General features: G+C 62.4%; 104 protein-coding genes, 2 tRNA genes and 1 pseudogene (2 of these 107 cut by a window edge). 78 read left to right on the forward strand and 29 right to left on the reverse strand.

What is annotated here, in order from left to right:
• The 9 genes from ABIB36_RS13305 to ABIB36_RS13345 form a co-directional block, all read left to right on the forward strand.
• A protein-coding gene (locus tag ABIB36_RS13305) for an ABC transporter ATP-binding protein (RefSeq protein WP_354561939.1) crosses the window boundary here: on the forward strand, positions 1 to 175 show its end. It extends 1,568 nt beyond the left edge of the window; the window shows 175 of its 1,743 coding nt (coding positions 1,569-1,743); the start codon falls outside the window, past its left edge; its stop codon occupies positions 173 to 175.
• 50 nt (positions 176 to 225) lie between these two features.
• Entirely contained in the window at positions 226 to 840 is a 615-nt protein-coding gene (locus tag ABIB36_RS13310; protein WP_354561748.1) for an IMPACT family protein, read from the forward strand.
• Between the two features lie 194 nt (positions 841 to 1,034).
• Complete coding sequence (locus ABIB36_RS13315; protein ID WP_084344824.1) at positions 1,035 to 1,520, forward strand: single-stranded DNA-binding protein; 486 nt, start codon at positions 1,035 to 1,037, stop codon at positions 1,518 to 1,520.
• Between the two features lie 77 nt (positions 1,521 to 1,597).
• Complete coding sequence (locus ABIB36_RS13320) at positions 1,598 to 2,782, forward strand: lipase family protein (RefSeq protein ID WP_354561750.1); 1,185 nt, start codon at positions 1,598 to 1,600, stop codon at positions 2,780 to 2,782.
• Between the two features lie 58 nt (positions 2,783 to 2,840).
• The gene (gene ettA / locus ABIB36_RS13325; protein ID WP_084344622.1) at positions 2,841 to 4,520 is read left to right on the forward strand and encodes an energy-dependent translational throttle protein EttA; all 1,680 of its coding nucleotides are present in this window, start codon (positions 2,841 to 2,843) and stop codon (positions 4,518 to 4,520) included.
• Positions 4,521 to 4,523: 3 nt separating this feature from the next.
• Complete coding sequence (locus tag ABIB36_RS13330) at positions 4,524 to 4,958, forward strand: acyl-CoA thioesterase (RefSeq protein ID WP_354561753.1); 435 nt, start codon at positions 4,524 to 4,526, stop codon at positions 4,956 to 4,958.
• Positions 4,959 to 5,077: 119 nt separating this feature from the next.
• Entirely contained in the window at positions 5,078 to 9,934 is a 4,857-nt protein-coding gene (locus ABIB36_RS13335; RefSeq protein WP_354561755.1) for an NAD-glutamate dehydrogenase, read from the forward strand.
• Between the two features lie 53 nt (positions 9,935 to 9,987).
• Entirely contained in the window at positions 9,988 to 10,452 is a 465-nt protein-coding gene (locus ABIB36_RS13340; protein ID WP_084344628.1) for an acyl-CoA thioesterase, read from the forward strand.
• Positions 10,445 to 11,131: a DUF8010 domain-containing protein gene (locus tag ABIB36_RS13345; protein WP_084344630.1), complete on the forward strand. Its 687-nt coding sequence runs from the start codon at positions 10,445 to 10,447 to the stop codon at positions 11,129 to 11,131. The genes ABIB36_RS13340 and ABIB36_RS13345 overlap by 8 nt, the downstream gene beginning before the upstream one ends.
• Before the next feature lie 31 nt (positions 11,132 to 11,162).
• On the opposite strand, the gene ABIB36_RS13350 is transcribed toward ABIB36_RS13345, so the two are convergent.
• On the reverse strand, positions 11,163 to 12,746 hold the full coding sequence (locus ABIB36_RS13350) for a glycoside hydrolase family 13 protein (RefSeq protein ID WP_354561759.1): 1,584 nt from the start codon (positions 12,744 to 12,746) through the stop codon (positions 11,163 to 11,165).
• A 161-nt stretch (positions 12,747 to 12,907) separates the two neighbouring features.
• Here ABIB36_RS13350 and ABIB36_RS13355 point away from each other — a divergent pair, with 161 nt between their 5' ends.
• A complete protein-coding gene (locus ABIB36_RS13355) occupies positions 12,908 to 13,375 on the forward strand; it encodes a cupin domain-containing protein (RefSeq protein ID WP_354561761.1) in 468 nt (155 codons plus the stop codon).
• Between the two features lie 5 nt (positions 13,376 to 13,380).
• Here the strand turns inward: ABIB36_RS13355 and ABIB36_RS13360 are convergent, their stop codons facing one another.
• Positions 13,381 to 13,776, reverse strand: a complete 396-nt coding sequence (locus ABIB36_RS13360) for a globin (protein WP_084344636.1) — start codon at positions 13,774 to 13,776, stop codon at positions 13,381 to 13,383.
• Between the two features lie 51 nt (positions 13,777 to 13,827).
• Entirely contained in the window at positions 13,828 to 14,706 is an 879-nt protein-coding gene (locus ABIB36_RS13365; protein ID WP_084344828.1) for a mechanosensitive ion channel family protein, read from the reverse strand.
• Between the two features lie 287 nt (positions 14,707 to 14,993).
• Here ABIB36_RS13365 and ABIB36_RS13370 point away from each other — a divergent pair, with 287 nt between their 5' ends.
• The 3 genes from ABIB36_RS13370 to ABIB36_RS13380 all read left to right on the forward strand — a co-directional run bounded on the left by ABIB36_RS13370 (position 14,994) and on the right by ABIB36_RS13380 (position 16,448).
• A complete protein-coding gene (locus ABIB36_RS13370) occupies positions 14,994 to 15,656 on the forward strand; it encodes an HNH endonuclease (RefSeq protein WP_354561764.1) in 663 nt (220 codons plus the stop codon).
• Positions 15,657 to 15,718: 62 nt separating this feature from the next.
• Entirely contained in the window at positions 15,719 to 15,970 is a 252-nt protein-coding gene (ctaJ, locus tag ABIB36_RS13375; protein ID WP_084344638.1) for an aa3-type cytochrome oxidase subunit CtaJ, read from the forward strand.
• The gene (locus ABIB36_RS13380; RefSeq protein ID WP_084344640.1) at positions 15,957 to 16,448 is read left to right on the forward strand and encodes a DUF5130 family protein; all 492 of its coding nucleotides are present in this window, start codon (positions 15,957 to 15,959) and stop codon (positions 16,446 to 16,448) included. The genes ctaJ and ABIB36_RS13380 overlap by 14 nt, the downstream gene beginning before the upstream one ends.
• A gap of 98 nt (positions 16,449 to 16,546) precedes the next feature.
• Here the strand turns inward: ABIB36_RS13380 and pepN are convergent, their stop codons facing one another.
• Positions 16,547 to 19,120: an aminopeptidase N gene (gene pepN, locus ABIB36_RS13385; RefSeq protein WP_143541974.1), complete on the reverse strand. Its 2,574-nt coding sequence runs from the start codon at positions 19,118 to 19,120 to the stop codon at positions 16,547 to 16,549.
• Positions 19,121 to 19,274: 154 nt separating this feature from the next.
• Between pepN and ABIB36_RS13390 the strand changes: the two genes are divergently transcribed.
• Positions 19,275 to 19,892: a mycothiol-dependent nitroreductase Rv2466c family protein gene (locus tag ABIB36_RS13390; protein ID WP_143541975.1), complete on the forward strand. Its 618-nt coding sequence runs from the start codon at positions 19,275 to 19,277 to the stop codon at positions 19,890 to 19,892.
• 54 nt (positions 19,893 to 19,946) lie between these two features.
• On the opposite strand, the gene ABIB36_RS13395 is transcribed toward ABIB36_RS13390, so the two are convergent.
• Complete coding sequence (locus ABIB36_RS13395; protein ID WP_256895197.1) at positions 19,947 to 20,624, reverse strand: DUF429 domain-containing protein; 678 nt, start codon at positions 20,622 to 20,624, stop codon at positions 19,947 to 19,949.
• A 16-nt stretch (positions 20,625 to 20,640) separates the two neighbouring features.
• Between ABIB36_RS13395 and ABIB36_RS13400 the strand changes: the two genes are divergently transcribed.
• From ABIB36_RS13400 to ABIB36_RS13410, 3 genes are all read left to right on the forward strand, one after another.
• A complete protein-coding gene (locus ABIB36_RS13400) occupies positions 20,641 to 21,144 on the forward strand; it encodes a ribose-5-phosphate isomerase (protein WP_084344646.1) in 504 nt (167 codons plus the stop codon).
• Positions 21,145 to 21,146: 2 nt separating this feature from the next.
• On the forward strand, positions 21,147 to 21,944 hold the full coding sequence (locus ABIB36_RS13405) for an Fpg/Nei family DNA glycosylase (protein ID WP_084344648.1): 798 nt from the start codon (positions 21,147 to 21,149) through the stop codon (positions 21,942 to 21,944).
• 105 nt (positions 21,945 to 22,049) lie between these two features.
• Positions 22,050 to 22,802 carry a maleylpyruvate isomerase N-terminal domain-containing protein gene (locus ABIB36_RS13410; RefSeq protein WP_354561771.1) on the forward strand — a complete coding sequence of 251 codons (753 nt, stop codon included), beginning with the start codon at positions 22,050 to 22,052 and terminating at the stop codon, positions 22,800 to 22,802.
• Between the two features lie 67 nt (positions 22,803 to 22,869).
• Here the strand turns inward: ABIB36_RS13410 and ABIB36_RS13415 are convergent.
• A tRNA-Gly gene (locus ABIB36_RS13415) sits at positions 22,870 to 22,943 on the reverse strand.
• A 224-nt stretch (positions 22,944 to 23,167) separates the two neighbouring features.
• On the opposite strand from ABIB36_RS13415, the gene ABIB36_RS13420 reads away from it, so the two are divergent.
• The 5 genes from ABIB36_RS13420 to clpX all read left to right on the forward strand — a co-directional run bounded on the left by ABIB36_RS13420 (position 23,168) and on the right by clpX (position 27,767).
• Positions 23,168 to 23,241 (forward strand) — tRNA-Pro (locus ABIB36_RS13420).
• 145 nt (positions 23,242 to 23,386) lie between these two features.
• Positions 23,387 to 24,763, forward strand: coding sequence for a trigger factor (gene tig, locus ABIB36_RS13425; protein ID WP_179142123.1), 1,377 nt, complete (start codon positions 23,387 to 23,389; stop codon positions 24,761 to 24,763).
• 81 nt (positions 24,764 to 24,844) lie between these two features.
• Entirely contained in the window at positions 24,845 to 25,495 is a 651-nt protein-coding gene (locus ABIB36_RS13430) for an ATP-dependent Clp protease proteolytic subunit (RefSeq protein ID WP_084344654.1), read from the forward strand.
• Positions 25,496 to 25,543: 48 nt separating this feature from the next.
• Positions 25,544 to 26,185 carry an ATP-dependent Clp protease proteolytic subunit gene (locus ABIB36_RS13435; RefSeq protein WP_084344656.1) on the forward strand — a complete coding sequence of 214 codons (642 nt, stop codon included), beginning with the start codon at positions 25,544 to 25,546 and terminating at the stop codon, positions 26,183 to 26,185.
• 301 nt (positions 26,186 to 26,486) lie between these two features.
• On the forward strand, positions 26,487 to 27,767 hold the full coding sequence (gene clpX / locus ABIB36_RS13440) for an ATP-dependent Clp protease ATP-binding subunit ClpX (RefSeq protein WP_084344834.1): 1,281 nt from the start codon (positions 26,487 to 26,489) through the stop codon (positions 27,765 to 27,767).
• A 74-nt stretch (positions 27,768 to 27,841) separates the two neighbouring features.
• On the opposite strand, the gene fdhD is transcribed toward clpX, so the two are convergent.
• On the reverse strand, positions 27,842 to 28,666 hold the full coding sequence (gene fdhD / locus ABIB36_RS13445) for a formate dehydrogenase accessory sulfurtransferase FdhD (RefSeq protein WP_354561775.1): 825 nt from the start codon (positions 28,664 to 28,666) through the stop codon (positions 27,842 to 27,844).
• Between the two features lie 65 nt (positions 28,667 to 28,731).
• The gene (gene malQ / locus ABIB36_RS13450; protein ID WP_354561943.1) at positions 28,732 to 30,864 is read right to left on the reverse strand and encodes a 4-alpha-glucanotransferase; all 2,133 of its coding nucleotides are present in this window, start codon (positions 30,862 to 30,864) and stop codon (positions 28,732 to 28,734) included.
• A gap of 293 nt (positions 30,865 to 31,157) precedes the next feature.
• On the opposite strand from malQ, the gene ABIB36_RS13455 reads away from it, so the two are divergent.
• From ABIB36_RS13455 to proB, 12 genes are all read left to right on the forward strand, one after another.
• Positions 31,158 to 31,580 carry an ATP-binding protein gene (locus ABIB36_RS13455; protein WP_084344660.1) on the forward strand — a complete coding sequence of 141 codons (423 nt, stop codon included), beginning with the start codon at positions 31,158 to 31,160 and terminating at the stop codon, positions 31,578 to 31,580.
• Positions 31,580 to 32,365 (forward strand): SigB/SigF/SigG family RNA polymerase sigma factor, encoded by a 786-nt coding sequence (locus ABIB36_RS13460; RefSeq protein WP_084344662.1) that lies wholly within the window; start codon positions 31,580 to 31,582, stop codon positions 32,363 to 32,365. The genes ABIB36_RS13455 and ABIB36_RS13460 overlap by 1 nt, the downstream gene beginning before the upstream one ends.
• Before the next feature lie 36 nt (positions 32,366 to 32,401).
• On the forward strand, positions 32,402 to 34,423 hold the full coding sequence (locus ABIB36_RS13465) for a S9 family peptidase (RefSeq protein WP_354561778.1): 2,022 nt from the start codon (positions 32,402 to 32,404) through the stop codon (positions 34,421 to 34,423).
• A gap of 57 nt (positions 34,424 to 34,480) precedes the next feature.
• Complete coding sequence (locus ABIB36_RS13470) at positions 34,481 to 37,183, forward strand: valine--tRNA ligase (RefSeq protein WP_354561781.1); 2,703 nt, start codon at positions 34,481 to 34,483, stop codon at positions 37,181 to 37,183.
• Positions 37,183 to 38,607 (forward strand): bifunctional tetrahydrofolate synthase/dihydrofolate synthase, encoded by a 1,425-nt coding sequence (folC, locus tag ABIB36_RS13475; protein ID WP_502944931.1) that lies wholly within the window; start codon positions 37,183 to 37,185, stop codon positions 38,605 to 38,607. The genes ABIB36_RS13470 and folC overlap by 1 nt, the downstream gene beginning before the upstream one ends.
• The gene (locus tag ABIB36_RS13480) at positions 38,604 to 39,008 is read left to right on the forward strand and encodes a DUF4233 domain-containing protein (RefSeq protein WP_084344667.1); all 405 of its coding nucleotides are present in this window, start codon (positions 38,604 to 38,606) and stop codon (positions 39,006 to 39,008) included. Before folC ends, ABIB36_RS13480 begins: the two co-directional genes overlap by 4 nt.
• An 82-nt stretch (positions 39,009 to 39,090) precedes the next feature.
• Positions 39,091 to 39,504: a nucleoside-diphosphate kinase gene (ndk, locus tag ABIB36_RS13485; RefSeq protein WP_084344669.1), complete on the forward strand. Its 414-nt coding sequence runs from the start codon at positions 39,091 to 39,093 to the stop codon at positions 39,502 to 39,504.
• A gap of 509 nt (positions 39,505 to 40,013) precedes the next feature.
• A complete protein-coding gene (locus ABIB36_RS13490) occupies positions 40,014 to 43,376 on the forward strand; it encodes a translation initiation factor IF-2 N-terminal domain-containing protein (RefSeq protein ID WP_354561785.1) in 3,363 nt (1,120 codons plus the stop codon).
• A 234-nt stretch (positions 43,377 to 43,610) separates the two neighbouring features.
• Positions 43,611 to 43,922 (forward strand): 50S ribosomal protein L21, encoded by a 312-nt coding sequence (gene rplU / locus ABIB36_RS13495; RefSeq protein WP_084344673.1) that lies wholly within the window; start codon positions 43,611 to 43,613, stop codon positions 43,920 to 43,922.
• 60 nt (positions 43,923 to 43,982) lie between these two features.
• Positions 43,983 to 44,246 carry a 50S ribosomal protein L27 gene (rpmA, locus tag ABIB36_RS13500; RefSeq protein ID WP_072802495.1) on the forward strand — a complete coding sequence of 88 codons (264 nt, stop codon included), beginning with the start codon at positions 43,983 to 43,985 and terminating at the stop codon, positions 44,244 to 44,246.
• Positions 44,247 to 44,427: 181 nt separating this feature from the next.
• Positions 44,428 to 45,876: a GTPase ObgE gene (gene obgE / locus ABIB36_RS13505; protein WP_084344675.1), complete on the forward strand. Its 1,449-nt coding sequence runs from the start codon at positions 44,428 to 44,430 to the stop codon at positions 45,874 to 45,876.
• A 40-nt stretch (positions 45,877 to 45,916) separates the two neighbouring features.
• Positions 45,917 to 47,023 carry a glutamate 5-kinase gene (gene proB, locus ABIB36_RS13510; protein ID WP_088944842.1) on the forward strand — a complete coding sequence of 369 codons (1,107 nt, stop codon included), beginning with the start codon at positions 45,917 to 45,919 and terminating at the stop codon, positions 47,021 to 47,023.
• A gap of 29 nt (positions 47,024 to 47,052) precedes the next feature.
• On the opposite strand, the gene ABIB36_RS13515 is transcribed toward proB, so the two are convergent.
• The 5 genes and pseudogenes from ABIB36_RS13515 to ABIB36_RS13535 form a co-directional block, all read right to left on the reverse strand.
• Positions 47,053 to 47,937, reverse strand: a complete 885-nt coding sequence (locus tag ABIB36_RS13515) for a Sir2 family NAD-dependent protein deacetylase (protein WP_354561789.1) — start codon at positions 47,935 to 47,937, stop codon at positions 47,053 to 47,055.
• 170 nt (positions 47,938 to 48,107) lie between these two features.
• Positions 48,108 to 48,506: an ectoine synthase gene (locus tag ABIB36_RS13520; protein WP_354561792.1), complete on the reverse strand. Its 399-nt coding sequence runs from the start codon at positions 48,504 to 48,506 to the stop codon at positions 48,108 to 48,110.
• 45 nt (positions 48,507 to 48,551) lie between these two features.
• A complete protein-coding gene (ectB, locus tag ABIB36_RS13525) occupies positions 48,552 to 49,826 on the reverse strand; it encodes a diaminobutyrate--2-oxoglutarate transaminase (protein WP_256895242.1) in 1,275 nt (424 codons plus the stop codon).
• Positions 49,827 to 49,874: 48 nt separating this feature from the next.
• Positions 49,875 to 50,447: pseudogene (gene ectA, locus ABIB36_RS13530) on the reverse strand (diaminobutyrate acetyltransferase); the annotation flags it as partial.
• Between the two features lie 135 nt (positions 50,448 to 50,582).
• Positions 50,583 to 52,688: a RecQ family ATP-dependent DNA helicase gene (locus tag ABIB36_RS13535; protein WP_354561794.1), complete on the reverse strand. Its 2,106-nt coding sequence runs from the start codon at positions 52,686 to 52,688 to the stop codon at positions 50,583 to 50,585.
• 135 nt (positions 52,689 to 52,823) lie between these two features.
• Here ABIB36_RS13535 and crcB (ABIB36_RS13540) point away from each other — a divergent pair, with 135 nt between their 5' ends.
• Together crcB (ABIB36_RS13540) and crcB (ABIB36_RS13545) are read left to right on the forward strand one after the other, a co-directional pair.
• Positions 52,824 to 53,258: a fluoride efflux transporter CrcB gene (crcB, locus tag ABIB36_RS13540; RefSeq protein WP_502944934.1), complete on the forward strand. Its 435-nt coding sequence runs from the start codon at positions 52,824 to 52,826 to the stop codon at positions 53,256 to 53,258.
• Complete coding sequence (crcB, locus tag ABIB36_RS13545) at positions 53,255 to 53,626, forward strand: fluoride efflux transporter CrcB (protein WP_084344683.1); 372 nt, start codon at positions 53,255 to 53,257, stop codon at positions 53,624 to 53,626. Before crcB (ABIB36_RS13540) ends, crcB (ABIB36_RS13545) begins: the two co-directional genes overlap by 4 nt.
• Before the next feature lie 60 nt (positions 53,627 to 53,686).
• On the opposite strand, the gene ABIB36_RS13550 is transcribed toward crcB (ABIB36_RS13545), so the two are convergent.
• Positions 53,687 to 54,583: a LysR family transcriptional regulator gene (locus ABIB36_RS13550; RefSeq protein WP_354561800.1), complete on the reverse strand. Its 897-nt coding sequence runs from the start codon at positions 54,581 to 54,583 to the stop codon at positions 53,687 to 53,689.
• The gene (locus ABIB36_RS13555) at positions 54,580 to 55,455 is read right to left on the reverse strand and encodes a ribokinase (RefSeq protein WP_084344848.1); all 876 of its coding nucleotides are present in this window, start codon (positions 55,453 to 55,455) and stop codon (positions 54,580 to 54,582) included. Before ABIB36_RS13555 ends, ABIB36_RS13550 begins: the two co-directional genes overlap by 4 nt.
• A 102-nt stretch (positions 55,456 to 55,557) precedes the next feature.
• On the opposite strand from ABIB36_RS13555, the gene ABIB36_RS13560 reads away from it, so the two are divergent.
• The 20 genes from ABIB36_RS13560 to holA all read left to right on the forward strand — a co-directional run bounded on the left by ABIB36_RS13560 (position 55,558) and on the right by holA (position 79,167).
• Positions 55,558 to 56,823 (forward strand): aspartate aminotransferase family protein, encoded by a 1,266-nt coding sequence (locus ABIB36_RS13560; protein WP_354561802.1) that lies wholly within the window; start codon positions 55,558 to 55,560, stop codon positions 56,821 to 56,823.
• Complete coding sequence (locus tag ABIB36_RS13565) at positions 56,820 to 59,744, forward strand: FAD-binding and (Fe-S)-binding domain-containing protein (protein ID WP_502944932.1); 2,925 nt, start codon at positions 56,820 to 56,822, stop codon at positions 59,742 to 59,744. Before ABIB36_RS13560 ends, ABIB36_RS13565 begins: the two co-directional genes overlap by 4 nt.
• On the forward strand, positions 59,741 to 61,201 hold the full coding sequence (locus ABIB36_RS13570) for an NAD-dependent succinate-semialdehyde dehydrogenase (RefSeq protein ID WP_084344689.1): 1,461 nt from the start codon (positions 59,741 to 59,743) through the stop codon (positions 61,199 to 61,201). Before ABIB36_RS13565 ends, ABIB36_RS13570 begins: the two co-directional genes overlap by 4 nt.
• Positions 61,202 to 61,216: 15 nt before the next feature.
• Entirely contained in the window at positions 61,217 to 61,942 is a 726-nt protein-coding gene (locus ABIB36_RS13575; protein WP_256895211.1) for a GntR family transcriptional regulator, read from the forward strand.
• 269 nt (positions 61,943 to 62,211) lie between these two features.
• A complete protein-coding gene (locus ABIB36_RS13580) occupies positions 62,212 to 63,426 on the forward strand; it encodes a M24 family metallopeptidase (RefSeq protein ID WP_502944935.1) in 1,215 nt (404 codons plus the stop codon).
• A gap of 3 nt (positions 63,427 to 63,429) precedes the next feature.
• A complete protein-coding gene (locus ABIB36_RS13585) occupies positions 63,430 to 64,701 on the forward strand; it encodes an aminotransferase-like domain-containing protein (RefSeq protein WP_354561808.1) in 1,272 nt (423 codons plus the stop codon).
• A complete protein-coding gene (locus ABIB36_RS13590; RefSeq protein ID WP_354561810.1) occupies positions 64,698 to 65,921 on the forward strand; it encodes a M20 family metallopeptidase in 1,224 nt (407 codons plus the stop codon). The genes ABIB36_RS13585 and ABIB36_RS13590 overlap by 4 nt, the downstream gene beginning before the upstream one ends.
• 177 nt (positions 65,922 to 66,098) lie before the next feature.
• Positions 66,099 to 67,472: an MFS transporter gene (locus ABIB36_RS13595; RefSeq protein WP_084344852.1), complete on the forward strand. Its 1,374-nt coding sequence runs from the start codon at positions 66,099 to 66,101 to the stop codon at positions 67,470 to 67,472.
• Positions 67,469 to 68,431 (forward strand): D-2-hydroxyacid dehydrogenase, encoded by a 963-nt coding sequence (locus tag ABIB36_RS13600; RefSeq protein ID WP_354561813.1) that lies wholly within the window; start codon positions 67,469 to 67,471, stop codon positions 68,429 to 68,431. The genes ABIB36_RS13595 and ABIB36_RS13600 overlap by 4 nt, the downstream gene beginning before the upstream one ends.
• A gap of 73 nt (positions 68,432 to 68,504) precedes the next feature.
• The gene (locus ABIB36_RS13605; RefSeq protein ID WP_354561816.1) at positions 68,505 to 69,788 is read left to right on the forward strand and encodes a glutamate-5-semialdehyde dehydrogenase; all 1,284 of its coding nucleotides are present in this window, start codon (positions 68,505 to 68,507) and stop codon (positions 69,786 to 69,788) included.
• A gap of 21 nt (positions 69,789 to 69,809) precedes the next feature.
• The gene (locus ABIB36_RS13610) at positions 69,810 to 70,697 is read left to right on the forward strand and encodes an AAA family ATPase (protein WP_084344704.1); all 888 of its coding nucleotides are present in this window, start codon (positions 69,810 to 69,812) and stop codon (positions 70,695 to 70,697) included.
• Position 70,698: 1 nt separating this feature from the next.
• Positions 70,699 to 72,117: a vWA domain-containing protein gene (locus ABIB36_RS13615; RefSeq protein WP_084344706.1), complete on the forward strand. Its 1,419-nt coding sequence runs from the start codon at positions 70,699 to 70,701 to the stop codon at positions 72,115 to 72,117.
• Between the two features lie 75 nt (positions 72,118 to 72,192).
• The gene (nadD, locus tag ABIB36_RS13620; RefSeq protein ID WP_256895218.1) at positions 72,193 to 72,966 is read left to right on the forward strand and encodes a nicotinate-nucleotide adenylyltransferase; all 774 of its coding nucleotides are present in this window, start codon (positions 72,193 to 72,195) and stop codon (positions 72,964 to 72,966) included.
• On the forward strand, positions 72,963 to 73,352 hold the full coding sequence (rsfS, locus tag ABIB36_RS13625) for a ribosome silencing factor (RefSeq protein ID WP_084344710.1): 390 nt from the start codon (positions 72,963 to 72,965) through the stop codon (positions 73,350 to 73,352). The genes nadD and rsfS overlap by 4 nt, the downstream gene beginning before the upstream one ends.
• Complete coding sequence (locus ABIB36_RS13630; RefSeq protein WP_084344712.1) at positions 73,349 to 74,014, forward strand: histidine phosphatase family protein; 666 nt, start codon at positions 73,349 to 73,351, stop codon at positions 74,012 to 74,014. Before rsfS ends, ABIB36_RS13630 begins: the two co-directional genes overlap by 4 nt.
• A complete protein-coding gene (gene octT / locus ABIB36_RS13635) occupies positions 74,001 to 74,762 on the forward strand; it encodes a diglucosylglycerate octanoyltransferase (protein WP_084344714.1) in 762 nt (253 codons plus the stop codon). The genes ABIB36_RS13630 and octT overlap by 14 nt, the downstream gene beginning before the upstream one ends.
• Entirely contained in the window at positions 74,759 to 75,592 is an 834-nt protein-coding gene (locus tag ABIB36_RS13640; RefSeq protein ID WP_084344716.1) for a DegV family protein, read from the forward strand. Before octT ends, ABIB36_RS13640 begins: the two co-directional genes overlap by 4 nt.
• 132 nt (positions 75,593 to 75,724) lie before the next feature.
• Positions 75,725 to 76,579 carry a ComEA family DNA-binding protein gene (locus ABIB36_RS13645; protein ID WP_354561823.1) on the forward strand — a complete coding sequence of 285 codons (855 nt, stop codon included), beginning with the start codon at positions 75,725 to 75,727 and terminating at the stop codon, positions 76,577 to 76,579.
• On the forward strand, positions 76,576 to 78,141 hold the full coding sequence (locus ABIB36_RS13650; RefSeq protein WP_256895220.1) for a ComEC/Rec2 family competence protein: 1,566 nt from the start codon (positions 76,576 to 76,578) through the stop codon (positions 78,139 to 78,141). Before ABIB36_RS13645 ends, ABIB36_RS13650 begins: the two co-directional genes overlap by 4 nt.
• A gap of 51 nt (positions 78,142 to 78,192) precedes the next feature.
• Positions 78,193 to 79,167 carry a DNA polymerase III subunit delta gene (gene holA, locus ABIB36_RS13655; RefSeq protein ID WP_084344720.1) on the forward strand — a complete coding sequence of 325 codons (975 nt, stop codon included), beginning with the start codon at positions 78,193 to 78,195 and terminating at the stop codon, positions 79,165 to 79,167.
• A 55-nt stretch (positions 79,168 to 79,222) separates the two neighbouring features.
• On the opposite strand, the gene rpsT is transcribed toward holA, so the two are convergent.
• Positions 79,223 to 79,483 (reverse strand): 30S ribosomal protein S20, encoded by a 261-nt coding sequence (rpsT, locus tag ABIB36_RS13660; RefSeq protein WP_084344722.1) that lies wholly within the window; start codon positions 79,481 to 79,483, stop codon positions 79,223 to 79,225.
• 306 nt (positions 79,484 to 79,789) lie between these two features.
• Between rpsT and ABIB36_RS13665 the strand changes: the two genes are divergently transcribed.
• Positions 79,790 to 80,560: an aquaporin gene (locus ABIB36_RS13665; protein WP_084344856.1), complete on the forward strand. Its 771-nt coding sequence runs from the start codon at positions 79,790 to 79,792 to the stop codon at positions 80,558 to 80,560.
• A 1-nt stretch (position 80,561) separates the two neighbouring features.
• Here the strand turns inward: ABIB36_RS13665 and ABIB36_RS13670 are convergent, their stop codons facing one another.
• Positions 80,562 to 81,125, reverse strand: a complete 564-nt coding sequence (locus ABIB36_RS13670; protein WP_084344724.1) for a type II toxin-antitoxin system PemK/MazF family toxin — start codon at positions 81,123 to 81,125, stop codon at positions 80,562 to 80,564.
• A gap of 114 nt (positions 81,126 to 81,239) precedes the next feature.
• On the opposite strand from ABIB36_RS13670, the gene lepA reads away from it, so the two are divergent.
• Positions 81,240 to 83,081, forward strand: coding sequence for a translation elongation factor 4 (gene lepA / locus ABIB36_RS13675; protein WP_354561828.1), 1,842 nt, complete (start codon positions 81,240 to 81,242; stop codon positions 83,079 to 83,081).
• A complete protein-coding gene (locus tag ABIB36_RS13680; protein WP_256895224.1) occupies positions 83,078 to 84,091 on the forward strand; it encodes a nitronate monooxygenase in 1,014 nt (337 codons plus the stop codon). Before lepA ends, ABIB36_RS13680 begins: the two co-directional genes overlap by 4 nt.
• A 34-nt stretch (positions 84,092 to 84,125) precedes the next feature.
• Here ABIB36_RS13680 and ABIB36_RS13685 read toward each other — a convergent pair whose 3' ends face one another.
• Entirely contained in the window at positions 84,126 to 86,168 is a 2,043-nt protein-coding gene (locus ABIB36_RS13685; RefSeq protein WP_084344860.1) for a glycoside hydrolase family 15 protein, read from the reverse strand.
• A 79-nt stretch (positions 86,169 to 86,247) separates the two neighbouring features.
• Between ABIB36_RS13685 and ABIB36_RS13690 the strand changes: the two genes are divergently transcribed.
• The 6 genes from ABIB36_RS13690 (at position 86,248) to ABIB36_RS13715 (ending at position 90,704) form a co-directional block, all read left to right on the forward strand.
• On the forward strand, positions 86,248 to 86,478 hold the full coding sequence (locus ABIB36_RS13690; protein ID WP_084344728.1) for a hypothetical protein: 231 nt from the start codon (positions 86,248 to 86,250) through the stop codon (positions 86,476 to 86,478).
• 146 nt (positions 86,479 to 86,624) lie between these two features.
• A complete protein-coding gene (locus tag ABIB36_RS13695; protein WP_354561833.1) occupies positions 86,625 to 86,717 on the forward strand; it encodes an Ms4533A family Cys-rich leader peptide in 93 nt (30 codons plus the stop codon).
• A 240-nt stretch (positions 86,718 to 86,957) separates the two neighbouring features.
• Positions 86,958 to 87,980, forward strand: a complete 1,023-nt coding sequence (locus tag ABIB36_RS13700; protein ID WP_354561835.1) for a sulfate ABC transporter substrate-binding protein — start codon at positions 86,958 to 86,960, stop codon at positions 87,978 to 87,980.
• Between the two features lie 5 nt (positions 87,981 to 87,985).
• The gene (cysT, locus tag ABIB36_RS13705; RefSeq protein WP_084344730.1) at positions 87,986 to 88,849 is read left to right on the forward strand and encodes a sulfate ABC transporter permease subunit CysT; all 864 of its coding nucleotides are present in this window, start codon (positions 87,986 to 87,988) and stop codon (positions 88,847 to 88,849) included.
• On the forward strand, positions 88,846 to 89,646 hold the full coding sequence (cysW, locus tag ABIB36_RS13710; RefSeq protein ID WP_354561838.1) for a sulfate ABC transporter permease subunit CysW: 801 nt from the start codon (positions 88,846 to 88,848) through the stop codon (positions 89,644 to 89,646). The genes cysT and cysW overlap by 4 nt, the downstream gene beginning before the upstream one ends.
• Positions 89,646 to 90,704, forward strand: a complete 1,059-nt coding sequence (locus ABIB36_RS13715) for a sulfate/molybdate ABC transporter ATP-binding protein (RefSeq protein WP_084344734.1) — start codon at positions 89,646 to 89,648, stop codon at positions 90,702 to 90,704. Before cysW ends, ABIB36_RS13715 begins: the two co-directional genes overlap by 1 nt.
• Here ABIB36_RS13715 and ABIB36_RS13720 read toward each other — a convergent pair.
• The 5 genes from ABIB36_RS13720 to ABIB36_RS13740 are packed head-to-tail and all read right to left on the reverse strand — an operon-like array spanning position 90,694 to position 96,164.
• Positions 90,694 to 91,455, reverse strand: coding sequence for a sirohydrochlorin chelatase (locus ABIB36_RS13720; protein ID WP_354561841.1), 762 nt, complete (start codon positions 91,453 to 91,455; stop codon positions 90,694 to 90,696). The genes ABIB36_RS13715 and ABIB36_RS13720 overlap by 11 nt on opposite strands.
• A complete protein-coding gene (locus ABIB36_RS13725; RefSeq protein ID WP_084344738.1) occupies positions 91,452 to 92,783 on the reverse strand; it encodes a sulfate adenylyltransferase subunit 1 in 1,332 nt (443 codons plus the stop codon). The genes ABIB36_RS13720 and ABIB36_RS13725 overlap by 4 nt, the downstream gene beginning before the upstream one ends.
• Positions 92,783 to 93,727 (reverse strand): sulfate adenylyltransferase subunit CysD, encoded by a 945-nt coding sequence (gene cysD, locus ABIB36_RS13730; protein ID WP_354561844.1) that lies wholly within the window; start codon positions 93,725 to 93,727, stop codon positions 92,783 to 92,785. Before cysD ends, ABIB36_RS13725 begins: the two co-directional genes overlap by 1 nt.
• On the reverse strand, positions 93,724 to 94,434 hold the full coding sequence (locus tag ABIB36_RS13735) for a phosphoadenylyl-sulfate reductase (RefSeq protein ID WP_084344742.1): 711 nt from the start codon (positions 94,432 to 94,434) through the stop codon (positions 93,724 to 93,726). Before ABIB36_RS13735 ends, cysD begins: the two co-directional genes overlap by 4 nt.
• Positions 94,431 to 96,164, reverse strand: coding sequence for a nitrite/sulfite reductase (locus tag ABIB36_RS13740; protein ID WP_354561847.1), 1,734 nt, complete (start codon positions 96,162 to 96,164; stop codon positions 94,431 to 94,433). Before ABIB36_RS13740 ends, ABIB36_RS13735 begins: the two co-directional genes overlap by 4 nt.
• Positions 96,165 to 96,574: 410 nt before the next feature.
• Here ABIB36_RS13740 and hemW point away from each other — a divergent pair, with 410 nt between their 5' ends.
• Positions 96,575 to 97,783 carry a radical SAM family heme chaperone HemW gene (hemW, locus tag ABIB36_RS13745; protein ID WP_354561849.1) on the forward strand — a complete coding sequence of 403 codons (1,209 nt, stop codon included), beginning with the start codon at positions 96,575 to 96,577 and terminating at the stop codon, positions 97,781 to 97,783.
• Positions 97,784 to 97,836: 53 nt separating this feature from the next.
• On the opposite strand, the gene ABIB36_RS13750 is transcribed toward hemW, so the two are convergent.
• Positions 97,837 to 98,142: a type II toxin-antitoxin system VapB family antitoxin gene (locus ABIB36_RS13750; protein ID WP_084344746.1), complete on the reverse strand. Its 306-nt coding sequence runs from the start codon at positions 98,140 to 98,142 to the stop codon at positions 97,837 to 97,839.
• Positions 98,143 to 98,353: 211 nt separating this feature from the next.
• Here ABIB36_RS13750 and hrcA point away from each other — a divergent pair, with 211 nt between their 5' ends.
• From hrcA to era, 8 genes are all read left to right on the forward strand, one after another.
• Complete coding sequence (gene hrcA, locus ABIB36_RS13755) at positions 98,354 to 99,397, forward strand: heat-inducible transcriptional repressor HrcA (protein WP_084344866.1); 1,044 nt, start codon at positions 98,354 to 98,356, stop codon at positions 99,395 to 99,397.
• 83 nt (positions 99,398 to 99,480) lie between these two features.
• Positions 99,481 to 100,635: a molecular chaperone DnaJ gene (dnaJ, locus tag ABIB36_RS13760; protein WP_084344748.1), complete on the forward strand. Its 1,155-nt coding sequence runs from the start codon at positions 99,481 to 99,483 to the stop codon at positions 100,633 to 100,635.
• A gap of 2 nt (positions 100,636 to 100,637) precedes the next feature.
• Positions 100,638 to 101,411 (forward strand): 16S rRNA (uracil(1498)-N(3))-methyltransferase, encoded by a 774-nt coding sequence (locus ABIB36_RS13765; RefSeq protein WP_084344750.1) that lies wholly within the window; start codon positions 100,638 to 100,640, stop codon positions 101,409 to 101,411.
• Entirely contained in the window at positions 101,411 to 102,178 is a 768-nt protein-coding gene (locus tag ABIB36_RS13770; RefSeq protein WP_354561854.1) for an alpha/beta hydrolase, read from the forward strand. Before ABIB36_RS13765 ends, ABIB36_RS13770 begins: the two co-directional genes overlap by 1 nt.
• 127 nt (positions 102,179 to 102,305) lie before the next feature.
• Positions 102,306 to 103,322, forward strand: a complete 1,017-nt coding sequence (locus ABIB36_RS13775; RefSeq protein ID WP_179142129.1) for a PhoH family protein — start codon at positions 102,306 to 102,308, stop codon at positions 103,320 to 103,322.
• Positions 103,323 to 103,361: 39 nt separating this feature from the next.
• Positions 103,362 to 103,904: an rRNA maturation RNase YbeY gene (gene ybeY, locus ABIB36_RS13780; RefSeq protein WP_084344756.1), complete on the forward strand. Its 543-nt coding sequence runs from the start codon at positions 103,362 to 103,364 to the stop codon at positions 103,902 to 103,904.
• Entirely contained in the window at positions 103,901 to 105,211 is a 1,311-nt protein-coding gene (locus ABIB36_RS13785; protein WP_354561855.1) for a hemolysin family protein, read from the forward strand. The genes ybeY and ABIB36_RS13785 overlap by 4 nt, the downstream gene beginning before the upstream one ends.
• Positions 105,212 to 105,279: 68 nt before the next feature.
• Positions 105,280 to 106,194, forward strand: coding sequence for a GTPase Era (gene era, locus ABIB36_RS13790; RefSeq protein WP_084344760.1), 915 nt, complete (start codon positions 105,280 to 105,282; stop codon positions 106,192 to 106,194).
• 214 nt (positions 106,195 to 106,408) lie between these two features.
• Here era and ABIB36_RS13795 read toward each other — a convergent pair whose 3' ends face one another.
• Both ABIB36_RS13795 and ABIB36_RS13800 read right to left on the reverse strand, forming a co-directional pair.
• Positions 106,409 to 106,789 (reverse strand): SHOCT domain-containing protein, encoded by a 381-nt coding sequence (locus tag ABIB36_RS13795; protein WP_084344868.1) that lies wholly within the window; start codon positions 106,787 to 106,789, stop codon positions 106,409 to 106,411.
• Positions 106,790 to 106,955: 166 nt separating this feature from the next.
• Positions 106,956 to 107,264 (reverse strand): amphi-Trp domain-containing protein, encoded by a 309-nt coding sequence (locus ABIB36_RS13800; RefSeq protein WP_084344762.1) that lies wholly within the window; start codon positions 107,262 to 107,264, stop codon positions 106,956 to 106,958.
• 279 nt (positions 107,265 to 107,543) lie between these two features.
• Between ABIB36_RS13800 and ABIB36_RS13805 the strand changes: the two genes are divergently transcribed.
• Positions 107,544 to 108,896, forward strand: a complete 1,353-nt coding sequence (locus ABIB36_RS13805; protein WP_354561859.1) for a hypothetical protein — start codon at positions 107,544 to 107,546, stop codon at positions 108,894 to 108,896.
• An 85-nt stretch (positions 108,897 to 108,981) separates the two neighbouring features.
• Positions 108,982 to 110,196 (forward strand): cation:proton antiporter domain-containing protein, encoded by a 1,215-nt coding sequence (locus ABIB36_RS13810; RefSeq protein ID WP_354561860.1) that lies wholly within the window; start codon positions 108,982 to 108,984, stop codon positions 110,194 to 110,196.
• A 5-nt stretch (positions 110,197 to 110,201) separates the two neighbouring features.
• Here ABIB36_RS13810 and ABIB36_RS13815 read toward each other — a convergent pair whose 3' ends face one another.
• From ABIB36_RS13815 to ABIB36_RS13825, 3 genes are all read right to left on the reverse strand, one after another.
• Complete coding sequence (locus tag ABIB36_RS13815; protein ID WP_354561862.1) at positions 110,202 to 111,515, reverse strand: diacylglycerol/lipid kinase family protein; 1,314 nt, start codon at positions 111,513 to 111,515, stop codon at positions 110,202 to 110,204.
• Positions 111,516 to 111,624: 109 nt separating this feature from the next.
• Entirely contained in the window at positions 111,625 to 112,515 is an 891-nt protein-coding gene (locus ABIB36_RS13820; RefSeq protein WP_354561950.1) for a hypothetical protein, read from the reverse strand.
• 98 nt (positions 112,516 to 112,613) lie between these two features.
• The gene (locus tag ABIB36_RS13825; RefSeq protein ID WP_084344772.1) at positions 112,614 to 114,017 is read right to left on the reverse strand and encodes an amidase; all 1,404 of its coding nucleotides are present in this window, start codon (positions 114,015 to 114,017) and stop codon (positions 112,614 to 112,616) included.
• A 68-nt stretch (positions 114,018 to 114,085) separates the two neighbouring features.
• On the opposite strand from ABIB36_RS13825, the gene recO reads away from it, so the two are divergent.
• Positions 114,086 to 114,910, forward strand: a complete 825-nt coding sequence (gene recO, locus ABIB36_RS13830) for a DNA repair protein RecO (protein ID WP_084344774.1) — start codon at positions 114,086 to 114,088, stop codon at positions 114,908 to 114,910.
• A protein-coding gene (locus ABIB36_RS13835; RefSeq protein ID WP_084344776.1) for an isoprenyl transferase crosses the window boundary here: on the forward strand, positions 114,867 to 115,343 show its 5' portion. Its footprint extends 342 nt past the window's final position; only the first 477 of its 819 coding nucleotides appear in the window; it begins with the start codon at positions 114,867 to 114,869; its stop codon lies beyond the right edge, outside the window. Before recO ends, ABIB36_RS13835 begins: the two co-directional genes overlap by 44 nt.

Below are 115,343 nucleotides of genomic sequence, written 5' to 3' on the forward strand. Positions count from 1 at the left end.
GATCCTGATCGCGCACCGGCTCTCGACCGTACGATCCGCGGACCGCGTCGCAGTTCTCGGCAGCGGTCGAATCCTCGAATCCGGTACCCACGACGAGCTGATGGCATCGGAGAGTCACTATGCCGAACTCGTCCACGCATCGAAAGCCGCGAACTCGGAGCAAATTGCGGCGTAACCCGTCCGCGACCCCCGACTGCGAAGGCGAGGAATGCATTGTTTTTCACTGTGGAACGTCGCGTCGAGGCCCTGATCGAGGTCAAACGATCGAAATTCCTCGCGGTGGTCGAACGCGCAGCGTCGGAAGAAGCAGCGCGAGCAGTGATCGCTACAGCCCGTTCGGCCAATCCTGTTGCTCGACATCACTGTTCGGCATTCATCGTCGGTGACGTGCCAGGTAATCTGATCCTTCGGACGAACGACGACGGGGAACCGAGCGGTACTGCGGGTGGCCCGATGCTCGACGTCCTCCTCGGGCGTGAGATGACCAATGTCGTTGCCGTCGTGACTCGTTGGTTCGGTGGCGTCAAGCTCGGCACCGGCGGGCTGGCCCGGGCCTACGGTGACGCGGTCACGCACGCACTCGAGAACGCCCGACTCCTGCGGCGCGAGCGCCGTGAACTGTTGCAGGTCCAACTGGACTACACAGAGGTCGGCCGAGTCGAATCGGAACTTCGAGCGCGGGGGGTCGGCATCGTGTCCATCGACTATCGCTCTCGCGCGGTGATGACGGTCCAGGTCGAGGACGTCGACGCCGTGATCGGCATGCTGGCCGGGCTGACCGGCGGAACGGCCCGTCCCGAGGTCGTCGGGCACACATATGCAGAGTCCGCGCTCCTCTAACACGCTCGACCGACACACTGACGCCCGAAACCCCGTCGTAAACGGCTGTTGTCCACAACCCGGGCACCTATCCACAGATGTCGATTCCCAGCACATTTCGCCCGCAGCTCACGGCAAAGTCGGTGTTCTCGGATCGGCGCCCGCCGAACCGGATCGTCGAACAGACAGATGACCGAACAGCAAGGGGACGGACGATGTACGAGGCGCAATGTGCGGTTGTAGGGACAGTCATCACCAATCCGATCAAGAGACAGACCGCGTCCGGTGACGAAGTACTGAACTTCCGGATGGCCAGCAATGTGCGACGGCAGGACCGAGCTACCGGTGAATGGGGCGACGGCGGCACGCTCTATCTCGGTGTCACCTGCTGGCGACGGCTCGTCAAGGGCGTCGGCGGATCGCTGATGAAGGGCGACCCGGTGGTGGCCTACGGACAGCTCAGGACGAACGAATACACCACCCGAGACGGCGCCGAACGGTCCGACCTCGAGATGACGGCCAGCGCCGTCGGCCCTGACCTCGCCCGCTGCATCGTCACGATCGAGCGCGCACGACCCGTGGCGGTACCGCAGGAGGAACCGGACGAGACACACGACGAAGGAATCGACACCTTCGACGAGCACGAAGACCTCGACGAAGATGCCGTTTCCGAGCCGATCGAACACGCCGCGGCGGTGTAGCCGAACATCACCCGTGTCGGGCCCGAGCGAAACCCATTCGGGCCCGACAGTTCGTCGTCGATCGCTATCGTTACCGCATGCGGACCGACACACGAGCGTGGACGCGACTGGTATTTCCTATGTTGCTCTCGATCCTGCTGGGCATCGGCGCCGGGGGAGTCGCATCTGCGGACCCGGGGAGGACACAGAATATCGTCGACACCGCGCCGGGAACGGTGGACTTCGTTCAGCCGCTCGCCGCGGAAGCCGGGCTGCCCGGCACAGCCCGAGCCCACCTCCTCACCTACTGGACCATGGGGCCGACGGGTGCGCCCGCGCTCAGTTCAGGAACCGTGTTCGTACCGAACGGTCAAGCCCCCGCTGGTGGATGGCCGGTCATCTCGTGGGCACACGGAACCGTCGGTGTCGGAGATCGCTGCGCGCCGTCGCGTAATCCGTATCAGGGCCGCTACCTGCAGTATCTGAGCCACTGGATCTCCGAGGGATATGCCGTCGTTGCAACCGACTATGCGGGCCTGGGTACGCCCGGGCCGCACGCCTACCTCGAGAAGGCATCGGCCGCACGCAGCGTCATCGACATGGTTCGTGCAGCACGGTCTGTCGAATCGGCACTGTCGGATCGATGGTTGGCGATCGGTCAGTCCCAGGGCGGCCACGCAGTACTGCAAGCCGCTCATATCGCGACGAGTTATGCGCCCGAACTCGACTATCGCGGAGTCGTGGCCACGGGAGCGCCGTCGAACCTCGAATATGCGTTTCAAGTCGGTGGGCCGTGGATTCCGGACCTCGGTTTGGACGGGTTGAACGTGTTCGCGGCTTACGTGCTCGCGGGGCTACGTGAATCGAGGCCTGATCTCGATGTCGACAGCTACCTGACCGACTTCGGGCGCTCCGAAGTAGACAACGTCGAGGCGAACTGCCCGGGGGACCTGCGGCTGCACCACGCATCAGTGGGTGCGATGCTCTCGCGTCCGGTGGCGGGAACCGAGATGTTCGACGCTTTGTCGGAGTATCTCTCGGTACCGGTCGAAGGCTACGACAGGCCGATCTTCCTCGCTCAGGGACTGATCGACACCATGGTGCCTTCCCCGCTGTCGGTTCCACTGGTCGCCGGACTCATAGCGCACGGCGAGGACGTCACGTACGTTCCGTACCTGTATTCGGGCGGTGAATTCGTCGGCCACGAAGGGTCGATGATCGCCTCCATGGTCGACTCGACGCCTTTCGTGCACCGTCTGCTCGACCCTGCACGAATGGGCTAGCTTCCTCTCGGATCGGGCGATGGTGCCCAGACCCGTTCGCACCGATAGGCTTGCGCACATGGCGGAATTCATTTACACCATGAAGAAGGTGCGCAAGGCGCACGGCGACAAGGTCATCCTCGACGACGTAACGATGAGCTTCTACCCAGGAGCGAAGATCGGCGTCGTCGGCCCCAACGGTGCCGGCAAGTCCAGCATTCTCAAGATCATGGCCGGGATCGACCAGCCCGGCAACGGTGAGGCGTTCCTAGCTCCCGGGGCTTCGGTCGGCATCCTCATGCAGGAGCCGGTTCTCGACGACACCAAGACTGTCCGTGAAAACGTCGAGGATGGCCTCGGCGAGACGATGGTGCAGCTCAAGCGCTACAACGAGATCGCCGAGCTCATGGCGACCGACTACTCCGACGAACTCATGGAGGAGATGGGCGAGCTGCAGGAAAAGCTCGACCACGCTGACGCCTGGGAAATCGACTCTCAGCTCGAGCAGGCGATGGATGCTCTCCGTTGCCCGCCGCCCGAGTCGCCCGTCACCAACCTTTCCGGTGGTGAGAAGCGTCGCGTTGCGCTATGCAAGCTACTGCTCAGCAAGCCCGATCTGCTCCTCCTCGACGAACCTACCAACCACCTCGACGCCGAGTCGGTTCTGTGGCTGGAGCAGCATCTCGCTGCATATCCCGGCGCTATCCTCGCCGTCACTCACGATCGTTACTTCCTCGATCATGTGGCGCAGTGGATCTGTGAGGTCGACCGCGGCCGCCTCTACCCGTACGAGGGCAACTACTCCACGTACCTGGAGCAGAAGGCCGCTCGCCTCGAGGTTTCCGGCAAGAAGGACCAGAAGCTACAAAAGCGACTCAAGGACGAACTGGCCTGGGTCCGCTCCGGCGCCAAGGCTCGTCAGGCGAAGAGCAAAGCTCGTCTGGATCGCTACGAAGAGATGGCCATCGAGGCTGAGAAGACTCGTAAGCTCGACTTCGACGAGATCCAGATTCCGGCCCCTCCGCGGCTGGGCGACGTCGTGGTCGAGGTCAAGAACCTCGACAAGGGCTTCGACGGTCGCGTGCTGATCAAGGACCTCTCGTTCACGCTTCCGCGTAACGGAATCGTCGGCGTCATCGGCCCCAACGGTGTCGGTAAGACGACGCTGTTCAAGACCATCGTCGGTCTCGAAGAGCCGGACGGCGGTGAGGTGAAGATCGGTCAGACGGTCAAGCTGAGCTACGTCGACCAGAACCGCAGCGGCATCGACCCGAAGAAGACGGTCTGGGAGACCGTGTCCGACGGACTCGACTTCATCGTGGTCGGCCAGACCGAATTCCCTTCGCGCGCCTACATCAGCTCGTTCGGATTCAAGGGTCACGATCAGCAGAAGGCGGCCGGAGTTCTCTCCGGTGGTGAGCGCAACCGGCTGAACCTGGCAATGACGCTCAAGCAGGGCGGCAACTTGATCCTGCTCGATGAGCCGACCAACGACCTCGACGTCGAGACGCTCGGTTCGCTGGAGAACGCTCTCGAAGAGTTCCCCGGTTGCGCCGTAGTGATCTCGCACGATCGCTGGTTCCTGGACCGGACCTGCACGCACATCCTGGCCTGGGAAGGCGGCTTCGGCGACAACGAAGCTGCTTGGTACTGGTACGAAGGCAACTTCGAAGGCTACGAGGCCAACAAGATCGAGCGACTCGGCGCCGACGCCGCGCGTCCGCACCGCGTCACGCACCGCAAACTGACAAGGGACTGACGCTTGTCCGGGAAGAAGTTCGGGTACAGCCTCCAGGTTCGCTGGAGCGACTCGGATCGACTCGGGCACGTCAACAACACGCGATTCGTCGAATATCTGCAAGAAGCCCGCGCGCACTTCCTCACCGAGTGCATGCAGGCTGCGGAAGGGGCGCGGGGAGGGTCGGTCGTGAGGAAACTTACGGTCGACTTCCTGCGCCCGATCTTCGACGACTCTGGGCCGTTGCAGATCGAGGTGTCGATCTCCCGCATCGGCCGAACCTCTTTCGCCATTCGGCATCTCGTTCGTGACGTCGAGGGCGCCCTGTGTGCCGATGCGGAAGCTGTCATGGTCATGTTCGACCTGAAGGAACAGGCTCCGCGTCCGATAACGGATCGGGAGCGGGCCGTATTCAGCGACTACCTCGACGCGCCCGAAGATCGGTTCGAATCCGAGTAGGTCACTCCGAATCCGATTAGCCCACAAGGGCACCGCCTCGACTTGTTCCCCGATAGGCTCGTGTTGCGGGGCGGCTGTACGGCCGCGCCGGCGATCCTCACAAGGGAGTGGTTCAACACATGCCTGACGCGGCGGGAACAACGGACATCGACTGGTCGAGCGGACTGCCCGCAGAGTTGGTGACTACCTTGTCCGAAGTGAAGGCAGTTTATTTCGCGCACGTCGACACCGATGAGCGCACCGGCCCCGCTGCCGAGGCCGAGGACGCGATCGTCCGTATGCATCTGCAGTTGGCGGCGTGCAGAACTCCCGGGGACGCGAAGATTCGCCTGCACCGCGTCGGCGGGGACGCTACGGGCCGAGCAATTGGGCCTTCGTTGCAGATCGTGACCGACGACATGCCTCTGCTGGTCGAATCAGTTATGTCGCGACTGTCTCGACTCGATGTCGACGTCACCGACATGGTCCACCCCATAGTGGGTGTCGTCAGAGACAACGATGGAAATCTGATCCGTGTGGGACCAGCCAATGACAGTGTCGGCGGGGCCCAGCGGGAGTCCTGGATGCACATTGCGCTGCATCACTCGACGCCCGGCGCTCTTCTCGACGTGCTGGAGGACGAGATCGCCGTCGTTCTCGACGACGTCCGTGTGGTCATCGCCGACACCGAAGCGATGCGTGGGCTTCAAGCTTCGGTGGCCCGTACCCTCGCCGACTCGGCCGAAGGGCGTGACGACGAACGCTCAACCGAGCTTCGAGACGCAGCGAATCTGCTCGGATGGTTGGCCGAAGGTCACTACACTCTGCTCGGCTATCGCCGGTACGACGTGCAACCAGCTCCGGACGGATCGCTGCTGACCCGGTCCGTCTCCGGGAGTGGACTTGGGGTGTTGCGTCAGGATCATGCGCTGGATCGGGAGTCGCCCGATATCAGTGAACGTACCGACCTTCTGACTCTCACACAGGGTTCGAGCCCGGCGACGGTGCATCGCGCCGTGTACCCGTACTTCGTCACGGTGATGGATCGTTCGGCTCCAGAGCTCGGCGAGCATCGCTTCATGGGTGTCTTCACCGTGACGGCGTTGCACGAGAGCGTGCTCGACATTCCCGTCATCGAGCGCCGCGTGCGTTCGATCATCGACCGGGCCGGTTACGATCTCGACTCGTACTCCGGCCAAGCGATGCTCGAAGTGTTGCAATCGATGCCGCGATCGGAGCTGTTCGCCTCCGGCACGGAAGCGCTGTTCGAGAATGCGACTGCGGTGCTCGCTATCGGACGTCGCCGCAAGGTCAAGGTATTTCTACGTGAGGACTCCAACTGCGCTTTCGTTTCGGCGTTGGTCTACCTTCCGCGTGATCGCTACACGACGAGAGTTCGCCTGGCCGTTCAAGATTGCCTGTTGCGCGAACTCGTGGGCTCGGGCATCGACTACACCGCGCGAGTCACCGAGTCCGATATGGCCCTGTTGCACGTCACTATTCGGCGCGAGGATCGGAACCAGGTCGGCACTGATCTCTCTCGAGACAATGTTGCTCGTATCGAGTCACTTCTCACCGAGACGATCAAGACGTGGGAGGACGGGCTTGCGCAGGCGATCCTGGACGACACCAGTGTCGACGCTATCTCGGCTAGTCGGTACACCGATTCGTTCCCAGAGGCCTACAAGCAGGATTTCGGGCCCGAACGTGCCGTGTTCGATATCGCGCGGCTCGAATCTCTTACTGACGGATCGATCGACATGCAGCTCTATCGCAACTCCGATTCCGCAGTCGGAAGCTGGCGGTTCAGTTTGTATATCGGTGGGCGTGGTGTCTCGTTGAGTCAGGTCTTGCCGATCCTGCAGAGTCTCGGAGTCGAGGTCGACGACGAGCGTCCGTACCCGATCGGTCGTCCGGATGAACTGCAATGCTGGATATACGATTTCGGAGTCTCTGCCTCGCGAGAGATGCTGCGTGCAGCGATCGACAGTGATTTGGACTCCGACCTTCCGAGCGCAGGAGCGCTCGATGAAGAAAGCCGGGTGCAGCTGAGATTCACAGACGCATTCACTGCGGTGTGGAACGGACAGGCCGAGGCAGACCGATTCAACGAACTCGTCATGCGCGCTGGACTGAACTGGCGGCAGGCGTACATCCTGCGTGCGTATGCAAAGTACCTGCGGCAGGCCAACTTTCCTTACAGTCAGTTCAATATCGAGGGTGTTCTACTCTCTCATCCGCGGACCGCGCTCTTGCTCGTGACATTGTTCGAGTCTCAATTCGACCCCGAAGGTGCTGCAGAGGAACAGTCAACCGAACTCGACAAAGAATTGCGGGTACTCATCGATCAGGTGGTGAGTCTCGACGCCGACCGGATCCTCCGTGGAATCTTCGAATTGATCCGTGCGACAGTGCGAACCAATTTCTACGTAGTCGATTCCGTCGGCGCACCACGCCAATTTCTGTCCCTCAAGTTCGATCCTCGCTTCATTGCCGAGCTGCCGAAACCGAAGCCGAGGTTCGAAATCTTCGTGTACTCCCCGAGAGTCGAGGGTGTACATCTGCGATTCGGCGCGGTGGCCCGTGGGGGGCTTCGCTGGTCCGATCGACGTGAAGATTATCGCACCGAAGTGCTTGGACTGGCCAAGGCACAGATGGTGAAGAACGCTGTCATCGTGCCGGTCGGCGCCAAAGGTGGCTTCGTCGTCAAGCGCCCGCCGGTAGCGACTGGAGATGCGGCCACGGACCGGACAGCGACGACCGAGGAGGGGCGGGCGTGCTATCGGCTGTTCATCGCCGGTCTACTCGATGTGACCGACAATCTCGATCGGGCGACGGGCGCAGTTCTTCCGCCGGACCGCGTCGTACGTCGCGACGGTGACGACACGTACCTCGTGGTGGCAGCGGACAAGGGGACCGCCTCGTTCTCCGATCTTGCGAATGCGGTTGCCGGTGAGTACGACTTCTGGCTCGGGGACGCGTTCGCGTCGGGCGGGTCGGCAGGCTACGACCACAAGGCGATGGGCATCACCGCACGGGGCGCATGGGAAAGCGTCAAACGTCATTTCCGAGAAATCGGCATCGATACGCAGACAGAGGATTTCACGGTCGTCGGCATCGGAGACATGAGCGGTGACGTGTTCGGAAACGGCATGCTGCTCAGCAAACACATCGGCCTGCTCGCCGCGTTCGATCATCGACACATCTTTCTCGACCCGAACCCGGATCGCGCGGCCGCATTCGCTGAACGTGCCCGACTGTTCGACCTTCCTCGATCGTCCTGGGCCGATTACGATTCGGCACTGATCAGCGACGGCGGTGGCGTGTGGGAACGTACGGTCAAGTCGGTGCCGGTCAGTCCTGCGGCCCGCGTGGCTCTCGGCCTCGACGAGTCGACAACCGAATTGGCGCCACCGGACCTGATCCGCGCAATCCTGAAAGCTCCCGCAGACCTGCTGTGGAACGGTGGAATCGGCACCTACATCAAGGCATCCACCGAGTCGAACTCCGATGTCGGTGACAAGTCCAACGACGCAATCCGGGTGGACGGTAGCGCGATCAGGGCCACCATCGTCGGTGAGGGCGGCAATCTCGGGGCAACCTCGCTCGGACGCATCGAGTACGACATCGCCGGTGGCCGGATCAACACCGACGCGGTGGACAACTCGGCAGGCGTCGATTGTTCCGATCATGAGGTCAACATCAAGATTCTTCTCGATTCGGCTATCGCCGACTGCACCCTCGACCCCGCCGACCGCGACGACCTGCTGGCGTCCATGACCGAGGAGGTGAGCAGGCTGGTGCTGTGGGACAACATCATGCAGAACGAGCTTCTCGGAACCTCCCGCTCGGATGCGCCTGCGCTGCTCACGGTGCACCGACGTGTCATCGAGGACCTCGAGGTGCGCAGCGGATTGGATCGCGAACTCGAGGTACTGCCGTCGGATATCGACATTCGAAAGCGTGCGCAGGACGGGCGAGGTCTGACCTCGCCCGAGCTCGCAACGTTGATGGCCCACGTCAAGCTGGTCCTGGAGAGCGATCTGCTTGCCAGTGAATTGCCGGACAGTGACGTGTTCGCGCCGAGGCTGCCCAAGTATTTTCCGGAGCCGTTACGTGAGAAGTACTCCAACGCGATTACCTCTCATCCGCTGCGGCGCCAACTGGTGGCGACGACGTTGACCAACGAGACCGTCGACCGGGGAGGGATCAGTTTCGTCTATCGACTTGCCGAGGACACCGGGGCGAACGGTACCGATGCGGTGCGCGCATTCGCCGCCGCGACGGAGATCTTCGACCTCGAGGAGCTCTGGCAGGAGATTCGTTCGGCCGACATGTCGACTGCATCGTCCGATGAACTGCTGCTCGAATCCAGACGCGTGCTGGACCGCGTTGCCAGGTGGCTGCTCATCAACCGGCCCCAGCCACTTGCCGTCGGTGCCGAGATCAGCAGGTATGCCTCCAAGGTCCGTTCCCTGAGGAGCCGGGTAGCTGGTTGGATCGACGGGCACCAGGTGCGGGATCTGAACGATCGAGTGGCGGATTCGGTCGAACGGGGCACACCGAAGGAATTGGCGAATTCGGTCTATCAACTGCTGGACGTGTTCTGTTTGCTCGACATCATCGATGTCGCCGACATCACCGAACACGACCTTTCCGAAGTCGCGGAGTTGTACTACGCGTTGGATGCGCACATCGGCATCGATTGGCTGCTGACGTCGGTGTCGAAACTGCCACGTGGCGATCGCTGGCATTCGTTGGCCCGGTTGGCCTTACGCGACGATTTCTACTCCTCACTGCGAGCGATCACCAAAGAGGTCGTACTGGGTGGAGAGCCGCACGAGAGCGCTGCCGAGAAGATCGCAGAATGGGAGGCGATGAATTCATCCAGGCTGACCCGGACACGAACAGCGCTTGCCGAGATCGCGGACTCGGGCACGCTGGATCTTGCCTCACTGTCGGTGGCAGCCCGTCAGGTTCGCAGCATGGTTCCCTGAGCGTTACCGATCGTCCCTGAAACCAGACACCGATACAAGAGAGAGAAACCGACTTGACTGTGCCCAAGAATCATCTGTCGAACGAGCTGGAACCCAAGCAACGAATCGGGTTCCACACCAGCGTCGAGGTTCGTTGGTCGGATATGGATGCCTACCAACACATCAACCATGCCCGCATGGTGACGCTCCTCGAGGAGGCACGTATTCCGTGGCTGCTGGTCGACGGTAAACCTACGGCAAACCTGCGTCACGGTGCTGTCATTGCGGACTTGCATGTTCGATACCGGGGTCAACTACGTCACGAGGACGGCCCGCTGGACGTGTTCATGTGGGTGGACAAGGTCCGAGCGGTGGATTTCGTTGCAGGTTACGAGGTTCGGGCGAAGGGCAAGTCTCTCGACACACCCGCCGCGATCGTTGCGTCGACGCAAATAGCGGCATTCGACATGGATACTCAGGGGCTGCGGAGATTCACAGCCGAAGAGCGGACGTATCTGGAGAGCTGGCAACGTGTTTGAGCGTGTCCTCACTATTCCTGATCCCGTCGAACGCAAGAACCTCGTAGCCTTCCTGGAGAAGGCGGTTCGGCTCGACGAGGCTGCTGTCGTTCGTATGAGAACCCGTGCCGGCGGCCGTGTATCAGTATGGGCTGCAACCGGATTCGATGCACTCGCGGTGAGGGTCATCACGGGAACGATCGTGCCCGACGACACCTCGGCCGCTGCCGATCAACTCGTTGCTGCCCTGGAATCGGCATCCGACGGGGTAGTGGATCCTGGCTTCTCGATGGACTCGGCCTGGCGCGGTGCACTGCCCCCGGACAGCGGTTTTCAGCATGTGGACGACGTTCCGGCACGCGTCCTGATCGACCTTGCTCAGCGGGGTGCAGCCCTGGCCAAGGAGCACGGGAGCAGTCACGGTCCACCGGTATCGCTCCTGGACCAGGAAGTACTGCACGTCGACGGCCCGGGCGGTGATGTGTCGATCGCTATGCGTACGGTGTTCGCTCTTACCGCAATGGGTTTCGTTCCCCATGCGGGTGTGGAACCGTTGACCGTCGACGTCGACCTCACCAGTATCGACGTCGACGAGCTCGTGCGCGTGCGGACCACCAAGGTGTGGTTGCGTCTCGATGCACGCTACGGATCGGTCTTCTGTAGACGCGGGAATCCGTTGTCGCTCAGCGTCGAACGCTGACTTCTGACGGATCAGCCCATTACCAGCGCCGTCAGACGAGCCACGCAGCGGCATCGGCGGGGAGCTGGCCGTCGACGAGCGGCGCGCTCGACATCAGCAGCTCACCGGGTGGAAGTGGAATGGCGGCATCGGTCGCATTGAGGGCGCAGATGAGTCCTCCTTGCCGGCGGAACGCGAGGCAGCCGGGAGGGCTCCCGTACCAATCGACTCCGCTTCCAGAGAATTCGGGTCGCAGCTCACGAAGCTCGAATGCTGTCCGGTAGAAGTTGAGCATCGAATCGACGTCTTCCAACTGTTCCTCGACGGTCAACGGCGCCCAATCGGGTGGAATGGGCAGCCACGTATCCGAGGAGGTGCTGAAACCGAACGGGGGCGCCGGGGACTCCCAGGGCAACGGCACGCGGCAACCGTCGCGGCCCCGTTCTGCATGCCCGGAGCGTTCCCAGACGGGATCTTGAAGAACATCTTCCGGTAGGACGGCGTTCGGTAATCCGAGTTCGGATCCGTTGTAGACGAACACCGTTCCGGGGAGTGCCAACTCCAGGAGCAGCATCGCCCGGGCTCGCCCTGTCCCTCGGATTCCGCCGCCGTATCGGGTCACTTCGCGCTCGATGTCGTGGTTGGACAGCGTCCACGTAGGTGTTCCGTCGACTCGGGCGACCGCGGCGAGCGAGTTGGTGACGGCATCGCGAATTGTTGCGGCATCGAAATCGGCCTCGGCCAAGCGGAAGTTGAATCCGAGATGCAGTTCGTCCGGTCGGAGGTAGTCGCCGAACCTTTCGTTGTCCTGGACCCAGATCTCCCCGATAGTGACCTTGTTCGGGTATTCGTCCATCACTTTGCGGATGCCGCGGTGAATCTCGTGGACACCCTCGTTGTTGAATCGAGGATCGTCGTCGTCGTTCTTCATCAGGGTGTTCAACTCGAGGTTCATGTCGTGCAATTCGGCAGGCTTGGCCATACCGTGCGCGACATCGATGCGGAAACCGTCGACACCTCTATCGAGCCAGAACCGCAGCGTCTTCGCCAGATCTTCGGCCACTTCAGGATTCGTCCAGTTCAGGTCCGGTTGCTCGGGCGCGAAGATGTGGAGATACCACTGCTCCGGACGCCCGTCCGAATCGGTGACGCGAGTCCACGCCGAACCGCCGAAGATGCTGGGCCAGTTGTTCGGCGGCTCGGAGCCGTCCCCTTTACCGTCGCGAAAGATGTAGCGAGCACGCTCAGGGCTTCCCGGCGTGGACTCGAGGGCTGCAATGAACCAGGGATGCTGATCGCTGGTGTGATTCGGCACCAAATCCATCGTGACCTTGATATCGCGAACGTGTGCTTCTTCGATGAGCGCGTCCATGAGGGCCAAGTCGCCGAACAGGGGATCGATATCTCGTGGATCGGAGACGTCGTAACCGTGGTCGGCCATCGGGGAACGCATGACCGGGCTGAGCCACAACGCGTCGACACCCAACAGTTCCAGGTACCCGAGTTTTTCCCTGATGCCACCGAGATCACCCACTCCATCACCGTTGGAGTCGGCGAACGATCGTGGGTAGATCTGGTAGAAGATCGCGTCCTTCCACCAAGTTTCTTCGGGCGCGTGGAGCGTCGGATCGTTCACAACTGGCAAGTGTGCCAAACGAAACCCATTCGTCTCGACCCAGGGAGTGCGATTGGCACGATATCGCAGACCGGAAGCCCGGTTTTCGTGCTCAAACAGTCCTGTTGTCCGAAATGTGCGGTATCTTTCCACCCAGCCGCAATAAAGGAGAGCTCCCCGTAATGACCGAACTGGCTATCGAGGCCGTGCGTTTGAGTGAAGTTCAGTTGAACGCCAGCCCGATCAACCCGGACTGGATCCTTCACGGCGAGCCCGTCGCGCGGTCCGCGGAGTGGACCCGCACACTCGATGGGACTACCACCTTCAATGTCTGGGATTGCACTGCCGGCCGATTCAATTGGTACTTTCACGTCGATGAGATCGTGCACATCATGGACGGATCGGTCACGGTCTCTGCGGAAGGTTCTCCACCACGGACGCTCGCTGCCGGGGACGCGGCACTGTTCCGTGCGGGTACGTGGTCGGAGTGGCACGTATCGGACTACGTCCGAAAGCACGCGATTCTGCGCAGTAGTCTGCCTGCTTCGGTCGCCCGCGCACTCGGGTTGGCACGCAACCTGCGCGGGGCATTGCGCAAGGTCTCGGGGCTCGGACGCGGAGAAAGCGCTCCGATCCCACGAGGCCTGTAACCGGCTCAGAGTGCCGAGTTGACCATGGAGTTCGCTGCCATCTCCATGTAGTCCACCAACTGTGTTCGGTGCGGGTCATCGAGAACGCTGGAGTCGATCGAAGCAATGGCAATGTGCATGCACCGCAACCAAGCATCGCGCTCGATCGGACCGATCTCGAACCCCGCGTGCCGCATGCGTAGCCGCGGATGGCCACGCTCGTCCGAATAGGTGCGAGGGCCGCCCCAGTACTGCTCGAGGAACATACGCATTCGGCGCTCCGCCGGGCCGAGATCCTCTTCCGGGTACAGCGGCCGGACGATCTCGTCGCGCGACACCTCGTCATAGAACACGGCGACGAGTGTTTCGAATGTCGCCGCGCCGCCGACAGCGTCGTAGAACGTCTGCTGCGGTTCGGTCATGGTTGCTCTTTCTCTACTCATACGGTGTGCGGGTCTAGGTCACCAGTATCTCTATACGGTCATGTCGGACTGCATGCCGCCCTGCCGCCCTTGCGGGTACGGGGCTTTCACGCCCGCGTCGTCGAATGCCTGCAGGATTTCTCGATGCACCCGCCGCTGAACCGCCCACTGACGACCGGGACGAGTTTTGACGGTGATTCGAATGGTCACCGTGTCCGCGCTTACCGCGTTCACCCCGAGCATTTCGGGTGCACCGAGTAAGTCGTCCTCGAAATCACCGGATGCAACGACGGCCAGCGTCGCCCTTTCGGCGACTGCGCACGCCTCGTCCAGGTTCGCAGTGTGCGCGACGGGGAGGTCGAGGACGGCGACCGCGAAACCTTGACTCATGTTTCCCACCCGCAGAACCTCACCGTTTCGGCAGTACCAGACGGTGCCGTTGATATCGCGGACGGTGGTCACACGCAGTCCGACACTCTCGACGGTTCCGGTCGCTTCACCGAGATCGACGATGTCACCGACACCGTACTGATCTTCGAGGAGCATGAATATTCCCGACAGAAAGTCTCGGACCAGGTTTTGCGCGCCGAAGCCGAGGGCGACCCCGACGATTCCTGCCGAGGCTATGAACGGTGTGACGTTGATACCGATAACGTCGAGCGCCGACAGAACGAACCACGCCAGAATGACGACGGACACACCGGACTTGAGAACCGAACCGATCGTCTTGGCTCGTTGCCTACGGCGCTCGGCCAGAATCGAACTCTTGAGCGTGGTCGGAGCCCTCTCTCGCAGCGGGCGTAGCACCAACGGGCCCCTGCCCGATTCGCTGGCGGTGCGGTGAGTGAACCGATCGATCAGCTTGTGCAGCACGATCCGAAGCACGATGGCAAGCACCAGATATCCGAGGACCTGCAGGGGCCTGTGCATCAGCCAATCACGGCTTGTCTCGGTCAATTCGACTGCTCGCAAGTCGATCGCGGACGCTGCGATGTCGGGGCGTGGAAGAGAATTGATTACAGACACCCGAAGAGTCTACGGACGTTGTGAGATCTCGCCACCGTGCAGCGAACAGGCAACGAATCCCCTCGAAATTCACCTCGAGGCCACGTTGTTCGTGGACAAAAGGGGTGTGCATGCCGCTCTATTCGTGTTCCACTGTCTTTCGTGTTCCACGCAAGCCATGCGCGGGCGCTGACTCTCCCTGGAGAACACACATGAAGAAGAAGCAACATCGTCACCGACAACTCCAGCCCAGCGATGACCACCACCCTGCAGACCAGCGGGAACGGGCATCCGGGGCGCCCGAATTGCAGTTGGTTTCATCCGAAGAAAGAGATGTAGGCGAGGACAGCCTTCCCGCCTGGGTCAAGCGCCGAGTTCTCCTTCTCAATGCCACATTCGAGCCGCTTACCGCGCTGCCGATGCGTCGAGCCGTGGTTCTTCTCGTCTGTGACAAAGCAGACGTCATCCATGACGATCCAACTGGACCGTTCATCAGATCTGCCGATTTTTCGGTGCAGGTGCCCTCCGTCATCCGCCTACGGACATACGTCCGAGTTCCGTATCGAGCCCGCGTGCCGATGACGCGTGCCGCATTGATGCATCGTGATCGCTTCCGATGCGCGTACTGCGGATCCAAGGCCGAAACCGTCGACCACGTGATTCCTCGCAGCCGCGGGGGAGAACACTCCTGGGAGAATTGCGTCGCGTGCTGCGCGCCGTGCAACCACCGCAAGGCCGACAAAATGCTCGGTGAGCTGGGGTGGACACTCCGAGCGCAACTCGTTCCGCCCAAGGGGCCGCATTGGCGGTTGTTGGCAGGTAACAAGGAACTCGACCCAGCGTGGCTTGCCTACTTGGGCGAGGGCGCGGCCTGACACTCGACACCGAAGGAACCCGGCGTCGACCTGCAGGGAAAAGTCGACTACCGTCTTGTCCTGTGAGCATTCTGGAGACTCTGCTGATATTCGGGGTGATTCCGATCGCGATTGTCGGAATCGTCGGCGCGTTGTCTTTCCTGGCGAAAAGGCAGCCCGGCTTGGACATCACGCCCTACCGCCTGTCCGACACGTGGGTAAATGGCTCAGTGCTGTGGAGCGCAACGGACGAGGTGACGCCACACGGCGGTCACGGCTCGCACGCCGCCGCTACAGCTGACTCGATCGGAGGTTCGGCAAGTGGCAAGTGGTGAATTGACTCGTACGGATGTCGCTGTCACGGATGGCAGTGTCGACAACCTGCCCTACGGTTCGGCACGGACGTCCAGCGGCCGCATTTCTGCGGTCCACCATTTCGGTGACCCGAACCCGAACCAGCTTCCCTTCGCAACTCAGGACCTCGTCGCAATCGACGACGCGCTGACCGAGGCCACTCGCGCAACCCAGATCCGATTCAACATCTATATCGGAGACTTGGGCGAGGATGCGGCCGCAGGCGCGGACGCAGTCTTCCCACGTACCCCCGATGCAGTTCGGTCACTGCTCATCGCAGTCGATCCCATCCGCAAGGCTATCGAGATACGTACCGGTCGTCGCGTATCGGATCGGGCCACCGATCGAGTCGCACAGCTCGGAATCACTGCAGCGGTCGGCCCCTTCCGTGAAGGCAATCTTATCGACGGTCTCGTCAGCTCGGTGCGCGTCATGAGTGCAGCCATCGTCAGCCCGTAATACTGAGCAGGCTAGCCTGGTTTTCCGCCTCGAAACACATGTGCCGTTCGATCGAATCAGTCGATCGAACGGCACATGTGTTCGTTGTCAGGTCTTCGTTACCGGGCGTCGAACTCCCGCGCGGCGAGTGAACGCACGATTCCTGCGCGTCCCTCGATCACCAACCGGTGGAGGGCAGGTGGCAGGTCCCCGCCCAAGAATCGATCCGCTGCCGCGACAGATTCGGCACTGATGGACCACGACGGGTACAGCCCGATGACCACAGTCTGGGCAACCTCGCTCGACCGACGTGCCCACACATCACTGATCGCTCCGAAGTAGCGGTCCACGTACGGTGCGAGCAATTCCGACTGATCGGGTCCGGCGAAACCGCCGATGATCGAGCGCGCGGTGATGTTCGGGACCGTGTCGTCGTCGACAACTGTTGCCCAGGCCTGTTCTTTGACTGCACTGTCGGGCCGAACAGCGCGCGCTGCAGCGGCCGAGCGGGCGCCCGCTGCGGTGTTGTCACGTGCCGCCTCGGCATCAATGACCGGGGATTCGAGACCGGCGTTGTCGATAGCGCCAGCGCCGGCCAGAGCAGAAATCAAGCGCCAGCGGAGGTCGGTGTCGATCTCGAGCCCGTCGAGGCCTTGCCCGCTCACATCGCCGTCGAGAAGTGCCTGCACGAGAACGACGTGGCGCTCGGACAGCGAAGAACCCGTCAGTGAGTTGACGAACGCCAGCTGGTGATCGGAACCGGCGTCAGCGGCGCGGGCGAGCTCGAGTACCAAGTCGGCGAATTCCGGCTGACCATGTTCTTTCGCCCACACTGGGTCCGCGTAGCTGTTGATCGCGGTCTGAGCTTGCAACAACAACCGCTGCACGACGCCGACCTCGGTCTCGGCGGAAATGCCGCGCTGGACGAGTGCGAAGAAGTCGCGGGCCTTCAGTTCGGCTGAGCGTGTCATCTCCCACGCCGCCGACCAGGCCAAGGTCCGGGGGAGTGGTTCGGAGATATCGCCGATGCGCGCGATCAGTGTCGCCAAGGACTCGGAATCGAGACGGACCGAGCAGTACGTGAGGTCGTCGTCGTTGACGAGCACGATCTTGCCCCGTGACACGCCGATCAGGCTCGGGACATCGGTGCGTTCGGCCGCATCCAAGTCGAGCTCGACGCGGTCGGTTCGGACCAGCTTTCCGTCGACATCGTCGTAGATCCCTACCGCGATGCGGTGGATTCGGCGCTCACCGGCACCGGGAGCGGCACCGCTCTGCACGACTGCGAATCGAGTGAACTTGCCGTCGGCATCGACGTCGAAGTCGGGGCTCAGCGTGTTCAACCCGGTGGTACGCAGCCACTGGTTGCCCCAGTCCGACAAGTCGCGGCCCGAGGACTTCTCGAGCGCAGCCAGAAGGTCGGCGAAGGTGGCGTTTGCGAATGCGTGGTCGACGAAGTAGCTGCGGAGACCGGCGAGAAATTCCTCCTTGCCCACGTAGGCAACCAGCTGCTTGAGGACGCTTGCGCCCTTGGCGTAGGTGATGCCGTCGAAATTGACCTCGACCGCGGCGAGGTCGGGGATATCCGCCGCGATCGGGTGTGTGGACGGCAACTGGTCCTGGCGGTACGCCCACGCCTTCTCGACGTTGGCGAACGTCGTCCATGCATTCGTGTACTCGGTCGCCTCGGTCTGGCACAACACCGATGCGAAGGTCGCGAATGATTCGTTGAGCCAGAGGTCATCCCACCACGTCATGGTCACGAGGTCGCCGAACCACATGTGGGCCATCTCGTGCAGGATCGTCTCCGAGCGACGCTCGTAGGAGTAGCGGGTGACCTTGGAACGAAAGACGTAGTCCTCGAGGAACGTCACGGCCCCTGCGTTCTCCATCGCGCCGGCATTGAATTCCGGAACGAACAGCTGGTCGTACTTGCCGAACGCATACGGAGTGCCGAAGTTCGCGTGATAGAAGCCGAAACCCTGCTTGGTTTCGGTGAACAGTCGCTCGACGTCCAGGTGCTCGGCAAGCGAGGCACGGCAGTAGAGACCCAGTGGAATGGTGCCGTGCTCATCGCTGTAGGTGTCGGTCCACTCGGCGTACGGCCCGGCGATCAGGGCGACGAGATACGTGCTCAGTAGCGGCGTCGTCTCGAACGAGTGCTTGCCCGCAGAAGGTTCCGACGCATGGGGAGCGTTGGAGATGATCTTCCAACTCTCGGGAGCAGTGACTTCGAGATCGAAGGTGGCTTTCAGGTCCGGCTGATCGAAGCACGCGAACATCCGTTTGGCGTCCGCTGTCTCGAATTGCGAATACAGGTAGATCGACCCGTCGGAAGGGTCGACGAACCGGTGCAATCCTTCGCCGGTGTGCGAATAGACACAATCGGCCTCGACGACCAGTACATTCTTTTCGGCGAGATTCGTCAGCGCAATTCCGGTCTCCTCGTCGTAGCCGGAGACATCGAGGGCCGATCCATTGAGCGTCGCCGACTTTATTCGGCCTGCCACGATGTCGACGAAGGTCGAGGCGCCCGCGGTGGCGGTGAAGGTAATGGTCGTGGTCGACAGAAACGTCTTCTCGCTGGGATTGCCCGACCCGTCGGTCAGGTCCAGCACAATCGAATACGCCGAACTGCCGACCACAGTGGAGCGTTCGGCCGCTTGGTCGCGAGTCAGGTTGGGAGCAACCACAGAATTGACACCTTCTCGAGTAGGAATGAGTAGTCCCACCATCCCATCACGCCGCGGGTCCGGCATGCTGGTTCAGGCGTCGGCGGAATTCGTGGCAAGCCGCCGCGGTTTGACCCTAGGCAACTCGTGAATCGAACATTCGAAGGAGCGTCACGTGACCGATAGTGCTCAGAAGGACACCGCAGATTTCTGGTTCGACCCACTGTGCCCGTGGTGCTGGATCACCTCGCGGTGGATTCTCGAGGTCGAGAAGGTCCGCGATATCGACGCCAATTTCCACGTGATGAGCCTGGCAGTTCTCAACGAGGGCAGGGACCTGCCCGACGATTACGCCGAGATGATGAAGACGGCATGGGCCCCTGTTCGCGTTGCGATTGCAGCAGCTCGCGCCGAGGGCGATCAGATTCTCTTGCCCCTTTACACCGCGATGGGTACACGGATTCACAACGAGGGCAACAAGAACTTTCCCGAGGTCATCGAGCAGTCTCTCGCGGAGCTCGGACTGCCTGCGGAGTTGGCTACTGCGGCGGACAGTACCGACTACGACGACGACCTACGCACCAGCCATCACGCTGGAATGGACAAGGTGGGGCCCGACGTCGGCACGCCCACCATCCACGTCAACGGTGTCGCATTCTTCGGGCCGGTCCTCTCACGAATTCCGCGCGGAGAAGAGGCAGGCAAGCTGTGGGACGCTTCGGTGATCTTCGCTTCGTACCCGCACTTCTTCGAGCTCAAGAGATCCCGTAACGAGGATCCTCAGTTCGATTAGTCGGACGTGGCCACTGGCGGCTCGGCCGCCAGTGGCAACCGGGACGCGGCCGGGTCAGTAGACGATGCGATCAAGGCCGGTCGCAGCCCCGAAAACCTGATGTTCTCCCCGGCTGTATCGCCACGCCGACCACGTGGCTGCAGCCGCGTCCAACGCGTCGTCGAGCGCGGGGCCTGGCGGTAGCTCGGCGAGACCCACGACAAGATTGTGTGGGTCGATCCAGGTCGACAAGGCCGCCATTCGTTGCCCTGCACCGCGGCCGGTCTTCTTCGACGCGAAAGCAGTCGTCGAGGCCATCGCACGGAACGAAGATTCGGGATGAACCTCCACGACGCGATCGGGATCGAACTCTGCTGCCCGCCACGCCCGCACCGAAGGCAGCAGGTGCCAAGTCTGTTTACTTATCGCCTTGCCCGTGATCCGACGCGAGATTTCGCACGCCTCGCGGTAGTCCTCGGCGTCGAGTACCTCCGACACCGGCGTATGGAAGATCGACGAGCGCGCCGGGCCCAGAAATGCTTTCGCCGCGAGCTCACTGATCCGATACGACTCTTCCGGCATCGACAGCGGCATATCCACCGCGACCACCGAGCATCGGGCAGTCGAGTCGAGAACAGCATCGACACTGCCCGCGACACTCCAGGTGACGACAGCTCCGTCGAAAATCGCGACGACCCATTCGCCCTTGGCTCCGTCGACTCCGGCAACCGTTTTTCCAGCGCGCACTCCCACCTGTCAGACTCTAGGCATGCGCGTATACCTGGGGGCAGACCATGCCGGTCTCGAGTTCAAGAATCAGATCATCGAACATCTCACCGCGAGCGGGCACGATCCCGTCGATTGCGGCGCGTTCGAATACGACGCCGTGGACGACTACCCGGCGTTCTGTATCGACGCCGCTCGCCGCGTAGTCGCCGATCCCGGGAGCCGTGGCCTTGTCCTCGGCGGTTCGGGTAATGGAGAGCAGATCGCAGCGAACAAGGTGCCGGGCGCACGATGCGCATTGGCGTGGAGTGTCGAAACTGCGAAACTGGCGCGCGAACACAACGATGCGCAGCTCATCGGTATCGGTGGGCGCATGCACACACTTCCCGAGGCCCTGGCGATCGTCGACGCTTTCCTCGCCACACCGTTCTCCGGTGAAGAACGTCACCAGCGCCGCGTCGACATCTTGTCCGAGTACGAGCGCAGTGGAGTAGCTCCGGCGGTACCCGGGGGCGAAGCCCTCGGCGGCGATGTGAAGCCTGCGTAACTGTGCCCGAAGGGCACACGCTGCACCGACTGGCTCGGTTGCATCAACGACGGTTCGGCGGGGCGCCGGTCGAGGTGTGCAGTCCTCAGGGACGGTTCACCTCGGGCGCCGCCTTGATCAACGGCCTTGTTCTTCTCGGGGCCGAGGCATGGGGCAAGCACCTTCTTCACCGATACGAATCCGACTTGATCGTGCACATTCATCTCGGCCTGTACGGGAAGTTCACCGAACAGGCCGTGCCGCTGGATGATCCGGTCGGGGCCGTGCGCTTGCGCATGGTGGGGGAGCAGTACGGGACCGACCTGCGCGGCCCGACCGCATGCGAGATATACACCGAGCAGCAAGTCGACGCCCTCAAGGCGCGGCTCGGACCGGACCCCATCCGAAAAGATGCCGACCCCGGACGTGCGTGGGCGCGAATTACGAAGTCGCGCACACCTATCGGAACCCTGCTCATGGATCAGAAGGTCCTCGCGGGAGTGGGCAATGTCTATCGTGCCGAGATTCTTTTTCGCCACGAGATCAATCCGATGCGTCCCGGCAAGGACCTCGGCCATTCCGAATGGGACGCGTTGTGGCTCGACCTGGTCGACCTGATGAACATCGGTGTCCGACGCGGAAAGATCATCACCATTCGGCCGGAAGACGACCACGGTGACGTCGGATACGACGCGAGAAGGCCGCGCTCGTACGTCTATCGCCAGGCGGGGCGTCCATGCCGTGTATGTGGGACCGAGATCCTGCATTCGGTCATGCAGGCGAGAAACCTGTTCTGGTGCCCGGTCTGTCAGGCGAGCTAGAAACCACCTCGATCTCCACCGTCGTCGTGCGGGCAAATCGGACGAGTGCCGGCTATCTGGCGGATAGCCGCGCGGAGGTGTCCTGTGCGAGGGACAATCGCCGCTATGACTTCAGTCCCGCAGTTCGAACTTCTGACCCGTGAGTGCGAGCGCATGGCGTCGCTGACCCATGACGACCTTGCGTTGCCGATTCTGTCGATGCCCGATTGGACCGTGGAAAAGCTGATCCGCCATGTCAGCTTCGTGCACCGCATGGCGGTTGCTGCACTCGAAACACCCGCATCCGAAGGAATGGCGAAAGTTGTTGGAGCCGTTGCCAAGCCGGAGCGTAGACCTCAAGTTCTCGATGACTATCGAGAGTCCGCCGCGCGCATGCTCGCGGCGTATCGAGCGGTAGATCCAACGCAGGAAGTTGCGACGTGGGCCGGGATCGTTTCGGCCGACTATTGGATCAGGAGGCAGCTACACGAGGTGACCGTGCACAGATTCGACGCCCAGGATGCGATTCACGAGTGCGGGGGCCCAGAACCCGAATCGGCGGATCCGGTCGGTGCTGCGGACGCGATCGTCGAGTGGGCGGAGCAGTTTCTCACGAGGTTTCCCGTCGAGAAGGTTCCTGCCGTGGCAGGACGAACGGTTCATTTACACACCGACGACGGTACCGATGCCGAATTGTTCCTCGATTTCACCGGAGACGAGGTCGCAGTGTCTCGCCTACACCGGAAAGGTGATGTGGCGCTGCGTGGTTCAGCGCAGAATCTGATGCTCACTCTCTGGCGTCGACGACCGTTGGATGGCCTTGACATCGTCGGCGATCGTGCTGTGGCGCAGGCGCTCTACGACGGAATACGGATCTGAAAGGAGATTGTGCAGGTTGTAGACACAAAAAAGCCCGGTCCGTGAAGATCAGGACCGGGCTTCTTGCTGGAGCCGATGACGAGAATCGAACTCGCGTAGCCTGTTTGGAAGACAGGGGCTCTACCATTGAGCTACATCGGCATGCGAGCGGCTCGATGGGATCGCCATCTGCGCCGCTTGCGTTATGAGACTCTACCGAACCTCGGTTCGAGATTACAAATTGGCTGGATCGGCTACCTGTGGACGCAGTAACGGTGGCCCGTCGACGACCCCGAATAGTGCATACTGTTCAATGGATCCTGCACCTGCTGTTCCAAGGTCCATGTAATTGCTGTTCAATGGTGCCTGTAGGTTTGTGCAGTAGACGGGGTGTGGCGCAGCTTGGTAGCGCATCCGCTTTGGGAGCGGAGGGTCGCAGGTTCAATTCCTGTCACCCCGACAAGAGAAGCCGGATCCAATGCGGATCCGGCTTCGATCAAGGAATCACCGCCGGGTCGCCCGCTAGTCGGTGGACCAGACATACGGTGATCCAGGCAGACGATGATCCAGACAGCAAGGTAAGACCACCAAAAGGAGCATGTCCCGTGAAGAGCACCGTCGAGCAGCTCAGCCCGACGCGAGTCCGTATCAACGTTGAGGTGCCCTTCGAGGAGCTCAAGCCTGATTTCGACCGCGCCTACAAGGCTCTCGCTCAGCAGATCCGCCTGCCGGGGTTCCGCCCGGGCAAGGCTCCCGCGAAGCTGCTCGAAGCTCGAGTCGGACGAGGGGCAGTGTTGGAGCAGGTCGTCAACGACGCCCTTCCCACTCGCTACTCCGAAGCCGTCTCCGCGGAGAACATCAAGGTCATCGGACAGCCCGATATCGAGATCACCAAGATCGAGGACGGCGAGGAGCTCACTTTCACCGCCGAGGTCGACATCCGTCCCGAGATCGCCCTGCCGGATTACTCGACCATCGACATCACGGTCGATCCTCTCGAAATCTCTGACGAAGCGGTAGACGAGCAGCTGTTGTCGCTGCGTCAGCGCTTCGGCACGTTGACCGGTGTGACTCGTCCCGTGCAGTCCGGAGACTTCGTCTCCATCGACCTGTCGGCGACAGTCGACGGCGAAACCGTCGAAGAGGCTTCGGCCAGCGGCTTGTCCCACGAGGTCGGTTCCGGCCAACTCATCGAAGGCTTGGACGATGCCATCATCGGAGTCTCGGTAGATGAGTCCAAGGATTTCACTTCCACGCTCGTTGCCGGCGAGTTCGCAGGCAAGGAAGCAGTCGTCACGGTCAAGGTCGTCTCCGTCAAGGAGCGCGAACTTCCCGAGGCCGACGACGAGTTCGCACAGCTCGCCAGCGAGTTCGACACCCTCGAAGAGCTGATCGCCGATCTGAAGACTCGCGTCGAACGAGTGAAGAAGGTCGAGCAGGCCGGCCAGATTCGCGACAAGGTACTGGAGACGCTTCTCGAGACCCTCGAGATCCCGGCTCCGGAAGCCGTCGTCAAGGCTGAGGTCGACTCCCAGCTCCACGAGGCCATCCACGGACTCGACCACGACGAAGCCAAGCTTGCCGAGATGTTGGAAGCACAGGGCTCGAGCCGTGAAGAGTTCGACAAGGACGTCAAGGAAGCTGCCGAGAAGTCGGTGCGCACGCAGTTGCTCCTCGATGCCATTGCCGAAGCAGAACAGACTCAGGTCGGTCAGGACGAGCTCACCGAGCGGATCATCTTTCAGGCGCAGCGCTACGGCATCTCGCCCGAGGAGTTCATCCAGCAGGTGCAGCAGGCAAATCAGCTCGGCGCCATCTTCGCCGACGTACGTCGCGGCAAGGCTTTGGCCTCGGTTGTCGACCGTGTCAACGTGACCGACACGGCCGGCGCGACCGTGGACACCGCAGAGCTTTTCGGTAGTCCCGCGGACGAGGAAGAGCCTGCAGCAGGCGATTCTGCCGAGGGTGAACAAGACAAGTAACGCTTACAGCGAACGACGGCGGTTCCGGGACTCCGGAGCCGCCTTCTTTCGTTAGTGTCTGTATCAGGAACCAACGATCGTATGGAAAAGGCAGGTACCGTGACTGTTCAGAATTCGGCGGCTTCGCGTCAGCAGAGTCCCGTCATGACTTCGGCCTCCTCCGGCCTTAATCTCAGCGACTCCGTGTACGAGCGTCTGCTTCGCGAGCGCATCATCTTCCTCGGTACTCAGGTCGACGATGACATCGCCAACAAGCTGTGTGCTCAGATTCTCCTTCTGTCCGCTGAGGACGCCACCCGCGACATATCTCTTTACATCAACTCTCCCGGTGGCTCCGTCACCGCGGGCATGGCGATCTTCGACACCATGGAATTCGCTGAGTGCGACGTAGCTACCTACGGAATGGGTTTGGCTGCGTCCATGGGCCAGTTCCTGTTGTCGGCAGGCGCCAAGGGAAAGCGCTACGCACTCCCGCACGCCCGGATCATGATGCACCAGCCCTCAGCCGGTATCGGCGGTAGCGCCAGTGACATTGCCATCATGGCCGAGCAGTTCGCGCACACCAAGCGTGAAATGGCCGAACTGATCGCCCTGCACACCGGCCAGACCGTCGAGCAGATCACCGAAGACTCCGATCGTGACCGCTGGTTCACCGCGCAGGCGGCAAAGGAGTACGGGTTCGTCGATCATGTCGTCAGCCGTGCTCGGCAGGCCGGCGGAATCGGCGACTAGATCCGCCCGGACCGGCGATCCCTCGATCACTTACATCTTGGAGAAACGATGACAAACCTGTTCGATCCCAATCAGATGCCGTCCTCGCGGTACATCTTGCCTTCTTTCGTCGAGCACTCCAGCTACGGCATGAAGGAATCCAACCCGTACAACAAGCTGTTCGAGGAGCGCATCATCTTCCTCGGCGTCCAGGTCGACGACGCGTCGGCCAACGACGTCATGGCCCAGCTGCTCGTGTTGGAAGGTCTCGATCCCGATCGTGACATCACGATGTACATCAACTCGCCCGGTGGTTCGTTCACCTCGCTGATGGCCATCTACGACACCATGCAGTACGTCCGCGCGGACGTGGCGACGGTCTGCCTCGGACAGGCAGCATCGGCGGCGGCCGTGTTGCTCGCCGCAGGTACACCGGGAAAGCGCGCCGCTCTGCCGAATGCACGTGTGCTGATCCACCAGCCATCGAGTGGTGGAATCCAGGGCCAGGTCTCGGACCTCGAGATTCAGGCTGCGGAAATCGAGCGCATGCGTCGTCTCATGGAGACCACACTCGGCCGACACACCGGCAAGGATCCCGACGTCATCCGCAAGGACACCGATCGTGACAAGATCCTGACCGCCGCGCAGGCCAAGGATTACGGGATCATCGACACGGTCTTCGAGTACCGGAAGTTGTCGGCACAGAAGTAGTACAAGCAGTTATCTTCGCGAGACCTCTGGTTGTCGGGCGTAGGCCACGCTCTTCTACGTCCGACAACCCGAGGTAGCGCGGACGTTCACACGCTTCGACGGGTGCCGACCAGCAAGAAGTTCGGGTCGGAAGAAGTTGGGCGGCGAATCACCGGAAACCTCTCACCTATGGTCGTCGAACACGGGTACGGTCGCTTCAGGGCACGAACGAGTTGTGGATCGAGAAGTTGCCGACGACTGGACCGACATCGTCATGGTGTCTACCGGGCCGGGCGCGAACAAGGAAGTAGGAACCTCGAATATGGCACGCATCGGTGACGGCGGCGATCTGTTGAAGTGCTCCTTCTGCGGTAAGAGCCAGAAGCAGGTGAAGAAGCTCATCGCAGGGCCTGGGGTGTACATCTGCGACGAGTGCATCGACCTGTGTAACGAGATCATCGAGGAGGAGCTCGCCGAGTCGAGCGAGGTCAAACTCGACGACCTGCCGAAGCCGGCCGAGATTCGGGACTTCCTCGAGAACTACGTGATCGGTCAGGACACTGCCAAGCGCACGCTGGCAGTGGCCGTCTACAACCATTACAAGCGCATTCAGGCCGGGGACAAGACTCGCGATTCGCGGGGTGAGACCGTCGAGTTGGCCAAGTCCAATATTTTGATGCTCGGACCCACCGGATGTGGCAAGACCTATTTGGCTCAGACACTTGCGAAGATGCTCAACGTGCCTTTCGCAATAGCGGATGCCACAGCGCTGACCGAGGCCGGCTACGTGGGTGAGGATGTCGAGAACATCCTCCTCAAGCTGATTCAGGCTGCGGATTACGACGTGAAGCGAGCCGAGACGGGCATCATCTATATCGACGAGGTCGACAAGATCGCGCGCAAGAGTGAAAATCCGTCGATCACTCGGGATGTGTCCGGTGAAGGCGTGCAGCAGGCGCTCCTGAAGATCCTCGAAGGAACTCAGGCGAGTGTGCCTCCGCAGGGTGGTCGCAAGCACCCACACCAGGAATTCATTCAGATCGACACAACCAACGTGTTGTTCATCGTTGCCGGTGCTTTCGCAGGACTCGAGAAGATCGTCTCGGACCGTATCGGTAAGCGCGGACTCGGGTTCGGTGCCGAGGTTCGGTCGAAGGCCGAACTCGACACCCAAGACAACTTTGCCGAGGTCATGCCGGAGGACCTGATCAAGTTCGGCTTGATCCCCGAGTTCATCGGGCGTCTCCCTGTGGTCGCCTCGGTGACCAATCTGGACAAGGAATCCCTCGTCACCATCCTGTCTGAGCCGAAGAATGCGCTGGTCAAGCAGTACAGCCGGCTATTCGAGATGGATAATGTCGAGTTGGAGTTCACTCAGGACGCTCTCGAAGCTATTGCTGATCAGGCAATTCTGAGAGGGACAGGAGCTCGTGGACTTCGCGCCATTCTCGAAGAGGTGCTCAACCCGGTGATGTTCGACATTCCGAGCCGCGACGACGTCGCAAAGGTCGTCGTGACTTCTGAGACCGTCAACGACAATGTGTTGCCTACGATCGTTCCACGCAAGCCGGAGCGTCCTGAGCGCCGCGAAAAGTCCGCATAGTTAGCACTTTCACAAGTCGAGCCCCGATCACATAGATCGGGGCTCGACTCGTCTTCAGCTCGGCCAGTGGAAATTCAACGCAGGATGCGCTCGGTATGGGAGTACAGATTCATGTTCTCGCCGCGAAGGAATCCAACGACGGTCAGCCCGGATTCTTCCGCGAGATCGACAGCTAGCGATGAGGGCGCCGACACTGCAGCAAGAATCGGGACGCCGGCCATGACTGCCTTTTGTGCCAATTCGAACGATGCCCGAGCGCTCACCATCAAGATGTGGCCTCGCAAGGGAATCAGTCCTTCACCGGTCGCCCATCCGAGCACTTTGTCGACGGCATTGTGCCGACCCACGTCCTCGCGAACAACGAGGACACGGCCGTCGCTGTCGCACAACGCTGCGCCGTGCAAGCCACCAGTGGTGTCGAAGATCTTCTGAGCCTGACGCAAACTGTCGGGTAGGCGCGCCAACACCTCGGACTTGACTCGGACGGCATCGTCGGCAGGGGAGTACTTGGTCTTCGAACGGACGGCGTCGAGTGAGCCTTTTCCGCACACACCGCACGAAGAAGTCGTGTAGAAATTCCGTTCTACACCAGGGGCAGGCGGTGCGACGCCCTCTGCCAGTTCGATGTCGAGCACGTTGTACGTGTTCTGTCCGGTGTCGTCCACGCCGTCGCAGTAACGCGCGAGCCGGATGTCGTCACGGCTGGTGATGACACCTTCCGTCAGCAGGAAACCATGAACGAGGTCCACGTCGTGCCCGGGCGTTCGCATGGTGACGGCCAGTGCGGCGCCGTTCACACGGATCTCCAACGGCTCCTCTACAACGAGGGTGTCCGGGCGAGACGTCTCGACCCGCCCGCGCAGTAGAACCACCGGCCTGCGGGTGGTGATGCGTCCCATCGGTCAAGCACTTTTCGCGAGATGGTTCATTCCTCGATTGTGCCCTCCCGGCGGCGGACTTCGGTCTATCCCCGTCTCAGCGCGGCTACCAGCGCCAGCATTCGTGAATGATCGACGAGGTCGTCGACCCAGACGGCCTTGCCGTTGTGGTCGGCCAGTGGAACGCGCCAATTCTCGTACTGAGTCTCGTCGGTGCCGGGCTGGTTCTGAATTCTGTTCTCGCCCACTGCATCGACGAGGGTGACTCCCAGCAGGAGCGAAGGAGTCCGAACGATGAGCCGATACAACGCTTCGATCGACTCTTGCTCGGAGGCACCTGCGGCGAGCAGACCTCGCTCACGGGCGAGATCGAGCACTGCCTCCCGGCTTGCGGTGTCCTGCGAGATCTCGGCGTCGAGATCTCGTTCGAGCAGTCCGAGCCGATCACGAAGCGCGATATGTTCGCCCCTCAGATACCCGAGGGTGGGCGGGAGGTCATGCGTGGTGACCGACGTCAGGCACAACGCGCGGTAGTTCTCCGGAGCAATCGGTGCGCCACGGTCGTTCTCGAACCACAGAATCGAGGTACCGAAGAGTCCACGTTGTCCCAGATACTCCTGCACACGTGGTTCGAACACCCCTAAGTCCTCGCCGACGACCACAGCCCCGGCACGCTCGGCCTCGAGCACGAGGATTCCGATCAAGGCCTCGTAGTCGTAGTGGACGTATGCCCCTTCGCCTGGGGTCGCGGAGCCCTCGGGAATCCACCAGAGTCGGAAGAGCCCGAGAATGTGGTCGACGCGTACGCCGCCGGCATGACGAAGCACCGTTCTCAGCATGTCGCGATACGGCGCATATCCCAGTTCGCGGAGTCTGTCGGGGTTCCACGGGGGCTGGTTCCAGTTCTGGCCTTGCTGATTGAAGTTGTCCGGTGGTGCCCCGACGGTGACGCCTGCGGTCAGCGCATCTCCCAAAGTCCAGGCGTCGGCTCCCTGTCGATGTACCCCGACGGCCAGATCGTGCATGATCCCGATGTCCATTCCGGATGCAACGGCTACGCGCTGTGCACGGTCGAGCTGTTCGTCGCAGATCCATTGCAACCATTTGTGGAAGTCGATACGTTCGGCGAGGTCCCTGCGCTGGCCGGTGGCGAAGTCGGTGTGCGGATGCGCTGCTGTGCTCGTCCAGACAGGGGAATCAGGTCGATATTTCTCAGCCAGTGCGCACCACAGGGCGAAATCGTCGAGACCTTTTCCTTCCCTCGCGACGAACGCGTCGAAGTCGTTCTTCCGTGCCGCAGAACGCTCGACGCGGTGGATACGCTTCAATGCTCGGAGTTTCGCGCGGAAGGATGGGTCGCGGTCGATGCTGCGGGTGCGCTTGTTCGCTTTGACGAAACTGCGAGCAGACTCGCGAACCTTGGCGTATTGATCACGGCTCAGGTACGCAGTTTCTGCAATGTCCTCGACCCGGATGTACATCGGGTCGAAAAAGCGCCTCGTCGTCGGCAGGTAAGGGGATGCCTCCACCGGTGGAGCGGGCCGTTGGGCATGCATCGGATTGACGAGGAGATAGTCGAACCCATGGGTTCGACCTGCCACGGCAGCCAGGTCGGCGAGGTCGGCATAGTCACCGACGCCCCAGGAGCGGTTCGAGCGAATGGAGTACAACTGCGTCAGCAGACCCGTTCGCTGCGTACGGGTCAATGCATCGTTGGTCGACAATCTCTTCGGTGTCACCGCGATCGGGCATTGCGCCGTCGTTGCATGATCGGAATCAGGCGTACTCACCGCAGTCAGGGTGTGCCAGCCGAGAGCTAAATCGCCGGGAATGTCGAAAGTGGCGCGGCCGACTGGTGCGCCGTCGATGTCGCGTGGTTCGACCCAGATCTGAACCTGTTGCAGCGGAACCAGCTCACCGGTTTCTGTCGTGATCGTTGCGGTGACGGGATCCCCATGGGGCACATGGATTTCCACGTGTTGCGGCTCACCGAAGATCGTCACGACGACCGGTGGGACCATGCGGCGCCATGGTGCCTCGTCGAGATCTACGAGGGACTGGGCAACGTCCGCTTCGGTCTCGGCGGCGATGCCTCGTGCTCGGAGTATCTGCTGAAGCGTCTGCTCGGATACTTCGTGCTCTGCCTGATCCCAGCCCCGATAGGACGTCGAGATACCGGATCTTTCGGCGAGTTCGGCCAATTTCGCTGTGTAGTCCACAGCTTGATCGTGCCAGTACCGACAGCTCACGTCACCTGCTGACACACCGCAGCCGCCGATCGACGCGAGACGGAATGCCGCCCCCGTGCGCTCTACGTCGGGAGAGTCGCCGTTCAGCGTCCAGGTCCGTGTCGGCATCGTGCCGAATTCGACCGGCGTGGGAAATGAAGCAACTCGCAAGGATTGAACTCGGAGGACCCGGGTACTCTGACTCCGGCCGATGCAGTTGCGTTCCTAAGGGGCCACATGACTTCGACCGACAGAGACTTTTGGACGACTGATAGGGAGAGCGGATGACTGGCGTCGGCAAGATCGAAGAGCTGGAGCGAAACTCTGGCGCGCCGGTCGAGCTGCGCGTCGTCGCGGACGCCGAGCAATTGCCGGTAGTACGTGCGGTTGCCGAAACGCTTGCGGTCCTTGGTGATTTCACCCTCGACGACATCGCCGACATCAAGTTGGTTGTCGACGAGGTGTGCTCGGAGCTGATCGCTGGGGCGCTACCCGGTGCCGAGCTCACCTGTGCATTCACCGTGAGCGACGTCGGCATTCGGATTTCTTCGAGTTCGGTGCTGGTTGCCGATCAGGTGCCGAAGTCCGACAGTTTCGGCTGGCACGTTCTGCAGACATTGACCGATTCGATCGCGATGAGCGAGCAGTCCACACAAGATGGAACGTCCGTGTCGGTGGACGTGGTCAAGCGGAGGAGCAACACCTAGTGCCTGCGCCGTACGAAAAGACCGCGCGGCGTCAGTCCGACGACTACAGCGAAGTAGTCCCACTCATCCAAGAGATGCAGTTGTTGGACAAGGACTCACCGCAGCGGCAGGTTCTTCGTGACCGCATCATCACTCGGTGCCTCCCTCTCGCGGAGCACATTGCGCGACGCTTCGGTGGCCGCGGAGAAGCTCACGAAGATCTACTCCAGGTCGCCAGGCTCGGTCTCGTCAATGCCGTCGACCGGTTCGACATCGAACGCGGATCCGACTTCGTTTCCTTCGCAGTCCCGACCATCATGGGTGAGGCGCGTCGGTATTTCCGAGACGCTGGTTGGTCGGTCCGTGTCCCGCGGCGGATGAAAGAGCTCAACTCCATGATCTCCGGGGCGGTGGGCTCGCTGTCGCAGAAGCTGGGCCGCGCGCCGACAGCGAGTGAGATAGCTGCGGAGTTGGGTATCGATGTCAAAGAAGCCTCGCAGGCTCTGCTGGCTCGCAGCGCTTATCAAACGGTGTCCGTCGACTCGGTAGTGAGCGAAGACCGCTTGCCGCTGATGGACACCCTCGGTGACTACGACCCGGAACTCGAGAAGATGGAAAGCTATCTCACCGTGCGGCCGGCGCTCGAGAAGTTGCCGGAGCGCGAGCGGCAGATCGTCGTTCTGCGATTCTTCGGTTCGATGACGCAGACCCAGATTGCCGACCGCATGGGCATTTCACAGATGCACGTGTCGAGAATTCTGTCGAGGACTCTCACTCAACTGCGCGAGGAACTCGGGCCGAGCTGACCTCGAGCCGGTTCCTCGCCGTAGCATCGGGCGACGATGTCTTCAGCCCCGAGGAGTGCCCAGGTGCCACCCGCAGTAGCCACAGTGTTCGACGACCTGGATCGATACGTAGCGGCGCCGCGGGTGTCGGATATGGCGATGTCCGTGGACGGATCGAGAGTGGTCGTCGTCCTTTCTCGGCTCGACGCCGACAAGGCGACCTATGTCGGTGCCCTCTGGGAAGTCGACGTCGAAGGTTCGGCACCCGCCCGCCGCTTGACGTGGAGTGAACACGGCGAGAGCGGTCCCGCTTTCACCGCTGACGGGAACCTCTACTTTCTGCGTCGAACCTCACAGGACGACGAGTCGACAGCGGTGTGGTGCTTGCCTGCTGGTGTCGGTGAGGCCCACGTTGTCTCGAAGCGCGGCGCCGGTTACTCCGACTTGAAAACTGCGACCCATTCCCCACGCTTCGTGGCGATGTCCGATGTCATGCCCTCGGCCGGGACCGAAGAGGTGGACGAGCGGCTTCGTCAGCTGCGTAAGGACAAGAAGGTCGGCGCAATTCTGCATACCGGCTACCCCATTCGTCACTGGGATCACGACCTCGGACCGGCGACCCCGCATCTCTATGCCGGAGACGGTGACGGCGGCGCCCGTCGGGTCACCGCGAACGCCGAAGGAGCTCTTCACGAAGCGTCCTACAGCATCAGCGCCGACGGTTCGTTCGTCGTCTCGACCTGGACGATTCGAAAAGCCCTGGCGACCTCGCGCACTGTGCTGGTCCGAGTCGACCTCGACACCGGTACGCGCACCACGATCGTCGACGACGACGGTGCCGATCTCGGCTCGCCGTCGGTCTCACCGGATGGTTCACGAGTGGCCTTCATCCGTGAATCGCTGTCGACGCCCGAACAGGCGCCTCGAATGACATTGCAACAGTACGTATTCGAAGACCGAACGGTGTCCGATTTGGCTCCTGAATGGGATCGGTGGCCGTCGAATCCGGTGTGGTTGTCCGACGGCACCGGATTGTTGGTGGTCGCCGACGACCGCGGTCGTGCCCCGGTATTCCTGGTGCGCGACGGCGTGGCCAACCCGGTGACCACTACCGATTCCGCGTACAGCCACCTCCACGTGGCGTCGAGCGGGGTCGTCTTCGCATTGGAGGCGTCGTACCGGCAACCCCTGCATCCGGTTCGAATCGACATCGAGTCGGGCGTCGTGCATCCGTTGGCACTCGCAGAGCCGTTACCGGCGCTGCCTGGGACGCTGACCGAGGTCGAGACCGTGGCCGAGGACGGCCGGCATGTTCGAGCGTGGCTCGCCCTACCGGCCGATGCGTCGGAGACGGCACAGGCACCTCTTCTGCTCTGGGTGCACGGTGGGCCACTGTCTTCGTGGAACACATGGTCGTGGCGTTGGAATCCCTGGGTGATGGTCGCGCGGGGGTATGCGGTGCTGTTGCCTGACCCAGCGCTGTCCACCGGCTACGGCCAGAGTTTCGTAGATCGAGGCTGGGGGCGGTGGGGCAAGGAACCGTTCTCCGATCTGATGGCCGTCACCGATGCTGCTGCCGCGCTCGAAGAGGTCGACGGCACACGCACCGCAGCGATGGGCGGATCGTTCGGCGGATACATGGCGAACTGGATCGCCGGCCACACCGACCGCTTCGATGCGATCGTCACCCACGCCGGCCTGTGGGCGCTCGATCAGTTCGGCCCTACCACCGACGCCGCGTACTACTGGCAGCGCGAGATGTCACCCGAGATGGCTTTCGAGAACTCACCGCACCTGTATGTGGCAGACATCGACACGCCGATGCTGGTCATTCACGGAGACAAGGACTATCGCGTACCTATCGGTGAAGGTCTTCGACTGTGGTTCGAGCTGCTCAGCGAATCCGGACTTCCTACCGATGACGAAGGAAAGACCGACCATCGGTTGCTGTACTTTCCGTCCGAGAATCACTGGGTCCTCGCTCCACAGCACGCCAAGATCTGGTACGAGGTCGTGCTGTCGTTCCTTTCCGAACACGTACTCGGAATAGAGACGAAGATCCCCGAGATATTGGGCTGACCGGGCACCGGCAGTGGGCCTGTCGGTATCGAATCGGCTGACAACTAGAATCGACCGGTGACCAGTTCAGTGCCAGAGAACCCAGCCAACCCCGCCGATGCCCAGGACCGCAGCGTGGGTAGCGACCCAACCGGATTGCCGAAGAGCTGGGACCCGAGCGCGGTAGAGGCCGAGCTGTATCAGGGCTGGGTCGACGCAGGCTACTTCGAAGCCGACGCCACGAGCGACAAGCCTCCGTACTCGATTGTGCTTCCCCCACCGAACGTGACGGGAAGTCTGCACATGGGTCACGCACTCGACCACACGTTGATGGACGCGTTGAGCCGTCGTAAGCGCATGCTCGGATTCGAAGTCCTCTGGCTACCGGGGATGGATCATGCGGGTATCGCGACGCAGACCGTGGTGGAGAAGCAACTCGCGGCCGAGGGAAAGACCAAAGAAGATTTCGGCCGGGAACTCTTCATCGACAAGGTGTGGGACTGGAAGCGTGAGTCCGGCGGCACCATCGGCGGCCAGATGCGCCGCATCGGTGACGGCGTCGACTGGTCTCGCGAGCGTTTCACGATGGACGACGGCCTCTCGAAGGCGGTCCAGACCATCTTCAAGCGAATGTTCGACGACGGCCTGATCTACCGGGCTGAGCGACTGGTCAACTGGTCGCCCGTGCTGCAGACAGCCATTTCCGATATCGAAGTCAAGTTCGAGGACGTCGAAGGCGAGCTCGTTTCTCTGCGTTACGGCTCGTTGAACGACGACGAGCCCCACGTCATCGTCGCGACCACCCGCGTCGAGACGATGCTCGGTGACACTGCGGTGGCCGTCCATCCGGACGACGCCCGCTACCAGCATCTGCTCGGAACGACCCTCGAACACCCGTTCACCGGCAGACAGATCCCGATCATCGCCGACGACTACGTCGATCCCGAATTCGGTACGGGCGCGGTCAAGATCACCCCGGCCCATGATCCCAACGACTTCGAGATGGGTCTGCGACACAACCTGCCCATGCCCACGATCATGGACAAGGCAGGTCGGATCGCCGACACTGGAACCGAGTTCGACGGCATGGACAGGTTCGAGGCCCGCATCAAGGTTCGTGAGGCGCTGGCCGAGCAGGGACGCGTCGTGGCGGAAAAGCGTCCGTACTTGCACAGCGTCGGACACTCCGAACGCAGCGGTGAGTCGATCGAGCCGCGACTGTCGTTGCAGTGGTGGGTCAAGGTCGATGGGCTCGCCGCCGCCGCGGGCGACGCAATTCGCAACGGCGATACGACTATTCATCCGGCGAGTCAGGAGCCACGCTGGTTCGCGTGGGTCGACAACATGCACGACTGGTGCATTTCGCGTCAGCTGTGGTGGGGTCACCGCATACCTATCTGGTACGGCCCGAACGGTGAGACGGTGTGCCTGGGCGCCGACGAAACGCCGCCCGAGGGTTGGGTGCAGGATCCCGACGTCCTCGACACGTGGTTCTCGTCCGGATTGTGGCCGTTCTCCACTATGGGTTGGCCCGACGCGACCGATGAGCTCGCCAAGTTCTACCCCACCAGCGTGCTGGTCACCGGCTACGACATTCTGTTCTTCTGGGTCGCCCGCATGATGATGTTCGGCACCTACGTCGCATCCGATCCGGCACTGGGTTCGGGGGAGGGCGGCAGTAAGGTGCCGTTCAAGGACATCTTCCTGCACGGGCTCGTCCGTGATCAGTTCGGCAAGAAGATGTCGAAGTCCCGAGGAAACGGCATCGATCCACTCGACTGGGTCGACCGCTTCGGGGCAGATGCGTTGCGTTTCACCCTCGCTCGCGGTGCAAACCCGGGTGCGGACCTGTCGGTCGGTGAGGATCACGCGCAGTCCTCACGTAACTTCGCCAACAAGCTGTTCAACGCGACCAAGTTCGCGTTGATGAACGGTGCTGCGCCCGCACCACTTCCGGCGCGAGCGGAACTGACGGACGCCGATCGGTGGATTCTCGATCGCCTCGACGAAGTGCGCGCCGAGGTCGACGTCGCATTCGAGCGCTACGAGTTCAGCAAGGCCTGCGAGGGGTTGTACCACTTCGCATGGGACGAAGTATGCGACTGGTATCTGGAGATCGCCAAAGTGCAGTTCGGCGATGCCGCACAGGCAGATTCGACTCGTACCGTGCTCGGCAATGTGCTCGATGCGTTGCTGCGGCTCTTGCATCCCGTTATCCCGTTCGTCACCGAAACGCTGTGGAAGGTGTTGACCGGCGGCGAATCGATCGTCATCGCATCGTGGCCCGTCGCATCCGGAGACATCGCGGATGTGGTTGCCGCACAGCGTGTTGCAGATATGCAGAAGCTCGTGACCGAGGTTCGTCGCTTCCGCAGCGATCAGGGTCTCAAGCCGTCGCAGAAGGTCGGCGCGAGGCTCGTCGGGATCACCGACGCCGATCTTTCCACCCAGGTCCATGCCACTCGCGCTCTTGCACGACTGATCGAACCTGCCGAAAACTTCACCGTTACGGCCTCCGTGGAGGTTCGACTGACGAAGGCGACGGTGACGGTCGAGCTCGACACGTCGGGAACCGTCGACCTCGTCGCCGAGCGCGCGCGGTTGGTCAAAGACCTCGCCGCGTCCGAGAAGGAACTGACCCAGACGACGAGCAAACTGAGCAACGAGGCGTTTCTCGCCAAAGCCCCGGACGCCGTGGTCGACAAGATCAAGAGCCGACAGCAGATCGCGGTCGAAGAGATTGCGCGAATCAATGCTCGGCTAGAAACTATGGGGCAGTAGTGTCCGAATCCTATTCAGCTCCTTCCCGACCCAGTCCGGTGGACATGGCCGAATTGGCGCTTGTCGAGGCGGAACTGGACAAACGGTGGCCGGAGACCAAGATCGAGCCGTCGACTGCACGGATCGCGGCACTGATGGACCTTTTGGGGTCACCGCAGAAGGCGTACCCGTCGATCCACGTTGCCGGTACCAACGGTAAAACGTCGGTGACCCGGATGATCGATGCCTTGCTGACGCACTTTCATCGCCGAACCGGCCGGACCACCAGTCCGCATCTGCAATTGGCGACCGAACGGATAAGTGTCGACGGCATCCCGATCTCGCCCCGGCTGTACGTGGACACCTACAACGAAATCGCCACGTTCGTAGAGATGGTCGACGCGCAGTCCGAGGCCGCAGGCGGACCACGCATGAGCAAGTTCGAGGTCACCACCGCCATGGCATTCGCGGCGTTCGCGGAGGCGCCGATCGAGGTTGCCGTCGTGGAGGTCGGGCTCGGTGGTAGATGGGACGCCACCAACGTCGTCGATGGTGAAGTGGCCGTGATCACCCCGATCGATATCGACCACGTCGAGTTCCTCGGGGGCGATCTCGGTGGTATCGCCAAAGAAAAAGCCGGAATCATCAAGAAAGCACCGGAGCGGCTCGTTCCGCGAGACACCGTCGCCATCCTGGCCGAGCAGAAGCCCGAAGTTGCCGAGGTGCTGTTGCGCGCCGCGGTGGAAGCCGATGCCGCCGTCGCCAGGCAAGGTTCGGAATTCAGGGTGCTCGCGCGTCGGATCGCGGTGGGCGGTCAACAACTCGAGTTGCAAGGTCTCGGCGGCGTGTACACCGATATCTTCCTACCACTGCACGGAGAGCATCAGGCGACGAACGCATCCTTGGCGCTCGCCGCGGTCGAGGCGTTCTTCGGCGCGGGCTCCGATCATCAACTCGACGTGGACATCGTTCGAGCGGCCTTCGCATCCATCGTCAATCCCGGCCGGCTCGAACGCGTTCGCAACGCTCCAACAGTGTTTCTCGACGCCGCACACAACCCACACGGGGCCAGAGCGCTTGCTGCGGCTCTCACCGACGAATTCGACTTCCGAAAACTGGTCGGAGTCGTCAGTGTCATGGGGGACAAGGACGTCGAGGCCATGTTGACGGTGCTCGAGCCGGTGTTCGACGAAATCGTCGTCACGCACAACGGATCGCCGCGGGCGATGGACGTCGAGGAACTTGCAGGCCTGGCCGTCGCGAAGTTCGGCGACGAGCGCGTGGTCGTCGCGCCGACGCTCGCCGACGCGCTCGAAACCGCCATCGGGCTCGCCGAGGAAGTCGCAGATCCCGGTGAGGCGGTCTCGGGTGCCGGGGTGATCGTCACCGGATCGGTCGTCACCGCCGGAGCAGCTCGAACTTTGTTCGGAAAGGAGCCCGTATGAGTGAAACAGGGGAGGGCGGTAGCGAGTTCAAGCCGCCGGCAACCGATCCGTGGAAAGGCTTCCGCGGAGTCATGGCAGGGACCCTCGTTCTCGAGGCCATTGTCGTTCTACTCGCGTTACCCGTCGTGTCGACAGTCGGCGGCGGCCTCGGTTGGTTCTCCACGTTGTACCTGGTGGGGATGGCCGTGGCATTCGTCCTTGCCGCAGGTATGCAAGGACGACCGCAGGCGATGCAGATCAATCTCGCGCTTCAGGTGTTCGTTCTGCTCGGTGGGTTCATTCACCTGTCGATCGCGATCGTGGGAGTGGTGTTCCTCGCGGTGTGGATATATCTGCTGTACCTGCGGCGAGACATCACTCGACGGATCGAACGCGGCATGCTCAGAGGTCAGCGGGACTGAAACCTCGAGCCCGGCGGATATCGGCACACCATGGTGGGTCTGAGCGTAGGTCCTCGGAGTCCGTCCACTACTGTCTACGTTCGTGACCGAGCGCACCCTTGTACTGATCAAGCCAGATGGAGTTGCCCGCCGCTACGTAGGCGAGATTCTCGGCCGAATCGAGAAGAAGGGATTGAGTATCGCAGCACTGGAACTCAAATCCGTTTCTCTCGAGCTGGCCGGCGCGCACTACGCCGAACACAAAGACAGGCCGTTCTTCCCAGCGCTACTCGAGTTCATCACCTCCGGACCCGTCGTCGCAGCAGTTTTGGAGGGACCGAGAGCTATCGCTGCCTTCCGTCAGATCGGCGGAGGCACCGACCCGGTCGAGAAGGCGGTTCCAGGGACCATTCGCGGCGATCTTGCCCTCGATGGTCAGCAGAACCTCGTGCACGGATCGGACTCCGTCGAGTCCGCCGAGCGTGAGATCGCGTTGTGGTTTCCAAGCCTTTCCTGATTCTCCACACTCTGATTCGGGTTCGCCCGCCATGCCGCCGACCACAAGATCGGAGCGGCGTGGCGGGTTCGCTTCACCCGGTGTGGGATACTCGTGAAGGTTGCTTTCACAACACACGCTTCACCTCGAAAAGTTTTCCTGTAAAAAAATTTTGCCGTTACCAGTTTTGTGCAACACCGAACACGAGCGTCACGCCAGTGCCGTTCTCGTGAAAGTGACCGGATGACACCCGCAGTTCGATGCCCGTCATCGCTGCCGAACACGTAGGAAGACCTCCCACGTGCCGGCATGCTTGATGATCAGGCGCTCGGACTCGGGACACCATAGCCATCCAGCCAGGCACCGTGCATCCGTACGCCGACCACTCGCCGTGGACGGTGCACTCCGTCCGGAGCGCGACTTACGATCTGGCGTCAAACCGACGTCAGCACACTAGGATTGCTCTCGCGTGGCCGCGTCGCACCAGCTTCGACTTAGGTGGACGCGCCCGGGGGCCCGAGGAGACTTACGTGGCCGACCAAGCCCCGCCCGAAGATGTACAGAATTCGAACTCAGGAAGTTCGGTCGATGACGAATCGTCATCCAGCCGAAGTCCGGCGTTCCCCGAGCGCCTCCGAGTGCATGCACTCGCGAAGATTCTCGGCGTCACCAGTAAACAGGTACTCGCCAAACTGGGTGAGCTCGGAATAGAGGCGCGCAGCGCACAGTCCAGCCTGGGACGCGACGTCGCCGAGACGGTGTATTCCTCGTTCGCACCTGCGACCGAGGCGCCGGCTGCACCAGTCGAGACGGCCGCCCCGATCGTGGTCGAGCCTGTGCCTGCTGTCGAAGCTCCGACAGTGGACAGTCCTCCCGCGCGCCCTGCGTTCGCGATTCCGGTGTTCCTCCAGCCGGAAGCGATAGTCGAGGCTCCCAAGCGTCGACGGAGCCGGAAAGCAGCAGGTCCTGCCGCTGAGCCCACGTCGACGCCTGCCGTCGAAGAGCCATCGGTTCTCGTCGCCGATCCGGTCATCGAGCCGGACAAGGCTCCCGTTCGCGGCAAGCCCGTTGTCGAGGCCACCCCGGATGCAGCTACTGACACAACCGACATATCGGACACAGTCGACAGCTCGGACACTTCCGAGGATGCCGACAACTCGGACGACAACGATGACCAGTCGCAGCCGAGGCGGCGTCGGCGCGGTCGTCGTGGTCGTGGCCGCGGACGTGGGGAACAGTCTGCCGACGGCAGTTCGGACGACTATTCGGACGATGCCGCAGAAGGTGACGACGATTCGAGTGAGGACGCAGCGTCGGCGTCCTCGGACACGCGTTCGTCCGAATCCGATACTCCCGTATCCGGCTCGGTTGAATCCGAGACCACTGATTTCGATGTAGCAGACTCCGAGAGTGCCGATTCCGACACTTCGGAAAGCGATTCCGAGAACGAGGACAAGCCTGCAGGCGAGCGTCGTTCACGTCGCCGTAGTCGAAGTCGTTCGAACGCCAAATCCAGCGATACCGACGATGGCCAGAAACAGGCCTCGGATACGGAATCGGAAGAGTCGGTCGATTCGCCGGTCGACTCCGCCGACAACGACACCTACGACGAGGATTCGTCCGACGGCTCGAGTCGTCGACGCCGCAGACGTCGCCGCCGCCGCAGCAGCACCGGTGACGCTTCGTCCGAGTCCACCGAGACCGAGGACGACCCACCGAACACCGTCGTGCACGAGCGCGAACCGCGGAACAAGTCCCGTAGCAAGGATGAGGTCCAGGGAATCACCGGCTCGACCCGGCTCGAAGCGAAGCGTCAGCGCCGTCGCGACGGACGTGACGCCGGACGCCGACGGCCACCGATTCTTACCGAGTCGGAGTTCCTGGCACGTCGTGAGTCGGTCGATCGCGTCATGGTCGTCCGCGAAAAGTCGTTCCCCGACAACGGCGTGACCACACAGGTCGCCGTTCTCGAAGACGGCGTCTTGGTCGAGCACTTCGTCACCAGTAGCGCGTCCGCGTCGATGGTCGGCAACGTCTACCTCGGCCGCGTGCAGAACGTGCTGCCGAGCATGGAAGCTGCATTCATCGATATCGGCCGTGGCCGTAACGGTGTCCTGTATGCCGGAGAGGTCAACTGGGACGCAGCAGGTCTCGGTGGTAACTCTCGCAAGATCGAACAGGCACTCAAGCCGGGTGACCAGGTTTTGGTGCAGGTGAGCAAGGATCCGGTCGGGCACAAGGGTGCGCGTCTGACGACTCAGCTCTCGCTGGCAGGCCGCTACCTGGTCTATGTACCCGGTGGCAGCTCGACGGGTATCAGCCGCAAGTTGCCCGACACCGAGCGGAAGCGCCTGAAGGAAATTCTTCGCGATATCGTTCCTCCCGAGGCCGGGGTGATCATCCGTACCGCAGCCGAAGGCGTCAGTGAAGACGAGCTCGCGCGTGACGTGATCCGTCTGCAGACACAATGGGCGACCATCGAAGAAGCGTCGGCCAAGGCTGAAACAGGTAAGGGTTCGCAACCGCAGGCACTGTACGAAGAGCCGGATCTGCTGGTCAAGGTTATCCGTGACCTGTTCAACGAGGACTTCGTCAAACTTGTCATCGAAGGTGACAAGGCCTGGGACACGACATCGTCGTACATCGAGACGGTAGCGGCGGACATGCTGCACAAGCTCGAGCGCCACATCGCCGAGCCCGGTCGACCAGACGTGTTCGAAGCGCACCGGGTCGACGAGCAGCTGGCCAAGGCACTCGACCGTAAGGTCTGGCTACCGTCCGGAGGCACGCTCGTCATCGATCGCACCGAGGCGATGACCGTGGTCGACGTCAACACCGGCAAGTTCACCGGTGCAGGCGGCAACCTCGAGGAGACGGTGACGCGGAACAATCTCGAGGCCGCCGAAGAGATCGTTCGGCAAATGCGCCTACGCGACATCGGCGGAATGATTGTCGTCGACTTCATCGATATGGTGCTCGAATCCAACCGTGACCTGGTGTTGCGCCGTCTCACCGAGTCTCTCGGTCGTGACCGGACGCGCCATCAGGTGTCCGAGGTGACTTCACTCGGGCTTGTGCAGATGACGCGTAAGAAGATGGGCACCGGTCTCATCGAAGCGTTCTCGACGACGTGCGAACACTGCCAGGGCCGCGGGATCATGATTCACCCGTACCCCGTCGAGGCGAAGACCGATGACGGCTCGCGATCCTCCTCACCGCGCTCCGATTCGAGTACGCCGCGCAAACGCCGCGGTCGCGACAAGTCCGACAACGACAAGACAGACAACGACAAAACCGACAATGTGGCTGACGCTGCGAACAGTCCTGCAGCGAAGAGTCAGCCCGAGGCTCACGAGCACACACCGGACCCATCGGTGAAGCGTGCACACCCCGTGGCCCTCGCCATGGCTGCGCATCACGACGACGTTGTCGACGATGTCACTCCGGCCGAGGTACTCGACGAGCACTCGGAGCCGAGTACGTCCTCGGAGCCGAAGATCATCGATGCCGCCGAGGTGGCTCGTGTTCAGGGCAGGGACACCGAAGCAGTATCGACCGAGGTGCAGCCGGACACCAGGGTCCCGGAGAATGCTGTCGACATGACAGCGGACACAGCTGTGGCCGAGGAGTCGCCGGAACCGATCGTCAAAGCGCGTCGTGGTCGCCGTGTTGCCCGGAAGGCAGCAGCACCTACGGCCGAGACTCCCGACGCAGCTGCTGTCTTCGTGATTCCGGCTACACACGAGGAGCCGGTAGCGCCGACGGAGCCTTCGGTGACGTCGGCTGTCGAACCGGTGTCCAGTGCTCCCACCACGGACGAGACGCCCGTGAAGAAGCCTCGCCGACGTCGTGCAGCGGCACGCCCGGCAGGGCCACCGGTGGACGCGGAATAGCGAGTCGACGGGCAGTTTGACCACGACTGCCCGTCTGCCGTAACCTGACAAGGTCGCTGCCGGTGACAATTTTCTGCTGTGCCTCGACGGAATTTCGGTCGAGTGCGGCGGCGGACGCACCCGGTGGCAAGTAACACCGCACGAAATACCGCAAGAATCACATGCACGATCCAGACCAGTCGTGTTGCCATGGGCAATGCGAGCAAGTTCGAAGAAGCAAGGGGTAGCCCTCCGATGGCAACGTACGCGATCGTCAAGACCGGCGGAAAGCAGTACAAGGTCGCTGTTGGTGACCTCGTCAAGGTCGAGAAGATCGAGGGAGCGCTCGGCACTGCTGTCTCGCTTGCTCCGGTCCTCGTCGTAGACGGATCCGATCTGACCACCGATGCCGACAAGCTGGCGAAGATCTCGGTAACCGGTGAGGTCGTCGAGCACACCAAGGGTCCGAAGATCCGCATCCACAAGTTCAAGAACAAGACCGGCTACCACAAGCGCCAGGGACACAGGCAGAAGCTCACTGTCCTGAAGGTCACCGGCATCAAGTAACCAGGTCTGTTCAGTACTGACTTTTCAGCGCTGACATTCACCCCGAGGAGGGTATGCAACATGGCACATAAGAAGGGTGCATCAAGCTCCCGTAACGGTCGCGATTCGAATGCGCAGCGCCTCGGCGTCAAGCGTTTCGGCGGCCAGACCGTCAGCGCAGGCGAGATCCTGGTTCGTCAGCGCGGCACGCACTTCCACCCCGGCGTCAACGTCGGCCGTGGCGGCGACGACACACTGTTCGCTCTGTCCGCAGGCGCAGTCGAATTCGGCGCCAAGCGTGGACGCAAGACCGTGAACATCGTTCCGGTCGCAGTAGAGGCCTAGTCTCCGCTGCACAATCTGCGTCGGATGGTTTTCGCAAGGCTCACGCCGCGAAAATCTCGACGCGCTCGAGCTCGACGATGAGGGTGGACCAGGGTGAAAATGCCCGGTCCGCCCTTATCGTATTTGTGGGCATAAAAATATTTCGGTCGCACACTCGACCGAGGAAGGATCGAAGGCAGTCATGTCACGATTCATCGACCGCGTGGTGCTGCACGTCAGCGCCGGCAAAGGCGGCAACGGCTGCTCTTCGGTTCACCGCGAGAAGTTCAAGCCGCTCGGCGGTCCAGACGGCGGAAACGGTGGCCAGGGAGGCGGCGTGATCTTCGTCGTCGACAGCAATGTCCACACGCTGTTGGACTTTCACTTCAACTCGCATGCCAAAGCCAGCAATGGAACTCAAGGCATGGGCGGCAACCGCGAAGGTTCGAACGGTGAGGATCTGATCCTCAAGGTTCCCGACGGAACTGTGGTGCTCGACAAGGACGGTCGCATCCTGGCCGACCTGATCGGCGAGGGCACTCGATACGCTGCTGCGCCCGGTGGCCGCGGTGGGTTGGGCAACGCTGCGCTCGCCTCGAAGGCGCGTCGTGCGCCTGGATTCGCGCTGCTCGGCGAAGAAGGTATCGAGCGCGATGTGGTGCTCGAGCTCAAGTCGGTCGCCGACATCGGTCTCGTCGGGTTTCCGTCGGCGGGCAAGTCCTCGCTGGTGTCTGTGCTCTCTGCCGCGAAGCCGAAGATCGCCGACTACCCGTTCACCACGTTGGTTCCGAACCTCGGTGTCGTTTCGAGCGGTGACACCACCTACACGGTGGCCGACGTTCCCGGATTGATTCCCGGTGCGAGCGAAGGCAAGGGCCTCGGTCTCGAGTTCCTCCGACATCTCGAGCGCACCGCCGTTCTGGCGCACGTCGTCGACTGCGCAACCCTGGATCCGGGTCGGGATCCCGTCTCTGACGTCGATGCTCTCGAAGCGGAGTTGGCGGCTTACAAGCCGGCGATGTTGGGCGATGCGAGCCTGGGTGACCTGGCGGATCGACCGCGCATCGTCGTGCTCAACAAAGCTGATATCCCTGAGGCCGCCGAGCTCGCCGAGATGGTGACGCCGGAGTTCGAGGCGCGTGGATGGCCGGTGTACACCATCTCCACGGTCACCCGTGAAGGCCTCAAGCCCTTGATCTTCGCGCTGGGCAAGATGGTCGAGGACTACCGAGTGGCGCATCCTCCGGCCGAGAAGCGCCGACCGGTGCTACGTCCCGTCGCACGCAACGATGAGGGTTTCCAGGTCATCAAGGATCCCGATGTCGAGGGTGGGTTCATCGTTCTGGGCACGCGCCCGGAGCGTTGGGTACGCCAGACACAGTTCAACAACGACGAAGCCGTCGGCTATCTTGCCGACCGTCTCGCACGCCTCGGCGTCGAGGATGCGCTGATCAAGAAGGGCGCCCAGCCGGGTGCGTCCGTGACCATCGGTGATGTCTCCTTCGATTGGGAGCCGCAGACACCGGCGGGTGTGGAGATCACCATGACCGGGCGCGGTACCGATGCGAGGCTCGATCAGGTGGAGCGAATCGGTGCGGACGAGCGCAAACACGCACGTCGAGCCCGCCGTGGACTCGACGTCGAAGAGTGAAGTGTAGGTTCCGGTGAATTCTGAATCCTCTTCGGTTGCAATGGATTCGACTGGGGCCAGGACTGCTGTGGCCAGTGCCAAACGGGTAGTCGTGAAAATCGGCTCCTCGGCACTGACCTCACTGGTCGGCGGACTCGACGTCGACCGGCTCGATCGATTGGCCGATGCTGTCGAAGCACGAATGCGTGCCGGATCCGATGTCGTGGTGGTGTCTTCCGGTGCCATCGGCGCCGGGCTCGCACCACTGGGTCTGACGACCCGTCCGCGCGATCTCGCGACCAAGCAGGCCGCAGCGAGCGTCGGGCAGCTTGCTCTTGCGCACGCTTGGGGTACCTCGTTCGCCAGATACGGACGAACCGTCGGCCAGGTGTTGCTTACCGCCGAGGACATTGCGCGTCGAACGAATCATCGCAACGCCCAGCGCACGCTCGATCGGTTGCGCGTGCTCGGCGCAGTGGCCGTGATCAACGAGAACGACACGGTCGCGACCACGGAAATTCGCTTCGGTGACAACGACCGTCTCGCCGCGCTCGTTGCTCACCTCGTCGGTGCCGACGCGCTGGTGCTGTTGTCCGACGTAGACGGTCTGTACGACGGCGACCCGCGTAAAGGTGACGCCACCCTGATCCGGGAGGTCGCGAGCCCGGAAGATCTCGATGGAGTCGTCGCCGGTTCCGGCGGTGCGCTCGGGACCGGTGGAATGGCGTCCAAGCTGTCCGCTGCTCGATTGGCGGCCGATGCAGGCGTTCCTGTCCTACTGGCGGCCGCCGCCGACGCAGCGGAAGCCTTGACGACGGCTGCCGTGGGCACAGCCTTCACTGCGCGTCCCACGCGCCTGTCCTCGCGCAAGTTCTGGGTACGTCATGCTGCAGACGCACGAGGCGATCTATACCTCGACGCAGGTGCCGTGCACGCGGTCGCGACGAAGCGGCGGTCCTTGCTGTCCGCAGGAATCACCGCCGTCGAGGGTCGGTTCTACGGCGGCGACGTCGTGTCGCTGATCGGTCCGGACGGCGAACTCGTGGCCAGGGGAGTGGTGGCGTACGACGCGTCGGAGTTGACCGGAATGCTCGGTAGGTCCAGTTGTGATCTCACTCCCGAGCTACAGCGTCCAGTGGTGCATGCGGACGATCTGGTTCCGGTCTGATCCATGTTCGGCGGCTGCGAAGCGTCCGATCATTTGTGTGACGGCAGTGCGTCCACGAGTGCGGTGAGCGTCTCCGAGCATCCTGCATTGCTTGTCAGAGTGGCGAATTCGTCGCCCCGGGTGATGCCGCGATTGACAATCACGATGGGAATCTCGGCCTTCGCCGCGCGTCGGACGAAGCGCAGTCCCGACATGACCGTCAAGGAAGAGCCGACAACCACAAGTGCATCGGCCTGGTCGACGAGATCGAAAGCTTCGGCAACTCTCGGCTTGGGCACGCTCTCCCCGAAGTACACGATGTCCGGTTTGAGAATACCTGCGCAGTACTCGCAGTCGACCATTCGGAAGTGTGCGGTGCTGGTGATGATCGCATCGGCATCGGGGGCAATCTCGACGCCCTCGGCCGGCGCGACGCTGTCGAGGAACCCCGGGTTCTCGCGCTCGAGGCGTTGTCCCAGAGCGAAGCGGGAAACCAGTCGCTCGCAGTCCAGACACCGTACGCGCGCGTAAACGCCGTGGAGGTCGATGACTCGTCGGCTACCTGCTTTGGTGTGCAACATGTCGACGTTTTGGGTGATGATCCCGGAAACAATCCCTCGGCGCTCGAGCTGGGCCAGCGCACGGTGGCCGTCGTTCGGCCTTGCCGCATCCATATGCCGCCAACCGACATGGTTCCGTGCCCAGTAGTGGCGCCTGAACTCGTGATCGCCGGTGAACTGCTGATAGGTCATCGGATTACGAGGGGGTGAGTTCGGCCCCCGGTAGTCCGGGATACCTGAATCGGTGGACATGCCGGCTCCGGAGACGACCGCGATGGATCTTCCCGACAACAGTTCGACAATCTGGTCGATTCGGGTTGCCGCTGCGGCAGCTGAACGAGCGGGGGCAGGCACGTCCCCAGGGTAGCGCGGCATGTGGACACGGGGGATCGATGCAGGCAGTGGGAGGCTCTCGCATCCAGGAAACGCGATGCCAAGCCCTGCTGGGTCCCCGGTGGATCGTACTGCAGAACCAGCTCCGCCCCGCTCGACCGAAGTCGAGCGGGGCGAAGATACTCGGAGTCCGTCTTATCTGGACACCTCGTTTACGTGGGGACCTCTACGAGGGGGTACACACCGTTCTCGTCGTGGGTTTCGTTCCCGACCACGGGAGGGTTGAACACGCACAACATGCGCATCTGCGTACGCGGCTCGACGGTGTGCCGCTCGTTGCCGTTCAGCAGGTACATCGATCCTGCAACGAGTTCGTAGGTTTCACCGGTTTCACGATCGGTGAGGGTGCCTTCGCCTTCGATGAGCCACACAGCTTCGACGTGATTGGCGTAGTGGAAGTTGTTCACCGTCCCGGCCTTGATGGTCGTTTCGTGGAACGAGAATCCGACCCTGTCTCCGCCGAGGATGATGCGCTTACTGCGCCACTGTCCATCCTCGCTCTCGATGTCTCGGTCAGTTCCGGTGATTTCCTGGGTGGTACGTACGATCATGCGGTGTAGCTCCCTTCAGCAAACATTCGACACGTGAGAAGTGTTCTACGAGCAGACTTTTGCTGTCGCAGCTTCGAGGATGTCGAGTCCGCGATCGAGCTCTTCGATCGTGGTGGTCAGCGGCGGAAGAAGTTTGACAACCTCGTCCTTCGGGCCGGCAGTTTCCACCAGTAGGTGCTCGTCGTAGGCAAGCTTGGCAACCTTGCCTGCCTGTTCTGCATCTTCGAACACGAGAGCCTGAACCATGCCGCGACCGCGAGTGGAAACGCCGTCGTACTTGGCGCACAGTGCGATGAAGCGATCACGAATGTGCTCGCCCTTCGCGAGGATCTCCTTCTCGAACTTGTCGTCTGACCAGTAGTGGTCGATGGCGACCTTCGAGGTCACGAAGCCGGGATTGAATCCGCGGAAGGTGCCGTTGTGCTCGCCTGGGCCCCAGACGTCGAGTTCTGGCTTGAACAGTGTCAGTGCCATCGGCATGCCGTAGCCGCCGATCGACTTCGACAGAGTGACGATGTCCGGCGTGATGCCCGAGTCCTCGAAGGAGAAGAACTGGCCTGTGCGGCCGCAACCCATCTGTACGTCGTCGACGATCAGCAAGATGTCGCGTCGCGAGCACAGGTCGGACAGAGCGCGCAACCACTCCGGTCGCGCGACGTTGATCCCGCCTTCACCCTGAATGGTTTCGACGATGACCGCTGCCGGGCGGTTGAATCCACTGCCCGAATCGTCGAGAACGCGCTCGAACCACTGAAAGTCCTCGGTTACTCCACCGAAGTAGTTGTCGTACGGCATCGGCGTGCTGTGCACGAGTGGGATTCCGGCTCCGGCGCGCTTCATCGAGTTTCCGGTGACAGCGAGCGCACCGAGGGTCATGCCGTGAAAAGCGTTGGTGAAGTTGATGATCGACTCACGACCAGTGACCTTGCGTGCCAACTTCAGTGCAGCTTCGACGGCGTTCGTTCCGGTCGGGCCGGGAAACTGAACCTTGTAGTCGAGGCCACGCGGTTCGAGGATGTTCTTCTTGAACGACTCGAGGAACTCCCGCTTGGCCACCGTGGACATATCGAGGCCGTGCGTGATGCCGTCGCTGGTGATGTAGTCGACCAACGCATCCTGCATGATCTGATTGTTGTGACCGTAGTTCAGAGCGCCTGCGCCGCCGAAGAAGTCGAGGTAGTCGCGCCCGTTCTCGTCGGTCAGCGTCGAATTCTTGGCAGTTTTGAATACTGCGGGCCACTGGCGGCTGTAGCTACGAACGCCGGACTCGATGGTTTCGAATACGTCCGGCTTTTCGGTGGTCTCGGTCTTGTCTGTCATGTACTGCGTGTTCCTTTCGCTGGCGCGCACGGCGGCCGGCCCTACTGTGTAGAGCTCCTCTGCTTCGTGGCTATCAGGAAAATCATCGGGCGCGAACAGGTCTGTTTTTCTAATGTCGGTCCCTCGTGTTCGAGCGAGGGCCGTGAACAGTGCGATCGACGCTTCGTTGTCCGGGCTGATCGTTGTTTCCAGGTGTGTGATGCCCTGTGGGGTAAGGCGATCGAGAAGTTCGTTCAGCATCCGGCCGGCAAGGCCCTTACCCCGTTGATCAGCATCGACTGCGACCTGCCACACGAAGAATGTTGTGGGAGAATCCTGTCGGGTGTAGCCGGTGACGAATCCCACTGCGCGAGAGTCGACGTCGGATACGACCGATGTTGCTGCAAAGTCTCGGCACCACAACACGTACGAATAGCTCGAGTTGAGATCGAGCACCTTTGAATCTCTTGCGATTTCCCAGAGCCGGACTCCGTCGGAGATCTTTGGCTTACGAAACTTCACTGCGTCCGGCGCAGTGACTGTGGTTGCTCTCAGCTGTGCGGGTTTCATAGCAAACATAAACGTAACAAGGTGCCCTTGGCATTTCACGTGCCTGGCGAAATTGGTGTCGAAAACACCCATCCCTTCGCAGGTGGCAGCGCGATTGTGATTCTGGTCACAAACTGGGCTTGTTGCCGTAACAACTGGTCGAGGAGGGTGCGATAACTCGGCTCACTCCGTCCGATGCCAAGTGTGGTCTTATCGATATCTGGGCGGCTACTTCGGAGTTGCCAGTGCAAACGGAAGGACAGCATCTGCGCCTGCGCCGCGGAGGGCCGAGCCGGCGCAGGTAAGAGTCCAGCCCGTATCGGTGACCAGGTCCACCAGGAGGATCGGTCCGGAGACCCCGTTCAGGTCTGGAACAAGCCAGGAATCGACGAGTCCGGCTACACGGAATGCCGAATTCGCGGCTGTCACGCGCGGATGGTCCGGTCGGAGGGCGAGCGTTCCGAGATCGTCGAGCCGTCCGATGCGGGCCAACTCGCCGGCGATCGAGCGGACCAGCATCGGATGCGTCGACGATTCCAGCGCGATCACGGAGGTAGGTCTCTTCGCCCAGTCCCACGAGGCCAATACTGCGATGCAGGCCTGAACGAGGGCGTCGGGGGCTGGACCGTCGGGTGCGTCGAGGGCTGCTCGCAGGCGCCCACCCCAACCCAGGTCGGTGAGGCGGCCCAGGACCCGGCCGGGCTCAGGGCCGTCGGTGATTTTGCCGGAGCGGGAGACTCCGAGTTTCTTCATCCCGCTGGGCCACTGCTTTCGCGGAGGCAGGTCGAGTCCCGGGCGGTCGAGACGTTCACGCGCAGACTCGACGGCGGCTGCGTCCACCTGAGGTGAGTAAGCCTTTCCTGTGCAGTTGTCGCATCGGCCACAAGGGTTCGGTTCCGCGCCGAGGCCTGGATCGTCCAACTGTCTGCGCAGGAATTCCATCCGGCACCCATCGGTGCGCTGGTAGTCGATCATTGCTTGTTGCTCCGCGTCCCTGGCTTGCTCGAGGCGCTCGTAACGCGGTGCATCGTAGGCCCACGACTGACCGGTCGAGATCCATCCGCCTCGCACGCGCTGAACGGCACCATCGACGTCGAGGACCTTCAGGACCATTTCGAGTCGGCTCCGGTTGAGATCCACCAACGGCTCCAACGAGGGAGTCGACTGCGGCTTGACCGGGTCGAGTGCGTCGATGACCTGCCGAACGACGTGTTCTCGTGGGAAGGCTACCGATGCGAAATAGCTCCAGATCTGCTTGTCCTCGTGGCCTGGCAGAAGGATGACTTCGGCGCGGTCGGTGGCGCGACCCGCACGGCCGACCTGCTGGTAGTACGAGATGGGGGACGAGGGTGCGCCCATGTGGACGACGAACCCCAGATCCGGTTTGTCGAAGCCCATGCCCAGCGCGGACGTGGCTACGAGGGCCTTGACCTCGTTGTTCAGTAGATCCGATTCCAACGATTCGCGTTCGGTGGTGTCGGTCTGGCCGGTGTACGCGGACACGGCGAAACCCTGGTCCGACAACAGGCTCGCGAGGTCGCGTGCTGCCGACACCGTCAGGGCGTAGATGATTCCCGACCCGGGGAGTTCGGCCAGGTGAGCTGCGAGCCACGCGGCGCGCTCGGTGGAGTTCTCGATCTGGACCACCGACAGGTGGAGCGACTCGCGTTCGAGTCCGCCGCGGAGAACGAGGGTGTCGCCACCACCGACACCGAGTTGCGCGGCGACATCGGCGACCACACGGTCATTTGCGGTGGCCGTGGTGGCCAACACCGGAATCCCTTCGCGTAGTTCGGATATGAGCGTTCGAATCCGTCGGTAATCGGGACGGAAGTCATGTCCCCAGTCGGAAACACAGTGCGCTTCGTCTACGACGACGAGGCCCGCGTCCGCTGCCAGCGAGGGCAGCACCTGGTCTCGGAAGTCCGGGTTGTTGAGCCGTTCCGGGCTGACGAGCAGCACGTCGAGCCTGCCCGCAGCGACATCGGCATGGACGTCTTCCCACTCGGTCATGTTCCCGGAGTTGATGGTTGCGGCCCGCACACCGGCGCGCTCGGCGGAAGCTACCTGGTTTCGCATCAGTGCCAACAACGGTGACACGATGACGGTGGGTCCGAGTCCCTGAGCGCGAAGCAGTTTGGCGGCGATGAAATAGACCGCCGACTTTCCCCAACCGGTGCGTTGCACCACCAACGCGCGGCGGCGGTGAACAACGAGAGCCTCGATTGCCGTCCACTGATCTTCGCGAAGACTGGCAGTGGGCCCGGCCAGCTCTCGAAGGAGCCGCTCGGCATCTGCGCGCAGGTCTACCGTCGACGGTTCGGTGGTGGTCATCGGTTCATCGTGCCGCACGTGTCCGACAGTTACACCGCCCGCAGGGCGATTACGCTTCACCGAACACACGAGGAGGTGCCCTTGTTCGAGGAAGACCTGCCGTTCGATCCAGATGTGGACGACGACGCGGCGCAGATGATCGCGCCTGCGAGGCCTCTACATCTTCGGCCGAGGGCCCTCGCTCTCGTCTTCGCCGGTGGTGTGATCGGCACCGCGATGCGCTATGGAATCGAGATCGCGATCCCGCAGGTGATCCAAGGTTGGCCCGTTGCCACGTTTTCGATCAACCTTCTCGGTGCGTTCGTGCTCGGTGTTCTACTCGAGAACATGGCGCGACGCGGTGCTGATGCCGGTGTCAGGCAACGGATTCGCTTGCTGGCAGGGACCGGGTTCTGTGGTGCTTTCACCACGTACAGCACGTTTGCGCTGGAAGCGGTACTACTCACCAGAGACGGCCACCTGCCGATAGCGCTTGCGTATGGAGTGTCGACGGTATTCCTCGGTGCGCTCGCCGCGTGGGCGGGGATCGTCGTCGGCGCTTCGATGCATGTCGATCGGTCGGCGAGATGATCGTTCTCCTGATGGCGCTGGCAGGCGCGCTCGGAGCAGTCTGCCGATTCGTTGCCGATTCTCTCGTCAAATCCAAGGTGCGGGGAACACTGTTCCCGTGGGCGACAGTCGGCATCAACATTTCCGGATCCCTGCTCGTCGGATTTCTTGCCGGACTCGTCATGTTCGCGGAAGGGTCGACCGATCTGCAAACGGTCATCGGCACCGGGTTCTGCGGCGGATACACCACCTTCAGTACGGCGAGCTTCGAAACGGTCCGACTCGTGCAGGTCGGTAGGCGTTCGCTCGCGCTGGCCACAGCGGTCGGAACCCTGGCCGGTTCGGTCGGAGCCTGTGCCGCAGGGTTCGTGCTGGCAGGCATCGTCTGAAAAGGACCGAGCGATCCTCGGCCAGGAGCCGACCGGAGATTACTGACCACTGGTCGGCCTTCAAGTCCTTGGCGAGGTGGCGATGTCCAAGAAATGTCGACGTGGGCCACGAAGAGGTTCACGCAGATCCCACACCGCGCACAGTTCCCGCGGCATCGTCAGGGCGTCGATGTCGATGCGTGTCAATCGGCCGTCACGAAGGTCGGCAGCGACTGCCAACGAAGACAGGACCGTCGGTGCGTTCGCGGTCGCCACGGCCGATTTGATCGCGGTGACCGAGTTGAGTTCCAGCAGCGGCGGAACCGTCGGGTGCACGGTGCTCTCGTAAGTGGTGCGGGAACCGGATCCGAGCTCGCGCTGGACGAGTGCTGTCGCGGCCAATTCGTCGACGGTGACCGAGCCTCGCGACACCCACGGGTGCTGCGGTGGAACGACGACGACGAGTTCGTCGGTTGCCACGACGCGAATTCCGAGGCCGTCCGGGATCTGCGGTCCTTCGACGAATCCGATGTCGGCGCGACCTGCAAGGACCTGGTGGGCAACCTCGGCCGAGTTCATCAACCGCATCTGCGTTCGTACGTCCGGAAACCGAGCCCGCATCAGGACGATCCAGCCCGGCAACAGATGCTCTGCGACCGTCATGCTCGCAGCCACGGTAAGGCTCGCATTTTCCTCCCGCAGGAGGGATTGGACACCCGTCGCGAACTTTTCGGCGGCGCCGAGAACGTTGCCCGCCCACTCGAGAACAGCGACACCTTCGGGAGTGAGCACCACGCCGCTGCTGGTGCGGTCGAACACGCGGAGACCGATGTCGCGCTCGGCTGCCCGAATCCGTGCGCTGACCGCTTGCTGACTCAATCCGTGTTCCCGTCCGGCTGCGCTCATACTGCCCAGCCGCGCGACCGAGACCATCACGTCGAGCGCGGCGAGATCGGGGACCCGTGGGGACAGCGTCATCGTCGGGCTGCATCCGCGATGAGCGCGTCGATATCCGCTCGCGATCCCGACGACGCTCCGGTGCCACGACGCGTAGCAGCCAATGCCCCTGCTGCACAGGCCCATCGGACTGATTCTTCGGGACCCTGTAGCCAGCGAGCAGCCAATGCCCCGGTGAAGGCATCTCCGGCACCGGTGGTGTCGATGGCGTCGATCCGTGGAGCTCGAGCGTCGAACGTCGACGCCGGTCCGCGGTACCGAGCGCCGTTGGCGCCGAGCGTGGTGACGACGTGGGCAATGCGATCGAGGACACTCGCGCCGACTGCGTCGGCTTCGGATTCGTTGACGATCAGGACGTCGACGACGTCGACGAGGACCCCCGGGAGTGGTCGAACGGGGGAGGGGTTCAGCATGACCACTGTGTCGTGGGCCCTGGCGTGAATCGCACCGGCGACGACTGTGTCGATGGGAATCTCCAACTGGCACAGCAAGATATCCGCGGTAGCGATGGTATCGAGTTCACGATCGGTCAAGGTGGACATCGTCGCGTTGGCGCCCGGGACGACGACGATCGAGTTCTCCCCGTGACGGTCGACGGTCACAGCTGCGATTCCGCTCGGACCTTCGGTGCGTCGGAGTCCGGATGCGTCGACACCGGCCTCGATGACACTTCGTTCGAGGTCGGTAGCGAATGCGTCGCCACCTACCGCCCCGAGGAATGCTGCGTCGGCGCCTGCCCGTGCCGCCGCGATGGCCTGGTTCGCTCCCTTTCCTCCCTGTGCGGTGTCGAAGGAGTCACCCATGACGGTTTCGCCGGGCTCGGGTAGGCGTCGAGTCGTTGTCGTCAGGTCCATGTTGATACTGCCCAGGACAACGATGCGCGGAGTCGTCATCATCCGACGATATGCGGCGTCCACGGTGGCCTCTATACGAGCATGGAGTTTGCGCGTTGCAGATTGTTGACAATCTGCAACTGCTCCATCACGATGGACCGCATGACCGCGCCGACACGTACGCACCTCAGCCCCGCACTCAAGCAAGCGACTCCGATTGTCGTGGACCATGCACTGGGCAGCTGGATCTACGGCACCGACGGAAAACGGTATCTGGACTTCACCACGGGCATCGGTGTCACCAGCACCGGGCATTGTCATCCGCGCGTCGTCGAAGCGGCACGTGATCAAGTAGGCAAGATCATCCACGCGCAATACACCACCGTCATGCACAAGCCGTTGCTCGAACTCACCGACAAACTCGGAGAGTTTCTGCCTGCGGGACTCGACAGCGTTTTCTATGCCAACTCCGGCTCCGAGGCCGTCGAGGCTGCGATTCGATTGGCGCGCATGGCAACCGGTCGACCGAACATCATCGCATTCCATGGCGGATTTCATGGACGCACCGTCGCTGCGGCATCGCTCACCACCGCCGGTACCAAGTTTCGGTCCGGATTCTCTCCGATCATGGGCGGGGTGCACATCGCACCGTTTCCACATGCCTTCCGCTACGGCTGGGACATGGACACCGCTATCGCTTTCGCTCTGCAGGAACTCGACTACCTCCTCGCAACCATTTCGAGCCCGGCAGACACCGCTGGGTTCATCATCGAACCGGTGCTCGGTGACGGTGGCTACCTACCCACTCCGCCCGCGTTCCTCGAAGGGCTGCGTCGCCGCGCCGACGAGTATGGGATCGTCTTCATCGTCGACGAGGTCCAGGCCGGTGTCGGACGGACCGGAAAGTTCTGGGGCCACGAGCATTCGACTGCCACCCCCGACATCGTGATCACAGCCAAGGGCCTGGCTTCGGGATTCCCGATCTCGGCGATCGCGGCGTCGACCGAACTCATGTCCAAGGCGTGGCCGGGATCGCAAGGAGGTACCTACGGCGGAAACGCTGTCGCCGCCGCTGCCGCGGTCGCCACGCTCGACGTCGTCCGCGACGAAGGACTCGTCGAGAACGCGCGCTTCCAGGGCGACGTGCTGCTCGACGGCCTGGTGGCACTGCAAGCGCAGTACTCGGCCATCGGCGACGCGCGCGGACTCGGTCTGATGCAGGCCCTCGAATTCGTCGACGAGAACGGCAAACCCGACGCCGCTGCTGCCGGCCGCGTCCAACAGACTGCAATATCGGAAGGCCTGCTGTTGCTCACGTGCGGCGCGTTCGGCAACGTCGTACGAGTCATTCCTGCACTCATCGTCACCGACGACGAGGTGGCCGAGGGACTCGATGCCATCGCTCGAACGTTGAAGCGCGCACTGTGACGGTGATCGGCAACGTCGGGCAGGTCCTAGACGAACTGCGCAGGGCGGGCGTCGATGTCGATGTGAACTCGCGGCGCCTGGCCGAGTATTCGTACGACGCGTCGAATTACCGTGTGCCGCCTGTCGCCGTGGTGTTTCCTCGCAGTACCGCGGACGTGTGCGCGGTGGTGAAGTCGTGCGTGAAGGGCAGTGTACCGATCGTGAGCCGCGGCGGGGGAACGTCCATGGCAGGCAACGCGATCGGCGCAGGTGTGGTCCTGGACTTCTCGCGGCACATGAATACCGTGCTCTCGGTCGACGCCGAATCGAAGTCGGCCGTGGTCGAACCGGGGATCGTGCTTTCGGAACTCGCCGAGGCCGTGTCGGGCGCGACCGGCGGCATATTGACTTATGCCCCCGACCCATCGAGCAGATCACGAGCAACCGTCGGCGGTGCGATCGGCAACGATGCCTGCGGCAATCATTCGGTGCGGTACGGCCGGACAGCAGACCACACGATCGCTCTCGACATCGTCACTGTCGACGGGGTGGTGCTGCGGGCGACACGCTCCGGTGTCACCGCGGTCGATCCGTACGACGCTGTTGCCGTCGCTGCAGCGGCCAGGATCACCGCCGAACTCCATGCGCTTGTATCGGACAATCTGGCCGACTTTCGACTCGAACTCGGCCGGATTCCACGGCAGGTTTCGGGGTTTCACTTGTCGACGCTATTGCCGGAGAACGGCTTCGACGTGGCCCGTGCCCTCGTCGGCAGCGAAGGTACGTGCGCGATCGTCGTCGCCGCGACCGTTGCGCTCGTTCCCCTCCCTCCTGCTGCGTTGCTGTTGAGTTTGGGATACGCCGATGTCGTCGAAGCTGCCGAGGACGTCATGACCATCCTAGAATTCTCGCCGGCGGCGGTCGAAGGGATCGACGCGAAGATCGTCGAGACGATGCAGTACCGAAGGGGAGCGGACTCGGTCCAAGGCTTGCCTTCGGGAAACGCCTGGCTCTACGTCGATCTCGATGGTGAGAACGTCGCCGAAGTCGAGGACAAGGCTGGGCGATTACTCGAACGCTTACGTGAGCTCGGCAGGCTGAAGGATGGGCGCATCGTCGCAGACCTTGTTGAACGAAAGTCGCTGTGGCGGGTGCGGGAGGATGGTGCGGGTTTGTCGGCGCGTCTTGCCGGAGGTGGTGAATCCTGGCCCGGATGGGAGGATTCTGCGGTTGCACCCGAGAATTTGGCCGCGTACCTCGCAGAGTTCCGTGACCTTCTTGCCGCGCATTCGCTTACCGGGGTGATGTACGGACATTTCGGCGCCGGGTGCATGCACGTCCGCATCACTTTCGACCAACGCAGTGACGCCGGAAGAGCAGTGATGGCGACCTTCCTACGTGAGGCTGCCGAACTCGTAGTCCGGCACGGCGGTTCGTTGTCGGGTGAACACGGAGACGGTCGGGCACGGTCGGAACTGCTGCCGATCATGTACTCGACCTCGATGCTCGACGCATTCGCACGGTTCAAACGTATCTGGGATCCTACGGGCGTCCTGAATCCGGGCAGCATCGTCGATCCGATGCCGATGATGAACGACCTTGCATTGCAGGGTATTCCGAATCGTGAATGGAAGACGACCTTCGAGCTGCATCAGATCGGAGCGAAGCCGGACTTGGATCCGTTCGTGCACGCCACCCAGGCATGCGTCGGCGTCGGGCGCTGCCGATCCACCTCCGGTGGCGTCATGTGCCCGAGCTATCGAGCGAGCGGGGACGAGAAGGACTCGACCCGTGGGCGTGCCCGCGTCCTTCAGGACATGGTTCGTAGTAGCGCGACGGTCGCGGCAGGGTGGGCTTCGAAAGATGTCGAGGAATCGCTCGACCTGTGTCTGTCCTGCAAAGCCTGTTCTACCGACTGCCCCGTCGGGGTGGACATGGCGACCTACAAGTCGGAGTTTCTGGATCATCACTACGCGGGGAAGCTGCGGCCGATTGCGCACTACTCGCTGGGCTGGTTGCCACGCTGGTTGAAAGTGACGTCGATCCTGGCACCGGTACTGAACCGCGCAATGACTCCGCGAACCGGCATCATCGCTGCCAGAATCGGCGGTCTCACGACCAAGCGATCGCTTCCACGGTTCGCCTCGCGACGGGAACTACGCACGCAGACAGCGGGATCCGTGCCGGGAGGTGATGTCGTGCTGCTCGTCGACTCCTTCACCAAGGGGTTTCGGCCGGCCATCGTCGGTGCTGCGGTTCGCGTTCTCGCCGAGGGCAACCGGACAGCAGAGTGCAGGACCGACCTTTGCTGCGGGTTGACGTGGATTTCGACGGGGCAGCTGGCAACCGCCAAGAAGCAGTTGAGCAGAACCGTTGCCGCACTGGATGATGGCACCGACAGACCGATCGTCGTCACCGAACCGAGCTGTGCGGCAACGCTCCGCAAGGATATGCCCGAACTGGTGGGCACCGAGGCGGCTCGACGGGTCGCCGCACGGGTGCAGAGTTTCGCCGGTGCGGTGATCGAGCTGGCTGCCGCGGGGTGGAGTCCGTCGGCCGACGTCCCCGAAGAGGTCACCGTGCAGACCCACTGCCACGAGTACGCAGTGTTCGGCGAAGCCACGCAGCGAAAGGCGCTCGCTGCCGCGGGAATCGGCGGAGTCGACGAAGCGACCGGCTGTTGCGGGGTGGCAGGCAACTTCGGCTTCGAACCGGATCACTACGACATGAGCATGAAAGTCGCCGAACAGGCCCTGGCACCAGCGGTACGACGCGCTGATCCGACCAGGCCGATCCTGACCGACGGCTTCAGCTGCCACATGCAGGTGCGCCAACTGACCGGCAATCAGAGCCCGTCGGCCTCGATGCACCTGGCGCAACTCCTCGATCCCGCGCCTTCGACACGTTCGACCCAGACCCCCAGGAAGGGGCATCAGCTATGACGTCCATGACGCGCCCGGCCATCACCTCGCCGACCCAGCTGTTCATCGGCGGGACCTGGCGAACAGCGAACAGCGGGAGGAAGTTCGACGTCGTCGATCCCGCAACCGGCGAGGTGCTCGCCGCCGTCGACGATGCCGACATCAGCGATGCGGAGGCTGCGATGGCGGCCGCTGTTGCAGCGCAGGAGTCCTGGGCGCAGACGGCACCACGCGCGCGAAGCGAGATCCTTTCTCGTGCATTCCACTTGATCATCGCCAGGACCGAGGAATTGGCTGCCATCATCACCGCCGAGATGGGCAAGCCGCTCGCCGACGCCCGAGGCGAAGTCGCGTACGGCGCAGAGTTCTTTCGATGGTTCTCCGAAGAGGCGGTCCGCATCTCGGGCGATCACACGCTGACCGGCGATGGAAAGAACCGCATCATCGTCACCAGAGCTCCGGTCGGTCCCAGCATTCTGGTGACGCCGTGGAACTTTCCGCTCGCCATGGGCACCCGAAAGATCGGTCCGGCGCTTGCCGCCGGATGCACGGTGGTGTTCAAGCCGGCCGAACAGACTCCGCTGACAGCACTCGCATTGGCTGCGATCCTCGTCGAAGCAGGGGTTCCCGACGGCGTGGTCAACGTGGTCCCGACGACCGACGCCGCAGGAGTCGTCGGATCGTGGATGGCCAGCGGCTCGGCCCGGAAGATCAGCTTCACCGGCTCCACGGCCGTCGGGAAGATTTTGTTGGCGCAGGCAGCTCCGACCGTGATGCGGACGTCGATGGAACTCGGCGGCAACGCCCCGTTCATCGTCGCCGAGGACGCTGACCTCGACCGGGCCGTCGACGGGGCGATGGTGGCCAAGATGCGCAACATGGGCGAGGCCTGCACGGCAGCCAACAGGTTCTTCGTCCACCGCTCGCTCGCCAAGGACTTCGCTGCCGAGCTCGCTGCTCGCATGGGTGCCTTGACAGTAGGTGTCGGCAGTCGGGCCGGTGTCGAAGTGGGGCCGCTCATCGATCGCAGCGGCCGAGCCAAGGTGCAACGTCTGGTCGACGATGCGCTCGCGCGCGGTGCCCGGGCGGTGGTGGGTGGGCAGGAAGATTCTGGGCCAGGCTATTTCTATCCTCCGACGGTGCTCGACGATGTCGACGCCCAGTCCGATCTCATGTCGACCGAGATCTTCGGACCCGTTGCCGCGATCGTGCCGTACGACACCGAGGACGAAGTGATCGCGCTCGCCAACGACACCGAATGGGGGCTTGTGGGTTACGTTTTCACTCAGGACATCGATCGCGCATTGCGTATGGGGGAGCGGCTCGAAGTGGGAATGGTCGGCATCAACACCGGTCTCGTATCGAACCCTGCTGCCCCGTTCGGTGGCGTCAAGCAGTCCGGACTCGGCCGCGAAGGCGGCAAAGTCGGAATCGACGAGTTCTTGGAATACAAATACTTCGCAATCCCGAGGTCCTAGCAGGAGGTTTTGCATATGTCAGGTTCCCGAAGACTTACCCCGATCGACGCCCGCAATACGTCGATGGTGATCGCCGATCAGATCCGCGATCGCATCATCGACGGATCCTACACACCGGGCGAGCAGATCAACGAAGCCAATGTTGCTGCCGAGCTGGGGATTTCGCGTGGTCCGGTTCGCGAAGCGCTCCAGCGGCTGAATCAGGAAGGCCTGTTGATCAGCTACCGAAATCGCGGTGTGTTCGTTGTCGAGCTCAGCGTCGACGACGTCGCCGAAATATACGAGGCCCGCGCGGCGATCGAGGTCGGTGCCGCATGGACGCTCGTCCACGGCGAGATCACCGTCCTGAAGGCGACGGCGGCCGAGTTGTCGGCAATCGTCGACCAGATGCAACCGTTCATCGACGCAGCGGATTGGTTCGGTCTGGCCGAGCGGGACCTGGCGTTCCACACGGCGATGGTGGCGGCGACGTCGAACAGTCGGATGTCGAGGATGTACGCCACATTGGCAGCTGAGGCACGCATCTGTATGACCAACCTGGAGACGGCATACTTCCGGCCCGAGGCGTTGGTCGAGGAGCATCGATTGCTGGTGGACCTACTCCTCGGTTCGGATTGGGCTGCACTCGAAGCAGGTCTGCACGAGCACATGGACACTGCGATCGCAGACCTGAGTCGGTCCATGCAGGCCGAGGCGGCTGCCGGTGGGCTCGATGCCCGCGTCGGCGCTGTGGCCGACTGAGCGTGCACGTGGTGGACAGCGTGCGACTGATCGAAACGAAGAAGTAACACGAGTTCCCTTGCAGCACCAGGACTCGGACGCATAGCCTGATTGTCAACAATCTGCAAAATGCACGGGAGGTCTCTGGGCCTCCCGCGACGCCCCGAAAGGGGGTACGAGTGAACGAGTCCGGGCTCCCAGTCGAACCAAACAATCCAGTCGAACCAAACAATCCAGTCGAACCAGCGGTCACATTCACGAGCGCTGTCGGTCCACGCCATGCCCCTGGGCTGGCGGAGTATGCCGATCTGCCCAACAGCACGCCGATCACGTTCACCGAAGACGAGTACTCCCAGCGCCTGGCCACGGTACGAGTGCGCATGGCCAGCCAGCACCTCACGGCGTTGATCGTCACCGACCCGTCGAATCTCTACTATCTGTTGGGTTACAACGCGTTGTCGTTCTACACACCGCAAGTCCTGTACGTGCCGCTCGAGGGAAACCTGTACTTCTTCGCCAGGGAGATGGATGCCAACGGAGCATTTCGTACCTCCTGGCTGCCGCAGGAGCAGACGTTCGGGTACCCGGAAACCTTCGTGCAGCGCAAGGAAACACACCCGTTCGTGTGGGTGGCACAGAAGTTGCGCGAACTGGGAATGGTCGACAACTTCTCCCACGGGCTGGTGGGCTTGGAGATGGATTCCTACTACTTCAGCCCCAAAGCCTTCGAAGCCTTGGTGAAGTCTCTGCCCGAGTATCAGTTCACTGATTCGTTCGAGTTGATCAATTGGGTTCGCGTCGTCAAGAGCCCGGCCGAGATCGACCTCATGCGGGGTGCCGCGCAGGTGTGCGAGTCGGCGATGGGTGCCGCCTTCGAATCGATCGGCGTCGGGCTGCGGCAATGCGACGCGGCAGCGGCGATCATGAACGCCCAGATCAAGGGCACAGTCGACTTCGGCGGCGACCATCCCGCGATCGTGCCGATGCTGCCGACCGGGGCAGGGGCGGACACCCCTCACCTCACCTGGTCGGATCAGGTGTTCGTCGAAGGTGAGACCACGGTGGTCGAACTTGCCGGTGTGTTCCGGCGATACCACATCCCGATGGCCCGAACGATTGTTCTGGGCAAGCCCAGCAAGCGGCTGGACTACCTGGCTCATGCCACCGGTGAGGCACTGAACGAGGTCCTCGACACCGTTCGCCCCGGGGCCGGCACTACCGAACTCGCGCAGGTATGGAACGTCAGTCTTGCCAAGCATGGACTGCACAAGCCGTCGCGCATCGGGTACTCGATCGGCATCGCGTACGCGCCCGACTGGGGCGAGCGGACAGTGAGCATCAGAACCGATGACGACACGGTCCTGACCGAGAACATGACGTTCCACATCATCGGTGGAATGTGGATGGACGACTACGGATACGAAGTATCCGAGGCCGTTCGCGTGACCGAACGCGGCGTTGAGACATTCACCGATTACCCGCGGCAACTACTGACGAAGGAGTGAGACATGATCGCCACCACTATTCCGTGGGCTCTGCGCACCGACAAGCTGGTGGGATCGGTGATCGACTCGTCGACATCGCTCCTCGCTGCTCAAAAGCACGACATCGTTCGATTCGCGATGGGCTCTCCTGCTGCGGAAACCGTTCCAGCCGAACTATTTTCAGAGATCGCCGCCACCGTCATCACGGCCGACGCGATGGATTACGCCGCCACCGAGGGCGACCCGGGTCTGCTCGACGCGCTCCTGGGATATCTCGATTCGGTCGGTGAACCGTCCTCTGCAGAGCGGATCGTCATCACTTCCGGTGGTATGCAGGGCCTCGATCTGGCGTGCAAACTGTTCGTCGATCCCGGCGACCTGGTGATCGTCGAAAGCCCCACGTACACCAACGGGACCGCCACCGTCCTGAGCTACGGGGGCGACGTGCTCGAAGCGCCGATGGATGCCGACGGTCTCGTGGTGGAGGCGCTGCCCGATCTGGTCGAGGCCGCAGGCCGGCTGCCCAAGATGATCTACGTCATTCCGAACTTTCAAAACCCTTCGGGCACAACGATGTCGCTGGCGCGACGAAAGCTGCTGCTGGAGTTGGCACACAGGTGGGGTTCGATCCTTCTCGACGACGATCCCTATGGGCTGCTCCGATTCGAGGGCGAACACATCCCGAGCTTCCAATCTTTGAGCCCGAACGATCCACTCCTTTTCTCGGTGCGAACCTTCTCCAAGATGATCGCCCCCGGGCTTCGCGTCGGTTGGGTCGACGCGGCGCCCGAGGCGCGGCAGTTGTTGATCAACGCCAAGCAGGCGATGGACACGTGCACCAACCTTCCGGGGCAACGAATGATCGCCGAATTCATCCGACGTGGACACCTCGCGACGCATCTGCGTTCGCTGAGCGCGGTATATCGCCCACGCAAAATCGCGATGCAACGCAGTCTCGGCAAGTATTTCGGTGATCGGATCTCGTGTACCGACCCGGATGGCGGCTTCTTTCTCTGGGCGACGCTGAGAGGCGACGCCGCCGCGCTGTCCACAGAGGCACTGTTCGAAGTCGCTCTTGCCGAAGGCGTTGCCTACATCCCCGGCCCGGCGTTGTCGGTCGGCGGCAAATTCGAAGATTCCTTGCGGCTGTGTTTTGCATCTTCCTCGCCCGAACGTATCGACGAGGGCGTCAAGCGACTGGCAGCGGCAGTGGACAAGTCCCTCTCGATTCGATCTCTCGATTCCGCGCCGCTGAGTGCACAGGCCATTCGACGAAATGCCGATTCCACTCGATGAAAGGGCGATCGAACAGTCAAGCCGAACTGGAGGCTCGGGTACTGGCTGCGATCGACGAAGGTGAGCTGGTGGCGCTTGCGTCGGCGTTGATCGATGCGGGGGGAGAAAACCCCGGTGGTACCGAGGAATCCGTAGCCAGGGTGCTGGCCGATACCTGTCGCGAGCTCGGATTCGACATCGAGATCGACGACGTTGCCCCGGGACGGCCGAACGTCGTGGTGTCGGTCGGGGGAAGCGAGGAACCTGGTGTGTTGTTTCTCGGGCACTCCGATGTCGTACCGGCGGGAGGCGGATGGTCGAGAGATCCCTTCGCGGCGACAGTGCGCGACGGGCGTCTGTACGGACGGGGCGCATGCGATATGAAGGGAGGATTGGCGGCCGTCGTAGTCGCTATGTCCGCCCTGAAGCGTTGCGGTGCAGTGGGTTCAGCACCCGTATCGCTGGCGTGTCTGGTCGACGAGGAAGATACCGGACTGGGGATTCGATCCTTCGTGCGAACAACCATGCGCCGTAGCTATTCTCGGTGTATCGTCGCCGAACCCACGGATCTGATGACCATCGTCGGGTGTCGGGGTGCAGCGAATCTCGAGATCACCGTGCGGGGTCGTTCGGCTCACGCGGGGCGCCCGTCCAACGGCCGTAACGCAATCTCGGCGGCTGCGCGGATCGTCGTTTTCATCGATTCGATGGGCGAGGAGTTACGTGCCGAGGCCCATCCGGTGCTGGGAGCAGCAACATTCAACGTAGGAACTGTCTCCGGCGGAACCGGGACATCGATGGTTGCCGACTGCGCCGTGATCACCGTTGACAGGCGGTTGCTACCAGGAGAAGACGCTCACATCGTGGCGGCGCAGTTGCATCGACGCATTCTCGCCGCCGGGATCATCGGCGACGGGATCGAAGTGGCAGTGGACGTCTCGATGGAAATGCCAGGCTTTCTGACCAGCAAGGACTCCGACATCGTCCAATCGGCTGTCACTGCGGTGGCCGACTCTGCCGGCCACCACGGCACCGATATCTGGACTGCGTCGTGCGACGGCGGTTTCATTGTGCGAGACATGGGTATTCCCGCCATCGTGCTGGGTCCGGGTGAGATCGAATTGCAGGCCCACCAGCCCGACGAGTCCGTGTCGGTGCGCCAGTTGTGTGACAGCGCAGCGGCGTATGCACTGATTGCGTGCAGAAGTGTGGCGTCACCAGGTGTTATGGCCGCGACCTAGGGGTTGTATGAAACCGAGACGTACGCGCAAGTAACGTGAACCGCTGCACAGGACCAACCCGACGCTCCATTTTCTTCACACAGCGAGAGGTATTGGACAGTGACACAGTCACCCAAAAGCCCGACAGCAGATGCAGTTGGTCACCCCATCACGGGGTATCCGCCGAACACCAAGGAACTGACCCCGAAAGAAACCAAGACTCTCCACCTCGCTATCGGTGGTTCTGCACTGGGCAACGCCGTCGAGTGGTTCGACTACGCCGTGTACGGCTATCTGGCGGTGTACATCGCTGCGAATTTCTTCCCGTCCGAGGATGGGGGAGCGAGCCTGCTCTCGACTTTCGCAGTCCTGGCGGCATCGTTCATCATTCGGCCGATCGGCGGGATCGTACTCGGACCTCTCGGTGACCGAATCGGTCGCCAAAAGGTGCTCGTGCTGACCGTGACGATGATGTCTCTGGCGACCGCGGCTATCGGCATCCTGCCGACCTTCGACACCATCGGGATCTTCGCTCCGATACTTCTGTTGGTATGCCGCCTGGTACAGGGATTCTCCACCGGCGGTGAATACGGTGGTGCGGCTGTCTTCATGGCGGAGTATGCGCCCGACAAGCGTCGAGGTTTCTTCGGCTCGTTCCTCGAATTCGGTACGCTCGCAGGCACTGTCGCAGGCGCTACACTGTGCACCCTGCTGAACCTCGGGCTCGGAGACGACACCATGGAGGCATGGGGTTGGCGTATACCGTTCTTGTTGACTCTTCCTCTCGGCATGGTGGCACTGTGGTTGCGTACCCGACTCGAAGATTCGCCGGTATTCGCCGAGGCCAAGGCCGAAGGCGAGACCATCACGGAGGGCTCGGAGGGCGGAGCGATCGCCTCGCTGAAGTCCACGATGACCTACTGGCAGCGGATCCTCATTCTGATGGGTTTCGTGCTGCTACTCAATATTGCGTACTACACGGTGCTCACCTTCCTGCCGTCCTACCTCAGTGACACGTTGGGGCACAGCACCACACAGTCGAACTTCACGCTGGTCGTCATCATGCTGATCTTGATGGCCATCATCAATCCGATCGGCGCACTGTCCGATAGGGTCGGTCGAAAGCCGCTGTTGCTCACGGCCTGCGCCGGCTATTTCGTGTTCAGCGTTCCGCTGTTCCTGCTGATCATCAATACCGGGATCGTCGGACAGACAGTCGGCCTGCTCGGGCTCGGAATTCTTCTCGTCATCATGTTGTCGTGCGTATCCTCGACGCTGCCGGCGCTGTTTCCGACACAGGTTCGTTACGGAGCCTTTGCAATCGGCTACAACGTGTCCACTTCACTCTTCGGTGGTACGGCTCCACTCATTCTGACGTTCCTCATCGACCGAACCGGATCGAACCTGATCCCCGGCTGGTACATGATGCTGGCCGCCGCTATCGCCTTCGTCCCGATTCTTCTGATGCCGGAGACGGCCGGACGGTCACTTCGCGGTACTCAGCGCCCCGGTGACAACGACGACGAGCTGGCGGCTCAGGGCATCGAACTGGTCGGATACAAGTCGAGATGACAACCCGGCCGGTCGTCGTGGTATTTCACGCCGACAATGTCCCCGAAGGCCTCGAGTCGGTGGCCGAAGTGGCCGAGGTGCGCTATGCCACAGTCGATACTCTCGACGATGCGGTATCAGGAGCGGACGTTCTGCTGCTGTGGGACTTCTTCTCGCCTGCCGTACGACAAGTGTGGGATCGGTTCGACAAGCTCGCGTGGATCCACATTGCCGCCGCAGGCGTCGATTCCCTGATGTTCGACGATCTCGTGGCTTCGGATGTGGTGGTGACGAATTCGCGAGGAGTGTTCGATCGACCGATAGCGGAGTTCGTGCTGGCTCACATTCTCGGCTTCGCCAAGAAATCTTCGGAGTCAGCGGAGCTGCAGCGGCAGCGAATCTGGAAGCATCGCGAGACCGAGCGCATCGATACAGCACACGCGATGATCGTCGGCACCGGTGCAATCGGGCGCGAGATTGCCCGGTTGTTGTCGGCGGTAGGTATGACGGTATCGGGCGTGGGAAGAACTGCACGCGCAGGAGATGTCGATTTCGGCGTCGTTCATGCCAGTTCCGACCTCAGCGGCGTCGTGCACGACGCCGATTATCTTGTTCTGGTCGCCCCGCTGACCGAGGCAACGAGAGGAGTCGTCGACGCGACCGTTCTGGCTGCGGCGAAGCCAGGTGTGCGTGTTGTCAACGTCGGCAGGGGAGAACTGCTCGACACCGATGCGCTCGTGAAAAACCTGCGCAGCGGACACGTAGCCGGTGCAGCGCTCGACGTCTTCGACAGCGAACCACTCTCGGCGGACGATCCCCTGTGGTCCACCGCGAACCTTGTTGTGACCCCGCACATGAGCGGGGATGCCACTGGGTGGCGGAGGCAATTGGCGGAAGTCTTCGTATCCAACTTTCACCGATATGCGCACGCGGAGGAACTTCGGAATGTCGTCGACAAGAAATTGGGGTTCGTTCCGTAGCTTCGGGCCGAGGAACTTCGGTTCTCCGGGCACCGCATCTTGCTGGAAGAAGTCGCTGGCTACTGTGTAGGGCATGACGGTCACACCTGTTTCGGCGAACGCGACCATCGATGAACTCGACACGCGTGAGCAGGTCCACGCCGCCGCCCGACGCGCACGCGTGGCATCGAGGACATTGGCGCTGATGACGACCGCAGCCAAGGACGCTGCGCTGCATGCAGCAGCGGATGCCCTGCTGGCGGCAGTCCCCGAGGTGCTGGCCGCGAATACTGCCGATGTCGACGCCGCGCGCGCCGCCGGGACCGACGAAGGGCTGCTCGACCGACTTCGACTCACCGGTTCACGTATCGACGGCATCGCGGCAGGCCTGCGGAAGGTCGCAGGGCTGCCGGATCCTATCGGCGGCGTCGTACGCGGGTCGACTTTGCCCAACGGGCTCGAGATTCGCCAGGTACGGGTGCCCCTCGGAGTCGTCGGCATGGTCTACGAGGCCCGACCCAACGTCACGGTCGATGCGTTCGGACTTGCCTTCAAATCAGGAAATGCGGCGCTGCTGCGGGGATCTTCGTCCGCCGCCCGTTCCAATGCCGCACTGGTCCAGGTGTTACAGAGTTCGCTGGTAGCAAGCGGACTTCCTATCGACGCAGTGCAACTGCTTCCCAGCGCGGATCGGTCCTCCGTCACGCATCTGATCCAGGCACGAGGGCTGGTCGACGTCGTGATCCCACGCGGCGGCGCTGGTCTGATCTCGGCTGTCGTGCGAGATGCGACGGTGCCGACGATCGAGACCGGAGTGGGTAACTGCCACATCTACATCCACTCCGCCGCCGACCTTCTCATGGCCGAGAAGATCGTTCTCAATTCGAAAACTCGACGCGTCAGCGTCTGCAATACAGCAGAGACCATCCTGGTCGATGCGGCAATTGCCGAGACCGCCGTCCCTCAGCTCCTACAGGCTTTCCAGAGCCATAGCGTCGTCGTGCACGGCGACCTACCCGGACTCGTGCCCGCCACCGAACAGGACTGGGCCGAGGAGTATCTGTCCCTCGACGTCGCCCTCAAGGTCGTCGACGGTATCGACGAGGCCATCGCGCACATCGACGAGTACGGCACCGGACACACCGAAGCAATCGTGACCGCAGACCTCAGCGCAGCCCGAGAGTTCACCACCCGGGTCGACGCCGCGGCCGTGATGGTCAACGCATCGACAGCATTCACCGACGGAGAGCAGTTCGGGTTCGGCGCAGAAATCGGTATCTCGACGCAGAAACTGCACGCTCGCGGGCCCATGGGCCTGCCGGAACTTACCTCCACCAAATGGACCGTCTGGGGCGAAGGACACACCCGCGCGGTCTGAGAAAAAGTAGAAGGAGCAGACGTGGATCGAGCACTACCGACGTCGCCGCCGCTGTTCGCAAGCGTCGACGACGTCGTCGCCCGGCTCGGCGAGACCGGCTACCTGGCGAACAAAGCCACAGCAACATCGGTGTTCCTTGCCGATAGGCTGGACAAGCCGCTTCTGATCGAAGGCCCGGCAGGGGTCGGTAAGACCGAACTTGCCCGTGCCGTCGCTCAGTCGACGGGCGCGGAACTGATTCGACTGCAGTGCTACGAAGGCGTCGACGAGGCACGAGCACTGTACGAGTGGAATCACGCCAAGCAGATATTGCGCATCCAGTCGAGCTCGGCCGGCCATCAGGATTGGGACGAGACGAAGCTGGACGTATTTTCCGAAGAGTTCCTGCTGGCTCGGCCATTGCTGCAGGCCATTCGACGCGAGGATCCGACTGTTCTGCTCATCGACGAGACGGACAAGGCGGACGTCGAGATCGAGGGTTTGCTGCTCGAGGTACTCAGTGATTTCGCTGTGACCATTCCCGAACTGGGGACCATCACCGCAACGAGGAAGCCGTTCGTCATCCTGACATCGAACGCAACGCGTGAGTTGTCGGAGGCGCTCAAACGGCGCTGCCTGTACCTGCATCTCGACTTCCCCGACGCCGATCTGGAACTGCGGATCCTCGCCAGTCGGGTGCCGGAACTTCCGGAAGCGATTGCCGAACAGATGGTGCGCACAATCGGAGTGTTGCGTGCGATGCAACTCAAAAAGCTCCCATCGGTGGCAGAAACCATCGATTGGGGTCGCACTGTCCTCGCCCTCGGCATGGACACCCTGGACGACGACGCGGTCCGAGCGACCCTCGGCGTCGTCCTCAAACACCAATCCGACCAGATCAAAGCTGCGGCCGAGCTTCGGCTGAACTGACATGCAGTCACCTCCTCACGGTCTGCCCGGTCACCTCGTGGATTTCGTCACCGCGTTGCGTAAACGCGGGATCGCGGTCGGGCCGTCCGAAACCATCGACGCAGGTCGAGTGCTCTCGGTGCTCGATATGCTCGATCGCGAAGCGCTTCGCGAGGGTCTTGCATGCTCGCTCCTTCGTCGGCCGACGCATCGTGACACGTTCGACGCTCTCTTCGATCTGTGGTTTCCAGCGGCGTCCGGGCAGCGGGACTCAGGGAAGATCGACACTGCCCTTCCGCGCACGGCCGACGGCGAAGTCGACATCACTGCGCTTCGCGAACTCATCACCGAGCTGCTCGTCGACGGCAGCCCGGAGGCGGTGAGCCTCACCGAAATGCTCGCCGCACAGATGGTCGAGGAGCTCGGGCAGTACACCTCGACCAACGGTCCGTCGTTCTCTGCGTATCAGGCGCTACGCGACGTCGCACCCGATACGTTGCTGAGCAAAATTCTCGAGGGTCTTCTCGGTAACGCGGAGACCGGTTCGGACCGGTCCTCGTCGCCGTACGAGGACGAGGTCGCCAAGCGCACCGCTGCAGCGCGTATCGCCGACCTTCGCAAGATGATCGACATCGAGACCCGGCGTCGCGCAGCGGAGCAACTCGGACGTGAGCGAGTGGCAAGTTACGGCGTTCCCAAGTTGGCTGAGGAAGTCGACTTTCTTCGTGCGTCCGACACCGAAATGGTGGCACTGAAACGCAGCGTCACACCGCTTGCCAGGCTTTTGGCCAGCAGGCTAGCTGCGCGACGGAGCCGAAGCCGCGCCGGCTCGATCGACCTGCGTCGGACCCTGCGCAAATCCATGTCCACCGGCGGCGTACCGATCGATCTCGTGCAGCGCAAGCCCCGTCGGGCAAGGCCCGAACTGGTGGTGATGTGCGACGTGTCGGGCTCGGTTGCCGGCTTCAGCCATTTCACGTTGCTGTTGGTGCATGCTCTCCGTGAGCAGTTTTCGAAGGTCCGCATCTTCGCTTTCATCGATTCGACCGACGAGGTGACGCAGTTCTTCGATTCCAATGCCGATCTGGGCGCTGCGATGTCGAGGATCATTCGCGAGTCCGATCTGATCACCTTCGACGGGCACTCGGACTACGGAAATGCGTTCCAGACCTTCGACGACAGATTCGCCCAATCCGTCACCTCCAGAACCTCGGTGCTGATACTCGGTGATGCCCGGACGAACTACCGTGATCCGAAGGTCGCCGCCCTGGCACACACGGTGTCGGTCGCCAAGCATGCCTATTGGCTCAACCCGGAGCCGATCGGACAATGGGGGTCCGGCGATTCTGCCGCCGATGTCTATCGCGAGGTCATCAACATGTACGAGTGCCGCTCGGCACAGCAGCTGGCCGACATCGTGTCGAGACTGCTGCCGGTGTGATTTTCGACCCCACCGGGGCCTCCGGACGGTGTCTGGCCTACGACACATTGCCGGGGCGAAGTAAGCTCGACAATCGTGCAGCAACCATCTCCGGCCGTAGCCACCGAATCGGCAACGCGCCGAAAGCTGGGCGTGATGGGTGGAACCTTCGATCCGATCCACCATGGGCACCTCGTGGCGGCGAGCGAAGTTGCCAATACGTTCGATCTCGACGAGGTCATCTTCGTTCCGACCGGTGTGCCGTGGCAGAAAGAAGGCAAGCCTGTCAGCCCGGCCGAGGACCGGTACCTGATGACAGTGATCGCTACCGCCTCCAACCCGCGGTTCTCGGTCAGCCGAGTCGATGTCGATCGCGAGAAGCTGACCTACACCGTCGACACCCTGCGTGACCTTCGCGCGCAGCATCCCACTGCGGAGCTTTACTTCATCACCGGAGCCGACGCGCTGGAGAGTATCCTCACCTGGCAGAACTGGGAGGAACTCTTCGAACTGGCGAAATTCGTCGGCGTATCGCGACCAGGGTTCGAATTGGGTGTCGAGCACCTGGCGGATCACCTGCAAGACTTGTCTCCGGACGCGCTTACGCTCATCGAGATCCCTGCACTGGCAATCTCCTCTACCGAATGCAGGCTCCGGGCGAGCGAGAATCGCCCGGTCTGGTACCTCGTACCCGACGGCGTGGTGCAGTACATCTCGAAGAGAAATCTATACCGACCCAGGGGCGCACAGCGTCTCGACGGCTCCGTCACCATGTCGGAGCCTGCGCCACAAAAACAGCAACCGGCCGAGTCCGTCACCAGCGCAGTGACCGAGGACTCGAGCCTGAACAGTGGGAGAGAAGTCAAGTGACTGCAACAAACGAGGCCGTCGCAATGGCGCGAATTGCGGCACTCGCAGCCGACGACAAGCTCGCAACGAACGTGGTTGTGTTGGACGTGTCGGATCAATTGTTCATCACCGATTGCTTCGTGATCGCCTCGGCATCGAACGAGCGACAGGTCAACGCGATCGTGGAGAGCATCGAAGACACCCTGCGTGAATCCGGTTTCAAGCCGGTGCGCAAGGAAGGCACCCGTGAGGGTCGATGGGCGCTGCTCGACTACGTGGACGTCGTCGTCCATGTCCAGCACGAGGACGAGCGCAACTTCTACGCCCTCGAGCGTTTGTGGAAGGACTGCCCGACCGTCGAGGTTCCAGGGCTCGGCGAGCGCGCGGAACCGGAAACGGAGCAGTGAGCGCTGCCGTCAAGCGGCATTTGATCCTGCTGCGACACGGTCAGACGGAATACAACGCGACGAGCCGGATGCAGGGCCAGCTCGATACCGATCTGTCCGAGCTGGGGCGTACACAGGCCAAAACTGCGGCAGCGGAACTGACACTGCGTTCGCCGCTGCGCGTGGTCTCCTCGGACCTTGCTCGCGCGTTCGACACCGCCGTCGCACTCGGGGAAGCGTCGGGCCTGCCGGTCTCGACCGACGCGAGACTGCGTGAGACGCACCTGGGTCAGTGGCAGGGGCTCACGCATCTCGATGTCGACGCGCAAGCACCGGGAGCGCGTCTGAAGTGGCGCGCCGACGCCTCGATCACACCGCCTGGGGGTGAAAGCCGTATCGATGTGGCTCGCCGAAGTGTGCCCGTCGTCGAAGAGCTTCTGGCGCAGCTACCGGAATGGGGGGCCGACAGCTCCGATCGTCCGATCGTGCTCGTCGCGCACGGTGGATTGATCGCCGCTCTCACCGCGTCGCTGCTCGACCTTCCAGTCGATCGATGGCCGGTTCTCGGCGGTCTGTCCAATACGAGTTGGGTACAGCTGAGCAGTCACGGAGAGGGCGAAGCCCTCGGTTGGCGCCTGGATGTCTGGAACGCATCGGCGAGAGTGGCCAGTGACATCCTCTGACGATTACGCCCCGCCTGCGGCCGAGAACAATGCTCCGCCGGTATTGCTGGTGCTCGCCGATTCGCTCAGCTACTACGGCCCCAAAGGCGGCCTGCCGGTAGATGATCCGAGGATTTGGCCGAACCTCGTCGCGGCCGAGCTCGGATGGCGGGTCGAGTTGGTTGCCCGCATCGGCTGGACCAGTCGTGACGTGTGGTGGGCTCTGACACAGGATCCGCGGGTATGGGCTGCCATCCCGAAAGCGGGTGCAGTCGTTTTCGGTGTCGGCGGAATGGACTCTTTGCCGTCACCGTTGCCGACGGCTCTACGCGAACAGATTCGGTACGTCCGCCCGCCTGCGTTGCGGAGAGTCGTTCGAGCGGGATATCAGTGGGTACAACCGAGATTCGCTCATCTGCGTTGGCCGGTAGCGTTGCCACCGAAACTGAGTGTCGATTATCTCGAACAGGCGCGCGCGGCTTTGGCATACGTTCGGCCTGAGCTTCCCGTCATCGGCACACTGCCCTCCGTGCATCGCAGTGACGCGTACGGCAAGGTCCATGCCGGTCGACCGGCAGCCGAGCGCGCACTACGCACCTGGAGTGAGAGCACGGGCGTCCCCTTGGTCGACCTTGCAGAAGCAGTCCGCGAGAACATCTACTCCGACAACGCCAACCCGGACGGGATCCACTGGGGCTGGGACGCACACGTCGCCGTCGCCGAAGCGATGCTGGTCGAACTCCGCAAAACACAGGGAACCGCGCCATGACCATCGCGGTGGTTACCGATTCTTCGGCGTGCCTAGAACCTGGTGTTGCGCGCAGTGCCGGAATCGCGATCGCACCACTGCACGTCTTCGTCGGCGGCGTCGATCTCCGCGAAGGTATCGACGACATCCCCGAGGACTTTGTCGCCGACGGACCGGTGACCACGGCGGGCAGCTCGCCGGGCGAGCTGGTCGATATCTACGGCGCGGCACTCGAGCGAAGTGACGGTGCAGGAGTGGTGGCCGTCCATATCTCCCGTGGACTGTCGAGCACCTGGGATGGGGCGCGGCAAGCGGCCGCCCAGCTGGGTGATCGCGTCCGCGTTGTGGATTCGGCTGCTGCGGCCATGGGAGTCGGCTACGCCGCACTTTCGGCGGCGCGTGTTGCTGCCGGCGGCGGGACTCTCGATTCGGTCTTTGCCGAAGCCGTGGCGGTGTCGGCCCGGACGCGATGCTTCATCGTGGTCGATCGACTCGATCATCTACGCCGCGGCGGGCGGATCGGTGCGGCGGCAGCATTGTTGGGGACGGCGCTTGCCATGAAGCCTGTGCTCCACCTCGCCGACGGAAAGCTCGTGCTGAAAGAGAAAACTCGGACCTCGACGAAGGCACTCGGCAAGCTCGTCGAGGCGGTTGCCGCGGTATCGGGTGAATCGGGGGTTGCGCTCACCGTTCATCACATGCAGTGCGAAGCCCGCGCAGCGACTGTCGCTTCGATGCTCGCCGACCGAATCCCGCAGATCGTCACGCTCGAAACGCTGCCGTTCGGTGCTGTTGTCGGGGCTCATGTGGGTCCAGGCGCAGTGGGCGTCGCCGTGTGTCCCCAGGCGTGACCACCGTCCTCTCGCACGAGAGTTTCGGTTGTGCGAGGGGTGTTGTCCACAGGCGAGGCCTTGTTCCACAGGGCAATCGGTGACCACGCAATTCTGTGCCGACCTGATGCCGCCATCGTTAGTGTCCGTGACATGGCGAGACCCGAAGAGCGACTGCGATCACTGACCGGTTCGGGTGAAAGTATCGATGATGCTCCGGCACAAGACAATTGGCTCGACGTAGAAGAAGGCCGCACGACGGCACTCTCGCCGTACCTTCCGGAGCGTTGGCGAGGTGCCCGGTTCGATCCGGGACGAAAAGGCATGTTCGCATTGTGCGGCGTCGGCCTCCTCGTCGTCCTCGTGGCCGGCTACGGATTTTTTCGTAATTCTTCGGAAGTCGTTCCGGTACCGCCGCTTCCGGTGGTAACACCCGAGTCGGGGGCTGCTGCGACACCGCCGAAGTCCGGTCGCCCCACCGAAGGACCGGAGCCGGTTCCTGCAGCAGACGTCGTAGTCAGTGTCGTCGGCCTCGTGTCGTCTTCGGGTCTGATTCATCTGCCGCTCGGCTCACGGGTGGCGGACGCGTTGGCCGCGGCACGTCCGCTCGACGGTGCGGACGTTTTGGCACTGAACCTGGCGGCGAAGGTCAGCGACGGCGATCAAATCGTAGTCGGGGCCATCCCGCACGATCCGCGGCCTCTGGTGAGCGGAACGGTATCGGGGGCTTCGGGAACATCAGGCGCCCAAGCGAGTTCGAGTACAGCGGACAAATCCGGGTCGACCGGAGCGTCGGTGTCCGGCAGCTCCAGTGGCGGCACGGTGAATCTGAACACCGCGACGGTCGCCGAGCTGGATGCCCTCTCGGGAGTAGGCCCGGTGACCGCTGCGAACATCGTCTCGTGGCGTGAGGTGAACGGTCCGTTCACCGATGTCGCTCAACTAGGTGAAGTCGACGGCATCGGCCCCGTTCGTCTCGAGAAGCTCCGGAGCCAGGTGTTCGTGTGACCGAACCGGAGATCCGTCCCTATGATTTTCGGCTGGTCCCGTCGACTCTGCTGTGTTGGGCTGCGATGGTGTTCGGCGTGTTGGCCGGATCCGCAGCGGTGACGATTCTTGCCGTTGCGCTCGGTGTTGCCGCTGCTGTGATCGGTGTGGCCGGTGCTGCAGTTGTTTCGGAACAGTCCGGCTCGGTTCGGCGCGTGGTGCCAGGCGTGGTGGCGATGCTCGTTCTGGGAGCGTGCTTCGCCGCAGCGGCCGCGATACACGTCGGAGTATTCGAGACAAGCCCGGTCGGCCGAGCCGCAGAACTGCAGGCCTGGGTCAGCGCAGCCGTGACCGTGCGTGAAGATCCGCGGTCGTCGAGGTCCGCTGGGCCCGAGACCGTGACGGTCCGAGCCGAGCTGACGCAAATGGATATTGCCGGAACACCGCACCGCGTCGGTGGACGTGTACTGGTCATCGCACCTGCCGACGGTTGGGAAGACCTGGTACCAGGCCAGGAGGTGACGCTCCGCGGGCAGCTGTCCGTACCGGACCGTGCGGACCTCACCGTGGCCGTGGTGCGAGTCGCCGGCCCGCCGACCTCGGTCTCCGAACCTGGACTCCTCGCGGCAGCCGCTCGGCACGTCCGATCGAATCTCGCCCTCGTCGCTTCGACGTCGTTGCCGCCGGACCGGGGCGGTCTCTTGCCGGGACTGGTGGTCGGCGACGTGTCCGCGTTACCGGAGGAGATAGCAAACAATTTCCGGGCCGCTGGTCTGACTCATCTGACAGCGGTCTCCGGTGCGAACTTCTCGATCCTGCTCGGTGCTGTCCTTCTGCTCGCCCGAGGAATCGGAACGGGCCCGCGCACAACGGCTTCGGTGTGCGGTCTCGTTCTGCTGATCTTCGTGGTGATCGCGCGTCCGTCTCCGAGCGTGCTGCGGGCGGCAGTGATGGGAAGCATCGGACTGCTCGCGCTCGTCACCGGGCGCAGGCGTCAAGCGGTTCCAGCTCTGTGTTCGGCGGTACTCGGCCTGATCGCCTGGTGGCCGGAACTTGCCGTGGACTTCGGGTTCGCGCTGTCGGTATCGGCGACGGCTGGTTTGGTCGTCTTGGCGCCGGTGTGGGTGGACTGGCTACGCAGACATGGGTGGGGGAGAGCGAGCGCCGAGATCCTGGCGGTGGCAGCAGCCGCCCACGCGGTGACTGCGCCAGTGGTGGCAGGGATGTCGGGCACGTTCTCAGCGGTCGGTGTGGTGGCGAACGTAGCCGTGGCTCCACTCGTGGCACCCATCACGGTGATCGGCGCGATCGTGGCGGTCGTAGCGACCTTCGCCACCGGTGCCGCATCGCTGGTCGTGCTGGTGGCATCCGCGCCACTGTGGTGGTTGATCTCCGTGGCGCAGTGGGCCGCGTCGGTACCCGGGGCCGGGTTCGAGATCACCAGTGGCGTTCCCGGTGCCGCTGCAGTGGTGGGTGCGCTCGCCGTCCTGATACTCGCACTGCGCTTTCGGCCGGCCCGCTGGATACTCGGTGGTCTCTGCGTAGTCCTCGTGTTGTTCTGGCTCACGGGACTTCGGTTGTGAGAGCTGCATGGAGTTCGGAAAAGGTCGGACCGGCATGGCACGATCGCACATGTGAATGCGAATACCCCACCTGCAGCCCTCCATCTCGTCCTCGGCGACGAGGAGTTGCTGATGGACCGCGCAGTGGCGTCGATCGTCGGGCAGATCAGATCGACTCAACAACCCGGTGAAGATCTTCCCGTGACGAAGCTTCGTGCCGGTGACGCCAGCGCCCCGGAATTGGCCGAGCTGCTGAGCCCGTCGCTCTTCGCCGAGGATCGGGTCGTGGTTCTCGAGGCCGCCGCCGAAGCAGGCAAGGACGCAATGGCCATCGTGGTCGATGCGGCGGCAGATCCGCCGGCCGGCGCGGTGCTGATCGTCATGCACTCCGGCGGTGGCCGCGCAAAGGCTCTGGTCGGATCGCTGCAGAAGAGTGGCGCCGTCACCCACGAGTGCGTGAAGCTGACCAAGACATCCGAGCGGGTGGACTTCGTCAAACGCGAGTTCACCGCCGCACAGGTCCGGGTCAGTGGTGACGTGGTCGACGCAATCGTCGAGTCGGTCGGTTCCGAGCTCCGCGAACTAGCCGCGGCATGTTCGCAGTTGATTGCAGACACCGGTGGCAAGGTCGATGTCGCCGCTGTACGTCGGTATTACTCCGGCAAGGCAGAAGTGTCCGGCTTCGACGTTGCGGACAAGGCAGTAGCGGGGGACCGTCCCGGCGCATTGGAAGCCTTGCGATGGGCCCAACACCGGGGGGTGCCGCACGTGCTTCTCGCCGATGCATTGGCAGATGCAGTGCGCACCATTGCGCTGGTGGGGTCGGCGGGACGCGGAGACCCGTTCAGGATGGCGGGAGAGCTGGGCATGCCGCCCTGGAAGATCAAGAAGGCGCAAGGTCAGGCCCGCACGTGGAACGGTCGATCGATCGCAGAAGCGTTGCAGATCGTCGCGCAGTTGAATGCAGACGTGAAGGGGCAAGCTGCCGACTTCGATTACGCCGTCGAGCATGCAGTGTCAGTGGTGGCGGAATTGGGCAGCCGGTAGGTCACGCAAAAGAACCCGCTCGGCGATCCGAGCGGGTTCTTTCGTTACGTGAAGATCAGAGCTTGTTGACCGCGAGAGCCAGTGCCGACTTCTTGTTGGCTGCCTGGTTCTTGTGGATGACGCCCTTGCTTGCTGCCTTGTCGAGCTGGCGAGCTGCCGTCAGGAGCAATGCCGAGGCCTTGTCCTTGTCGCCGGTCGAAGTGGCATCACGGAAGGAACGGATGACCGTCCGCAGCGAAGACTTCACCGACTGGTTGCGCAGTCGCTGACGCTCGTTGGTGAGAATCCGCTTCTTCTGGGACTTGATGTTTGCCACGCGTAAATCCTTCTGTCTTCGTCGGTATTCCGGTCAGGGCGATCCATGCTGAAATGCCCGAAGTATGCTGCCGAGCTGTTGAGCCCAGCGCCGAAGGTCGAGAATACCAGCACTGGCAGTCATAACCGAAATCGGCGACGCTCGCGGTGTGAATGCCGAGGGTGGAGGCTGGAAAACTCGCCCTCTGGAGTGCCGATCGGAAGTGTGGTTCCGCACCTCCCGATCGTGTGGTGGAGATCACATGAGTGGCGTAACCTACTGCTCGACAGGATTTGGCCGGGAATACCTTCTCAGCAAGGTGGGGACATGTCGACAGCACAGGAGTATGCGGAACCGGAAGTAATCTCCGACACGAAAAAGTATGTCGCGGAGGCGATCGGCACCTTCGTGCTCGTGTTCACCGCCGTCGGTACTGCAGTGTTCGCGGGGGACAAGGTCGGAAACCTCGGCGTTGCACTGGCTTTCGGGCTCACCTTGCTGTTTCTCGTCTATGCGATCGGCCCGATCTCCGGTTGCCACGTCAATCCCGCTGTCACCATGGGGCAGTTGTTACTGGGGCGGTTGTCCATCGCCAAAGCGGGCCTCTACGTTCTCGCTCAAGTGATAGGCGGACTCATCGCAGGCGCAACTCTGTTCGCGGTCGCGAACAGTCTCCCGTCGTACGACCGCACAGTGGATGGACTCGGCGCAAATGGTTGGGGCGCGCACAGCCCCTCCGCCATCAAGGGCCCGCTCGGGGGTGTGCTGGAGAACGGTTACGGCATCGGCGCCGCGATCGTCATCGAGGTCTTGCTGACCGCGCTGCTCGTCTTCGTGGTGTTGGCATCGACCGATCAGATCTCCGACGTGCCACTGGCAGGGGTATCGATCGGATTCACACTCACCGTCATTCACCTCGTTGCCATTCCCATCGACAACACGTCGGTGAATCCCGCTCGGAGCCTCGCCGTCGCGGCGTGGCAACCCGGTGCGCTTTCTCAGGTCTGGCTCTTCATCGTATTTCCGCTGGTAGGCGGAGCGTTGGGTGCCCTCATCTATCGCGGCGTGTTCGGTCGGTACAACCGTCTCGAATCCTGAATCAGGACCAGCTGAAGTCACTGCGCAAACGCGACGCCACGATGTCGAACTTCGACTTGTTCAGTACTGCACCTTCGCGTCGGATCCCCGACTCGGGGACGTCGAGCACCCGATCGAGTCGAATCCAACTAGGACGTCCCTCGCTGTCCCAGGAACCCGAACCGATGGCAACCCAGTCTCGTTCACCGTCGCGCTTGCTCTGACTCGAGAGCATCAAGCCGAGCAGGACGTCGCCGTCGCGCCCGACTACGAGGACGGGTCGGTCCTTGCCCTGATTCGCATCTTCTTCGTAGGTGACCCAGGTCCACACGATTTCACCGGGATCGGCTTTCCCATCGAGATCGGGGGAGTATTCGACCCGTCGTGCGCGATGTGCGGTCGGGACGGTGTGCGAGGCAACCGGACGCCCCGAATCGACGGTCGGGCCGGAGGAGCTTGTACTCGACAAGGCATCGATGCCCTTCTGGAGGGCGCCCGAACTCTGAAGTTGACGGAACAGTCTCGGACCCTCGCGCCGCGCGATCCTGCTCAATTCCTTACCGAACTTGCTCCAGTTCCCTGCCATGCGAGAACAGTCTAGTCATTCCGCACGAACGGCCAGCCGGGGAAGTCTTCGGGCGCGAGACATGGGAAGATGGACTCTGTCCGTTCGCTCTTCTCCCCGGCCAAAGGATCGTAAGTGCCCAGCTTCGCCGACACGACGTTCACCGATCCGTCCAGGATCAGGAACTTCTGCATCATCGCCCACATCGACCATGGCAAGTCGACGCTGGCAGATCGGATGTTGCAGCTCACGGGCGTCGTCGATGACCGATCCATGCGGGCTCAGTACCTCGATCGTATGGACATCGAGCGTGAACGCGGCATCACGATCAAGGCTCAGAACGTTCGCCTTCCGTGGCTGGTCGACGGCGAGGAGTTCGTACTCCACCTCATCGACACTCCCGGTCACGTCGACTTCACCTACGAGGTCTCTCGTGCCCTCGAGGCCTGTGAGGGTGCAGTGTTGCTGGTCGACGCCGCGCAGGGGATCGAAGCTCAGACGCTCGCGAACCTGTACCTCGCGCTCGAAAAAGAGCTGACGATCATTCCGGTTCTGAACAAGATCGACCTCCCCGCAGCGGACCCCGACCGCTACGCCGCCGAGATCGCGCACATCATCGGGTGCGAAGCGGAAGACGTACTTCGCGTCTCGGGCAAGACGGGTGTCGGCGTCGAGGAATTGCTCAACGAGGTCGTCAAGCTGGTCCCCGCGCCAGTCGGGAACCCGGACGGGCCCGCGCGGGCAATGATTTTCGATTCCGTGTACGACACCTACCGCGGCGTCGTCACCTATGTCCGAGTGGTCGACGGGGCTCTCAACCCGCGCGAGAAGGTCACGATGATGTCGACCGGCTCGACTCACGAACTACTCGAAGTCGGGATCGTTTCACCCGATCCGAAAGCGACCAAGGGGCTCGGCGTCGGCGAGGTCGGATACCTGATCACCGGCGTCAAGGACGTTCGACAGTCGAAGGTCGGCGATACCGTGACCACGGCGCGCAAGGGTGCGACGGAACCCCTCATCGGGTATCGCGAACCCCGCCCGATGGTGTACTCCGGCCTGTACCCACTCGACGGGTCCGACTACCCGGATCTGCGTGACGCACTCGAGAAGCTGCAACTCAACGACGCTGCGCTCACCTACGAGCCCGAGACCTCGGTCGCGCTCGGATTCGGCTTCCGCTGCGGGTTCCTCGGGTTGCTGCACATGGAGATCACCCGTGAGCGCCTGGAACGAGAATTCAACCTCGATTTGATTTCCACCTCCCCGAACGTGGTGTATCGCGTCGAGATGGAAGACAACGCCGAGCATGTGGTGACCAACCCGTCGTACTGGCCCGAGGGCAAGGTGCGCGACGTCTTCGAGCCGATGGTGAAGTGCACCATCATCACCCCGAGCGAGTTCATCGGTTCGATCATGGAGCTCTGTCAGGGCAGGCGCGGCGAGCTGGGCGGAATGGACTATCTGTCGGAGACGCGGGTCGAACTGCGCTACACGATTCCCATGGCGGAGATCATCTTCGACTTCTTCGACATCTTGAAGTCGCGTACTCGTGGCTACGCGAGCCTCGACTACGAAGAGATCGGCGAGCAGAGCGCAGCTCTGGTCAAGGTGGACATCCTCCTTCAGGGTGAGGCAGTCGACGCCTTCTCCGCGATCGTGCACAAGGATGCCGCGGCCGCATACGGAAACAAGATGACCACCAAGCTCAAAGAGTTGATTCCGCGCCAGCAGTTCGAGGTGCCCATTCAGGCTGCTATCGGGTCCCGGATCATCGCTCGCGAGAACATCCGCGCGATCCGCAAAGACGTGCTCGCCAAATGTTATGGCGGTGACATCAGCCGTAAGCGCAAACTCCTCGAGAAGCAGAAGGAGGGCAAGAAGCGGATGAAAACCATCGGTCGGGTCGAGGTTCCGCAAGAAGCCTTCGTTGCCGCGTTGTCTTCGGAGTCGTCGACGGACAAGCCGAAGAAGTGATTCGCTCCACGGTCATCCTCGACGGGCTTCGCGTCCCAGTGATCAGTGCGCCGATGGCCGGTGGGCCCTCGACCGTGGAACTCGCGTCAGCGGTGTCGAACGCGGGCGGACTGGGCATGCTCGGCGGTGCCCTGCTCGACGTCGATAAGCTTGCCACACAGGTTGTTTCGATGCGAGGCATCGTTTTCGGTGTCAACTTGTTCATCCCGGACGACCCGACAGGCGCCGATGTCGCTGCGTATGCGCGGCATCTCGAGCCATGGTTCGCGCGGTACGACGTCGAACCGGGGGAGTTGCCGCGGCGCGACGACTACTATTCCGACAAATTCAGCTGGCTCGTCGAGCACCCGGTTCCCGTCGTGACAAGCACGTTCGGCACGTTCAGTGCCGCAGAGGTCGCGGCGCTGCACGAGGTCGGGTCCGAGGTCTGGTGCACCGTGACGAGCGGGTCGGAAGCACACGAGGCGCAAGCCAACGGGGTGGACGCACTCGTGGTGCAAGGCCCCGAAAGTGGCGGCCATCGAGGAAGTTTCGATGGTTCGGCCCCAGAAGTTCCGTTGACGGGTGTACTCGAGGCCGTGCGGGCGGCGTCGAGCCTTCCACGTATTGCAGCGGGTGGATTGATGGACGGACACGACATCGCACCGCTGCTGTCTTCAGGATTGGCGCACGCGGCGCAGCTGGGCACGGCCTTTCTCGATACCCCGGAAGCCGGTACCAGGGCGGTCCACCGAGAGCAGCTGAGGAAGGCGTCCCGCACCGCGGTGACCCGCGCGTTTTCCGGCCGTCCAGCACGTGGACTCGTCAACGAGTTCATCTCGGAGAACTCTGCCGTGGCACCGCTGGCCTACCCGGACGTGCACTACCTCACCGGACCCATGCGGGCCAAGGCTGCTGCTGCGGGAGATCCGTCGGGGCTGTCGATGTGGGCAGGCACGGGCCACCTCAGAGCCAGGGCGGTCCCCGCAGCCGAGCTGTTGGCCGAATGGGCGCAGCAGCTGCAGCGCTGAGAGATGGCGCTGAGGGAACGGCACGGATGGAATTTTAGTTGACGTGCGCAGGCTTGAAGTGTCCGGTGGCCTGAGCTTCCTCCGCTCGAATGACGTGAACAACGGCATTGATGAGCGCGAGGTGCGTGAAGGCTTGCGGGAAGTTGCCGAGGTGCCGGCCGGTCTTCGCATCGAGTTCTTCGGCGTAGAGCTTCAAGGGGCTCGCGTATCCCAGCAAACGTTGGCACAGGTGCTTGGCACGTTGTAGGTGGCCGATCTCCACGAGCGCCGACACCAGCCAGAAAGAACAAATGGTGAAGGTGCCCTCCTCGCCCGCCAGACCGTCGTCGGTCGTGTCGACGCGGTACCGAAGCACCAACCCGTCCTCGGTGAGCTCGTCGGCAATGGCCAGCACTGTCGCCTTGATGCGTTCGTCGTCGGGTGGGAGGAATCTGAGCAACGGTGCCAGCAGCAAGGACGCGTCCAGAGAAGGGTGTCCGTATCGCTGGGTCAGTACCCCGCGAGAGTCGACGCCGTGCTCGAGGATATCGGCTTTGATTTCGTCGGCGATCTCGTTCCATTGCGCGGCATAGCCGCTCTCGCCGTGGATTTCGGCAAGCTTCGAACCGCGGTCGAGCGCTACCCAGCACATCATTTTGGACGAGGTGAAATGCTGCGGTTCGCCACGCACCTCCCAGATTCCGCGGTCGGGTTTACGCCAATTCGCGATCGCTTCCTCGACCTGTCGCTTGAGCAGGGGCCACAAGAACTCCGGCACATGTTCGCGTGACTTCACGTGCAGGTACACCGAGTCGAGCATCGTTCCCCAGATATCGTGCTGCTCCTGGTTGTAGGCGCCGTTTCCGATGCGGACGGGTTGGGCGCCGTCGTAACCGGACAGGTGGAGCAGCTCGCTTTCTTCGAGGGTCTTCTCACCGCCGACGCCGTACATCACTTGGAGCGGATTGGCATCGCCGTTCTCGGCCCTGGACACATCGGCCATGAACGAGAAGAAGTCATTGGCTTCGCGGTCGAGCCCGAGTGTGTAGAGGCCCCACAGTGCGAAGGTCGAGTCGCGTACCCAGGTGTATCGGTAGTCCCAATTGCGCTCTCCGCCAGGGGTTTCCGGTAGTGAGGTAGTCGATGCTGCCAATAGAGCTCCGGTGGGTGCATAGGTGAGACCTTTGAGGGTGAGCGCACTGCGCTGCAGGTATCCGCGCCACGGATGGTCGGGGAATCGTCCGATGGTGATCCACTGACGCCAACACTCGGCGGTTCGCCACATCTTCTCCGCTGCCTCGTCGAATGTCGTAGGGGCGGCCAGATGGGACCACGAGAGCGCCACGAAGATGTTGTCGCCCTCGGCCATACGGGTACGAGCACGAGCTTCTCGGCCCTCGATGCCGATACGAAGATTGGTTGTCAGAGTCAGCGTCGGCTGGTCTCCGTCGGTACTGGCTTGGCATGTTGCTGTTGCCTGCTCGTAGACCTTGCCGGTGTACTCCCACTGCGCAGGCGCACGGTGGTAGTCGAATGCCGGCTCGCAGCTCATCTCCAATTCGACAGTGCCGCTGACACATTTGACCGTGCGGAGAAGGATGTGCTCGGCATCCCAATCGGACGGCGCCCGCTTGTGTGAGCGGGAACGCTGATCGGTGTTGTGCCACGGACCCATTACCAATGCATCGCGTACGACGAGCCAACCGGTTTCGGTCTGCCACGTTGTCTCGACGATCAAGCCGCCTGGTAGGTAGCGTCGGGCAGCTGGGACGGACTGGCCGTACGGCCCGACCCGAAAATGGCCGGCGCTACGGTCCAGTACCGCACCGAACACGCTCGGTGAGTCGGGGCGTGGGATACACATCCACTCCACCGAACCGTTCCTGGCCATGAGACATGTCGTCTCGCAATCGGAGAGAAATGCATAATCGTCGATCGGAGGGAAGGCGCTTCGGTACGAGGTGAGGCTGGAAACCGGGGCCTCGGTACTGGCCAGAGCGCCCTGTGAAGGGTGCTCGTCGCCGTCAGGTACCCCAGCTGCCAGGACGGAATCGTCGGTTACGGGGACCACTGTCGACTCGTTCTCGAATGCCGTCATGGTCCCATCATCATCCGTGTGTGCGGCCATCGTCTACCGCCGGGGTTTCTCGGCGTGGCGGACCGATAGAGTGAACGGCGTGGATGCAATAGCGACCTGGTGGGACGGGATCGAACTGTGGATCACCGCTCTCCCGTTCATTCCACAGTCGCTCGTAGTGATGCTGGTGGTCGTACCCGTTGCATCCGGGCTCGCGGTCCTGTTGGACCGAGTTCTTGCAGTACTGCTGCGAGTGCTGGGTCGAGATGCTCACGCCCAGTCCGAGCTGGAAGCCCCATTTCAAGAAACGTCGAAAACGGAAGGCCACTGATGCCACGGTCGAGGGTCTCGCTAGCACTGTTCGCTCTGCTCGTTCTCGTCGTGATCGCCTGGTTTCTGACCAGATAGTCGACGCATATCCGCGGGGACCGATCGAGGAATTAGAGTCCACCAGGATCCTCTGCTAGATTTCTGTCCGTGTCTGCCGCTGCCGAGTACCGAGTCCGCCATGAATTGGCGTTGATTGCGGTCGGCATGCTCGCAGTAGCCGATATCGACTGTTGTCGATAGACCTCGTGGCGCTCCGGCCGCATGACGGTCAGGCGTTGTAGCCTGCTTGCTCGCTGCGATCTGTCGTTACCTGCACCGCTTGTTCTACGTGGGTGCCCGATGTCGATCGACTCGACCGGCCATCCCTCTTCCTTTCGCTGCGCTGGTCTCTCGTTCCGCGCATGCGTGCCCGCACACCGTCCACTCGTACAGCTGCGAATCGGCTTCGAACGGACTGAACAGATGAAAGGCTCCTTCTCGATGAGACACAGCTCTCGTTACCTGCTCACCACCTTCGCTGCGGTGGGAACACTCGTTCTTTCCGCCTGCGGAGGTGGCTCCAGTGATGCCGTCGGTGACTCGGGCGGATCCTCGGGTGGCACCGCGCTGACCCTCGTCGGTTACGCAGTGCCGAAGAACGGCTGGGATGCGATCGGGCTTGCATTCGCGGGAAGCGAAGCGGGCGAAGACAGTTCGATCAACGCCGACTACGGTGCCTCGGGTAACCAGTCACGCAAAGTGGCCGACGGTGCCCCGGCTGACATCGTGAACTTCTCCGTCGAGCCGGATGTGAAGCGGTTGGTCAAGGCGGGCAAGGTCGATGAGGATTGGAACCAGAACGCTTACGGCGGCGTGCCTTTCGGATCAGTCGTCACCTTGGTCGTCCGCGAGGGCAACCCGAAGAATATTCGAACGTGGGACGATCTGCTCGCCCCTGATGTGCAGGTCATCAGTCCGAGCCCACTGAGCTCGGGTTCGGCCAAGTGGAATCTGCTGGCGCCGTACGCGGCAAAGAGCAACGGCGGTCAGGATCGGCAGGCAGGTCTCGATTACGTTCAGAAGCTCGTGTCGGGACACTTTCCGGTACAACCGGAGTCGGGTCGTGCGGCAACCGAGGCGTTCCTGCAGGGGCAGGGCGACGTGCTGATCAGCTACGAGAACGAGGCACTCCTCATCGAAGAGCAGGGCGAGAAGGTCGAGCACATCGATGTGGCAGATACCTTCCGTATCGAAAATCCTGTTGCTGTGGTGAACACCAGCGGCCAGCTGGAATTGGCCAATGCTCTCAACGATTACATCTATACCGACGAAGGACAGAAGATCTGGGCGGAGGCAGGATTCCGACCCGTCGACCCGGACGTTGCAGCCGAGTACTCGGACAAGTTCTTCACCCCGGAGAAGCTGCGGACTATCGACGATCTCGGTGGTTGGAGTCAGGTCGACGCCGATCTGTTCGGTGACAGCGGTGCGATCACGACCATCTACAGCGAAAACACCAAGTAGGAACCATGTCGACCACTATCGAGGCCGAGTCACGGTCATGGCGCGCGTCTCCGCGTAAGGGGCGTAAGTTCCGCGGTCCCGGATCCGTCGGTCCGCTCGGCCTCGGAGTGGCGGTGTTGTGGTTGAGCATCATCGTGCTGTTGCCGCTCGCGGCGTTGTTGGTCAAGTCGTTCGACAATGGGGCAGCCGGTTTCTGGGATGCGGTGACACAGCCGCGTGCGATCGCGACATTCAAGGTGACGCTGGAAGTGTCGGCTGCCACTGCGCTCGTCAACCTCTTCCTCGGCACGCTGATTGCGTGGGTGCTCGTTCGGGACGAGTTCCCGGGCAAACGATTCGTCAATGCGGTGATCGACCTGCCGTTCGCATTGCCGACGATCGTGGCGAGCCTGGTGTTGCTCTCGCTCTACGGCCCGACCAGCCCTATCGGCCTGGTCTTCAATGCCACCAAGCCCGCTGTCGTCGTTGCGTTGTTGTTCGTCACATTGCCGTTCGTTGTGCGCGCAGTACAACCGGTACTCATCGAGGTCGACAAAGAGGTGGAAGAAGCGGCGGCGTCACTGGGCGCAGGCAACTGGACCATCTTCCGGCGCATCGTGCTTCCGGTGCTGATGCCCGCAGTTCTGAGCGGCGCAGGGCTGGCCTTCGCAAGGGCTATCGGCGAATTCGGATCGGTTGTTCTCATCGGCGGCAACATCCCAGGGCAAACGCAGATCGCATCCCAGTACATCCGTGAACTGATCGAGTACGACCATCAGGTCGACGCAGCAGCGATCTCGGTCGTCTTGCTCGCGTTGGCGTTCGTCGTCCTGTTCGTTCTTCGCATCGTGGGAAGTCGACTCGCTCGAAGAGAGGAACAGATCCGATGAAGCTCGGACTCCCGGTCAAACTCTCGCTGCGGGTCGTTGCGTTGTTCTATCTCGCTGCACTGGTGTTGTTTCCGCTCGGCGCCATCCTCTATCGAACTTTCGAAAATGGGATCGCCGAGTTCTGGGGACTGATAACGACGCCGGCCGCGCAGTCGGCACTGCAACTGTCGTTGCTGATCGTCGCGATCGTCGTTCCGATCAACGTCGTGTTCGGAGTCATCACAGCCCTTGCACTCGTGCGTGGGCGATTCCGTGGAAGGGGTGTCCTCGAGGCCATCGTGGACCTTCCGTTTGCGGTGTCGCCCATCGTCACCGGCGTCGCGCTCATTCTGCTGTGGGGTGCCAACGGTTGGTTCGGTGGCATCGAGAGTCTCGGCTTCAAAATCATCTTCGCTCTGCCAGGCATGGTGATAGCGACGATCTTCGTGACGCTGCCCTTCGTGGTGCGCGAAGTGGAGCCAGTGCTCTACGAAATCGGAGAAGAGCAGGAAGAAGCTGCATCGACGTTGGGGGCTTCCTCGATGCAGACCTTCTGGAGGATCACACTTCCTGCCATTCGCTGGGGCCTGACGTACGGAATCGTCCTGACCGTTGCGCGTTCGCTCGGTGAGTTCGGCGCCGTGATCATGGTGTCGACCAACTTGCCAGGCATCTCGCAGACACTGACGCTGTTGGTGAATTCACGATACGAGGACTTCAACCAAGCGGGTGCATATGCCGCATCCACGCTGCTCATGGCAATTGCCGTCATCGTATTGCTGCTGATGACTGCCCTCGACAAAAAGAGGACGAAGTAATGACCACATCGAAAAACAACGAGATCGAGATCTCCGTTGTCGGCGCCAACAAGAAATACGGCGACTTCGCCGCACTCGACAACGTCAGCATCGACATCCCCAAGGGCTCACTGACGGCGTTGCTCGGGCCCAGTGGCTCTGGTAAGTCGACCTTGCTGAGGTCGATTGCGGGCCTCGAGCAACTCGACTCCGGTCAGGTGGTCCTGGCCGGCCAGGACGTGACGTGGGTGAGCCCACAGCGTCGTGAGATCGGATTCGTGTTCCAGCACTATGCAGCCTTCAAACACCTCAGCGTTCGCGACAACGTCGCCTTCGGACTGAAAATCAGGAAGCGACCGAAACCGGAAATCAAGCGGAAGGTGGACGAACTCCTCGAGATCGTCGGCCTCGCCGGCTTCCAGACGAGGTTCCCGGCGCAGCTCTCGGGCGGCCAACGGCAGCGGATGGCACTCGCACGCGCGCTCGCGGTCGACCCACAAGTGCTGCTGCTCGACGAGCCGTTCGGCGCCCTCGACGCGAAGGTCCGTGAGGATCTTCGGACCTGGCTACGTCGATTGCACGACGAGGTTCACGTCACGACGGTATTGGTGACACATGATCAGGAAGAGGCACTCGACGTCGCTGACCGGATCGCGGTGCTCAACAAGGGGCGCATCGAGCAGGTCGGTACGCCCGAGGACCTTTACGATCGTCCCGAGAACGACTTCGTGATGTCCTTCCTCGGGCAGGTCGCAAAGCTCAACGGACTACTGGTCCGACCGCACGACATTCGCGTCGGTCGGGATCCGAGCATGTCGCTGGCGCAGGAGAACGGCACAGCCGAATCAGCGGGCGTGACTCGCGCCATCGTCGAACGCGTCGTACGTCTCGGATTCGAGGTGAAGGTCGAACTGAAGAATGCGGCAACCGGAGAACCCTTCACCGCGCAGATCACGCGCGGCGACAGTGAAGCACTCCAGCTCAACGCCGGAGAGACGGTGTACGTACGCGCCACACGGATCCCGAAGATCCTCAATTCCAAGGGCACGATGGCGCCGGCCGCCGGATCTACCTATTGAGGTGATCGTTGTCTGCAGTGACGATGTGCGTCAGAGCGCAGTCGTAACGATGGGACACCACCTCGGCCACCGACGAATGCGCACCGATGACGTCCGCTCGGACGACGTCGAAACCTGATTCGTCCACAACTGCGGATACCCGGTCGGTCAGCAACCCCGGTGCAAGGAACCACTGCGCGAGCACAATCTTCCTCGCACCCGCGTTGTGCAGGAGCTGGAGAGCCTCGGCAGGGCCCGGATTCGGCACGGTCGCAAAGCATGTCACGGCCTCGCACCAACGCGTGCTCGTGAGAACGTGTCGAGCAATGGCACGAGTGCGTTCGTTGGCGGCGTCGTCCGAGGATCCGACGGCGGCAAGAAGGACACCGACATCGGGGTCGTCGACGTCGACGCCGGCGTCGAATATGCGTGAGCGAACGGCATCGAACAACCGCTGATCCTCGCCCAGTACGTCGGCCTGCACCAGTGACAATCCTGGGTTACGCAGCCGTGCCGCTTCGAGCATCGTCGGCAAGTCCACTCTCGCATGAAACGCGCTGCCGAGCAGCAGCGGAACGACGACTGCCGAGTCTGCACCCTCGAGAGCGACATCGTCGATCACTCGATCGACGTGCGGCTCCGTCAGGTCCAGAAACGCCACTCGCACATCCACATCCGGGCGCCGAATTCGGATCCGATCGACAACCGCGTGCACCGTGCGAGCCGAGCGTGGGTCGCGGCTGCCGTGAGCGGTAGCAATCAGCACGCTCACGCCGGTATCGGCGTCCCGAGCTCGACAGCGGACAACGCGTCGCCGACCAGACCGGCAGCAAGGGTGTTTCCACCGTTCGGGTCGATCAGCAGAAAGCTGCCGGTGTGTCGGTTGACCCGGTAGTCGTCCGCCACGATCGGCTCGGCCACCCGAACCGAGATTCGACCGATGTCGTTGAGCTCCAGCGATTCCGGTGACGGCTCGGACATCAATTTCTGCTCGTCGAACCGCTCGACCAGCGAGCCGACGATGGCCTGCGTGGTACGCGTTCCGTGCTTGAGTAGCAGGCGCGCACCTGGACGCAGGGGCTTCTCGGCGAGCCAGCACACAGTGGCGTCGAATTCACCGAGGGCCTCCGGCGCATCCTGCGGGGAAGCGATGGTGTCACCTCGAGAAACATCGACGTCGTCGGCGAGAATCAACGTGACGCTACGGCCGGCATGGGCCGATCCGAGTTCGCCATCGGCTGTGTCGATGCGCTCGACGGTCGTGCGTACTCCCGAGGGCAACACGACGACTTCGTCGCCGGGGGACACCGTTCCCGCTGCAACTTGGCCGGCGTAGCCGCGATAGTCCGGGAATTCGGCTGTGCGCGGACGGATTACGTACTGCACGGGGAACCTCAGTCCCACTCGATGAGGTTCTGCGTCCACCGGGACGGACTCGAGATGCTCTATCAGCGTCGGGCCGTCGTAGTACGGGGTCTTGGTCGAGCGCACCGCCACATTGTCACCATGCAGGGCGGACACCGGAATCTCGGTGACATCCTCGGTAGCCCAGCCAAGTGAACTCGTCAGAGAGTTGAATTCTTCGGAGATGTCCGCGAAGACTTGCTCCGGATTCTCGACGAGGTCGATCTTGTTGACTGCCAAGACCAGCTTTGGTACCCCGAGTAGTGCGAGAACTGCTGCATGCCTACGTGTTTGCGTGATGACACCCTTGCGTGCGTCGACGAGAAGTATGACGAGCTGAGCCGTGGACGCACCGGAGACGGTGTTACGGGTGTACTGAACGTGGCCGGGTGTGTCGGCGAGAACGAACGAACGCGCGGGTGTCGCGAAGTACCGGTAGGCAACGTCGATCGTGATGCCCTGCTCGCGCTCGGCACGCAGGCCGTCGACCAGCAGTGACAGGTCCGGCGTACTCAGTCCACGGTCGACCGATGCGCGTGTGACGGCATCGATCTGGTCGGCGAGAACAGATTTCGTGTCGTAGAGCAGGCGCCCGACCAGGGTGGACTTACCGTCGTCGACGCTCCCGGCGGTGGCAAGCCGTAGAAGCTGTGTACCGGAAGTGGGGGCTGCGGAATCGGAACGAGAGTTGCTCATCAGAAGTATCCTTCGCGCTTGCGGTCTTCCATGGCAGCCTCGGAAACACGATCGTCTCCGCGAGTGGCACCACGTTCGGTGAGCCGAGATGCCGCGACCTCGGCAAGAATCGCGTCGTTGTCCGCGGCATCGGAGAGAACTGCGCCAGTGGTGGATCCATCGCCCACGGTCCGGTACCGAACCGACAGAGTCTGCAGCTCCTCGGATTCGCTCGGGCCGCCCCACACACCGGGAGTCATCCACATTCCGTCGCGCTGGTACACCGGGCGCTGGTGGGCGTAGTAGATGGACGCCAATTCGACGTCTTCCCGGGCGATGTAACGCCAGATGTCGAGTTCGGTGAAGTTGCTCAACGGGAACACTCGAACTTGCTCACCCGGCGAATGCTTACCGTTGTAGAGGTTCCACAATTCCGGACGCTGCTTCTTCGGATCCCACTGCCCGAATGCGTTGCGAAGGGAGAAGATGCGCTCCTTGGCGCGAGCACGCTCCTCGTCGCGGCGTGCACCACCGAAGATGGCATCGAAACGGTTCTCCGAGATCGAGTCCAGCAACGGAACGGTCTGAAGTGGGTTGCGAATGCCGTCGGGACGCTCGGTGAGACGGCCGTCGGCGATGTAGTCCTCGACGCTGGCGATGTGCAGGCGGAGGTTGTACTTGGCGACTACGTAGTCGCGAAAGTCCAATACTTCCTGCAAGTTGTGGCCGGTGTCGACGTGCAGCAGCGAGAACGGAAGCGGCGCAGGCCAGAAGGCCTTGATCGCCAAATGCAGCAGAACGGTGGAGTCCTTGCCGCCGGAGAAGAGAATGACCGGGCGCTCGAACTCGCCTGCTACCTCACGGAAAATATGGATCGCCTCGGACTCGAGCGCGTCGAGTGTGTCGAATCGATCGCTGTCGAGCAGTGTGCGCGTGGCTTCTACAGCCGTCGTGTCCAGTGTCATGATGCGTGCAACCCACATTCGGTTTTGGCCTTACCGGCCCACCGTCCGCTACGCGGATCGGCGCCGGGGGCGGGCTTGATGGTGCAGGGGGCGCACCCGATCGATGGATAGCCTTCGTCGACAAGCGGATTGACGAGTATGGAGTGCTCGTCGATGTAGTTCTGCATGTCCTCGTCCGACCAGGCTGCGATCGGATTGATCTTCACCAGGCCGAAGCCTTCGTCGAAGGAAATGAGAGGCGCATTGGCACGGGTAGGGGATTCGACTCGACGGATGCCGGTAACCCAGGCGCTGTAGTTTGCAAGCTCCTTCTTCAGCGGAGCAACCTTACGCATGGCACAGCATCGATTCGGCTCGCGAGCGAAAAGATCTTTGCCTTCCAGCGCATCTTGTTGTGGCACAGTCAGTTCGGCTCGGGCATTGACGATCTTGACGCCGTAGACGGCTTCCACCGCGTCGCGGGTGCCGATGGTTTCGGCGAAGTGATAACCGGTTTCGAGGAACAGGACGTCGATGCCCGGATGTACCTGGGCGGCAAGGTGTACCAGGACTGCATCCTGCATGTTCGACGCCACGATATAGTCGGTGCCGAATTCGCGTTCGGTCCATGCAAGCAATTCGTGAGCGTCGGCTCCGTCGAGTTCGCGAGCGCCGCGCTCGGCAATCGCCTTCAACTCCTCGACCGAGAGGTTCATCCGAGTGGTCATCGCATATCCGCCTCATCTGCTCGCACTGCCCATTCGGCGAAACGTTCGCCCTCGTTGCGGTTCTTCACGAACTGCCGTACGACGCGATCGATGTAATCACCCATCTCGACGCTCGTGACCTTGTGCTGGCGTAACTTTCGGCCGAAGGCAGTGTCGAAGCCGAGGCTGCCGCCCAGGTGCACCTGGAAGCCTTCGACCTGATTTCCTTCACCGTCGTCGACCAGTTGGCCCTTGAATCCGATGTCCGCGACCTGCGAGCGGGCACAGGAGTTGGGGCAACCGTTGATGTTGATCGTGATCGGTACGTCGAGCTGGGCGTTGATGTCTGCCAGACGCTCTTCGAGTTCGGGCACGAGAACCTGTGAGCGCTTGCGTGTTTCGGCGAACGACAGCTTGCAGAACTCGATTCCGGAGCAGGCCATCAGGTTCTTGCGCCAGTGCGACGGCCGAGCAGGGAGGCCCAGAGCGTCGAGGTCGGCGATCAGCGGCTCGAGAGTTTCTTCGGCCACGTCGAGGATGATCAGCTTCTGGAAGGGCGTGAAGCGGATTCGGTCACTGCCGGCCTTCTCGGCGGCGTCGGCAACCCGAGCGAGAATGGTCCCCGAAACGCGGCCCGCGATCGGAGCGAAACCGACTGCGTTGAATCCGTTCTGGGTCTTCTGGATACCGACGTGGTCGATGGGCCGCGTCGGCTTCTCGGGTGCCGGGCCGTCGATGAGGGGACGCTTCAAGTATTCGGTCTCGAGGACTTCGCGGAACTTTTCGATTCCCCAGTCCTTGATGAGAAACTTGAGCCTGGCCTTGGCGCGCAGACGGCGGTAGCCGTAATCACGGAAGATCGAGACAACACCTTCCCAGACGTCGGGAACCTCGTCGAGCGGAATCCAGGCGCCGACGCGCTGAGCGAGCATCGGGTTGGTGGACAAGCCGCCGCCGACCCAGAGATCAAGTCCGGGACCGTGTTCCGGGTGGTTCACGCCGATGAACGCGACGTCGTTGATCTCGTGGACTACGTCCTGCTGGCCGGAGATCGCAGTCTTGAACTTGCGGGGCAGGTTCGAGTAACGAGGGTCGCCGATGTAGCGGCGCACGATCTCGTCGATAGCGGGGGTGGGATCGAGTACCTCGTCGAGGGATTCGCCGGCCAGGGGAGAGCCGAGAACCACGCGGGGGCAGTCGCCACAGGCTTCGGTGGTCTTCAGGCCGACAGCCTCGAGGCGCTTCCAGATCTCCGGTACGTTCTCGACCTCGATCCAGTGGAACTGGACGTTCTCGCGGTCGGACAGGTCGGCGGTGTTGCGGCCGAACTCCTGCGAGATGCCGGCGATGGTCCGTAACTGCTCGAGGTTGAGAGAGCCTCCGTCGCAACGCACTCGCATCATGAAGTACTTGGCTTCGAGGAGGTCGAGGTTCTCGTCACCGGTGAAAGTGGCGTTGTATCCCTCCTCACGCTGGGTGTAGAGGCCCCACCAACGGAAGCGTCCACGCAGGTCGCTCTTGTCGATGCTGTCGAACCCCTGCTTGGAGTAGATGTTCTCGATGCGCGCCCGCACGTTCAGCGGGTTGTCGTCCTTCTTCGCCTGCTCGTTGGCGTTGAGGGGTTCGCGGTATCCGAGGGCCCACTGACCTTCGGCGCGGCGCTTGGTGGGCCGTGCGGTGCGCTCTCTGGGTGCAACTTCAGGCGATTTCGCGCCTGTCGCATCGGTTGTCGCGTCGGTTGTCGACGACATCAAAGGCTCCTGCATCTTTTCTCTGCCGGACGGTGAAAGGGTGGGGGCTGAAACTCACCGCTTGCACACGCGTTCGGTTGGATCGGGGGGCTTTGTGAGAAGAAACGTGCTCAGTTCGAATTCCGAGCGGGGATGAGCGTGCGTGTCGTAGGAGACGCAGAACTCAGCTACACACTCTTACGGCATCGACACGAAGAACTGCAGACACGCTTGAGATCGACGTGGCGTCGTGCCACCAATCGGATCCCAGAGTCGTTCACGGACCCTATTGTGCCACGTCATACGGCAAGTGCCGACCGCGGCGACCTATTTACCCGAATTTCTCGGTAAATAGGCTGGCAGAGAGCCTGGACCTCGGGACGCTGTCCGTGTGGTGAGGCGACTCTTCAGGTTCTGGGACACTGGAGAGCGTGAACCTTTCCGCCTCGCCCGCAGTCTCACTCGAACTGCCAGATGCGGCGTTCGACGGCGTCGGTTCGCGGCCGTTCGGGATCTACGTGCACGTGCCCTTCTGTGCGACACGATGCGGCTACTGCGATTTCAACACCTACACCGCTGGGGAGCTCGGAACGTCCGCGTCGCCGGAATCGTGGCTGACCGGATTGCGCCGTGAACTCGATGCCGCCGCCGCGCTCATGAACGATCGCGCAGGATCGGTGCCAACCGCCGACACAGTGTTCGTCGGCGGGGGCACACCCTCGCTGCTGGGTGGGGACGGCCTCACCGATGTGCTGAACGCCGTTCGTGGCAGCTTCGGGCTGACGACGGGCGCCGAGGTGACGACGGAGTCCAATCCCGAGTCGACGTCGCCGACATTCTTCGAAAAACTGCGTGCAGCGGGCTTCACCCGGATCTCGCTCGGCATGCAGTCGGCCGCCCCTCACGTTCTCGCGGTGCTCGATCGAACGCATACACCCGGACGCGCTGTTGCGGCGGCGAAAGAGGCCCGGGCAGCGGGCTTCGACCATGTCAACCTCGACCTCATCTACGGGACCCCCGGTGAACGCGCGGAGGATCTCGACGCCTCCCTTGCTGCAGTTCTCGAGGCGGGCGTCGATCATGTGTCGGCCTATGCGTTGATCGTCGAGGACGGCACGGCCATGGCGCGCAAGGTTCGACGCGGCGAGCTACCGGCTCCCGACGACGACGTGCTGGCCAGCCGGTACGAGCGGATCGACTCGGTGTTGTCCGGTGCTGGACTGCACTGGTACGAAGTGTCCAACTGGGCGTCCGATGACGCTGCCGAATGCAAGCACAATGTCGGCTACTGGGATGGCGGAGACTGGTGGGGAGCCGGTCCTGGGGCACACAGTCACATCGGTGGAACCAGGTTCTGGAACATCAAGCACCCCGCTCGATACGCGGACCGGTTGGCAGCAGGTGAGTTCCCCGTCGCAGGCAGTGAACTGCTAACGAGTGCGGACATTCACCTGGAAGAGCTGATGTTGAAGATCCGTCTACGTACGGGACTGCCTGCCGATGTGCTTGCTGATTCCGAGCGCGCGGCGGCTGATCAGTTGGTGGTCGACGGCCTGATGGTTGTCGAGCACGATCGTTACGTCCTCACCGACCACGGCCGGCTGCTGGCCGACGCGGTCGTCCGCGCTATCGCTGCGTGATCGGGCGTTCGATCACCCACGAGACGAACACTGGAAATTCGAATTCTGGAAACTCACGCACTCAGTGCGTCGTAGTCGAACACGCGGGCATGTAGGACCGTCCTGTTGCGCAGGGCCGCTCGCACAGCTCTGTGCAGGCCATCTTCGAGGTAGACGACCCCGCGATAGTGGACGGCGTGCGGAAACAGATCGCCGTAGAAGGTCGAGTCCTCGGACAGAAGGCGGTCGAGTTCGAGAACCTTCGTGGTGGTGACTATGTCGTCGAGGCGGAGTTGGCGGGGAGGAATCTTGGACCAGTCCCGCAGCGACAGGCCGTGCTCGGGGTACGGCTTTCCGTCGCGAACACCTTTGAAGATCACGCTGTGACCCTCGATTCGGTGTAGTTCGTCACAGCTATGTCCGTTGTCGCAGTCGAGTAACCCACTTGTCCACACTAAGGCCTAGCGGTGGGTACTGCTCCATGGCCACTAGACTCGACAGGCGGGTCGGCCGGGGGAGGGCAGTCAGCAGGCTGTTCGCGCCCCGACCCGGTGTATGTCATGAACAGAGCAGATGTGGAGGTGGATACCGATGTCGGGCACTGATGACCGTCGGTTCGAAATTCTTCGGGCCATAGTTGCTGATTACGTCTCCACCCAGGAACCTGTCGGGTCGCGCGCCTTGGTGGAACGTCACAACCTCGGTGTGTCCAGCGCGACAGTGCGTAACGACATGGCGGCGCTGGAGGCAGAGGGCTACATCGCACAGCCTCACACCAGCTCCGGTCGGGTACCGACCGACAAGGGGTACCGACAGTTCGTCGACCGCATCGCCGACGTCAAACCACTCTCGCCTGCCGAGCGGCGTGCGATTCTCGAGTTCCTGGAAAACGGCGTCGACCTCGACGATGTTCTTCGTCGCGGGGTTCGACTGCTTGCACAGCTCACCCGCCAGGTGGCCGTCGTTCAGTATCCGACGTTGTCGGTGTCCTCGGTTCGCCACCTCGAAGTAGTTGCGCTCACACCCGCCCGGCTGCTTCTGGTGCTCATCACGGACTCCGGACGCGTCGATCAGCGCATCGTCGAACTGGGCGATGTCATCGACGACGAGAACTTGGCAAAACTGCGCAGATTGCTCGGTGGAGCGCTCGAAGGGAAACGTCTCGCCGCGGCTTCGGCGGCCGTTGCCGAACTCGCCGAGAATGCACCCGAACCCCTGCGCGATGCAATGATCAGATCTGCGACTGTGTTGGTCGAGTCCCTGGTAGAGCACTCGGAGGAACGTCTCGTGCTCGGCGGAACCGCCAACCTGACCCGAAATGCCGCCGATTTTGCAGGTGACGCCGGATTCCCCGGTTCGTTGCGTGCTGTTCTCGAAGCATTGGAAGAGCAGGTCATCGTGCTCAAGCTACTGGCTGTGACACAGGACACGCGGACTGTGACGGTGCGGATCGGTGAAGAGACGCAGGTCGAGGAGATGCGCGGAACTTCGGTGATTTCCACTGGGTACGGTTCGGCTGGCATGGTTCTGGGAGGTATGGGAGTGCTGGGCCCCACACGCATGGACTATCCGGGAACAATTGCATCGGTCGCCGCCGTTGCGAGGTATATCGGCGAGGTTCTCGCCGAGCGCTGATCACCGGACAACAGACATTGCTTGTCGCACCGCGATAGCGGAGGCAAGCGCAGACCGGATCGACAAAAACGAAAGAGACTTACGTGGCACGGGATTATTACGGGACGCTCGGTGTGAGCCAGAAGGCTTCGGACCAAGAGATCAAGCGCGCCTACCGCAAACTTGCGCGTGAACTCCACCCCGATGTGAATCCGGACGAGAGCGCGCAAGCCCGATTCAAGGACATCTCCACTGCCTACGAGGTCCTCTCCGATCCCGAGAAGCGACGCGTCGTCGACCTCGGAGGAGACCCACTTCAGCAAGGCGGCGGCGGCGGGGCAGGCTTCGGTGGTGGCGGCTTCGGCGGCGGACTCGGAGATGTATTCGAAGCGTTCTTCGGCGGACAGGGCGGTGGCAGTGGCCGCGGACCCCGTGGTCGCGTCCAGCCGGGTGCCGACTCGCTGCTGCGAACGAAACTTACGCTCGACGAGTGCGCGACAGGTGTCACCAAGCACATAACCGTCGACACGGCGATCCTGTGCGACTTGTGTACCGGTGCGGGTACCAACGGTGACTCCAAGCCCGTGACCTGCGAAACCTGTGGTGGCGCAGGCGAAGTGCAGTCCGTTCAGCGCTCCTTCCTCGGTCAGGTCATGACCTCACGGCCGTGCCCGACCTGCCGCGGAGCCGGGGAGACCATTCCCGACCCGTGCCGCAAATGTGGTGGCGACGGTCGCGTTCGATCGCGTCGAGACATTTCGGTCAAGGTCCCGCTCGGTGTCAGTAACGGCATGAGGATTCGACTCGCTTCTCAGGGTGAAGTCGGCCCGGGCGGCGGACCCGCAGGTGACCTCTACGTGGAAATCGTCGAGCAGCAGCACGACGTGTTCGTCCGCGACGGCGAAGATCTGCATTGCACGATTCGTGTCCCGATGGTCGACGCAGCGCTCGGCACCTCGGTGTCGGTCGACGCGATCATCGACGGACCGACGGACATCGTCGTCGATCAAGGCACTCAGCCCGGAGCTGTCGCGGTACTGCGTGGTCACGGCATGCCGAAGCTCCGGTCCGGAATTCGAGGTGACCTGCACGCGCACCTCGAGGTCGTGGTGCCGTCACGTCTGGACAACAAACAGACTCAGCTCCTCGAAGACCTGAAAGCCCTGCGAGACCGCGATGCAGCCGAGGTCGTCACCATCGGTTCCCAGCACAGCGGTGGGCTGTTCTCGAGGCTCCGGGAAGCGTTCAGCGGTCGCTGACGATGGCGGCCACCGTTTTCTACCTCGATCCCTTGCCCCAGGTCGGTAGCACCGCTGTCCTGGACGGGAAAGAAGGCCACCATGCCGCTACGGTGCGGCGGATCCGAGTAGGAGAGCGAATCTTGCTCTCCGACGGGCACGGCGGCGTCGCGGACACCGTCGTGATCTCCGCCGAGCGTGATCGCCTCGAAATGACCGTCAATGCTCGATCGGACATGCCGCGGCCGACACCATCGGTGGGGCTCGTCCAAGCGCTGCCCAAAGCAGACCGTTCGGAGTTGGCCGTAGAACTGGCGACCGAAGCGGGCGTCGACTCCATCGTGCCGTGGCAATCCTCGCGATGCGTCGCGCGTTGGGAAGGTGCGAAAACAGCCAAGGGCGTCGCTCGGTGGCGCAGTACGGTTGCCGCCGCGGCCAAGCAGTCCCGAAGGCCGTTCGTTCCGGACGTCGCCGAACTCCATGACACGGCGGCGGTACTCGAACTCGTTCGTGGGGTCGTCTCCCGCGGGGGAATCGTTGCAGTGCTTCATGAATCGGCAACCGACAGGTTCTCGGAGTTGCCGCTGCGTTCGGTGAGCGAGGTGCTGTTGGTGGTAGGTCCTGAAGGTGGTTTGGACGACAGCGAAGTAGGCAAATTGACTGCGGCCGGAGCCAGAACCGTCGTGTTGGGTCCGACGGTTCTGCGGACCTCGACCGCTGCGGCCGTTGCACTGGGTGCGATCGGTGTCTCGACGGACCGCTGGGCGCAGCAGCCTCTCGACTTTCGTGAGCCTTAGTGGAGCGAACCAAAATCAGCTATGGCGAGCACGAGGAGCAGTACGGCCACCTCTATCTCCCGGAGCGCTCCGCCGCTGAAACCGGCACTTGTGTACCTGTCGTCATGATCGTTCACGGCGGATCCTGGAGTGGCCAGTACAGCTCCAGCCTCGGCACCCGGTACGCCGTCGAATGTGCGCGAGCGGGTATCGCAGCCTGGAACATCGAGTATCGCCGCGTCGGTGCAGGCGGGCTGTGGCCCGAAGTGAGCAACGATGTCGGCGCGGCGCTCGACGCACTGATCGGCATAGCTGCCGAACTCGATTCGATCTCACTCGATCTCACAGACATCCGAGTGCTCGGTCATTCGTCCGGGGGACACCTGGCCGCCTGGCGGGCAGGTCGGCGCGGCGGCGCGCTGACACCGTCGCTGATCGTGACGCAGGCAGGTGTTCTGGACTTGGTGACGGGACCGACGTCGGGAATCGTCAATCCTGCCGTTCGCGCGTTGCTCGACGCCGACTACGAGGACGCGCCCGCGCTGTATCGGTCGGCGTCGCCGATACACCGCATTCCCACCGCGGTCCCGATGCATTGCATTCATGGATCGCTCGACACGCTGGTGCCGGTGTCGCAGAGCGAACTTTATGTGGCAGCGGCCCGCGCGGCCGGTGATAACGCCGAACTGACGATCGTTCCTGGTGAGGACCACATCGCGTTTCTCGAGACCGGGTCGCAGAGTTGGCAGCGCTCGGTGACTGCGGTGCTCGCCGGTACCGGCAGGTAGATGGGAATGCTGTTATTCGCATGCGCGTTAAACTCGAATCAGGCCCCGTCCATTTCATGCTCGTCGACATCGGAAAGCAGGCCATAGCCACCACGTGAGTGAACACAGCGAACTTCCCACCGAACGCATGGTTCGGTCCAGCATGGAGCTTGCGCCTGAGGCAGTTCTTCCGCTGCTCGGACCTTCCGATGAGAACCTGCGGACACTCGAGCAGCTTCTGAGCGCCGACATCCATGTCCGAGGAAACGTAGTCACTTTGAGTGGCAAGATCACCGACGTGGCCCTCGCCGAGCGTGTCATCTCCGAATTGGCCGCCGTCGCCAAGCGCGCGCAGCCGCTGACCGTCGATGCGGTACGCAGGGCAGTGGGCATGATGACCGATGGTGTCGCGGAGTCACCGGCCGAAGTGCTGAGCCTGGACATCCTTTCTCGTCGAGGCAAGACCATCCGACCGAAGACGCTCAATCAGAAGCGCTACGTCGACGCAATCGACACCAACACCATCGTTTTCGGTGTCGGCCCCGCCGGTACCGGCAAGACCTATTTGGCGATGGCCAAGGCGGTCCAGTCGCTGCAGGCCAAACAGGTCAGCCGCATCATTCTGACGCGGCCGGCGGTGGAGGCCGGTGAGCGTCTGGGCTTTCTGCCCGGCACGTTGCACGACAAGATCGACCCGTACCTGCGCCCGCTGCACGATGCACTGCACGACATGATGGATGTCGAGGCTATCCCGAAGCTCATGCAGGCAGGTGTCATCGAGGTCGCTCCGCTGGCGTACATGCGTGGTCGGACCCTCAACGACGCGTTCATCATCCTCGACGAGGCGCAGAACACCACCGCCGAGCAGATGAAGATGTTCCTCACCAGGCTGGGCTTCGGCTCGAAGATCGTGGTGACCGGCGACATCACTCAGGTCGACCTCCCCGGTGGCGCACGTTCGGGGCTACGGGCCGCGTCGGAGATACTCACCGACGTCGATGACATTCACTTTGCACAGTTGACCAGTAGCGACGTGGTTCGACATCGCCTGGTGTCGGAGATCGTCGACGCTTACGAGCGGTTCGAGTCCACGAACAACCAAGATCTCTCGCTGAGCAATCGAGCACAGCGACGCTCTGGAGGGCCGCGCTCTGCTCGCCGATAGAATCTGCTCGAAAGTCCCTTGTCGAAAGAGTGAGCAGCAATGAGTATCGAGGTGTCCAACGAATCGGGGATGGAAGTCTCCGAAACGGATCTCGTAAGTGTGGCCCGGTTCGCTATCGCCAGTATGGACGTGCATTCGGCGGCCGAGTTGTCGATGGTTCTCGTCGATTCGTCCACCATGGCGGACCTGCATATGCGGTGGATGAACCTACCGGGCCCTACGGATGTCATGTCGTTCCCGATGGACGAGCTCGAGCCCGGCGGTCGTCCGGATTCTCCCGAGCCGGGCCCGTCGATGCTCGGCGATATCGTGCTGTGCCCGTCCTTTGCTGCAGACCAGGCAGCAGCGGCCGGCCATCCTCTCGAACACGAGTTGGCACTGCTGACTGTCCACGGTGTTCTGCATCTGCTCGGCTACGACCACGCCGAACCGGATGAAGAAAAAGAGATGTTCGCTCTTCAGAATCGCATTCTGGCGGAGTGGTACGAGGATCTCCGTCGCGCAGAAGAAGCCGAAGTGCAGGCGGCCAGGGACAGTCGGCTGCTCGGCAAAACCGGCTTCGTCGGCGGCGACAACCTGTGAGCGATGCGCCTGCGCTGATAGTGGCAGCAGTCGTCCTCGTACCGATCGCAGGTTTGTTCGCAGCCGTGGATTCGGCACTGAACACCGTCTCACGGGCCCGCGTCGAGGACATGGTCAAAGATGGTCGCCCGGGCGCTATCGGTCTTCTCACCATCGTTGCGGACCGCCCTCGATACGTGAATCTGACGGTCCTTCTTCGCATCCTGTGCGAAATCGTTTCCACAGTTCTACTCGCGGGTGGGCTGATCGGTGTTCTCGACGAAACGATCGCACTTATCGTCACTGCCGTTGTGATGGTGTTGGTCAGTTACATTGTCATCGGTGTCGGCCCCAGAACGCTCGGGCGCCAACACGCGTACTCGATCGCACTGTTCGCGGCACTTCCGCTGAGAGGCCTCGGCTGGATTCTGGGTCCGGTGAGCCGCGTGCTGATCATGATCGGCAACGCGATCACGCCGGGGCGCGGATTCCACAACGGCCCGTTCGCATCCGAGATCGAACTGCGTGAACTGGTCGACATGGCCCGTGAACGCGGTGTGGTTGCAGACGACGAGCGACGAATGATCCAGTCCGTCTTCGAACTCGGTGACACCTCGGCTCGCGAGGTGATGGTTCCGCGGCCGGAAATGGTGTGGATCGAGTCCGACAAGTCAGCGGGACAGGCGACTTCGCTCGCCGTGCGCAGTGGTCACTCTCGGATTCCGGTGATCGGTGAGAACGTCGACGACATCATCGGCGTCGTGTACCTGAAAGATCTTGTGCAGCAGACGTACTACTCCACCGATGGCGGACGCGGCGTGAAGGTGACCGACGTCATGAGGCCGGCAGTATTCGTACCGGACTCCAAGCCGTTGGACAGTTTGCTCGCCGAAATGCAGCGTGATCGTAAGCACATGGCCGTGCTCATCGACGAATACGGCGGAACTGCAGGGTTGGTCACCATCGAGGATGTGTTGGAGGAAATCGTCGGAGAGATCGCCGATGAGTACGACGCCGGTGAAGTTGCGCCCATCGAAGACTTGGGTGACGGACGCTATCGGGTATCTGCACGTGTGCCACTCGATGACGTCGGCGAGTTGTTCGACATCGAGATCGAATCCGAGGACGTCGACACCGTCGGTGGTCTCCTGGGTTACGAGCTCGGACGTGTACCGCTCCCAGGTTCGCGTGTGCAGGCGCACGGCTTGGCATTCACCGGCGAAGGCGGCGCCGATCAGAAGGGTCGAGTGCGAGTCACGACCGTTCTGGTGGAGAGGTTCGAGAACGATCACGATGAGGAATCGTCGACAGAAGTGTCCGATGCCTGAGCTGTGCGGCAGAACGAATACAACCATCCCGGCCGCATCGCGCGGCGGGAAGAGCTGGGAGGTGCTCGATGTCTGATTCGAGCGAAGAAGATTTTCGGTCCGGATTCATTTGCTTCGTCGGTCGGCCGAACACCGGAAAGTCGACGCTGACCAACGCGCTCGTCGGTTCCAAGATCGCCATCACCTCATCGCGTCCGCAGACCACGCGCCACACGATTCGTGGCATCGTTCACCGCGAGAATGCTCAGTTGATTCTCGTCGACACCCCTGGATTGCACCGTCCGAGAACACTTCTCGGGCAGCGACTCAACGACTTGGTGCAGGATACGTATTCCGAGGTCGACGTCATCGGACTGTGCATCCCAGCGGACGAAAAGATCGGGCCGGGTGATCGCTGGATTCTCGAGCAGGTCCGCCACATCTCGCCGAAGACGACGCTGATCGGCATCGTGACCAAGATCGACAAGGTCAAGAAGGAACGCGTCGTACAGCAGCTCATGGCTCTGTCGAAGTTGCTGGGGGAAAGCAGCCACGTGATTCCGGTGTCCGCCGAATCGGGTGAGCAGGTGGAGAAGCTGGTCGGCCTCCTCGCCTCCGAATTGCCACCCGGCCCCGCCTTCTACCCGGACGGGGAACTGACGGACGAGCCCGAAGAAATCCTGATGGCGGAGTTGATCAGAGAGGCCGCGCTCGAAGGTATTCGCGACGAGCTTCCCCACTCGCTAGCGGTCGTCATCGATGAGATCACTCCCCGCGAGGGCCACGACAACATGCTCGACGTCCACGCGATTCTCTACATCGAACGCTCGAGCCAGAAGGCGATCATCATCGGCAAGGGTGGTGCTCGGTTGAAAGAGGTCGGCACCGCATCGCGCCTGCAGATCGAGAAGCTGCTCGGTACTCGCATCTACCTCGACCTGCACGTCAAGATAGCCAAGGACTGGCAGACAGATCCTAAGCAGATGGGCAAGCTCGGGTTTTGATCGCGATCTAGCCGAGCCCGTCGGCTAGATCGCGCCGTCGGCTAGATCGAATGGTGTTCGAGGAGCGTGTGCACGTGGTTGCGCCGACGAGATCGGCAACTATGGTGATGCCTGTGCCGGGGTCCGCGCATCCGCTGCACGACGTGATGTAGCTCCAGGACAAGAGAACTCATGTGCATTCCTTTCTTTCGTGAACCCCGGTCGCAGCAGTCGGTCAGCTCAGCGCCTTGGCCTTCAGCGTTTCGAATTCGGCTTGGCTGATGGTGCCGGCGTCGAGAAGTGCTTTGGCGTCGGCGATGTGCTCGGCAGAGGACTTGCCGGCGACTTCTCGGATGTACTGATCGGTGGCCTCCTTGGACGACTGCTGTGCCTCGATGTGTCGAGTCGTCATGCCGCGACCGCGCACGATCACGTAGACGAAGGCCGTGAGATACGGAATTACTACTAGCAGGATGATCCAGATGACCTTGACGAAACCGGACATGTTGCGATCACGGAACAGGTCGGCGACAACTTGGAACAGGATCATCAAATACGCGACGAACGCGAACACGATCAGCGTGTACCACATCAGTTCCCAGAATGAATCGATCATGTTTCGAACTCCTTCGAACTTGGACATCGGTCAGCGAGAATCCGGCCGATGGTCGCGACTCGGGGTGACGACAGCTGGTGCGAGCTCTCTCGACGATCCAACTCTAGGATTCGGCGGGTGCCGTGGCGTCATCCGAGGCGGGTGAGGTCTGCGTCCGTTTCTGGTCCTACTTCGGGGTCGACTTGCGTGCCCGAGCCCGACGCGGTGGCTCGCGCTTGTCTGCCGGTGCGCTGTCGACAGGGTCGGAAGGGGCGTCCCGCCAGCTGATCTCGATTTCGATCTCGGTTTCGTTTCCGTCCACTTCGATCTCGAGTTCCCACCGAACGCGATCGGCGACGACGATCGATATCGAGTCGCCACCCGAGCCCATCTCCACTTCCGAACCGCTGGCGAGAGCGTGGCCGAGCGCGATGATTCGTTCTGCCACCTCCTTGCGCGAGATCTCGGATACGCGTTTGAATTCCAGCTTTGCCATCGTGACTCCTGACTTCGATGTGCAGCGGATACTCGAAACTTCCCTAACACAGACGGTGGCCATCAGGGGCATCGGCCGAACCTTGATCCGTTGGTTTCGACCCTAGATCTTCACCGCGCTATGTGTGGGCGTGTTGATCGAAGACCTGTGATGGATGCAGGTATGCGAACAATGTCACCCGGTACGAATGATGCAGTTGCGCGCTGAGCCGCGAAAGGTCATCGAATGAGGGAGCAGTTGCTCGGCCCTGATTGTGCCCACCGGAGAAGAGGCCCGAACATGGATTCACCAGGCTCCGAACAGCCACTCAGCGCGACCGAGCGGGGGGAGCTCGACAGTCTGCGGCGAGAGCTGGCCGCACTGCGCGAGGAGCGCACACCGGCCGCGGTACCTCGAACCCGCGCCGGACACTCGACATCGCGCTGGATCGCCGCGATCCTGCTTCTGGTCCTGGTCGCAGTTCTGGGCTTCTCCGCCGTACTTGCCCGCTTCGCCAGCAGTGAGATCCTCGACGCCGACCGCTATGTCGAGACGGTGACGCCGCTGGGTTCGAATCCGGTGCTGCAGGGTGAGCTCGCAGATCAAATCACCAACGAGATCATGACCCGTCTCGATGTCCAGTCGATCACCGCCGAAGCCCTGACCTCGATCACCGAGAATGCTCCTCGCGTGCCACCCGCGGTTGTCGGTCTCGCCCCGGTCATCGCGGACCAGGCCGAGTCGTTCGTGCACAAGACAGTGGAGTCTCTGGTGGCCTCCGACGAATTCGAAACACTGTGGATTCAGGCCAATCGGGAGGCGCATCAAGCCCTGACGGCCGTGCTGACCGGCAACACCCGAGCGGCCGTCGTGGTCAGCGACGATGGCACGGTGAGCATTTCGCTGGCCCCGATCATCGACAAGGTGCGCGCCAAGCTGACCGAGCGTGGATTCGCATTCGCGGACAAAATACCCTCGATCGACAAGTCTTTCGTACTGTTTCAGGCGCCCGACCTGGTCAAGGCGCAGCGCGCAACCTCGTTGTTGGACAAAGCATCCGGTGTGCTTCCGTGGTTGACCTTGCTCGCAGCGGTTGGTGCGGTATGGGCTAGCCCGAAGGGCATGCGCCGACGGGCAGGTGCGCTCGTCGGAGTCAGCCTGGCTGTGGCCATGGCGCTGCTCGCCGTCGCGATCAGCATCGGTCGGTCGCTGTATCTCGATGCAATTCCCGCTGATGTGTTGTCCCCGCAAGCGGCGACGGTACTGATCGACACACTCCTGGTGCCTCTCAAGACGACCTTGCGCGCGGTATTCGTGCTCGCGGTGGTGATCGCAATCGTCGGCTATCTCACCGGTTCATCAGGATCGGCAGTGGCGGTTCGCTCCGCATACTGCAAAGGTGCCGACGCGATCAGGGGCCGTGCAGGCGGACGAGCGCCGAATCGGTTCGAGTCCGTGGTCGCGCAGTTGCGACTCCCACTTCGTGCGGGAATCGTCGCGATCGCGGTGATGACACTGGTGTTCTGGAGGTACCCCTCCGGTGCTGTCGTGGCAGTGACAGTGGTCGTCGCCGTCGCAGCTCTGCTGGTAGTGGAACTGATTGCGCGGCCTGCACTCGGTGAGGTTTCGCCGGCCGACACCCGGCCGACATGATGCGGAACCTGTTCGAGGACAACGTGTTCCGGACGATACTTCCGCACGCTACCGAATGTTCGAGACAGTTCGGAGGGGTACGGCCATGACGTGGGCGGTGCCCGCCATCGCCGGTCTCCTGATTGCGTTCGCCGCGATCTCGGGACGCATCGAGGGAACTCCGATCACTGCGCCGATCGTCTTCACTCTCGGAGGCCTGGCGCTGGGTGTCGCTGGGTCCGATTTGATCGAATTGGATTACGCCGGTGAAGCGGTCAAACTTCTCGCCGAACTGACGCTCGGGCTGGTGTTGTTCGTAGACGCCTCGCGCATCGACTTCGCCGCACTACGCCGCCAGCTTGCGCTGCCTGTGCGACTGCTCGCGATCGGGCTTCCAGGGACGATCGCGCTCGGAATCGTTGCAGCACTTGTAATTTTCGACGAGTTCTCGCTTCCGGAAGCGATTTTGCTCGCCGTCGTTCTTGCTCCCACCGATGCCGCGCTAGGGAAGGCGGTCGTGACCCTTCCGTCGCTACCGACAGTGGTTCGACAAGGCCTCAATGTGGAGAGCGGGTTGAACGACGGCATCTGCGTGCCGATCTTCTTGGTTGTCCTTGCGATTGCACACACGGAGTCCGGCACGGTCGGAGGTGGTGCCGCCGCCGTCCTGGTATTCGAGCAGATCGGCTACGGTATCGCGGCCGGCATCGTCGCAGGAGCCGCTGCCGGCACCGTGCTCGTTATCGCTGGACGCCGAAAGTCGATAGACCCATTGTGGGTTCAGATCGTCCCGGTAGCGGCTGCAGCGCTCGCCTATACCGCGGCAGTCGGGGTCGGTGGCTCCGGGTTCATCGCAGCCTTCGTCGGTGGGCTGGCGTTCGGTGTCATCCGCAGGCGCGCGGGCGGTGACGTGTCACACCTGATCGAGGAGTTCGGGGATCTCTCCAGCGCAGTGACATTCATCGTCTACGGTGCTGTCTTGCTCGGGCCTGCACTCGGCAATCTGTCGTGGGCCGTATTCGGGTATGCCGTGGTGAGCCTTACCGTTGTCCGAATGCTTCCCGCCGCACTGGCAATGATCGGTCTGCACGCCCGGGCACCGACCGTCGGGTTCGTCGGGTGGTTCGGGCCGCGCGGTCTCGCCACCATCGTGTTCGTCGTACTCATCGTAGAAGAACCTCATGAATTGCCCCACGAGAGTCTTCTACTGACCACCGCAGTGATCACGATCGGGCTTTCCGTTGTGGCCCATGGGCTTACCGCGGCCCCGCTCGCCGGACGATACTCGAGTTGGTATCGATCGTCCTCTCAGCGCACGTGACCGACTCAATGTGGCCGAGCGAGCTGGAAGAGCCGGACCCAGTCCATCGCCGGTGCAGATGGGCGAACTCCGGGACGAACCCGCGGGACGCGGACTCGGAGAGCGAGAGGGATGATGGTGCAACGCACCGGGGTACCGAGCATGAGGGCCTCACCGTCGACTCCGACCGGAATCATCGTCTCGTCCGCGTCGACGGTGATATCGCCCGAGAGATGTTGAGTCAGTCCGTGGCGACGTGTACGGCGGAGGAGCCCGACGGCCTGACGCGCACTGCTCACCGAGATCGTCACCACGCCGAGAAGGCCGTGGTCCAACCGCGCCCGATGTCCGAGGCCGACCAGATCGTGAGTTCGGTACGGTCCATTGCTCACCAGCACGGCTTGCGGTCCGTCGATCTCGAGATCGCCGAGGTGGGCGATCAATCGAGCACCGTCGTGGCCCGCGATCACATCCGGCAGCATCTGAAGGATCGTTCCGGTTTTCGCGTCGCGATAGGCGGGGCTCTGCACTACCTGCGCATAGGCACCGAAGGAGGCGTTGTTGACGAAAGTGCGCCCGTCGATGGTGCCGAGGTCGACACGTAGCTCGACGCCATCGGACAGCGCGTCCAGACATCGGCCCGGATCGGCGAGGTCCAACCCGAGATCCGACGCGAAGTGATTGCGGGTGCCGGCACTGATTACCAAGAACGGAAGGTCGTACTCGGCGGCGACACCGGCCACGAGAGCTTGAGTTCCGTCACCGCCGGCCACCCCGAGCAGGTCTGCGCCCCGCTCCACTGCTTTCCTGGCGACGGTTTCGACGTCGATCGTTTCCGGTCCCTCGAGCAATACCACCTCCGCGCCCAGCGCCTCGGCTCGCTTCTTCAGATCGAATCTTTCTACCTTTCCGCCACCCGATCGCGGGTTCATGATCAGGAACGGGCGCTCCGGAATCGACGCAGTGTGCTCGGGCGTCGGCGCGTCTGCGGCGCCGCCGGCGAGGGCGGCCCGGGCGCACAGTGCAGCAAGTGCGGCCAGTCCGAGAGCGAGTATCACCACCCACAACAGCTGCGCACGGACAAGGTAGACAACTACCACGATGGGCGCGAATAGCGCCACTGCCAGCGAGATCCATCGGATCACACCACGACTGGTGAGGAACCAGAAGAACGCCGCGACCCCGACGACGAGGGCACCGACCGTCACCGCGAACAACGTCAGCGTCCGGGCGCCCGCGAATACGAGGAGTACAGCCACCGCACCGATCGACGCGCCGAATGCGGCCCGAGCCGACCAGCGCTGCCCGGGGGACGAGTGTTGTTCGTGGTGAAGACTCATAACCACACCTCAGTGATCATCGTGCTTCTACATCGACAGTGTCCTCGACGCTACTGCCGCGCGCCCGTTGTGCGCGTCGCCCACTACGGACGAATTGGCCCGCACCATCTCACGAACCGCCCGTCGTAGACGGATCGGTGTGTTTGGGTTCCAGCGCGGGTTCCGGACCGCGAAGGACGCGGCCGATCATTCCTTCATCCAGGGCAAGAGCCTTGGTGACAGCAGCGGCGCCGACGATGATGACGGAGTACCCGAACAGCCAACTGATCGAAGTGAATACCAGACCCCACTGGCCGAACTGCGCTTCCGCCGTCTCGGTGATCCGGGGGAGGACGACGCGTCCTCCGGCGCGAAAAGTAGTGAGCCCCGCCGCAGTGAGGGCGCCGGTCGCCCACAGCACCCGGCCGGACACCCAGCCTGCCGTGAGCAGATGCGGGACGAGGATCCACACGAACATCCACACGGCGAACTCCACCAACAGTGCCAGGGGTCTGCCGACGACCCTGAGTTCGGCAACCGTGCGTGCGACGCCGAGGAGCGGCACCGACATGGCGACTGCAAACAGGACCGCCATCCACCGCCAAGCATGATTCAGGCCGCTCGGCGGCATGTTCCAGATTTTCCCGTAGATCCGGGTGAGGGTGCGAGCGAAGGAGGTGCCGCTGATGACGACCATCAACAGTCCCGCCACGCCGAACGCCGCAAACGAAGGATCTGTCGCCTGTAGTCCGCCACCCCCGTCAGGGCCGGTTGCCGGATCGAATCCGAATTGATCGTCGATTCCGTGCGCGACGATGTCCCCGCCGGTGAAGATCGTGCCCGCGATGATGACGGGGAGAACCGAGGTGAAGATCTTGGCAGCGAGCGTCATTGCTCGATCGAAGAGTTCGATTGCCACGATTTCTTCGATTACCCGCCGAAACGTCCTGCCGGGTGAGGTTCTCTCGAACCAGCCATCTGCTTCGGTTCGCGCGTGGCGAGCCTCTCGGGCCAGCGCCACGGACAGTTTTGTCGGCCTCACCCCGTCGACTCAACTCCGGTTGGGCCTGTGTGTCTTCGTCCGTGGCAGATGAAGTGGGAGTAAGTCGGTGGTGCCGCTCACCACCACTGTTCGGGTCGCTCGAGGTGCCAGTGCAGCACGCTCTCCAGTTGTGCGGCAACAGAGACCAGCAGTGGTTCCGAGGATTGGTGACCCATCAATTGCAGACCGATCGGCAGGCCGTTGGCGGTGAAGCCGGCCGGGATGTTCACACTCGGCCATCCGAGAACGTTCCACGGCCAGGTGTAGGGACAGTGTTCGGTGATGATGCGGTCGGTCTCGCTGTTGGTTTTGTCGTCGATCGCTTCGATCAGCGGCGGTGGAGTCGCCGTTGTCGGAGCCAACACGATGTCGTATTCGTCGAATATTCGGCCGATACGACGCCGGATCCGCGGTTCCGCGGCACGGGCTGCGCGCAGCGGGGCACCGGAAAGGGCACGCCCGTGTTTCGCGTTGGCACGGGTCCGCGGATCGGCCAGCGACGGATCCGGGAGCTGATCGAGCCAGGCTGCCACACCGGCCAGTGAACGGGGAAGGAAATTGAGCCCCAACGTGATTCCATATTTCGGATCGTCCACGACCACGTGATGGCCCAGTGACCGCAGCACCGCAGCCATCTCGTAGGCCGCAGCCGAGATCTCGGGGTCCAGTTTCGAGGGTGTCGGAATGAACGGCTTGCGCAGGCTCAGTGCGATCCTGAGCGGGCCTGGCTTGCGACCGACCGCGTCCGAGACCCGCACCGGTGCCGGCTTGTGCAGATCGCCGTTGTGACTACCCGAGACGATATCGAGCAGAAGTGCCGCATCAGCGACCGTCCGCGCCAGCGGGCCGATGACGGTGATGCCGTTGAAGGCCTCGGGCTGCGGCCACGTCGAGATGCGTCCGCGCTGTGGTTTGATTCCGACGAGATTGGTCCACGACGCCGGAATGCGCACCGAGCCCGCACCATCGGAACCCAGCGCAGCCGAAACCAATTCGGCGGCAACCGCTGCCGAGCTTCCGCCGGACGAACCGCCGGGAGTGTGCATGCGACTCCAGGGATTTCGAGTGTGCCCGAATGCGCTTCCACCGGTGAGCGGCCACTGTCCGAGCTCTGGGCTGTTCGTTTTACCGACGATGACGGCACCGGCGTCGCGAAGTCTGCGCACCACCTCCGAATCGGCGGTTGCCCGCGGGAACTCCCCGGCACATCCGAAAGCCGTCGGTTCACCAGTGACATCGACGTCGTCCTTGACCGCGATCGGTACGCCCAACAGGGGAGCAGTGTGCCCCGTTGCACGTAGTCGATCAGCCTCCCAGGCCTCCTTCAAGGCAGCGTCGGCTCGCACGATGCGGAACGCATTCAGAGTTGGCTGACTCTTCTCGATTCGGTCCAGCGACTCGGTGACGGCTTGAACCGAGGTGATGCGGCCTGCTGCGAGTGCTGCGGCCTGTTCGATGAGGGTCGCGCGGGAAAAATCCACGCTTGCACAGTATCGAACCGTCGCGAGGGAGGTGGGAACCGTCGGACCAGCGTGGGAGTATTGAACACGTGAGGCTCTATCGGGACACCGCAGTCGTGCTGCGCCAGCACAAGCTGGGCGAAGCCGATCGGATCGTCACGCTCTTGACCCGAGACAACGGAATCGTCCGGGCCGTCGCGAAGGGCGTCCGCCGAACGAAGTCCAAGTTCGGCGCGAGGCTGGAGCCGTTCGCCCACGTCGACGTTCTTCTCTATCCCGGACGCAACCTCGACATCGTCACGCAGGTCCACACCATCGACGCTTTCGGCGGCGATATCGTGACCGACTACGGCTGCTACACCACCGGATGCGCGATTCTCGAAACGGCGGAACGGCTCGCGGGCGAAGAACATGCACCTGCGAGGCGTCTGCATCAACTGACTGTCGGGGCGCTGCGCGCGCTCGGCGACCGCGCTCGTCCACCAGAACTGATCCTCGACGCCTTCCTGCTTCGCGCAATGGGGTACGCCGGGTGGGCGCCGTCGTTGACCGAGTGCGCCCGGTGCGCCGCTCCCGGCCCGCATCGGGCGTTCCATGTCGCGGCAGGCGGCTCCGTCTGCGTTCACTGCAGGCCGCCCGGATCAGCGACCCCGATGTCCGGTGTACTCGATCTGATGGTCGCCCTCGAGCGTGGTGAGTGGGTTTACACCGAGACGACGTCGACTGCGGTGCGTAGTCAGACGAGTGGGCTTGTCGCCGCGCATCTGCAATGGCATCTCGAGCGCCAGTTGCGGACGTTGCCCCTGATCGAACGATCGAAGCCGCATCAGGCCGAGGCTGAGTCGGTCCGAGTATCGACCGTCGGGCAGGATGAAGACCGTGATTCGACGACGCGAACCGCGTACACGGCCTGACGAGGAGATCGCTGTACGCCCACCGGACCCGCACCCGTCGGGCGCCCGGCCGCCGATCCTGCAACCCGAGCTGATCCCACAACATGTCGCGTTGGTCATGGACGGCAACGGTCGGTGGGCGCAGGATCGAGGCCTGCCGCGTACCGCCGGACACGAGCGCGGTGAGGCCGTGCTCATGGATACGGTCAGTGGCTGCATCGACATCGGCGTGAAGTGGCTCTCGGCGTATGCATTCTCCACGGAGAACTGGAAGCGAAGTCCCGACGAGGTGAAATTCCTGATGGGATTCAACCGCGATGTCATTCGCCGTCGGCGCGACGAAATGAACGAGATGGGCGTTCGCGTTCGGTGGGCCGGCCGTCGACCTCGCCTGTGGCGCAGTGTGATCAAGGAGCTCGAGGTCGCCGAGGAGTTGACGAAGCGCAACACCGTC

Origin of the sequence: Rhodococcus sp. UYP9, from assembly GCF_040547235.1 — a bacterium.
Classification (GTDB): Bacteria; Actinomycetota; Actinomycetes; order Mycobacteriales; family Mycobacteriaceae; genus Rhodococcoides.

Bases quoted from the DNA above. Each gene is read 5' to 3' on its own strand.
- ABIB36_RS13640 (WP_084344716.1), top strand. From the start codon at position 74,759: ATGACCATCGCGGTGGTTACCGATTCTTCGGCGTGCCTAGAACCTGGT.
- clpX (WP_084344834.1), top strand. From the start codon at position 26,487: ATGGCACGCATCGGTGACGGCGGCGATCTGTTGAAGTGCTCCTTCTGC.
- ABIB36_RS13555 (WP_084344848.1), bottom strand. From the start codon at position 55,455: ATGACGACTCCGCGCATCGTTGTCCTGGGCAGTATCAACATGGACCTG.
- crcB (WP_502944934.1), top strand. From the start codon at position 52,824: ATGATCGCGCCTGCGAGGCCTCTACATCTTCGGCCGAGGGCCCTCGCT.
- hrcA (WP_084344866.1), top strand. From the start codon at position 98,354: ATGTCGGGCACTGATGACCGTCGGTTCGAAATTCTTCGGGCCATAGTT.
- crcB (WP_084344683.1), top strand. From the start codon at position 53,255: ATGATCGTTCTCCTGATGGCGCTGGCAGGCGCGCTCGGAGCAGTCTGC.
- ABIB36_RS13480 (WP_084344667.1), top strand. From the start codon at position 38,604: ATGAGTGAAACAGGGGAGGGCGGTAGCGAGTTCAAGCCGCCGGCAACC.
- ABIB36_RS13810 (WP_354561860.1), top strand. From the start codon at position 108,982: ATGACGTGGGCGGTGCCCGCCATCGCCGGTCTCCTGATTGCGTTCGCC.
- ettA (WP_084344622.1), top strand. From the start codon at position 2,841: ATGGCGGAATTCATTTACACCATGAAGAAGGTGCGCAAGGCGCACGGC.
- ABIB36_RS13700 (WP_354561835.1), top strand. From the start codon at position 86,958: ATGAGACACAGCTCTCGTTACCTGCTCACCACCTTCGCTGCGGTGGGA.
- ectB (WP_256895242.1), bottom strand. From the start codon at position 49,826: ATGACAGACAAGACCGAGACCACCGAAAAGCCGGACGTATTCGAAACC.
- ABIB36_RS13645 (WP_354561823.1), top strand. From the start codon at position 75,725: ATGGCGAGACCCGAAGAGCGACTGCGATCACTGACCGGTTCGGGTGAA.
- ABIB36_RS13795 (WP_084344868.1), bottom strand. From the start codon at position 106,789: ATGATCGATTCATTCTGGGAACTGATGTGGTACACGCTGATCGTGTTC.
- cysD (WP_354561844.1), bottom strand. From the start codon at position 93,727: ATGACACTGGACACGACGGCTGTAGAAGCCACGCGCACACTGCTCGAC.
- ABIB36_RS13370 (WP_354561764.1), top strand. From the start codon at position 14,994: ATGAAGAAGAAGCAACATCGTCACCGACAACTCCAGCCCAGCGATGAC.
- ABIB36_RS13590 (WP_354561810.1), top strand. From the start codon at position 64,698: ATGAAAGGGCGATCGAACAGTCAAGCCGAACTGGAGGCTCGGGTACTG.
- rplU (WP_084344673.1), top strand. From the start codon at position 43,611: ATGGCAACGTACGCGATCGTCAAGACCGGCGGAAAGCAGTACAAGGTC.
- ABIB36_RS13715 (WP_084344734.1), top strand. From the start codon at position 89,646: ATGACCACATCGAAAAACAACGAGATCGAGATCTCCGTTGTCGGCGCC.
- ABIB36_RS13665 (WP_084344856.1), top strand. From the start codon at position 79,790: ATGTCGACAGCACAGGAGTATGCGGAACCGGAAGTAATCTCCGACACG.
- ABIB36_RS13740 (WP_354561847.1), bottom strand. From the start codon at position 96,164: ATGTCGTCGACAACCGACGCGACAACCGATGCGACAGGCGCGAAATCG.
- ABIB36_RS13355 (WP_354561761.1), top strand. From the start codon at position 12,908: ATGACCGAACTGGCTATCGAGGCCGTGCGTTTGAGTGAAGTTCAGTTG.
- ABIB36_RS13600 (WP_354561813.1), top strand. From the start codon at position 67,469: ATGACAACCCGGCCGGTCGTCGTGGTATTTCACGCCGACAATGTCCCC.
- ABIB36_RS13765 (WP_084344750.1), top strand. From the start codon at position 100,638: ATGGCGGCCACCGTTTTCTACCTCGATCCCTTGCCCCAGGTCGGTAGC.
- cysT (WP_084344730.1), top strand. From the start codon at position 87,986: ATGTCGACCACTATCGAGGCCGAGTCACGGTCATGGCGCGCGTCTCCG.
- cysW (WP_354561838.1), top strand. From the start codon at position 88,846: ATGAAGCTCGGACTCCCGGTCAAACTCTCGCTGCGGGTCGTTGCGTTG.
- ABIB36_RS13430 (WP_084344654.1), top strand. From the start codon at position 24,845: ATGGAAAAGGCAGGTACCGTGACTGTTCAGAATTCGGCGGCTTCGCGT.
- ABIB36_RS13360 (WP_084344636.1), bottom strand. From the start codon at position 13,776: ATGACCGAACCGCAGCAGACGTTCTACGACGCTGTCGGCGGCGCGGCG.
- ABIB36_RS13815 (WP_354561862.1), bottom strand. From the start codon at position 111,515: ATGAGTCTTCACCACGAACAACACTCGTCCCCCGGGCAGCGCTGGTCG.
- ABIB36_RS13515 (WP_354561789.1), bottom strand. From the start codon at position 47,937: ATGCCGCGCTACCCTGGGGACGTGCCTGCCCCCGCTCGTTCAGCTGCC.
- fdhD (WP_354561775.1), bottom strand. From the start codon at position 28,666: ATGGGACGCATCACCACCCGCAGGCCGGTGGTTCTACTGCGCGGGCGG.
- ABIB36_RS13535 (WP_354561794.1), bottom strand. From the start codon at position 52,688: ATGACCACCACCGAACCGTCGACGGTAGACCTGCGCGCAGATGCCGAG.
- ABIB36_RS13585 (WP_354561808.1), top strand. From the start codon at position 63,430: ATGATCGCCACCACTATTCCGTGGGCTCTGCGCACCGACAAGCTGGTG.
- era (WP_084344760.1), top strand. From the start codon at position 105,280: ATGTCTGATTCGAGCGAAGAAGATTTTCGGTCCGGATTCATTTGCTTC.
- ABIB36_RS13800 (WP_084344762.1), bottom strand. From the start codon at position 107,264: ATGGCAAAGCTGGAATTCAAACGCGTATCCGAGATCTCGCGCAAGGAG.
- ABIB36_RS13670 (WP_084344724.1), bottom strand. From the start codon at position 81,125: ATGGCAGGGAACTGGAGCAAGTTCGGTAAGGAATTGAGCAGGATCGCG.
- ABIB36_RS13550 (WP_354561800.1), bottom strand. From the start codon at position 54,583: ATGACGCTGTCCCCACGGGTCCCCGATCTCGCCGCGCTCGACGTGATG.
- rpmA (WP_072802495.1), top strand. From the start codon at position 43,983: ATGGCACATAAGAAGGGTGCATCAAGCTCCCGTAACGGTCGCGATTCG.
- ABIB36_RS13735 (WP_084344742.1), bottom strand. From the start codon at position 94,434: ATGACCACTCGGATGAACCTCTCGGTCGAGGAGTTGAAGGCGATTGCC.
- ABIB36_RS13320 (WP_354561750.1), top strand. From the start codon at position 1,598: ATGCGGACCGACACACGAGCGTGGACGCGACTGGTATTTCCTATGTTG.
- ABIB36_RS13410 (WP_354561771.1), top strand. From the start codon at position 22,050: ATGACTTCAGTCCCGCAGTTCGAACTTCTGACCCGTGAGTGCGAGCGC.
- ABIB36_RS13455 (WP_084344660.1), top strand. From the start codon at position 31,158: ATGACTGGCGTCGGCAAGATCGAAGAGCTGGAGCGAAACTCTGGCGCG.
- ABIB36_RS13365 (WP_084344828.1), bottom strand. From the start codon at position 14,706: ATGCACAGGCCCCTGCAGGTCCTCGGATATCTGGTGCTTGCCATCGTG.
- ABIB36_RS13575 (WP_256895211.1), top strand. From the start codon at position 61,217: ATGTCAGGTTCCCGAAGACTTACCCCGATCGACGCCCGCAATACGTCG.
- ybeY (WP_084344756.1), top strand. From the start codon at position 103,362: ATGAGTATCGAGGTGTCCAACGAATCGGGGATGGAAGTCTCCGAAACG.
- ABIB36_RS13560 (WP_354561802.1), top strand. From the start codon at position 55,558: ATGACCGCGCCGACACGTACGCACCTCAGCCCCGCACTCAAGCAAGCG.
- ABIB36_RS13435 (WP_084344656.1), top strand. From the start codon at position 25,544: ATGACAAACCTGTTCGATCCCAATCAGATGCCGTCCTCGCGGTACATC.
- ABIB36_RS13805 (WP_354561859.1), top strand. From the start codon at position 107,544: ATGGATTCACCAGGCTCCGAACAGCCACTCAGCGCGACCGAGCGGGGG.
- ABIB36_RS13335 (WP_354561755.1), top strand. From the start codon at position 5,078: ATGCCTGACGCGGCGGGAACAACGGACATCGACTGGTCGAGCGGACTG.
- proB (WP_088944842.1), top strand. From the start codon at position 45,917: ATGGATTCGACTGGGGCCAGGACTGCTGTGGCCAGTGCCAAACGGGTA.
- ABIB36_RS13685 (WP_084344860.1), bottom strand. From the start codon at position 86,168: ATGACGGCATTCGAGAACGAGTCGACAGTGGTCCCCGTAACCGACGAT.
- ABIB36_RS13615 (WP_084344706.1), top strand. From the start codon at position 70,699: ATGCAGTCACCTCCTCACGGTCTGCCCGGTCACCTCGTGGATTTCGTC.
- ABIB36_RS13605 (WP_354561816.1), top strand. From the start codon at position 68,505: ATGACGGTCACACCTGTTTCGGCGAACGCGACCATCGATGAACTCGAC.
- ABIB36_RS13400 (WP_084344646.1), top strand. From the start codon at position 20,641: ATGCGCGTATACCTGGGGGCAGACCATGCCGGTCTCGAGTTCAAGAAT.
- ABIB36_RS13775 (WP_179142129.1), top strand. From the start codon at position 102,306: ATGGTTCGGTCCAGCATGGAGCTTGCGCCTGAGGCAGTTCTTCCGCTG.
- ABIB36_RS13520 (WP_354561792.1), bottom strand. From the start codon at position 48,506: ATGATCGTACGTACCACCCAGGAAATCACCGGAACTGACCGAGACATC.
- ABIB36_RS13570 (WP_084344689.1), top strand. From the start codon at position 59,741: ATGACGTCCATGACGCGCCCGGCCATCACCTCGCCGACCCAGCTGTTC.
- ABIB36_RS13725 (WP_084344738.1), bottom strand. From the start codon at position 92,783: ATGAGCAACTCTCGTTCCGATTCCGCAGCCCCCACTTCCGGTACACAG.
- ABIB36_RS13315 (WP_084344824.1), top strand. From the start codon at position 1,035: ATGTACGAGGCGCAATGTGCGGTTGTAGGGACAGTCATCACCAATCCG.
- obgE (WP_084344675.1), top strand. From the start codon at position 44,428: ATGTCACGATTCATCGACCGCGTGGTGCTGCACGTCAGCGCCGGCAAA.
- ABIB36_RS13465 (WP_354561778.1), top strand. From the start codon at position 32,402: ATGTCTTCAGCCCCGAGGAGTGCCCAGGTGCCACCCGCAGTAGCCACA.